At 58.5% G+C, this 115,343-nt stretch carries 96 protein-coding genes and 6 pseudogenes (1 of these 102 cut by a window edge); 57 read left to right on the forward strand and 45 right to left on the reverse strand.

Annotated elements, in window-relative coordinates:
* The 6 genes in view from nifE to fdxB are tightly spaced (at most 12 nt apart) and all read left to right on the forward strand, a layout consistent with a single transcriptional unit that may run on beyond the window.
* On the forward strand, nucleotides 1-128 hold the 3' portion of the coding sequence (nifE, locus tag ABIA40_RS00505; protein WP_404538134.1) for a nitrogenase iron-molybdenum cofactor biosynthesis protein NifE. It extends 1,516 nt beyond the left edge of the window; 128 of the gene's 1,644 nt are visible here — the last part of the coding sequence; its start codon lies off the left edge, out of view; the stop codon is at nucleotides 126-128.
* 9 nt (nucleotides 129-137) lie between these two features.
* Entirely contained in the window at nucleotides 138-1,547 is a 1,410-nt protein-coding gene (nifN, locus tag ABIA40_RS00510; RefSeq protein ID WP_404538136.1) for a nitrogenase iron-molybdenum cofactor biosynthesis protein NifN, read from the forward strand.
* The gene (nifX, locus tag ABIA40_RS00515; protein WP_036014919.1) at nucleotides 1,544-1,939 is read left to right on the forward strand and encodes a nitrogen fixation protein NifX; all 396 of its coding nucleotides are present in this window, start codon (nucleotides 1,544-1,546) and stop codon (nucleotides 1,937-1,939) included. The genes nifN and nifX overlap by 4 nt, the downstream gene beginning before the upstream one ends.
* Before the next feature lie 6 nt (nucleotides 1,940-1,945).
* Entirely contained in the window at nucleotides 1,946-2,410 is a 465-nt protein-coding gene (locus tag ABIA40_RS00520; RefSeq protein WP_225124657.1) for a NifX-associated nitrogen fixation protein, read from the forward strand.
* A gap of 12 nt (nucleotides 2,411-2,422) precedes the next feature.
* On the forward strand, nucleotides 2,423-2,623 hold the full coding sequence (locus ABIA40_RS00525) for a CCE_0567 family metalloprotein (protein ID WP_036014914.1): 201 nt from the start codon (nucleotides 2,423-2,425) through the stop codon (nucleotides 2,621-2,623).
* 12 nt (nucleotides 2,624-2,635) lie between these two features.
* The gene (gene fdxB, locus ABIA40_RS00530) at nucleotides 2,636-2,935 is read left to right on the forward strand and encodes a ferredoxin III, nif-specific (RefSeq protein ID WP_036014911.1); all 300 of its coding nucleotides are present in this window, start codon (nucleotides 2,636-2,638) and stop codon (nucleotides 2,933-2,935) included.
* A gap of 38 nt (nucleotides 2,936-2,973) precedes the next feature.
* Here the strand turns inward: fdxB and ABIA40_RS00535 are convergent, their stop codons facing one another.
* Both ABIA40_RS00535 and ABIA40_RS00540 read right to left on the reverse strand, forming a co-directional pair.
* Entirely contained in the window at nucleotides 2,974-3,132 is a 159-nt protein-coding gene (locus tag ABIA40_RS00535; protein WP_404538140.1) for a hypothetical protein, read from the reverse strand.
* A 543-nt stretch (nucleotides 3,133-3,675) separates the two neighbouring features.
* Nucleotides 3,676-3,830, reverse strand: a pseudogene (locus tag ABIA40_RS00540) (IS5/IS1182 family transposase); the annotation flags it as partial.
* Between the two features lie 199 nt (nucleotides 3,831-4,029).
* On the opposite strand from ABIA40_RS00540, the gene ABIA40_RS00545 reads away from it, so the two are divergent.
* A complete protein-coding gene (locus ABIA40_RS00545; protein ID WP_404538143.1) occupies nucleotides 4,030-5,019 on the forward strand; it encodes a host specificity protein in 990 nt (329 codons plus the stop codon).
* Nucleotides 5,020-6,166: 1,147 nt separating this feature from the next.
* Here ABIA40_RS00545 and ABIA40_RS00550 read toward each other — a convergent pair.
* Nucleotides 6,167-7,025: pseudogene (locus ABIA40_RS00550) on the reverse strand (IS5/IS1182 family transposase); the annotation flags it as partial.
* 787 nt (nucleotides 7,026-7,812) lie between these two features.
* On the opposite strand from ABIA40_RS00550, the gene ABIA40_RS00555 reads away from it, so the two are divergent.
* Nucleotides 7,813-8,208, forward strand: a complete 396-nt coding sequence (locus ABIA40_RS00555; protein WP_036014905.1) for a Rieske 2Fe-2S domain-containing protein — start codon at nucleotides 7,813-7,815, stop codon at nucleotides 8,206-8,208.
* An 8-nt stretch (nucleotides 8,209-8,216) separates the two neighbouring features.
* Here ABIA40_RS00555 and ABIA40_RS00560 read toward each other — a convergent pair whose 3' ends face one another.
* Nucleotides 8,217-8,807, reverse strand: a complete 591-nt coding sequence (locus ABIA40_RS00560; protein WP_036014903.1) for a hypothetical protein — start codon at nucleotides 8,805-8,807, stop codon at nucleotides 8,217-8,219.
* A gap of 250 nt (nucleotides 8,808-9,057) precedes the next feature.
* Between ABIA40_RS00560 and ABIA40_RS00565 the strand changes: the two genes are divergently transcribed.
* From ABIA40_RS00565 to ABIA40_RS00615, 11 genes are all read left to right on the forward strand, one after another.
* Nucleotides 9,058-9,378 carry an iron-sulfur cluster assembly accessory protein gene (locus ABIA40_RS00565; RefSeq protein WP_225124653.1) on the forward strand — a complete coding sequence of 107 codons (321 nt, stop codon included), beginning with the start codon at nucleotides 9,058-9,060 and terminating at the stop codon, nucleotides 9,376-9,378.
* Between the two features lie 95 nt (nucleotides 9,379-9,473).
* Nucleotides 9,474-9,701 (forward strand): NifU family protein, encoded by a 228-nt coding sequence (locus ABIA40_RS00570; RefSeq protein WP_370158051.1) that lies wholly within the window; start codon nucleotides 9,474-9,476, stop codon nucleotides 9,699-9,701.
* Entirely contained in the window at nucleotides 9,698-10,870 is a 1,173-nt protein-coding gene (gene nifS / locus ABIA40_RS00575; protein WP_404538147.1) for a cysteine desulfurase NifS, read from the forward strand. The genes ABIA40_RS00570 and nifS overlap by 4 nt, the downstream gene beginning before the upstream one ends.
* A 5-nt stretch (nucleotides 10,871-10,875) precedes the next feature.
* On the forward strand, nucleotides 10,876-11,097 hold the full coding sequence (gene nifT, locus ABIA40_RS00580; protein ID WP_404538150.1) for a putative nitrogen fixation protein NifT: 222 nt from the start codon (nucleotides 10,876-10,878) through the stop codon (nucleotides 11,095-11,097).
* Nucleotides 11,098-11,787: 690 nt separating this feature from the next.
* Nucleotides 11,788-13,347, forward strand: a complete 1,560-nt coding sequence (gene nifB, locus ABIA40_RS00585; RefSeq protein ID WP_370157566.1) for a nitrogenase cofactor biosynthesis protein NifB — start codon at nucleotides 11,788-11,790, stop codon at nucleotides 13,345-13,347.
* Nucleotides 13,348-13,357: 10 nt separating this feature from the next.
* Nucleotides 13,358-13,582 carry a 4Fe-4S binding protein gene (locus ABIA40_RS00590; RefSeq protein ID WP_225124650.1) on the forward strand — a complete coding sequence of 75 codons (225 nt, stop codon included), beginning with the start codon at nucleotides 13,358-13,360 and terminating at the stop codon, nucleotides 13,580-13,582.
* Nucleotides 13,583-13,923: 341 nt separating this feature from the next.
* Complete coding sequence (locus ABIA40_RS00595; protein WP_036014887.1) at nucleotides 13,924-14,238, forward strand: nitrogen fixation protein NifZ; 315 nt, start codon at nucleotides 13,924-13,926, stop codon at nucleotides 14,236-14,238.
* Entirely contained in the window at nucleotides 14,235-14,474 is a 240-nt protein-coding gene (locus tag ABIA40_RS00600) for a nitrogen fixation protein NifZ (protein ID WP_036014885.1), read from the forward strand. Before ABIA40_RS00595 ends, ABIA40_RS00600 begins: the two co-directional genes overlap by 4 nt.
* 14 nt (nucleotides 14,475-14,488) lie before the next feature.
* The gene (locus tag ABIA40_RS00605; RefSeq protein WP_050991954.1) at nucleotides 14,489-14,848 is read left to right on the forward strand and encodes a DUF3024 domain-containing protein; all 360 of its coding nucleotides are present in this window, start codon (nucleotides 14,489-14,491) and stop codon (nucleotides 14,846-14,848) included.
* 75 nt (nucleotides 14,849-14,923) lie between these two features.
* Complete coding sequence (locus tag ABIA40_RS00610; RefSeq protein WP_225124649.1) at nucleotides 14,924-15,112, forward strand: hypothetical protein; 189 nt, start codon at nucleotides 14,924-14,926, stop codon at nucleotides 15,110-15,112.
* A gap of 1,080 nt (nucleotides 15,113-16,192) precedes the next feature.
* Nucleotides 16,193-16,540, forward strand: a complete 348-nt coding sequence (locus ABIA40_RS00615; protein ID WP_225124648.1) for a ferredoxin — start codon at nucleotides 16,193-16,195, stop codon at nucleotides 16,538-16,540.
* A 447-nt stretch (nucleotides 16,541-16,987) separates the two neighbouring features.
* Here ABIA40_RS00615 and ABIA40_RS00620 read toward each other — a convergent pair whose 3' ends face one another.
* The 4 genes from ABIA40_RS00620 to ABIA40_RS00635 form a co-directional block, all read right to left on the reverse strand.
* Nucleotides 16,988-17,740 carry an OmpW family protein gene (locus ABIA40_RS00620; RefSeq protein ID WP_081493866.1) on the reverse strand — a complete coding sequence of 251 codons (753 nt, stop codon included), beginning with the start codon at nucleotides 17,738-17,740 and terminating at the stop codon, nucleotides 16,988-16,990.
* Nucleotides 17,741-18,194: 454 nt separating this feature from the next.
* Entirely contained in the window at nucleotides 18,195-18,419 is a 225-nt protein-coding gene (locus ABIA40_RS00625; RefSeq protein WP_404546116.1) for a hypothetical protein, read from the reverse strand.
* Between the two features lie 21 nt (nucleotides 18,420-18,440).
* Nucleotides 18,441-18,608, reverse strand: a complete 168-nt coding sequence (locus ABIA40_RS00630) for a hypothetical protein (RefSeq protein ID WP_338129091.1) — start codon at nucleotides 18,606-18,608, stop codon at nucleotides 18,441-18,443.
* A gap of 7 nt (nucleotides 18,609-18,615) precedes the next feature.
* A complete protein-coding gene (locus tag ABIA40_RS00635; protein ID WP_225173776.1) occupies nucleotides 18,616-18,774 on the reverse strand; it encodes a hypothetical protein in 159 nt (52 codons plus the stop codon).
* Between the two features lie 410 nt (nucleotides 18,775-19,184).
* On the opposite strand from ABIA40_RS00635, the gene nifH reads away from it, so the two are divergent.
* From nifH to ABIA40_RS00670, 7 genes are all read left to right on the forward strand, one after another.
* Nucleotides 19,185-20,069: a nitrogenase iron protein gene (gene nifH, locus ABIA40_RS00640; RefSeq protein ID WP_036014954.1), complete on the forward strand. Its 885-nt coding sequence runs from the start codon at nucleotides 19,185-19,187 to the stop codon at nucleotides 20,067-20,069.
* Nucleotides 20,070-20,192: 123 nt separating this feature from the next.
* Entirely contained in the window at nucleotides 20,193-20,984 is a 792-nt protein-coding gene (locus ABIA40_RS00645; RefSeq protein WP_036014874.1) for a nitrogen fixation protein NifQ, read from the forward strand.
* A 294-nt stretch (nucleotides 20,985-21,278) separates the two neighbouring features.
* A complete protein-coding gene (nifV, locus tag ABIA40_RS00650; protein WP_370157567.1) occupies nucleotides 21,279-22,469 on the forward strand; it encodes a homocitrate synthase in 1,191 nt (396 codons plus the stop codon).
* A gap of 475 nt (nucleotides 22,470-22,944) precedes the next feature.
* Nucleotides 22,945-23,286, forward strand: a complete 342-nt coding sequence (gene nifW, locus ABIA40_RS00655) for a nitrogenase stabilizing/protective protein NifW (RefSeq protein ID WP_036014872.1) — start codon at nucleotides 22,945-22,947, stop codon at nucleotides 23,284-23,286.
* 983 nt (nucleotides 23,287-24,269) lie between these two features.
* Entirely contained in the window at nucleotides 24,270-25,379 is a 1,110-nt protein-coding gene (locus tag ABIA40_RS00660) for an electron transfer flavoprotein subunit alpha/FixB family protein (protein ID WP_036014870.1), read from the forward strand.
* A gap of 11 nt (nucleotides 25,380-25,390) precedes the next feature.
* Nucleotides 25,391-26,698, forward strand: a complete 1,308-nt coding sequence (locus tag ABIA40_RS00665; protein ID WP_036014868.1) for an FAD-dependent oxidoreductase — start codon at nucleotides 25,391-25,393, stop codon at nucleotides 26,696-26,698.
* A 38-nt stretch (nucleotides 26,699-26,736) separates the two neighbouring features.
* Nucleotides 26,737-27,033, forward strand: coding sequence for a ferredoxin family protein (locus ABIA40_RS00670; protein WP_036014950.1), 297 nt, complete (start codon nucleotides 26,737-26,739; stop codon nucleotides 27,031-27,033).
* A 239-nt stretch (nucleotides 27,034-27,272) separates the two neighbouring features.
* On the opposite strand, the gene ABIA40_RS00675 is transcribed toward ABIA40_RS00670, so the two are convergent.
* The 16 genes from ABIA40_RS00675 to ABIA40_RS00750 all read right to left on the reverse strand — a co-directional run bounded on the left by ABIA40_RS00675 (nucleotide 27,273) and on the right by ABIA40_RS00750 (nucleotide 46,437).
* Nucleotides 27,273-27,815, reverse strand: a complete 543-nt coding sequence (locus ABIA40_RS00675) for a carboxymuconolactone decarboxylase family protein (RefSeq protein ID WP_036014866.1) — start codon at nucleotides 27,813-27,815, stop codon at nucleotides 27,273-27,275.
* Nucleotides 27,816-27,821: 6 nt separating this feature from the next.
* Nucleotides 27,822-28,376: a peroxiredoxin gene (locus tag ABIA40_RS00680; protein WP_370157568.1), complete on the reverse strand. Its 555-nt coding sequence runs from the start codon at nucleotides 28,374-28,376 to the stop codon at nucleotides 27,822-27,824.
* A gap of 1,029 nt (nucleotides 28,377-29,405) precedes the next feature.
* Nucleotides 29,406-30,605, reverse strand: coding sequence for a molybdenum ABC transporter ATP-binding protein (modC, locus tag ABIA40_RS00685; protein ID WP_370157569.1), 1,200 nt, complete (start codon nucleotides 30,603-30,605; stop codon nucleotides 29,406-29,408).
* Nucleotides 30,606-32,604: 1,999 nt separating this feature from the next.
* Nucleotides 32,605-32,904 (reverse strand): hypothetical protein, encoded by a 300-nt coding sequence (locus ABIA40_RS00690; protein WP_225124644.1) that lies wholly within the window; start codon nucleotides 32,902-32,904, stop codon nucleotides 32,605-32,607.
* A 1,349-nt stretch (nucleotides 32,905-34,253) separates the two neighbouring features.
* Nucleotides 34,254-34,973, reverse strand: coding sequence for a hypothetical protein (locus tag ABIA40_RS00695; protein WP_036014859.1), 720 nt, complete (start codon nucleotides 34,971-34,973; stop codon nucleotides 34,254-34,256).
* A gap of 59 nt (nucleotides 34,974-35,032) precedes the next feature.
* Complete coding sequence (locus ABIA40_RS00700; protein ID WP_036014946.1) at nucleotides 35,033-35,782, reverse strand: hypothetical protein; 750 nt, start codon at nucleotides 35,780-35,782, stop codon at nucleotides 35,033-35,035.
* Between the two features lie 1,063 nt (nucleotides 35,783-36,845).
* Nucleotides 36,846-38,219 carry a M16 family metallopeptidase gene (locus tag ABIA40_RS00705; RefSeq protein ID WP_404546118.1) on the reverse strand — a complete coding sequence of 458 codons (1,374 nt, stop codon included), beginning with the start codon at nucleotides 38,217-38,219 and terminating at the stop codon, nucleotides 36,846-36,848.
* Nucleotides 38,220-38,263: 44 nt separating this feature from the next.
* The gene (locus ABIA40_RS00710; protein ID WP_404538163.1) at nucleotides 38,264-39,712 is read right to left on the reverse strand and encodes a M16 family metallopeptidase; all 1,449 of its coding nucleotides are present in this window, start codon (nucleotides 39,710-39,712) and stop codon (nucleotides 38,264-38,266) included.
* 456 nt (nucleotides 39,713-40,168) lie between these two features.
* The gene (locus tag ABIA40_RS00715) at nucleotides 40,169-41,041 is read right to left on the reverse strand and encodes an Effector protein NopP (RefSeq protein ID WP_404538166.1); all 873 of its coding nucleotides are present in this window, start codon (nucleotides 41,039-41,041) and stop codon (nucleotides 40,169-40,171) included.
* A gap of 119 nt (nucleotides 41,042-41,160) precedes the next feature.
* Complete coding sequence (locus ABIA40_RS00720; RefSeq protein WP_225124640.1) at nucleotides 41,161-41,664, reverse strand: tetratricopeptide repeat protein; 504 nt, start codon at nucleotides 41,662-41,664, stop codon at nucleotides 41,161-41,163.
* A 117-nt stretch (nucleotides 41,665-41,781) separates the two neighbouring features.
* Nucleotides 41,782-43,875 carry a type III secretion system export apparatus subunit SctV gene (gene sctV, locus ABIA40_RS00725; RefSeq protein ID WP_036014853.1) on the reverse strand — a complete coding sequence of 698 codons (2,094 nt, stop codon included), beginning with the start codon at nucleotides 43,873-43,875 and terminating at the stop codon, nucleotides 41,782-41,784.
* Nucleotides 43,876-43,884: 9 nt separating this feature from the next.
* A complete protein-coding gene (locus ABIA40_RS00730; protein ID WP_404538170.1) occupies nucleotides 43,885-44,313 on the reverse strand; it encodes a tetratricopeptide repeat protein in 429 nt (142 codons plus the stop codon).
* A 2-nt stretch (nucleotides 44,314-44,315) separates the two neighbouring features.
* Nucleotides 44,316-44,852, reverse strand: a complete 537-nt coding sequence (locus tag ABIA40_RS00735; protein WP_225124637.1) for a hypothetical protein — start codon at nucleotides 44,850-44,852, stop codon at nucleotides 44,316-44,318.
* Nucleotides 44,853-44,885: 33 nt separating this feature from the next.
* Complete coding sequence (locus ABIA40_RS00740) at nucleotides 44,886-45,779, reverse strand: hypothetical protein (RefSeq protein WP_036014848.1); 894 nt, start codon at nucleotides 45,777-45,779, stop codon at nucleotides 44,886-44,888.
* Between the two features lie 115 nt (nucleotides 45,780-45,894).
* Nucleotides 45,895-46,086, reverse strand: coding sequence for a hypothetical protein (locus ABIA40_RS00745; RefSeq protein ID WP_036014847.1), 192 nt, complete (start codon nucleotides 46,084-46,086; stop codon nucleotides 45,895-45,897).
* A 42-nt stretch (nucleotides 46,087-46,128) separates the two neighbouring features.
* On the reverse strand, nucleotides 46,129-46,437 hold the full coding sequence (locus ABIA40_RS00750; protein WP_404538173.1) for a hypothetical protein: 309 nt from the start codon (nucleotides 46,435-46,437) through the stop codon (nucleotides 46,129-46,131).
* A gap of 920 nt (nucleotides 46,438-47,357) precedes the next feature.
* Here ABIA40_RS00750 and ABIA40_RS00755 point away from each other — a divergent pair.
* On the forward strand, nucleotides 47,358-48,803 hold the full coding sequence (locus ABIA40_RS00755; protein WP_225124634.1) for a DUF1521 domain-containing protein: 1,446 nt from the start codon (nucleotides 47,358-47,360) through the stop codon (nucleotides 48,801-48,803).
* Between the two features lie 660 nt (nucleotides 48,804-49,463).
* Here the strand turns inward: ABIA40_RS00755 and ABIA40_RS00760 are convergent.
* On the reverse strand, nucleotides 49,464-49,889 hold the full coding sequence (locus tag ABIA40_RS00760) for a hypothetical protein (RefSeq protein ID WP_225114932.1): 426 nt from the start codon (nucleotides 49,887-49,889) through the stop codon (nucleotides 49,464-49,466).
* Between the two features lie 789 nt (nucleotides 49,890-50,678).
* Complete coding sequence (locus ABIA40_RS00765) at nucleotides 50,679-51,545, reverse strand: hypothetical protein (RefSeq protein ID WP_404538177.1); 867 nt, start codon at nucleotides 51,543-51,545, stop codon at nucleotides 50,679-50,681.
* Between the two features lie 144 nt (nucleotides 51,546-51,689).
* Here ABIA40_RS00765 and ABIA40_RS00770 point away from each other — a divergent pair.
* Nucleotides 51,690-52,879, forward strand: a protein-coding gene (locus tag ABIA40_RS00770; protein ID WP_225174769.1) for an IS3 family transposase whose coding sequence is annotated in 2 segments (ribosomal slippage) — nucleotides 51,690-51,939 and nucleotides 51,939-52,879 — 1,191 coding nt in all. Because the reading frame shifts where the segments join, the coding sequence is not laid out codon by codon here.
* A gap of 247 nt (nucleotides 52,880-53,126) precedes the next feature.
* Here ABIA40_RS00770 and ABIA40_RS00775 read toward each other — a convergent pair.
* A complete protein-coding gene (locus ABIA40_RS00775) occupies nucleotides 53,127-53,822 on the reverse strand; it encodes a nodulation protein NolW (protein WP_404538180.1) in 696 nt (231 codons plus the stop codon).
* A 185-nt stretch (nucleotides 53,823-54,007) separates the two neighbouring features.
* On the opposite strand from ABIA40_RS00775, the gene ABIA40_RS00780 reads away from it, so the two are divergent.
* The 13 genes from ABIA40_RS00780 to ABIA40_RS00840 all read left to right on the forward strand — a co-directional run bounded on the left by ABIA40_RS00780 (nucleotide 54,008) and on the right by ABIA40_RS00840 (nucleotide 66,312).
* Nucleotides 54,008-54,508: a nodulation protein NolB gene (locus ABIA40_RS00780; RefSeq protein WP_404546120.1), complete on the forward strand. Its 501-nt coding sequence runs from the start codon at nucleotides 54,008-54,010 to the stop codon at nucleotides 54,506-54,508.
* 8 nt (nucleotides 54,509-54,516) lie between these two features.
* Nucleotides 54,517-55,383, forward strand: a complete 867-nt coding sequence (gene sctJ / locus ABIA40_RS00785; RefSeq protein ID WP_404538183.1) for a type III secretion system inner membrane ring lipoprotein SctJ — start codon at nucleotides 54,517-54,519, stop codon at nucleotides 55,381-55,383.
* A gap of 23 nt (nucleotides 55,384-55,406) precedes the next feature.
* A complete protein-coding gene (locus ABIA40_RS00790; protein WP_404538185.1) occupies nucleotides 55,407-56,027 on the forward strand; it encodes a nodulation protein NolU in 621 nt (206 codons plus the stop codon).
* Complete coding sequence (gene sctL, locus ABIA40_RS00795) at nucleotides 56,024-56,644, forward strand: type III secretion system stator protein SctL (RefSeq protein ID WP_036014835.1); 621 nt, start codon at nucleotides 56,024-56,026, stop codon at nucleotides 56,642-56,644. The genes ABIA40_RS00790 and sctL overlap by 4 nt, the downstream gene beginning before the upstream one ends.
* Nucleotides 56,641-57,996: a type III secretion system ATPase SctN gene (sctN, locus tag ABIA40_RS00800; protein ID WP_036014832.1), complete on the forward strand. Its 1,356-nt coding sequence runs from the start codon at nucleotides 56,641-56,643 to the stop codon at nucleotides 57,994-57,996. Before sctL ends, sctN begins: the two co-directional genes overlap by 4 nt.
* Nucleotides 57,972-58,508: a hypothetical protein gene (locus tag ABIA40_RS00805; RefSeq protein ID WP_404538190.1), complete on the forward strand. Its 537-nt coding sequence runs from the start codon at nucleotides 57,972-57,974 to the stop codon at nucleotides 58,506-58,508. The genes sctN and ABIA40_RS00805 overlap by 25 nt, the downstream gene beginning before the upstream one ends.
* Nucleotides 58,505-59,623, forward strand: coding sequence for a type III secretion system cytoplasmic ring protein SctQ (gene sctQ / locus ABIA40_RS00810; RefSeq protein ID WP_404538192.1), 1,119 nt, complete (start codon nucleotides 58,505-58,507; stop codon nucleotides 59,621-59,623). The genes ABIA40_RS00805 and sctQ overlap by 4 nt, the downstream gene beginning before the upstream one ends.
* On the forward strand, nucleotides 59,616-60,281 hold the full coding sequence (gene sctR / locus ABIA40_RS00815) for a type III secretion system export apparatus subunit SctR (protein WP_404538194.1): 666 nt from the start codon (nucleotides 59,616-59,618) through the stop codon (nucleotides 60,279-60,281). The genes sctQ and sctR overlap by 8 nt, the downstream gene beginning before the upstream one ends.
* 2 nt (nucleotides 60,282-60,283) lie before the next feature.
* Nucleotides 60,284-60,559, forward strand: a complete 276-nt coding sequence (locus tag ABIA40_RS00820; RefSeq protein ID WP_036014823.1) for an EscS/YscS/HrcS family type III secretion system export apparatus protein — start codon at nucleotides 60,284-60,286, stop codon at nucleotides 60,557-60,559.
* A gap of 10 nt (nucleotides 60,560-60,569) precedes the next feature.
* Entirely contained in the window at nucleotides 60,570-61,391 is an 822-nt protein-coding gene (sctT, locus tag ABIA40_RS00825) for a type III secretion system export apparatus subunit SctT (RefSeq protein ID WP_404538197.1), read from the forward strand.
* Nucleotides 61,388-62,425: an EscU/YscU/HrcU family type III secretion system export apparatus switch protein gene (locus ABIA40_RS00830; RefSeq protein WP_370156270.1), complete on the forward strand. Its 1,038-nt coding sequence runs from the start codon at nucleotides 61,388-61,390 to the stop codon at nucleotides 62,423-62,425. The genes sctT and ABIA40_RS00830 overlap by 4 nt, the downstream gene beginning before the upstream one ends.
* A gap of 2,173 nt (nucleotides 62,426-64,598) precedes the next feature.
* On the forward strand, nucleotides 64,599-65,339 hold the full coding sequence (locus ABIA40_RS00835; protein WP_404538199.1) for a glycosyl hydrolase: 741 nt from the start codon (nucleotides 64,599-64,601) through the stop codon (nucleotides 65,337-65,339).
* Between the two features lie 823 nt (nucleotides 65,340-66,162).
* The gene (locus tag ABIA40_RS00840) at nucleotides 66,163-66,312 is read left to right on the forward strand and encodes a hypothetical protein (RefSeq protein ID WP_246708926.1); all 150 of its coding nucleotides are present in this window, start codon (nucleotides 66,163-66,165) and stop codon (nucleotides 66,310-66,312) included.
* Between the two features lie 361 nt (nucleotides 66,313-66,673).
* On the opposite strand, the gene ABIA40_RS00845 is transcribed toward ABIA40_RS00840, so the two are convergent.
* The 6 genes from ABIA40_RS00845 to ABIA40_RS00870 all read right to left on the reverse strand — a co-directional run bounded on the left by ABIA40_RS00845 (nucleotide 66,674) and on the right by ABIA40_RS00870 (nucleotide 75,505).
* Entirely contained in the window at nucleotides 66,674-69,106 is a 2,433-nt protein-coding gene (locus ABIA40_RS00845; protein ID WP_404538202.1) for a hypothetical protein, read from the reverse strand.
* Nucleotides 69,107-69,421: 315 nt separating this feature from the next.
* A complete protein-coding gene (locus tag ABIA40_RS00850; protein ID WP_404538205.1) occupies nucleotides 69,422-69,556 on the reverse strand; it encodes a hypothetical protein in 135 nt (44 codons plus the stop codon).
* Between the two features lie 131 nt (nucleotides 69,557-69,687).
* Nucleotides 69,688-70,350, reverse strand: a complete 663-nt coding sequence (locus ABIA40_RS00855; RefSeq protein ID WP_404538207.1) for a CpaD family pilus assembly lipoprotein — start codon at nucleotides 70,348-70,350, stop codon at nucleotides 69,688-69,690.
* A 9-nt stretch (nucleotides 70,351-70,359) separates the two neighbouring features.
* Nucleotides 70,360-71,772: a type II and III secretion system protein family protein gene (locus ABIA40_RS00860; RefSeq protein WP_404546122.1), complete on the reverse strand. Its 1,413-nt coding sequence runs from the start codon at nucleotides 71,770-71,772 to the stop codon at nucleotides 70,360-70,362.
* Nucleotides 71,773-71,841: 69 nt separating this feature from the next.
* On the reverse strand, nucleotides 71,842-72,531 hold the full coding sequence (locus ABIA40_RS00865) for a response regulator transcription factor (protein ID WP_172787695.1): 690 nt from the start codon (nucleotides 72,529-72,531) through the stop codon (nucleotides 71,842-71,844).
* A 1,996-nt stretch (nucleotides 72,532-74,527) separates the two neighbouring features.
* Nucleotides 74,528-75,505: a hypothetical protein gene (locus ABIA40_RS00870; RefSeq protein ID WP_404538210.1), complete on the reverse strand. Its 978-nt coding sequence runs from the start codon at nucleotides 75,503-75,505 to the stop codon at nucleotides 74,528-74,530.
* A 693-nt stretch (nucleotides 75,506-76,198) separates the two neighbouring features.
* Between ABIA40_RS00870 and ABIA40_RS00875 the strand changes: the two genes are divergently transcribed.
* Nucleotides 76,199-76,645 (forward strand): VirK family protein, encoded by a 447-nt coding sequence (locus ABIA40_RS00875; protein WP_404538213.1) that lies wholly within the window; start codon nucleotides 76,199-76,201, stop codon nucleotides 76,643-76,645.
* Nucleotides 76,646-77,634: 989 nt separating this feature from the next.
* Here the strand turns inward: ABIA40_RS00875 and ABIA40_RS00880 are convergent.
* Nucleotides 77,635-78,543 carry a hypothetical protein gene (locus ABIA40_RS00880; RefSeq protein WP_404538216.1) on the reverse strand — a complete coding sequence of 303 codons (909 nt, stop codon included), beginning with the start codon at nucleotides 78,541-78,543 and terminating at the stop codon, nucleotides 77,635-77,637.
* A gap of 2,326 nt (nucleotides 78,544-80,869) precedes the next feature.
* Here ABIA40_RS00880 and ABIA40_RS00885 point away from each other — a divergent pair.
* The 5 genes from ABIA40_RS00885 to ABIA40_RS00905 are packed head-to-tail and all read left to right on the forward strand — an operon-like array spanning nucleotide 80,870 to nucleotide 87,479.
* The gene (locus tag ABIA40_RS00885) at nucleotides 80,870-82,210 is read left to right on the forward strand and encodes an NtaA/DmoA family FMN-dependent monooxygenase (RefSeq protein WP_404538219.1); all 1,341 of its coding nucleotides are present in this window, start codon (nucleotides 80,870-80,872) and stop codon (nucleotides 82,208-82,210) included.
* Nucleotides 82,211-82,244: 34 nt separating this feature from the next.
* A complete protein-coding gene (locus ABIA40_RS00890; protein ID WP_404538222.1) occupies nucleotides 82,245-83,936 on the forward strand; it encodes an ABC transporter substrate-binding protein in 1,692 nt (563 codons plus the stop codon).
* A 4-nt stretch (nucleotides 83,937-83,940) separates the two neighbouring features.
* Nucleotides 83,941-84,897 (forward strand): ABC transporter permease, encoded by a 957-nt coding sequence (locus ABIA40_RS00895; RefSeq protein WP_404538224.1) that lies wholly within the window; start codon nucleotides 83,941-83,943, stop codon nucleotides 84,895-84,897.
* Nucleotides 84,894-85,757, forward strand: a complete 864-nt coding sequence (locus ABIA40_RS00900) for an ABC transporter permease (protein ID WP_404538227.1) — start codon at nucleotides 84,894-84,896, stop codon at nucleotides 85,755-85,757. The genes ABIA40_RS00895 and ABIA40_RS00900 overlap by 4 nt, the downstream gene beginning before the upstream one ends.
* Nucleotides 85,758-87,479: a dipeptide ABC transporter ATP-binding protein gene (locus ABIA40_RS00905; RefSeq protein WP_404538230.1), complete on the forward strand. Its 1,722-nt coding sequence runs from the start codon at nucleotides 85,758-85,760 to the stop codon at nucleotides 87,477-87,479. It begins immediately after the preceding gene.
* A gap of 523 nt (nucleotides 87,480-88,002) precedes the next feature.
* Here the strand turns inward: ABIA40_RS00905 and ABIA40_RS00910 are convergent.
* Nucleotides 88,003-88,404 carry a hypothetical protein gene (locus tag ABIA40_RS00910; RefSeq protein ID WP_404538232.1) on the reverse strand — a complete coding sequence of 134 codons (402 nt, stop codon included), beginning with the start codon at nucleotides 88,402-88,404 and terminating at the stop codon, nucleotides 88,003-88,005.
* Between the two features lie 81 nt (nucleotides 88,405-88,485).
* Between ABIA40_RS00910 and ABIA40_RS00915 the strand changes: the two genes are divergently transcribed.
* The 3 genes from ABIA40_RS00915 (at nucleotide 88,486) to ABIA40_RS00925 (ending at nucleotide 91,359) form a co-directional block, all read left to right on the forward strand.
* Nucleotides 88,486-89,829: a pentapeptide repeat-containing protein gene (locus tag ABIA40_RS00915; protein WP_404538235.1), complete on the forward strand. Its 1,344-nt coding sequence runs from the start codon at nucleotides 88,486-88,488 to the stop codon at nucleotides 89,827-89,829.
* Nucleotides 89,830-90,033: 204 nt separating this feature from the next.
* Nucleotides 90,034-90,915, forward strand: a complete 882-nt coding sequence (locus ABIA40_RS00920) for a pantoate--beta-alanine ligase (protein ID WP_404538237.1) — start codon at nucleotides 90,034-90,036, stop codon at nucleotides 90,913-90,915.
* 243 nt (nucleotides 90,916-91,158) lie between these two features.
* On the forward strand, nucleotides 91,159-91,359 hold the full coding sequence (locus tag ABIA40_RS00925) for a hypothetical protein (RefSeq protein WP_404538240.1): 201 nt from the start codon (nucleotides 91,159-91,161) through the stop codon (nucleotides 91,357-91,359).
* Between the two features lie 1,096 nt (nucleotides 91,360-92,455).
* Here ABIA40_RS00925 and ABIA40_RS00930 read toward each other — a convergent pair.
* The gene (locus tag ABIA40_RS00930; protein WP_257187491.1) at nucleotides 92,456-92,590 is read right to left on the reverse strand and encodes a hypothetical protein; all 135 of its coding nucleotides are present in this window, start codon (nucleotides 92,588-92,590) and stop codon (nucleotides 92,456-92,458) included.
* Between the two features lie 1,341 nt (nucleotides 92,591-93,931).
* On the opposite strand from ABIA40_RS00930, the gene ABIA40_RS00935 reads away from it, so the two are divergent.
* A complete protein-coding gene (locus ABIA40_RS00935; RefSeq protein WP_404538242.1) occupies nucleotides 93,932-95,167 on the forward strand; it encodes a cytochrome P450 in 1,236 nt (411 codons plus the stop codon).
* A gap of 260 nt (nucleotides 95,168-95,427) precedes the next feature.
* Nucleotides 95,428-95,559: a hypothetical protein gene (locus tag ABIA40_RS00940; protein ID WP_404538245.1), complete on the forward strand. Its 132-nt coding sequence runs from the start codon at nucleotides 95,428-95,430 to the stop codon at nucleotides 95,557-95,559.
* Here ABIA40_RS00940 and ABIA40_RS00945 read toward each other — a convergent pair.
* The 5 genes and pseudogenes from ABIA40_RS00945 to ABIA40_RS00965 all read right to left on the reverse strand — a co-directional run bounded on the left by ABIA40_RS00945 (nucleotide 95,549) and on the right by ABIA40_RS00965 (nucleotide 99,757).
* Nucleotides 95,549-96,090, reverse strand: a pseudogene (locus ABIA40_RS00945) (recombinase family protein). The gene ABIA40_RS00940 and the pseudogene ABIA40_RS00945 sit on opposite strands and share 11 nt — an antisense overlap.
* A gap of 217 nt (nucleotides 96,091-96,307) precedes the next feature.
* Nucleotides 96,308-97,591, reverse strand: coding sequence for a cystathionine gamma-synthase family protein (locus tag ABIA40_RS00950; protein WP_404538248.1), 1,284 nt, complete (start codon nucleotides 97,589-97,591; stop codon nucleotides 96,308-96,310).
* A gap of 764 nt (nucleotides 97,592-98,355) precedes the next feature.
* Complete coding sequence (locus ABIA40_RS00955) at nucleotides 98,356-98,682, reverse strand: hypothetical protein (RefSeq protein WP_271501047.1); 327 nt, start codon at nucleotides 98,680-98,682, stop codon at nucleotides 98,356-98,358.
* Nucleotides 98,645-99,547, reverse strand: a pseudogene (locus ABIA40_RS00960) (AAA family ATPase). Before ABIA40_RS00960 ends, ABIA40_RS00955 begins: the two are co-directional and overlap by 38 nt.
* Before the next feature lie 3 nt (nucleotides 99,548-99,550).
* Entirely contained in the window at nucleotides 99,551-99,757 is a 207-nt protein-coding gene (locus ABIA40_RS00965; protein ID WP_404538252.1) for a hypothetical protein, read from the reverse strand.
* A 539-nt stretch (nucleotides 99,758-100,296) separates the two neighbouring features.
* On the opposite strand from ABIA40_RS00965, the gene ABIA40_RS00970 reads away from it, so the two are divergent.
* The 3 genes and pseudogenes from ABIA40_RS00970 to ABIA40_RS00980 all read left to right on the forward strand — a co-directional run.
* Nucleotides 100,297-101,232 (forward strand): hypothetical protein, encoded by a 936-nt coding sequence (locus ABIA40_RS00970; RefSeq protein WP_404538254.1) that lies wholly within the window; start codon nucleotides 100,297-100,299, stop codon nucleotides 101,230-101,232.
* A pseudogene (locus ABIA40_RS00975) lies at nucleotides 101,138-101,829 on the forward strand (IS5 family transposase); the annotation flags it as partial. The gene ABIA40_RS00970 and the pseudogene ABIA40_RS00975, both read left to right, overlap by 95 nt.
* A 78-nt stretch (nucleotides 101,830-101,907) precedes the next feature.
* Nucleotides 101,908-103,356: pseudogene (locus tag ABIA40_RS00980) on the forward strand (hypothetical protein); the annotation flags it as partial.
* 749 nt (nucleotides 103,357-104,105) lie between these two features.
* Here ABIA40_RS00980 and ABIA40_RS00985 read toward each other — a convergent pair.
* Together ABIA40_RS00985 and ABIA40_RS00990 are read right to left on the reverse strand one after the other, a co-directional pair.
* Entirely contained in the window at nucleotides 104,106-106,232 is a 2,127-nt protein-coding gene (locus tag ABIA40_RS00985; RefSeq protein WP_404538257.1) for an NEL-type E3 ubiquitin ligase domain-containing protein, read from the reverse strand.
* Nucleotides 106,233-107,778: 1,546 nt separating this feature from the next.
* Nucleotides 107,779-109,119, reverse strand: coding sequence for an MFS transporter (locus ABIA40_RS00990; RefSeq protein WP_404538260.1), 1,341 nt, complete (start codon nucleotides 109,117-109,119; stop codon nucleotides 107,779-107,781).
* 1,726 nt (nucleotides 109,120-110,845) lie between these two features.
* Here ABIA40_RS00990 and ABIA40_RS00995 point away from each other — a divergent pair.
* Nucleotides 110,846-111,433: a hypothetical protein gene (locus ABIA40_RS00995; protein ID WP_404538263.1), complete on the forward strand. Its 588-nt coding sequence runs from the start codon at nucleotides 110,846-110,848 to the stop codon at nucleotides 111,431-111,433.
* Nucleotides 111,434-112,271: 838 nt separating this feature from the next.
* Entirely contained in the window at nucleotides 112,272-112,580 is a 309-nt protein-coding gene (locus ABIA40_RS01000) for a hypothetical protein (protein WP_271596588.1), read from the forward strand.
* 227 nt (nucleotides 112,581-112,807) lie between these two features.
* On the opposite strand, the gene ABIA40_RS01005 is transcribed toward ABIA40_RS01000, so the two are convergent.
* A complete protein-coding gene (locus ABIA40_RS01005; protein WP_404538266.1) occupies nucleotides 112,808-113,227 on the reverse strand; it encodes a hypothetical protein in 420 nt (139 codons plus the stop codon).
* A gap of 88 nt (nucleotides 113,228-113,315) precedes the next feature.
* Entirely contained in the window at nucleotides 113,316-114,464 is a 1,149-nt protein-coding gene (locus tag ABIA40_RS01010) for an outer membrane protein (RefSeq protein ID WP_404546124.1), read from the reverse strand.
* Nucleotides 114,465-115,343: the final 879 nt, after the last annotated feature.

A 115,343-nucleotide genomic window follows, 5' to 3' on the forward strand; every position in this document is an offset into this window, starting at 1 on the left:
ACGCGCATCGCCTGAGGAGCGTCGAAGCGGTCAGGGAGCATACCAATGCGGTCGGTGGCTGCTGTCAAAGACGTATCGAGGAGATCTTGGTGTCCGAGCCATCTGCCATGCGGCAGGCCGCAGAGTAGGGCGGCGTCATGGCCATCGTCACGACGCCAACAAAAGCCTGCGCTGTCAACCCGCTGAAGATGAGCCAGCCGATCGGCGGCGCATTCGCCTTCATGGGGCTGGGCGGGGCAGTGCCGCTTCTGCACGGCTCCCAGGGGTGCACATCCTTCGGGCTCACGCTCTTTGTCCGGCATTTCAAAGAGGCTGTACCGCTGCAGACCACCGCGATGAGTGAGGTCACGACTGTACTGGGTGGTTATGAGAATCTCGAGCAGGCGATACTGAACATCTACAAGCGAGCTAAGCCAAAGGTCATCGGAATCTGCTCGACTGGTGTCACCGAGACCAACGGCGACGATGTGGATGCCTACCTCAAGCTGATCCGGAGCAAGCATCCGCAACTCGCAAAGTTGCCGCTCGTTTACGTCTCGACACCTGATTTCAAGGGTGCGTTCCAGGACGGCTGGGAGAAGGCTGTCGCGCGCATTGTGGAGGTGCTGGTGGATGGGCCAAATGCCAGTCGCCTGAGGGATCCATCGAGGGTGAATGTTCTGCCGGGATGTCACCTCACGCCCGGCGATCTTGATGAACTCCGTGTCATACTGGAGGATTTCGGGTTGTCTCCGTCCTTCCTCCCTGACCTGGCGGGATCGCTCGATGGGCATATCCCGGATGAGTTTACGCCAACGACCATCGGCGGCATCGGCGTCGGCCAAATTGCGGATATGGGTCGCGCCGGGTGGACGATTGCAATCGGTGCGCAGATGCGGCGAGCTGCAGAGGTCATGCAGGCAAAGACCGGCGTGCCTTTTCGTGTCTTCGAGCGGCTGTGTGGCCTTTGTCCGAATGATGAGTTCATGACGTTTTTGAGTGAGATCAGCGGCCGCCCGATACCCTTGAAATATCGACGCCAGCGCGGTCAGCTCACAGATGCCATGCTGGATGCGCACTTCCATATTGGCGGTCGCAAGCTCGCAATCGGTGCTGAGCCAGACCTTCTGTTTGATTTGTCCGGCATGCTGAACGATATGGGCACGCAGGTGGCCGTTGCCGTGACGACTACTCAGTCGGAGGTGATCGAACGGATCAAGACCAAGGAGGTAATCATTGGCGATCTCGAAGATCTGGAAGGCCTTGCCAAAAAGAACAACTGCGATCTGCTGATCGCGCATTCGCATGGAAGGCAAGCGGCGGCGCGGCTGAAGGTGCCGTTCTATCGCGCAGGTTTTCCGATATTCGATCGACTTGGCGCGGGACACCAGCTATCGGTAGGCTACCGTGGTACGCGGAATGTGATCTTCGAAATCGCGAATCTCGTGATCGCGCATCGCGACGAGAACGATCAGCCTACGCCCGATAAGTGGCGGACTGGGCGCGTACTGCCACGATGCGCGGGCCATCGCAGCTCCACCGTCGCGGCTGAGAGGTCGGTTGCATGAAAGTTGCGTTTGCCACTCAGGACCTGAGACGCGTCGATGCTCATTTTGGTTGGGCAAAGAATATCGCAATCTACGATGTCGCTCCTGGCGGGCACGTGTTTGTTAAAGCGATCGAGTTTGATGGCGATCTTAAGGAAGACGGCAGCGATGATAAGTTGGCGCCAAAGATCGAGGCTATCAAGGATTGCGCAATCCTTTACGTCGCTGCCATTGGTGGTGCAGCGGCTGCGCGAGTGGTGGCCAACAAAATCCATCCTATCAAGGTGAGCAAACCAGAAAACATTCTAGTGCTCCTAGAAAAACTCGAGCGGGTGCTGAAGGGCACACCACCTCCCTGGCTGCGCAAGGTCATGGCAAAGGACCAGGGGAGAACGTTCGAGTTTGATGAATGAGGTGATATGACCGCAAAAATAGAGCAGCAGGCCAGCCCGGTCGACGCGCCATTCCTCATCGATTTGGTCAAGATTTGGCGTGCTCAGGATACCAACGGAGCCTGGGAAGGGAAGAGCGACCGTGATCTGCTCGAACCCTATATCCTGAACATGGAGAAGCGGCGCGCATTGCCGATTATCGGTGATCCCGATGCCAAGACACTGTGGCGGCTTGAGCTGTTCTTCAATGCAGTTGCGCTGTCAGTAGAGAGGGAGACCGGCGTAATGATTCAGCCGATTCTGAAGCTGCATCATGAAGGCTTCGGGCGCATAGTGCTCATCGCAGGGCGGTTGGTCGCCGTAAACAAGCAGCTGCGCGACGTGCATCGCTTCGGATTCGACAGTTTCGTCAAGCTGGCTCAGGAGGGGGATAAATATGTCAGGGATGGAGTTGACCTGATTCGGAAATTCCCTGACGTGGCGAACTATTGAGGATGCACACTCATGAGCGATCGTGAAACACTGAAGGCCGAACTAAGGAAGGTGTCCGCCAAGGCGATTCAGGCCAAGATGGATCTGCACGACCTTTCGGAAGAACTGCCCATCAACTGGACCTCGATCATGGTGGTCGCGCAGAAGGCGTACGATGCTTATGCCGAACTTGAGCGCAAGAGCCTCGCCTTAAAGGCGCTGGAGAATACCTAGAGGGAGCAATGCATGTCGTTTCAAACACGAGACGGACGCGACTGGACGCCACAATACTTGATCACGATCGATGCAAAGAAATGCATCGGCTGTGGCCGCTGTTTCAAGGTGTGCGGTCGAGATGTCATGACCTTGAAAGGAATCAACGAGGAAGGCGAACTTATCGACCTCGACAATGACGAGGACGATGAGATCGAGAAGAAGATCATGGTCCTGAACGATCAGGGTGCCTGCATCGGCTGCGGTGCGTGCGCCAGGGTTTGCCCGGCCGACTGCCAGACCCACGTTTCAGCTGCAGCCGAAGCTGCATGAGCGAAGGCAGCTCTCCGGGGCCTTTAGGAGCAGCAGCTTTAACAGCAGCAGGCCCGGCTCGGATGGAAGGAGAGCATTTTCAGGAACAGCTGGGCCGCAACGATATCACGTCCGTGGTAGGTCTTCAGGTTACTCATCCGCGCGAGAACGCGGGCGATATCTTCCTGGAACATCAAATGCGAGAGGAGGGCGATCATCCGTTGGTCTTGTCACGTCCTGCAAGGAGAGGCATGGAGCCCGTCTAGCGGAACCGGGTGTTGTTCACGTGGGCCACAACCACTGAGTGCTTGATCCTAACCAGCACCCCGAAGTGTGGACGAGGAACGAGAACGACGTGTGGAAGCGGGTCGACAAGGTAGTCGTCCGTTCTTTTAATCGCAGGCACGGTGTCAACCCCGATAGTAAACGTGATCCACTGCCGGGTTCATAGTTCTTTCCGCGGTCGTCTCCACAAGGAGCAGGGACGACTTCAAGATTGCCAACACCTTCGTCCCGGCGGGGACGCTTGTTCCGCCGAAGGCGCATCTGGTGTGGTTTAAGACTGCCTCATCCGGCGCGCATCTCTGGCCGGAACTCAGTGCCATCGGCGGTCAGGAAGAGACGCCAAAGGGTCTTTGGCTAGGCGCGCAGGATGCCCAACTGCCGCTGACCGAGCGTCGCGAGCAATTTGCGGCGTTGCATTCGCAGGTTGTGTGGCTCGATCCCGCCTGCTCGAAACAAGCTCGTGGACCTGCGGCGCGCCGGCCGTTCTCGCTGTACAGCGGCGGATGTCGATCCAGTCCCAATCGACCTTGCCGGCGAGCTGAACCGCGCGTGCTTCATATTGACGATCTGGTCCAGCCTGGCCCGGAACAGATTGCCCGATCCCCGTCGTCCTGTGCTTCTTCGGCCGTATCGCCACATCCGATGCGACGGAATTATGGCTGTCGATTCGACGGAGTCCTGAAAATGAAATTCCAAGACTCCGATGCCCGGTGCACCAAGACCGTGCCTTCGCAGATCAGTCCACAACGATGAGATGCGGTTCTAGCTCATTTGCTTAGCCGCTCTTCACTGACGAGGAGTTAGCTTCCTCTCACAAGAGCCGGCGACAGATGCTCAACCTCGGCGCGTCAGCTCGTGGTCAGCTAGACATCTTACCATCCTCGGTAGAGCTCGAGCAACGCGAGCTCTGCACCCCTAAACCGTACCGACAGGAGAGCGATCCGATGTATGGCCGAATTGTTGGCTCATCTAGCCAATCCACAAGCGCTACCCAGGCTGATGAAGCAAGGCATTCAGATGACGAGGGCTTTGCGGAAAGGCTTGCAGGCATGGCGCCCGATGCTGGCCCAAGTTCGTCTCAGGCAGCGACACGGCCGTACTCTGTAACTTCCCAACCTCCGATCAAAGAGATCGACAGTGATGAGTTCGGGGAAGAAGTGAAGGCCTTCTATGGCGACGACATCAAGTACATTGCCGAGCGTCCACTGGAGTACTCGGATTTCATATCCACAAAAGCTGAGCGCGCGGCAAACATTGCTAGAACCTATGGTCACACTGACGAAGACACCGACCAGGCGCGATATTACGCCTATCGCTTGGGTGACAAAACTGTCGGGCTTCTGAGGACAGAAGGCGGACTTCGGGTAGGAGGAAGGCGATTCAGCGCCCAGTTTCCCGGTCGCAACGCGGTCACATCCCAAGTAGATCTTCGGGTTACTCATCCGCTCGTCGAGAACGCTGGCGATATTCTACTTGAACATCAGCTTCGGCAAGACGGCGAACAAGCATTGATAATGTCAAAACCTGCGTTCCCAGGCATCGAGTCCCGTCTGGCTCAGATGGGCTTTGTTCCTGTGAGTGATAAGAATCACTGGGTACTTGATCCTCACCAGCATCCCGACAAGTGGACGCATAACGACGAAGGTAAATGGCAACGTGTAGGCAAACCTGAAGGATATCTTGCCGCCGAGAGTAGTGGTGCTCAGGCGAACATCGAGCGAGCTTCGAGTGAAGCAAGTGATGAGACAGAGTCGTCAGGCGATGACACGTCTTGGTACTTCGAGCGCCTCAATCTAGGCCCGGGGTCGGCTGCCGAATAGTCGCTGTGGACGAGGTCGGGCCTGAAAGCGGTGGCTACTCGAGCTCATTGAGTATGTTGCTGTAGGAATGGCTCGCCACTTCAACACGCGCTTGCGTCAGGCGGCGGGATCGCGCCCAGAGTGCTGCCCGATCAGCGCTGGGCCGCTCGCCGCCAACGCGGCTTAGCCCTCAGCTGCCGCTGGCGCTGCGCCGCCCGGTGCTCCCCCACCGCGGTTGGCTAGGGCGGCGGTCTACCGACCAATCCTGCTTGAGCGGGGCATCTTGATACAGTCGGCGACATCGTCAATGCACCAAAGCAGAGCCCGTAAGAGCGGCGGCGGGCGCTCAAAGAGAACCATGAAGTGATCATGAATCCGATCGAGGATAAGCAACCTGGAAATGATATGGTCTCTCTGCGGGACGGTCAAACTTGGCCACGAGCCTGGTCAAGGACCGCGAAACCCTGCTGGCCTTCTACGACTTCCCTGCCGAGCATTGCGATCAACTGCGAACGACGGATGAGATAGACTAGCGTTTTTCTTCATGGTGAGACGACGATTGCGGCGATCATTCGTCTGCCCGTCCGCATCTGGCGCGGTGTTGTTCGCAAAGACGTCGATTGCCGCTGCGGGCGGACGTCCGATTCGGCGCCAAATAGACTTGGCGCGAATCCCTCTGTTGGCGGCTTGCACCGAGAGCGGTACCTTGTCCACGATATTGACGGTGTTGTGCACCTAGCATCGCGGGTGTCGGGTGCCGGGAAGCCTTCCAGAAGCCGAGCGCGCCGTCGCCGACGGCAATTTCCGGGCCGATCTGCAACCCGCGCTTTGCTTGATGTCAATCAGGAGCTCGCGCCTGATGGAACAGTATTGGTAGTGTCATTCATGGCGTATCGCTCTCCTGGAGAGATTTTGGCGGCCTTCGACACCCGCCTCGATACGCCGCCTATCTCAGGCCGTCATCACTCACATTTCCGCATAGTCTAGCGAAGCTCGAAGGTTCGGTCATCTCGGGCCAGGCCAATAAGTAAGCCACCTTCTTCGATCGGGAGTCGATAGCCGGGTTCGGCGAGGTAGTTTCTTCGCGATGATATAGGCTGGTGCCGGCGCCTGGGACACGCCGTCCTCGTTCTTGAACGCATACGTGGTCTTCGTTAGGAAGCCGTTTTCAGCGATGATGGTCGCTGAGGGCAACAATGATGGTGGTGCGCCAAAGAGTGCTCAGCCAGGTGAGGATGCGGCGGAAGTTGTGGCCGACGGCGGAGAGGGTGATTGTCGGCGCCGACGGCGCGGCCTTTGAGGTAACAGCGGCCGAGGTGACCATCGGCCTTCAGTTGTCCTATGACGGGTTCGATGGCGGAGGGGCGGCGCAGCTCGCGCTTGATGATGCCGAAGACCCCGTGCTTTTGGCCGGAGATGAAGGCGCGGCGCGGGTGCACCGAAATATCAGGTGCACTGGCGCCCCTCCATCGCCGAGGCACTTCGCGTCCGAGGCGTGGAAAGAATGCAGCTGCAGTCGCGCTGGCGCTGCCGCTGCGCGCGAATTTGCGTGGCCCTTCCAAGCAGAAGGGTGAACGCGTTCTCGAGCGCAGACTGACCTTCGATCTTGCGGCGGATCTCGCGGATGATCCGGCCCAGCCGGCTGCGCAGGATGCGCAACTGGCGGTGATGCCGCTTGAATTGCTTGCAAGGGCGTAGCCGGAAGCCATCATTGCCGCGGTGTTGGTAATACCAAGATAGGACTGCCGGAGCTTGACCCCGGGCTTGTTCGCCAGGCGGCTGATCCCCTTGATCCCCGGGGGCAGCAGCTTGGTCGGTGGGGAAGGTGATGGCCTTCGCTGCACAGTAGTGTCGACCGTGACCCGCCTGAGGTCCTGATTCGATAACGTGCCGTCCTCGTGCGCCACCCGCAGGCTGTTGGCCTGCAACACCTCCAGCTTGTCGGCCGCTTGCGCCAGTGGCTCAGGTCCCCAGCGCTCGTGCGGGGAGGCGTGCTGAAAGAACTCTTCGCCGGTGAAGTACTGGAAACACGTTCTTCGGCCGCATCGCCACCTTCGTGCGACGACGGAATTATGGCTGGCGGCGATTCGACGGAACTGAAAATGAAATTCCAAGGCTCCGATGCCCGGTGCACTAAAACCCCGCAGTTGCAAACCAGTCCACAACGACAAAGTGCGATTCTAACTCGTTCGCTCAGCCGTTCTTCACCGGCGACGAAGTATCTTTCGAAAGCTGAAGGCGGTGGTATCGATACTGAGGGAAGGTTCGAGTCGGATTCCTCAGACGATGAGCCTTCACTTTACTTGGAGCACGCTCTTAGTAGGGAGCTCTTCGTGGAGTAAAGTGGCTGCAACTGCGGGCCGGAAATGACGGACATTTCGCCGTTCCACGCGCGGGCGCAAGGGCTAGCCTAAAAGGGGGCGCACGTTCGCCTCGGGCGCCCCTCGCGGGCGGGGAGCGAGCGTTCACTTTCTGGGAAGGCACTTGCGATGCCGCGATGGATACGGTCGCAGGGCATCGGAACCGGGCCTTCCGCAGCGTGACGATTAGCGAGCAGCAACCAGCCATCGAGTTTAGCAGTCCGGCAAATGGTCCAGAAAGGTTGGAGCGCGAAAGCTGTAGCTGCGCAGCCCGGCATGGAAAGGGCAGCAAGGCTCAATGCTCCTGCGAATTGTTCTGAATTGTGCGTCAACGCCAATGAGGCGGCGAAGCTTGCGGTTGGATTGCCGGAAACACGTTCCGACACTTGTACAGTTCTTGCAGGCTCGATTGCACGCGACTGATGAAGAACGTTTTGCAATAAACGAGCGATGAATGCAGCCAGACGCGATCTATGCGATTTGCGGCTTTAACGACATTCCGAGCCGCCAGGCCATGGGATTCCATCTTATGGTCGTCGATGATGATGGCAATCACCGACCGTGGTCCATCATTGTGGTGCGCTGGGGCAAAAAGGTACTCGGCTATGTCAATAAATGCCCTCACAACAGCGTCAATTTGGACTGGGAGCGGAACCAATTCCTGGACCCATACGGTATCCGACTGATGTGCGGCAAGCACGGTTCGACCTTCGAACTCGGCACCGGCCGGTGTGTCGAAGGTCCATGTCAGGGTAGAACGCTCACGCCGATCGCGTTGGCAGTTCTGGATGGTGATATCTGTGTCCTCGGCGTGCGTCTTGTCGAAGACGATGCATCGCCCAACAACTGAAGACCGCCTCAGACCGGGCGGTTCTCGTTGCGGTTTTTCACCGGCTCCATCCTCTTTAGCCCGTCGTCGTAAGAGATCTCCTCATAGGACAGATCGAGATCCTTTGCGGCATCGAGGAGGTAATCAAGCTTACCGCGCGGATCGAGCTTCTTGATGTCGTCCTTGTTCAGCCCGACCAGGTCCATCATCTCCTTCCAAACGGTGGATTCATCGCAGGGTAAGACGTGGAAGTTAATATCGCCGAACTTCACTCTGTACTTCGCCAGCAAATCGATGTTGTTGCAAAACATGAAGTAGCTTCCGGTTGGGCTCAAGGCGCCGTCAAGGACGGTCGCGACGTCAGCAAGATACGCGAAGGAGTGTAGGTATCCGGCCAGCACCGGAATAGTGCGTTCTCCGTCCTGCGCGATGGTCAGAACCTGCTCGATCGAATAGTCCGGCGGTCGCTTCTCGTCCGCGACCTGAGCCTGGAACTTCAGTGCGACGTCGCCACGAAAGCCGAACCGGCCCGGCTTGGTAGTCGCACCTTTGAGTACGGCGTTGAGCAGGCGGCCCTCCTTCTCAAATCTGCCGAGTGCGGTGTTCTCGATTGCAGTCATTAAATTAGTCCTCGATCTAAGCTCTTCACCGACCCGTTGGTCGGTGCCAGATGCGATGCAAATTGCCTGCCGCCGCAGCGTAGCGGCCCGGCCTAAGAAGAGAGCGCGTGATTGGCTGGCACCGCCTCAAGTAGCTTGTAAGAAACCCGACACCTGTTCCAAAGCCAACGTACGAGGCGCGCATCATTAAGCGTCTGCGCGCTGGCACGTGACTTGCTCTTGGCTATGTTCAAGCTGATGAGGGAAAGACGTGATCAACCTGACCGATAGCGCAGTGAATGCAATCAAGAGTGCGATGTCATCGTCCACGCGCCCGTCCGGCGGTCTGCGCGTCATCATTGAAGCAGGCGGCTGCAATGGATTCAAATACAAGATGGGTCTGGCCGAGGAACCGAAGCCTGACGACACCGTGATCGAATGCGATGGGCTGAAGGTGTTCGTCGATAGCAAGAGCTGCGAGCATCTATTCGGTACGACCATCGATTTCGTCGTGGCGCTGGAGGGCTCTGGATTTACTTTTCACAACCCGAACGCCACCGCGAACTGCTCCTGCGGGAAATCGTTCTGCTGATGAAAAACATTGTCCAGGTGATGAGGAGAAAACATCGAATGCGCCGGTCGAGCCAAAAGAACTGAGGCAATCGTCGTCCATTACGACAGCGTCGCATTCGCGGCGCGCTCGAAGATATCATGCCTCATCTGCAACTCCACAGTGGCGACTGGCAGCTGATCGGCATCGATGGCAGCATGTTCATGGCTCGGCTGGCCGGTCCCTGTACGTCGTGTAAGCTTTCGGGGGCGAGCGTGGGAGGTGCGCAGGCGCGGCTGGTGGATAAAATCCGCGGATTTAGTCGGCTAATCCTCGTTGCTGGTACAGGTGGGGCGGTGAATTGAGCAAAGATCGAGTGCCGATTTACCTCGATAACAATGCAACGACGCGGACTGATCCGTCCGTCGTGCAAGCGATGTTGCCGTTCTTCACTGAGAACTTCGGCAATGCCTCTTCGACGCATGCCTTCGGCAACGACGTCGCAGTTGCTGTGAGGCAGGCCCGGCGAAGCCTGAGGGACCTGTTAGGTAACGCGCACGATCATGAAATCGTCTTCACCTCAGGAGGGACCGAAGCCAATAATGCCGCGATCCTCTCTGCGCTGGCGACGCAGGAAGAGCGAGACGAGATTGTCACCACTTCGGTTGAGCACTCCGCTGTACTTGCGCAAACTCAGCAATTGGTGACATGGGGAATCAAGACGCACATAGTACCCGTAGATGATTGCGGGCGGCTCGATATCGAGGCGTTTCGCTGCGCGCTTGGGCCACGCACAGCGATTGCCTCGGTTATGTGGGCCAATAACGAGACCGGAACGATGTTTCCTGTGGAGTTTCTGGCCGGATTGACCCGTGAGGCGGGCGCGCTGTTTCACACAGATGCGGTCCAGGCCATTGGTAAGGTGCGCTTGAACCTAAAGGACAGCGCGATCGACATGCTGTCGCTATCCGCGCACAAACTGCACGGCCCCAAGGGGGTCGGCGCACTATATTTGCGCAAAGGAACTAAATTCCGGCCGCTAATCTGCGGCGGATCACAGGAACGAGGGCGCCGCGGCGGGACCGAGAATGTTCCCGGGATCGTTGGCCTGGGAAAAGCTGCCGACCTTGCGGCGGAGCGGCTTGAACCTGATCGAGTTCGCATTGGCGCTTTGCGCGACCGCCTTGAACACGGAATCTTGCGCAATGGGGAGTGCGTTGTGCTCGGCGATATCCGCAACCGGTTGATGAACACCGCCAATATAGCCTTCGACCATCTCGAAGGCGAAGCCATCGCCCACCATCTCGATCGGGCAGGCATAGCCGTGTCGCTCGGATCAGCATGCGCCGCCGGCTCAATGCAGTCATCGCATGTTCTGACCGCCATGCGGGTGCCGAGATGGCGGATGCGCGGCGCCGTGCGCTTTTCTCTGTCGCGTGAGACCTCCTTCGCGGAGGTCGATGAGGTCGTGTGCGCTGTGTCCGACATTGTGGCTCGCATGCGCGCCATCGCCCGCGTCACAGTTAAGGAGTAGACCTCGTGAAAATCATGATCCGCCGGTCTCCGGAGGGCCTGTCCATCTACGTGCCAAAAAAGGATCTCGAAGAGCCAATCGTGGAATCCGAGTACGAGACGCTATGGGGCGGCTGGATCAAAGTGGCTAATGGTTGGGTGCTCGATTTGCCCGAGATGGCAAGGGACACCCGGTTGCCGATCACAATCAATGCGAAAAAACGGGACGAGACCGGGCACGATCCGTGAAGACACTCCCGCAGATCGACTTTGTCGTTGCGGCGGCTGCGTGGGGCGCTCTCGTTGGTTTGAGGGCCCCGAGCATCGTTCCATATCGTCCTGGCCACGCTGAATGGCGCAGATCCGTTCTGCCGACCACGCCAGACGCATTGGCCGGCTTCTTCGCCAGTAAGTTTGCGCCGCCGCAGCGAGTTACGGGCAATGCGGTCAGCGGCGACCCAGCATATCGAAATTAGCAAACATAGGGCTGTCGCAACGGAATTGATGACGCGGACAATCGCTCGCTCAGTTGAGCCGAGGCGGTTACACTCCATCTTGCGCCCCGTCGCTGGGCGTCCAGCAGGATCCGTGGTAGCCACTACTGACCTTGTCGAGCCCGGATCCCCCAGCGTGTATCGGGCTTGCGAGAACCGCAACGCGGCAAACGCATTGGATGGAGCCGGGTTCGGGTGAGCTTAGCGCGAGAATGAATGCGCAAGGCATGGAGCTCTGGGTGAGGATGGCGACGTATCTGTCGCTTTGCCAACAAGCTCATCATTGCTGTTGTTGCATGCGCCAGTGCTAACGTTGCGCTGACTCGATGGCCTGCGGCTGCGAATGCATCATTCTGGCCATGGCATGCAAGTTGCTACCCGGCTTCTTGAGGCTCGCTCAAGGATGGTCCTGGGAGGGCGACGATGTCTCCAGGGGAAAAAGCGAATGAACGCGGTCGTCGGACGCGGAACATATGTCAAAGCTGCAGTAAATCACGGCAAGATGATGCAGCCCACCACCGATCAGAAGGGCTGCTGCGCTTCGGCGAAGACCGGGCAGCCGAACTGCGGCTCGAAGGCCGGCCAAGGCGATCTGCCGACCGAAATCTGGGAAAAGGTCAAAAACCATCCCTGCTATAGCGAAGACGCGCACCATCATTACGCTCGCATGCATGTCGCGGTCGCGCCTGCCTGCAACATCCAGTGCAATTACTGCAACCGAAAATACGACTGCGCCAATGAATCGCGTCCGGGCGTGGTGAGCGAGAAGCTGACCCCTGAGCAGGCGGTGAGAAAAGTGCTCGCGGTCGCGACCGCCATTCCGCAGATGACAGTGCTTGGCATCGCTGGACCGGGCGATGCTCTGGCCAATCCAGCAAAGACGTTCGAAACATTCGAGCTGGTCACCAAGGCGGCTCCCGACATCAAGCTGTGTCTGTCCACCAACGGACTCGCACTGCCGGACTATGTTGATACCATCGTCAGGTCCAAGGTTGACCACGTCACCATCACCATCAACATGGTTGATCCCGAAATCGGAGCCAAGATTTATCCGTGGATCTTCTTCAACCACAAGCGATACACGGGAATCGAGGCGGCAAAGATACTCACTGATCGCCAGCTGAAAGGCCTCGAGATGCTTAGCGAACGGGGTATCCTGTGCAAGATAAACTCGGTGATGATCCCCAACATCAATGATGACCACCTGGTCGAGGTCAACAAGGCGGTCACATCGCGCGGTGCCTTCCTTCACAATATCATGCCGCTGATCTCCGCACCCGAGCATGGCACAGCATTTGGCCTCAGCGGTCAGCGCGGCCCAACGGCGCAAGAACTGAAAGCGCTGCAAGATGCTTGCGAAGGACAGATAAACATGATGCGGCATTGTCGCCAGTGCCGCGCCGATGCGGTTGGTCTACTCGGGGACGACCGCAGCCCAGAGTTCACCACTGATCAGGTGATGAAAATGGACGTCCAATATGACTTAGAGATGCGCAAGGCATATCAGCAAAGGGTAGAGAATGAGCGCGTCTCCAAAGCCGAGGCCTGCCAAGAGGAGCTTGAGAAGCTTTCCGGAGAGATGAGCGCGATCACTCTTCTGGTGGCGGTGGCAACCAAGGGCTCGGGGTTGATCGACGAGCACTTTGGGCATGCAAAAGAATTCCAAGTGTACGAGCTTTCTACATCCGGCGCCAAACTCGTTGGCCTACGCCGTGTGGAGGTTTACTGCCAGGGCGGTTATGGCGAGGAAGATAGACTTTCCACCATCGTGCGCGGAATCCGTGACTGCCATGCGGTGTTCGTGGCCAAGATTGGCGGCTGCCCGAAAAGCAATTTGATCAAGGCGGGCATCGAGCCGGTCGATCAATTCGCCCATGAATTCATTGAGAAGTCGGCAATCGCTTGGTTCAGATCTTATCTTGACAAGGTGAAGCGCGGGGAGATCCAGCATGTGGAGCGCGGCGACGCTGCGATTCCGCTGGGAGCTCGGATCTCTGCGGCGTAAGGGGGAATATGTGCCGTTCAAAATCATCGCCTCGCAGTGTACGGGCTGCTCAGCCTGCGAACCCTTATGTCCGAACGTTGCTATATCGGAGAAGGAGGGGCACTTTGTCATTGAAGCGACGAAATGTACCGAATGCGTTGGCCATTATGACGAGCCGCAATGTGTAGCCGCCTGTCCGGTCGACAATACCTGCGTGGTTGACAGGTCCTTGCCTCGCTATCAAGCGCCGGGCTAATGCGTGAGGTCTCATGAGCGGCATGCCAAGACCTGGTGCTGAATCCGTCCCAAGCGTCGCCCTCGGGGCTGGCGACGTCGCAGGCGCCGGCCTTCGCGCCCTTGCGGACGGCGACTGCTCTGTATTGTCCTGCGGTCGTGCTGTTGCGTCGGCAGCACGGCCTGGCGGCATCTCGGCTGTCCGAGGGCGCTTCGTGGTACGAGAGCGGCTTCCGAGGCAACCCTCCCATCGTCGATGTGATTGACGATACGGCGCGTGAGCACGAAATGATGCAGAGTGTTGCCCGCGTGAGCTAGGCGGCTTCTCTGCCTCTGCAGAGGAGCGGCGCATAGGAGGGGTATATGAACAGCATTCTTCGTGACAGCGACATCGTCGAGCTCAGCGACCCACCCGTCTTCAGCTTTGGCCAAAAGCTCCGTGCCAATCGCACCATCCGAAACGATGGCACCTATCCCGGCAAGGAAATTGGTGACGTCTTAGTCAAGAAGGGGGAGGTGGGTTACGTCGTCTCGATCGGCACTTTCTTGCAGCAATTCTACATCTACGGTGTGGAATTTCTGGACAGCGGCCACCGCGTTGGCATGAAACGCAAGGAGCTAGAGCCGGTGGAGACCTGTCAGGAGATTGATGATCTGCCATTACCGGAGGAGACATGACTCAGCAAGGCGTTCCGAAATATCGACGCGGCCAGCGAGTCAAAGCCGCAGTCGACCTCACCAACGACAGCTCATTTCCGAACGCGGAGCCCGAGGGAGTTTTGCTCGCCGCCGGAGCGACCGGAGAAATCATCAAAGTCGCTATCCACACCGAAGCGAACGTGCCGGTCTATATTGTCGATTTTGGTGAGGCGCTGCTCATCGGCTGTCTTGAAGAAGAAATAACAGTGCTTTGAAGGAGGCTTTCGCCATGAATGCTGCGCTGATGAGGAAAGCAAAGACGGAGCTGCTGCCTCACCCAAACGAGCTCGACCGCAAACGAATTGAGCGCGGCTTGAGCGCGCGCAAGCGCTATCTTTACGTCTCGCCGAAAGTGGGGCCGGTGAGGGGCGGCTACCTCGTCGAGAGCCCTTGTTGCTCGCGCAACATCGACACGGATGGCGCTCTCATCGATGTCGCCCTAATTCTTTATGATACCGTGAGCGGAATCTGGAAGCTTTTTCGGAAGAATCATGCCCAAGGAATCTGGGAATTTTACAGCCTTTACCTCCGCTTGCCTTCTGCAATCGACGAATTGAACGCCGATCCTGAGCGTCTGTTCTGGCCATAAGGGACCAGCCTTTTAGTCGAAGAGAAGCCACGATGGCGCTCACAGCGAAAGAATTGATCGAAATCGAACGAACGCTTGCTGCAGATCGCGCCGACATGGGCCCGTTTGTTGGGCCGCGGCGCCGTTTTCCGCAGCTTTCTTGGGGCGGCTGTGATGCGTCAGAGTTATCGGATCAGCCGTTCCGACAATTTTCTCGTCTCGACCTTCTCGATCGACCCGACATCGCTGCGTGCAGATTACGGCCGACCCAACGCGACCGACTAGCGTCCTGTTGGCCAAAAGGAGCGGTGTGCGGCGAGCACTGAATTAGCAGAGTTTCAGCTGGATGGCGCGCACAACTATCATCGCGAGAGATGAGCAAGCGGACCAAGGATACGTGCTTTGTGCATCGTGATCCACAAAAATGCAGGAGCGCGCTGGATGCCACCGGCGACATGTATTCGTCCAGGAAAGGGGGAAGAGAAATGTTCCAGGCGACCGCGGAGAAGGCCTGCTCAATCATAAAAAGTGTCGGCGTCCAAGGCTCGGCTTGAGGCCGGCGCCGAGTGCCCGAAGCCAAGCACGTTATAATCGAGATCGTCGGTCACTTTGGGCCGTGATCGCTAGTGTTACCAAAATGGGGATCGTATGAACTCGCAAGAAATCGTCATCCACGTCCGCTTCGCCCCGAACGGGAGGGTGATACAAATCAGCGAGCGTCCGGCCAAGCTCACGCCAGACCAATGGTTTGATGTCCTCAATACCCGTGCCAGCTCGGCTTATCGGCCGCTCACTCGGGGCCGCGGGATTTTTCGGCTGAGCCGGACTGCGGTCGATGTCTTCAAGCAGGAAACCGCGAGGCCGAGATGAGCGAACAGAAACCGGCGAGATTTGATGAGCGAATAGGTCCGAGGGTTTTGCGGTCGGTCCGGCCGATGCCATTGAGCTGAACGAGGCCATGGCTCTTAGCCTGTCGGGGACCGCTGATAGAAGCGAGAAGCGAACGACATTGCCCCTACTTGGGCAATCGTTGCGAGGCGCGCCGTCCAAAGCAAAGAATCGTTGCAGCAGCGAACGTTGCGCATCTGGTGTGCAACTTACCTTAAAGAATTTGGATCGTGAATACGCGATGAGTGGATAAACAGATCGAGATGACAGGAGAAGAGGTTGGAATTGATCAGGAGGCGGCTTCGGACGCGTAGGTATTTATCGCTCATCTTTAGCGACGACAACCACTATGGCGCCCGCTCATTGCGCCTTGTTCCGCAAGCGCGGGTGGGAATCATGGGACGTTCAATAGTCGGAGACTGTTGGGCATGATGTGCTCGCACCTCATCCCTTCAGCATTTATCAGAGGATAGGCGCATGAACTCAGAAAAAGAAATGGAGTTCCCTCAGGTTTATCGGCATCATGTCTTTGCCTGCAACACGCAGCGTCCGCCAGGCCATGCCCACGGCAGTTGCGGCGCCTCAGGCGCGCAAGCCCTGTGGGATCGAATGGGCAAGGCGATCGAAGCGCAAGGCCTCAACGATATTGGTTTCACGATGGCGGGCTGCCTTGGATTTTGTAACTCTGGTCCCTTGCTGGTCGTCTATCCCGGCGGAATCTGGTACCGCGTGACCACGCTTGAGGACGTTGACGAGATCGTCAAATCCCACCTCAAGCAGGGCAAACGTGTCGACCGCCTTGTGATGGTGCTCAAGCGAAGTTAGAGGCGTCGTCGCGACCACTTGACCGGACCAGCAAGCATGGACGGCGTGCTCGTCCATGAGCTGCCCGGCCGCTCGGAGCTCGGATCGTCTGAGGTTGACCTTCCAACTCGAGCTCCGGGTCGCTAACAGTAGGTCATTGACATGGGGCGTGGCGCACCGCCTGTTGTGAGGCCAAATAGGCAAAGTGGCTCCTCTGCAACGCGCGGCGAAGCAGTAATAGGATTATAACGCGCCGATCTGTTCGTGTATCGTCACTTACGTGCCGCGCGATCCGTGGCTCACAGCGATAGCAATGCTACGAATGAATTTCTGCCTCTGGCCAGCTGACGCGTCGATGACGCGTCAGCCGGCTCCCCACTGCAGACGGCGAGGGCAGGAGATGCGCTTGATGCGCTCGCAGCGTCCGAGTTGATCAAACGGAGTCTCCTTTATGACCCTGTTCTGGCATCAGAACCTGTAAGCGACGCCCCCGCTGACGAGCCATGGATCGATATTGGCGCGCCCGGTGACAGCAATCGCATTGTTTACGGTCGCGGAGTACTCCGGCCGCAGCCACAGCTTCTTCACGTCAAAATTGAGGCCCCAGTGACGGTCAAGCATGTAATCGAAGCCGAATTGGACCGCCGCGCCGAATTGGTTTCTGATGTGTAGATCCGTGACGGCAAGGCCGCCAAGCGACGCATTGGCTGCCGATTGGTTGAAGAATGCAGTGTAGTTGATGCCAGCGCCGATATAGGGCTTGAACTGGCCGAAATCGGTGAAGTGATATTGCAGGGTTAATGTTGGCGGCAACAGCCAGGCGGTGCCGATATCGAGCCCAGTGAGGACGCCATTGCCGCTGATGTGATGGCGAGTCGCTCCGAGAATGAGTTCAGCGGCTACGTTCCTTGTGAAGAAGTAGGTGATATCGAGCTCTGGTATGGCTCGATCGCTGAGCGAAAGCCCTGAACTTGGTGAAGACAGCGATGGCGTCCCGGCAACGTTGACCGAGCTACCTGCGGTATCCGGCAAAACGCCGAGCACGCGCAGGCGGATCATCCAGGGGCTGTCGGGCTCTATTGGAGGCGCTTTATAGTAGACATAGTAGACCGGCGCCGGGCCCAGATCCGCACCTCGTACCGAATTGCTGGCCAACGAGCTCGCAAGCGCGAGGACCGATGCCCTCGCCAGAACTGTTAGTACTCTCATCGAAGTCTCCATTCCAAAACTCGCGCGAGCAGCCGCGCGAGATCTCTGTCACACATGAGGAACGGAGTAGTATTTGATACCAATCAAAATCGAAGCGACCGTTAGCACAATTGTCCCGCTAAGTTGCATTAGGATCACGGCTGCGAAACGTGTTCTGCTTTGATCGTTATTCAATCCAGTAGTCAGTCTAAACGAATCCTTTGAAGAATCTGCCTCTCGGGGTGGCGCTCCGATTTAACGCGGGCCGCCGAGGTCGCGCGTGATAAAGGTAGCAAATGCGGCTACGTCTCTCACATGTTGCAAAGCGGCAAGCGCGGCATTCCAGTGGAATATCGGCGACGCCAATCTACGAGCAACCGCTCGCGCGGGCCCTTTCAGGGAAGCGCTCCGCGGTTACTTGGCGTAAAGCAAGCCGGAAGTGGAAACGTCATTCTTTGCCTCGCCTGATGGCTGGCACTCGGCGTCTTCACGTCTGCGGGCAACGCGTGCGGTGTGCTTCGTGCAAGCAGACCTCGAGATCATCTTGCGTCTTGCCGCCAAGCAGCGACAGCACTGGCGCACGATCGAGTCCGGCACTTCGTGCCCCGTCTACGTCGATCAGCGGTCGTCGTATCAGGAGCGGATCCCCTACCATCAATGCGAGTGCGCTTGCCGCGTCGATAGAATCGGGATTGACTTCGCCTGACTTGATACGAGGCGCGGCTCGGTTGAACTAGGAGTTAACGGGCATATTGCGGAAGAAGCTGCCCAATTCGTCCGCGTGCCATGGCTGCTTCAAGATGTCTTGCACGACCACGTCATGGCCGGCGGACTTGAGCGCTTTAATCTGACGCGCGTTACTGGCGCAGCCGGGCTTCTGATAAACGATGATTGTCGCCACGGCATACCTATGTAGGGATGCTGAGCTGAATCTGTGGCAAGCCGCTGCCGCTGTCGCGAGCCCATTCGAAGTTCTTGCCCGTCAACTCCGATATCTGCGCATCGAGCGCCGTACCGCATTTGCAACACTCGCCGCTGGTCCGCCATGTTTCGAGCCCGTCCGGCATATTCACTCTCCCGAAATCGCTCGGGTTGTGAGAGGAACAGCAAGTTCCGTTCCACAACTGGAGAGATCGGAATAGATCCCGTGATTCCGGCTTTTGGCGTTGATGTTTGTGCTTGTTTGTTTGTTTTCCGACAGCCGCGCAGATCGCGTCACATCCAAGACAACCAATGATCACGCGCCGGCTGGTTGGCTTTTGTAAGCGTAATCAGAAGCTTAATGTGTGGATTCAAGCGCTGGCACGGCTGTTGCTAATGAGCTGCAGCAACACTGAGTGAGGGCTGAGTGCAGGCCGACGCCCACGGCGAGCGATGCGCTCCTTCCCTTGAACCCGTGTGCCCCGCTTCTGTGAGAGAACCAAGCTCGCACAAGAAGTGCGCAACGTTTTTGGCAAATCGGTTGATGGAGAGCAACATGTCTTCACTAAGACAAATCGCGTTCTACGGCAAAGGCGGCATCGGCAAATCCACCACTTCGCAGAACACGCTGGCGGCGCTAGCCGAGATGGGTCAGAAAATCCTGATTGTAGGGTGCGATCCGAAGGCGGACTCGACTCGCCTGATTCTGCACGCCAAGGCGCAAGACACGATTTTGAGCCTTGCCGCGAGCGCCGGCAGCGTGGAGGACCTAGAACTCGAGGACGTAATGAAGGTCGGCTACAGGGAGATTCGTTGCGTGGAGTCCGGTGGTCCTGAGCCAGGTGTCGGCTGTGCCGGCCGCGGTGTCATCACCTCGATCAATTTTCTGGAAGAGAACGGCGCCTACGAGAACATCGACTATGTTTCGTACGACGTGCTTGGCGACGTTGTTTGCGGCGGCTTTGCGATGCCAATCCGCGAGAACAAGGCGCAGGAAATCTATATCGTGATGTCCGGTGAGATGATGGCGATGTATGCCGCGAACAACATTTCCAAGGGCATCCTGAAATACGCGAACTCTGGCGGCGTGCGGCTGGGCGGTCTGATCTGCAACGAGCGGCAGACCGACAAGGAGCTGGAACTGGCGGAAGCGTTGGCAAAGAAGCTGGGTACTCAGCTGATCTACTTCGTGCCCCGCGACAACGTGGTGCAGCATGCAGAACTGCGCAGGATGACGGTTCTCGAATATGCACCCGATTCCAAGCAGGCTGATCACTATCGCAATCTTGCAACCAAGGTTCACAATAATGGCGGCAAAGGCATCATCCCCACCCCGATCTCCATGGACGAGCTCGAGGACATGCTGATGGAGCATGGCATTATGAAGCCCGTGGACGAATCCATCATCGGCAAGACCGCCGCCGAACTCGCGGCCTCGTAAAGGCGCGCGACGGATGCCGGTCTCCCTCACCGCCCATCCCGGGAGGCCGGCATTCTGACGAGCGACCCTGATCAAAACCAGGATGCGGCACGCAAACCTGACCATTGTGGAGACCCGCAAAATTTGTCCGAAGCGCACTTCCTTCCGTTGCTGGCTGCTTGTGCCGTTGATGTCAACACCCAGATGCACAGGGGAATTGCAACCTACCGCATGCTCACCGGTGTGCCGCCTGCAGATGCCGACATTACCATTGACAGCAATCTCGATCGCCATGTCCTGGCGTCTATCCTGGCGGCTGCCACAATGGATGGTGGCTCCCTTCCCGAGAAGGCTGGCCTGTCCGGCCTTGAACTGGTGGCCTTGCTGGAGCAGTACTTTCCCACGCTTGAGATCAAGCTCGCGAAGCAGCTTTCGGCTTGCAAGTGCGAAGAGGACGACGAGATCGCAATGCTGCGCGATCTCTTGCTCAAGCAACGATCGACGGAAGGGGATATCGGCCGCTGGCTGGCTGCGATGATCGCGCGCCGCGCGATAGAGCCGGACCATCTGTGGGAAGCTCTCGGCTTGCGCAATCGTGGCGAACTCTCTCGGTTGCTGAGCCGTCATTTCGCGCCGCTCGCCGCGCGCAATTTCAACAATATGCGCTGGAAGCGCTTCTTCTACCGCATGCTTTGTGAGAATGAAGGCCTCGTGATGTGCACAACACCCGTGTGCAATCAATGTCACGACTTCAACATCTGCTTCGGTGAAGAAAGCGGAGAGAGCCGGATGGCCGAGCGCCGGCGCGATTTTCTGTTGCAGGCGGCTCGGCCGGTGGTTGCCGGCGACTGGCCGCCTGAACTGCAACAAAGGTCCGCTATCGCCCAGTCATCCGAGAAAGCCTCGCCGGGTTTGGTAAGCCGCGCGGGACGTTGAGGGCGCGGCTTACGCCGTTTCCATGCGAGCGAGTGACCATGTGTTCAAGGCCGCGGCGGCCCCCAAGTGCTCCGCGACAATTCTCACATCCTGGCGAGCCGCAATTGCTAACGTTCGAACTCGGCGTAGCAACAGGCAAGGCGTCCGCTTGATGACCTGTCGCATTTGCGACAATTCATTTGCTCAAGAAGGTCGAGGACGGAAGCGGTAGAGTCGTCAATGGATTGGCCGGGACGGCAGGCTGGCATGCTGGTTGCTGAAGCGTAGGTAGGTCAAACAATGAGGAGCTCTCGCGTGATCGCCGCCAGCACCGCCGCCAAATCGTCTCGGTACGACCAGGTGCGCGCCAAGCCCACCGTGCTCAACGACACGACATTGCGCGACGGCGAGCAGGCACCTGGCGTTGCGTTTACCACAGACGAAAAGCTGGCGATCGCGCAGGCGCTAGCCCGGGCCGGAGTCACGGAGATCGAGGCGGGAACGCCGGCGATGGGCAACGAGGAGATCGCCGCCATCCGCGCCATTGTCGAAGCAGATCTTCCGCTGACCACCATAGGCTGGTGCCGGATGCGGGAATCTGATGTCGACGCGGCGATCGAAGCAAAGGTGTCCATGATCAATATGTCCGTCCCGACCTCCGATGTCCAGATCGCGGCCAAGCTAGGTGGTCATCGCGACCTGGCGCTAGAACGGGTGAAGCGAGTGGTAGGCTATGCCCGTGAGCGCGGACTTGAGGTCGCCGTCGGTGGTGAGGACTCCTCCCGCGCCGACATTGACTTTCTCATTAGACTGATGGCGACTGCAAAAGCCGCGGGCGCGCGTCGCTTTCGTATTGCAGATACGCTCAGTGTGCTCGATCCCGACGCAACCTACGCGCTGGTCGGAAATTTGCGTGCGACTACCGATCTCGAACTCGAATTTCACGGTCACGATGATCTAGGACTCGCAACCGCGAACACGCTCTCCGCCATCAGGGCTGGCGCGAGCCACGCCTCAGTGACCGTCATCGGGCTGGGCGAGCGGGCCGGAAATGCACCGCTCGAGGAAATCGCGGTCGCACTCAAGCAGCTCTACGGGCGCGAGACTGGCATCATACTCCCGGAGCTCGAGAACGTCGCCACGGTGGTAGCAGCCGCGGCCGCACGTGCGATTCCTATGAACAAGGCGATCGTCGGACAGCATGTATTTACGCACGAATCCGGCATTCATGTCGCTGGCCTTTTGAAGGATCAACGCACCTATCAATCGCTTGATCCCGTTTTGCTTGGCCGCTGCAACCGCTTTGTGTTCGGCAAGCATTCCGGACTTGCGGCGATCACCGCGATACTCGATGAACTGCAGCTCGTCGCCAGCGACGATCAAGCCAGGCAGATCCTGTCGCAAGTCCGCAAATATGCCATCGAGCACAAGCTGCCGGTCGAGCGCGAAACCGTGGCGGCGATCTGGCGCGACGTGTGCGGATGCTTGGCACCCCACCCCGCGTGAAAAGCCGTGTCCAGCAACGTTTGCGTCGACCCTTGGCAAACCGACGCGCCGCAAGGACAGTGTGCGATGTCGCTGATGGCACGAGCGGCGTCCAGCTCTCGCACGTCAGATCCCCTGGCGCGATCTCACCTCCAGATCTTACTTCCCGTTCCGCCATACATGCTGTGATCTCCTACCCAATGACGAGCTGTCCCCGGACTGCCAATCGGCATCTTCTCGCCCGGCTGATTTCCGGCCCGACGACCGTCCTGACGAGCGCCAAGCTAGATCGTGATTTGGCCATTGATCCCGGATCTTCATCGGAACTGGCTTCGTCACCGGCGGACCTGCCGATCTGGGCAGCGAAGTTGGGAGCACCGCTTTCCGGAGTCAGGCTGTGGCGATGCGCACCAGCTGTGCGAGGCAGGACGGCAGCAGTCAACACGCGCCCCCCATCTCATTGACCGTCCAGAGCTAATCCGAAGGAGAATTTTCGATGATCAGCTCATCCACGCCAGCCGGTATCCTGGATCGGCTCAGCAAGGCCTCGTCGGCAGAGGATTTTTTCTCGCTGCTTGGCGTCGATTACGACCCCAAAATCGTAAATGTCGCGCGCCTTCACATCTTAAAGCGCATGGGACAATATTTTGCCGAAGAGCAATTTACTGGCGCCGAAGAGCCGGAAATCAGAGCGAGGTGCAAGGCGATGCTGGAGCAAGCCTATGCAGATTTCGTGGCATCGTCACCGATCGATCAGCGAGTGTTCAAGGTTTTGAAGGATGCCGTCGCGGACCGTAAGAAGGCCGCAGCCTTTGTCCCGTTGAGCGAGTTGAAGTGATCTAGCGTTTCACTGTAAGCGAATTACGACCGGCCGGCGCCGAGGCAATCCGATATTGGGGCCTTCTCTTTGTGCTCAAGTATCTGCAGCCATCACCGGAGCGGCGGCTGTCGTATTCCCGACCCATGTCTGGACTGGTCGTGTCGACGGTATCAGCGGTTGTTTGAATTGTGTCGCAGGCCATTACTTCCGACTGGCTTTCAATGGTCTTTGCAACTGGTACGACACTTGCTGTTGTCCTGTCAGCGGTGCCGACAGATAGCAGTCGACCGCGATGAGTTTGAAGGAGGACCTATGATGCTGTTTTTACTACCTGCTGAGACCTGCGCTACCATTTCGAGGCCCATAATCGCGTTAGCTCCCCTCGAAACCGGTTTTGACGCGATCAAAGCTCCGTAACGTCGGTGAGATGCTGGTCAATGGATAAGTCTTCGCTTCGCGTTACTCCTGCACCCCGTATGCACAACATCATCTGCATCAAATCGGTCCCCGATCCCGCTCAGATTTGTGCCCATCTCATGGCGGATGGGAACGGTGCCACGAAGAGCGCCAGGTTCGGCCCATACGGAGTGCTTTCGTTTGACGGTCGGGATGGATTGCGTGATAGAAGTGTTGCCAGGATCGCCCTCGTTTGCACCGCCAATGTGGAGTCGTTGGGCCGAGCTGGGTCGCAGGTACTGCGCAGCGTACGAACTCGCCCACTCAGGCACCGAAGCGATCGGTTAGAATCCCCACAGCGCCCTGGCGAGCCGCGGTGGCGCTCGTCGAACCCGACGGGTAACGGTCGAGTTTGGAAGACCTCTGCAAATCCGGTCGGACGGGTGCGTCTATTGCCACGACCTGTGTTGTTGTGTGGCCGGTCCGAACACGCAGGCGGGGCAGAGCAGCCAGCCACTTGCTAACCGAAAGTGATCTTCAGTTGACGAAGCGAAAAAGCAACCCGTGGCGCCGGCGCCCCTATCGTTGAGGAGGAATTTGAAACTATGAGCAACGTCAGCAGAACGGCCATGCCAGCGGCTGCCGGCCGCGCAGCAGCCAAAAAAGAGCTGCCGGAGCGCTTTAAGTCGTACAAGCACGTCTGGGTCTTCGTCGAGCTTGAGCGTGGTCAGGTGCATCCCGTTTCCTGGGAGCTTATGGGTGCAGGGCGCGGCCTTGCCGACAGGCTAAAAGTGAATCTTGCCGCTGTGGTTATCGGTCCGGAGGGGCAGCACACACGTAACGCCGCGCTTGAAGCCTTTTGCTATGGCGCCGATCTGGCCTATCTCGTGAGCGACAATGTTTTGTCGGATTACCGTAACGAATCCTATACCAAGGCCCTAACCGAACTCGTCAACACCTACAAGCCCGAGATCCTGCTGTTGGGTGCGACGACGCTCGGTCGCGATCTCGCAGGTTCTGTGGCGACGACCCTATCGACGGGGCTCACTGCCGACTGCACCGCGCTGGACGTGGACGCCGATGGTTCGCTTGCGGCGACGCGTCCGACCTTTGGCGGCTCGCTGCTCTGCACGATCTACACGCTAAATTATCGTCCGCAGATGGCCACCGTCCGCCCGCGGGTCATGCCGATGCCTGAGCGTGTCGACCGCGATGCCGCTCGTATCGTCGTTCATCCGCTCGGCCTTTTCGAAGACGATATCGTCACAAAAGTATTGTCATTTCTGCCCGACCGCGATGCACAAACGTCCAATCTGGCCTATGCCGATGTCGTGGTTGCGGGCGGCCTAGGACTAGGATCGCCTGAGAACTTTCGGTTGGTGCGCGAGCTCGCATCCCTGCTTGGGGCTGAATATGGCTGCTCGCGTCCTCTCGTGCAAAAAGGGTGGGTTACGTCTGACCGGCAGATCGGCCAGACAGGCAAAACCATCCGGCCGAAGCTCTATATTGCCGCGGGGATTTCCGGTGCGATCCAGCACCGGGTTGGCGTCGAGGGCGCGGATCTGATCGTCGCCGTCAATACTGACAAGAACGCTCCGATCTTCGACTTCGCCCATCTCGCGATCGTCAGTGATGCCACTCAATTGCTACCGACGCTGACGGCAGCATTCCGCGCGCGGCTTTTGCCAGAATCGCGCGCCCGGATCGCGGTCTAGAGGAGATGAGGATGATTGAAGAGAAATTCGATGCGATCGTGGTCGGAGCCGGTATGGCCGGAAACGCGGCGGCATTGACGATGGCCAAACGCGGCATGAAGGTGCTGCAGCTCGAGCGGGGCGAATATCCCGGATCGAAGAATGTGCAGGGCGCCATCCTATATGCCGATATGATGGAAAAGCTGATCCCCGAGTTTCGAGAGGAGGCGCCGCTCGAACGCCACCTGATCGAACAGCGGTTCTGGATGATGGACGACCGCTCCCATGTCGGCATGCACTACCGTTCGGAGGACTTCAACGAGGAGCGGCCGAACCGCTATACGATCATACGCGCTCAGTTTGACAAATGGTTTTCTTCCAAGGTGCGTGAAGCTGGTGCGATCGTGCTGTGCGAGACCACCGTCACCGAGCTCGTACGGGACGATCGTGAAAGGATCGTCGGTGTTCGTACAGATCGCAGAGACGGCGAAATACATGCCGACGTCGTCGTCCTGGCCGAAGGGGTCAATGGCCTGCTCGGCACACGTGCAGGCCTACGCGCGCGCCCGACAGCCGACAACGTTGCGCTCGCGGTTAAGGAAATGCATTTCCTGCCTCGCGAGACTATCGAGGCGCGCTTCAATCTCAGGGGCGATGAAGGCGTCGTGATCGAAGCGGCCGGCACCATTTCTCGTGGCATGACCGGGATGGGTTTCATCTACGCCAATAAAGAGTGCATTTCGCTTGGCATCGGTTGTCTTGTCGCCGACTTCCAGCGCACGGGCCAAACGCCGTACGGACTGCTCGATCAATTCAAGAGGCATCCCTCTGTGGCGCCCCTGTTAGCAGGGTCCGAAGTCAAGGAATATTCGGCGCATCTCATTCCCGAAGGCGGTTACAAGTCGATCCCGCAGCTTTTTGGGGAAGGCTGGGTCGTAGTGGGCGATGCGGCCCAACTCAACAATGCCATTCATCGTGAGGGCTCCAATCTCGCGATGACCTCCGGCCGTATCGCCGCGGAAGCGATAGGTCTGGTTAAATCACGCGGCGAACCGATGAGTGCAACAAATCTGTCAATTTACAAGAAGATGCTGGACGATTCGTTCGTCATCAAAGATCTGAAGAAGTACAAGGATTTGCCGCCCCTAATGCATACTCACTCCCAGAACTTCTTTCTCACCTATCCGCAGCTCATCTCCAAGGCGATGCAGAACTTTGTGCGCGTCGATGGTACGCCCAAGGCTGAAAAGGAGAAAGCTAGCCTGAAATCTTTTGTCAAGGCGCGGTCATGGTCAGGTCTGTTCGGCGATGCTTGTCGTCTTGCGCGGGCCTGGCGCTGACCGCAACGGTGTGAAGTCCAACAATGGAAGGCCAAAGCATGAGTTCCGAACCCGCGGTGCGCGTCGAAGACAAGCTGTATTACAACCGCTATCTTGTCGACGTCGGAAACCCTCACGTCAAGGTCCGTGCGCACACAACGCCATCGCCGCAGCTACTTTCACTTTTGAAAGTCTGCCCCGCGCGGTGCTATGAGCTCAACGACGGCGGCCAGGTCGAGGTAGCGGTTGACGGCTGCATCGAGTGCGGTACCTGTCGCGTTATCGCTGAGCCGACCGGCGACATCCAATGGAGCCATCCGCGCGGCGGGTATGGTGTGCTGTTCAAGTTTGGGTGATGGTGAACGAAAGGCCGTCGGGCGACCGAGGCGAGGCGTGGGAACTCATCCTATCCGTGGCGCATTGCGTGTCATCTGCGGGACGGCGGGAATTCGACCACGACGCTCTTAATGAGGACGCCGCGCAACATGACTTGCCGACGTGACCCGCCGTGCAGCTCGTGCGGGAGCCGCAAAGGCCTCGTTGTGGTGCCACTGCGTGGCGCCCCAACTGCGTCGATCGAATGGCAGAGTAGAGATCAGCCTCTCGCCTGAGCGGGGGCGGACCCAGCGGCCTCGATAGCGACCGCCACTGACTGCGTGATCGCAGCAAAACGCACAGCGGTGTGTATCGCTCTGGAATCAACGCCCGCGGCCCTCAGTGTCTTCTCATGGGCATCAATGCAGACACCGCAACCATTTATGACGGAGACAGCAAGCGACCACAGCTCGAAATCTGTCTTGTCCACCCCGTGATTGCCGATCACGTCCATACGTAGCCGTGGCGGCATCGTCTTGTATTCCGGGTCGGAAACGAGGTGAGCGAAGCGGTAGTAGACGTTGTTCATTGCCTCCACAGTGGCGGCGGCTTTCGCTGCGGCGATCTCTACAGAGGTCATCACGGCGGACGCCGCGCATTCCAGCGCGGCCACCAGGGCTGCATTGCGGGTGGCAGCCGCACTCGCCAGCAGCAGCCCGTATTTTCTCTGCAGCGAAAACGTCTCGTCGGTCACCACGGAGATCAAGTTAAGCCGGACATCCTTCGCGAAATCGGGAATCCTTATTTGTTCGATCCACGACATGCTGCCTCAAGCAACTTTCAAGGTTTCGCCGCCGATTTCGCGGTTGCAGGGACAGAGCTCGCCGGTTTGCAGCGCGTCCAGAACGCGGAGCGTGTCCTTAGGACTGCGCCCCACACTGAGATTGGTCGCGTAAACGTGCTGGATCGTGTTTTGGGGGTCAACAATGAAGGTGCAACGATAGGCGACCCCTTCGGGTGAACGCACGCCAAGACCATCGACGAGCGTTCCCTTTGTATCGGCAAACTGCCAGATTGGTAGATTGTGCAGGTCGACATGCGAACGCCGCCATGCAAGCTTGCAGAACTCGTTGTCAGTCGAACCACCCAGTACAACCGCATCCCGTTCAGCGAATTCTTCGGAAAGCCGGGCAAATTCCGCGATCTCTGTCGGGCAGACGAATGTAAAGTCCTTGGGGTAAAAGAAGATAATCTTCCATTTTTCCGGAAAGCTCGTTTCGGTCAGCGTCTCAAATGCACTCTGCCCTTCTTCTTCCTGCGCATGAAAACCGGGCTTCACGCCTGTGATGTCGAATGGCGGCAACTGACTTCCAATTCCGAGCATGCTGTCCTCACAAACTTGCTTTTGTAGATCGTGACCTCACGGGTGGAGCAAACTATATGCCACCCGTTCTTAGGTCTGGAATGGGCGCAACAAGACCAGCCCAGCGGCTTGGGTCCGGGCATGTTCGCGCGCTTGGTGCCTCGATCAGCACTAAGCTGACGGTCATCTGGAGCACCAATGCTCTTACAAGGCGTTGGGGCCAACCTGCAAAACACCGCCATACCCCAGCAGAGGAATGGCTACGATTGCGGTGCCTTTGAGCTCGACGGAACGCGCGCGCTGGTCAGGCAGGTGGCGGGAAGACGACAGACCTGAACCGTAGCAGTCTCGTCATCGACCGGCACGGCACCGCAAAGCCGGCTACGGGCTTGATGTCGGCTTGCGCTGTTTAGCGGGCGCAGCTGGTCGAACTGGGACGTCTCGCCATTGAAGGTCCACAATCGGCACGTTCGTAAGACATCAAGGTGGCGCAGGAGCGGACGCTAGAGCTAAGGCGGCTTCCGGAGATGGCGAAGATTCTGGTGGACGATTGCGGAGCCGACGTGCTCGGCAGCCCCACTGTCGCGTTCAGGTCGTCCGGTATCGTTGTAACCAAACACCGCAGCTCGGGTTGGGCCCGGCTGCGCGCCACGATCAAGGCAGCAGCCTGCCAAGTCCGCGGTGAGGCTCGCCCGTCGGCATCTCCCGCACGCTTCGCAATAAGGTCGATCTCCTCGCGATCAGCAAATTCGCCAAAGAACGAGAAACAGCTGGCCGGGCCGACGGCTGCGGCCTCGGCAAGCCCATTTATACCAAGACTAAAGGGCACCTGCTGCCGAGTGGTTGCGAAATCGAGATCTTTTCTCCCCTCGCAACATCGATTGCGAGTATAATGTGCGTGCCCATTTGCTGGCCTCGAGTGTCGCTGCACCTGTCGCCGATGCGTACGCATTGGCGCCCGACATCCTGAGCCACATCGGCCAGTAGCCTATTCGTCTTTTGGAAGGTAGAGAACTGCCCGGAACATTATTCGGATCGATCTCATGTAGATTATCGATCACGGCCGGGATCTTGTTGGTGTTTTTCTCGCATCGGGCATAGCTGTCGAAGATGCTCCTGCGAATGTGGTAGGCGTTGCAAGCAACCGCTCGGCAGCCCGAGCGGAGCGGCGCGCGCGACCTCCGCGAATACTTGCGCTCCATTGCTAAGCCGTAGCGCATCAAAGGAGCGGCGTGTGACGCGCGCCAAAAGCGGCACGCCAGATCGGCCGGCTTCAAGGGTCAGAACCAAGGTGACCTCAGCCTCGCCGTGCGGCAGAGAGGCTTTTATGCGTGCTGGAAAAACATTGAGGATAGAGCTTGCGCGCCGAGCTTCGCGCGCAATGCTGACGTCGTCGGCAGCGATGCGCAGCCGCAGCTGCGCGCCCGGTGTAAGCGGCACTCCAGGTATCAGAAAGCGCACAGCTTTGAGGCGGAGCATGATCAGCCCATAGCGCCCATCATACCCGCCGACCGTAGTATCAAGACAGACTGCCGCTTCGCCCCGCCTGGCAAGCGCCGCATCGCTCTGAATGACATTGAGCGGACCGGCCGTAGTTACGGCGCCATCCTTCATCATGACGAGATAATCGGCAAAACGCTCGATATCAGCGATGTCATGGCCGAAGTAAATCATCGGCAATGGAAGCGTTTGCCGCATGCGCTCGAGAAAGGGCAGGATCTCGCATTTGGCGGAGCGGTCGAGCCCAATGAGTGGATCGTCCAGCAAGAGTAGCCGAGGCTGGCCCAACAGCGCACGGCCAAGGGCGAGTCGCTGTCGCTCCGCTCCGGAAAGATCTGATGGCAAACGCTCGAGCAGTGGCGCCAAGGCGAGCAATTCGACCACACCATCAAAATCGATCAGTGTCTGTTCCGATTTGGACGCGTTGTATAAAAGGGTGTGTCGTACAGACAAATGAGAAGAGAGAATCGGTAGGCGAAATACATATGCGACGTGACGAAGATGAGTCGGTCGAAACGTAGTCTCATCCTGCCAAATCTCCCCATCAATCGCACAGAATCCATTCGGCAGGCGCTGGACGCCAGCGATGCAGCGCGCGAGTGTAGTTTTGCCGCACCCGGGCGGACCAAGAATCGCTGTGACGCCTTTGGCTGGTACGCTGAATTGCGTATCTAGCAAAATGCTTCCGAGAGAACCGTTGAAGGCAACTTCGATATAGCCCTTTTTGGCTTCTCTGATGAACCTTAGCATGTGCTGTATCTTCTCAGCTAAGTCAGGAGGCCAATGGCTGCAGTGGAGCTGATCGCCATGCTTCCGACGATCCACTCGACCCCGCGGCAGCACGGGCTTTTCTGCTCGCGTGAGGGCCTAGGGTAGGGGGCGGACTGCAGATTGGTATCAAGACCGGAGTCTTGTTGAGCAGCTTCGCGCCGCTAGGATTGTGGCAATCGGGCGTTGCTCGCTGCACTTGGCATTGAGAGATAAGCGCCCTTCCAGCAGCGCAAGGTTGTCAGTCTGCTTGGCGGGCCGAGCGCATGTTCGAATAGCGCCGCTTGAGAGGCTTGGCGGTAAAGCTGTCCGATCACTGGCTCGGGGCCAGAACTCGGCATTACGGATCCCACAGCTTCGCGAGCCGATTCGAAGTTTGCGTCCGTCGCCACAATGGTGGCCTTTGCACTCTCAGGTGCGAGTAGCATCAGCGCTAGATCGATCATGATGAATCGAATTAACTTCATTGGAATCCTGGCTCCGCCGCGACCGCTTCCTTCGCGGCAGCTTGATCCTTACCCAGCAATCGGCGTGCCGTTTTAAGGAATACCTGGCCGGCTAGTGGCAAGGGAGGCTTTGCATCGGTCTCCACCCTGCGTCCTGAATCGCCGCATCGTAGGACCTTGGACGTTCGCGTCGCCAACCGCACATGCAGGAGCTATGACATGGCACCTGAGGGTGAAACCATGCCTCTCGCATTGGAGATGGTGCTTCGGCGAATGTGCGGCCGTAAAACGCGTCAGTGATACACAAGTCGCTGCCTCCGGCTGGCGCACCTTCCGATCTGCGCGAAGGAGAAGGTTGGCAGCCTCTCTTCGAAAAACGCGCTGATATGAGATGATATGCGCTGTCCGCGCGCTCAAAGTGCTTGAACCGCCCGTAACGTCAGGATGTAGGCATTGCGAAGCAAAACGCCATATTGGGAGCCAACATCGGCACACAAGAGCTAAACGGCCGATCTCTGTTTGATCCCGGTCCTCGCAATGCGTGTTGCGCCTAGCGGTACGATGATTCCGAGCGCCGGTATCATTGCGGCGCCCGGAACAACAAGCAGTGGCTACCGAGGCGCTGGAATCCGGTAAACAGATCCGCCTCGCGGGGCAAAGAAAAACAGTGAAGTATATGCGGCTTAAGAGAGGTTTGGTGAATCAAGAGCGACGAATGGGCTGGACTTGCAATGCGCATCGCTATGCAGCCGTCCTCGCTGCGATCGCGATCGCAGCGACGTGGTGCACAGGATACGCTCGCGCGCGAGATCGTCGGGCCGAGGAAGTCTTGGTGTCGTGCAAACCAGACGTGATCCGCTTCTGTGACCGCTTTACAGGCCGTAACGATGCCGATGTGGCCATGTTTTGTCTTACGGAAAACTTCAAGAACTTACGCCGCGAATGCCGACGCATGATGCCTACCGCCACTGCCGACAGAAACGACCGGTCGAGACAATCTCTCAACAGGCGTCCGGTAGGCCTTCATCGAGAGTGAGGCACGGCAGTTGCGAACTCGAACGGTAGTGAGGTGTTCAGACTAGCGGGGCCTCGGGGTTTGGCCAGCTTGGTGGCTGCAAGTTGATCGGACTGAAGCATCAGCCTGCCGCGCGCAGCTCAACTATCTGAGGACTGATCCGTGGATCGACTGGCAGCAGTTGCGCTTTAATCAGAGCTGCAGCCATTCGGCGACTTCGAGGCTTACATGACGTTGCTATGGGTTCGCTGTAACGGTCCCGAAGGACAAGTGCGTCAGGTGAGGAGGGAATGGCCAGACATGCGCAGAAAATCCGTACTCCTCACCGATATACCGTTGTGGTCGGCGACCAGGTGTTTTTGGGCAGGTGGCTAAGCGGTAGTGACAGGCAAAAGATTCGCCGGAATATTAGCGTTGGACGTTTGCTTCATTGCCGTTTCCCTTAGAGTCTCAGCTTGGAACGACCTTGGGTTGTACTGCCGGGCTCGAGTAATAGAGTGAGCTAGGAAAACCTCTTTTGTTAGCCACTGATCGACTTCCCGAGGCAACCGCTTGATGCCATTGCGGCGTTCTCGATGCGCGCTTCAGGGGAGTCGCTTCGCCCGATCGTGGTGCTCTTGACCGAATACACTTTAGAGCTCAGGGCTAATGGGAACGCCGTCGACAGAAGTCTCTCAAAGGCAGAAAGCTGTTCATGCAGACGCTTCTCAACGGCCTCCCGCTGCGCGCCAGGCAGTTCAGTGCCAAGTAATCGACGGCAACGCCAGATTTCGTTTCGCAACCATCTGATCTCATTTAATGTATCATCAATCGAAGTCATCACAGATATTCGTTCCTGGAGTATCAAGCATGACGATCGTCTGAGCGGCCGTTGCTTGGCTCCGCATTTCTGCCGAATAGTTCAGCCGAGGACTTACGACTTTCCGCCCGTTTGTCCCCGGAGGCGGCGAGCAAGATGTGTGCAACTCTTACCAATCAATATCACCCGACACCGCACGTGTGACAACAAATCGCGGCAGAGTTTCGCGGTTTAACGGCGTCCCGATCGTCTGTCCTGCACAATTTCAGCGCTCCACAAGATCGGTTGGCCGACGGGCAGTTAAGTAGATCCGGCCTGCTATAGGCATTCACAATCACTTATTCGATAACTAATCTATGGGCGAGGTGGACCTTACCAACAACATGGGAAAGCCATGAGAACGATTGTGAGGAAGGCAAACCAGCCTGACTGCGATCCACGGCACGCGCCAGCCGATCAAAGAAGCGGACGCGGTTGCGATCGTGGTAATACAACGCGAAATGTCGATGGACGCAGTGTCGAGCCTATTGAGCATTCCACAGACGGTCATTGACATCGACATCCGCTGTGCACGCCTCAGAAGAGCGAGTGAATAGCTCGAATCCCGCGCTGCACCAGGTTGTAGCGTTGTTGATGCGTAAAAGATAAAGGCCCGCTTGGCAGGCGTTGACGTCCCATCGCAAGTGGACATCACGACGACGACCTGTTGATTTCCAGTTTTCCCGCCTGCGGGGGCGATGGCCAGGAAAGCCATTTCGATGTCGGCACGGGCCGCCTGACCGGCCATCATCAAGTACGATGCGGGCAATAGAATGTGTCTACCCAGCCTAGCCGCGCCTTTTCCAAGGAAAACGCTGGGTGAACGCCAGCGCGCGAGCGGCACGAGCGCTGCGGTGAAAGCTTGGGAGTCTTATGTCCTTTCGAACCAGCCTCACGAGGGCGCTAGGCGAAAGCGATCGCGCCAGCAACGTCGTTGAGTTCTCAACAGCGGTGGTCACGCGCGATAGGCAACTGCGCAATGTGGTCGCCAAAACGCCCGCGAGATCAAAGGCGCGGTCGTGCATCAGGTGCTCGGCAAATTCGACCTAAAGCTATGAGGGCCTCCCGAAGGAAGACCTCGTCGATCGGCCTAGCCCCTCACAAAAAGGCTGTGACCGCTTCTTTCGAGGACGGGCTGTCTGGATCAGCCATTGGCGAATGAGCTGCCGTCAACTGCCCTTCGCGCTGTCTGTGCGGAGGATCGTAAGGATGGAGATCCAAGCGAACAGTCGTATACCGCAATTCATGCGTTCGCGTTGCGGACGTCATTGAAGTCAGCGGTCAACCACCACTCATAGGCCGGACGAATAGATGGTGATCAGAGCGAACTTTCAAGTGGCCCTTGTGCAACGTAGGCTATCGACATCCGTTCCCCGCCGACGATCGGACCTTCGCTGCGTCACACTCGAATCCAGATCGCGAAACAGGCTGTAATTCCGTCGGATCCATTGATGCAGCTCGGTGGACCAGTCCTTCTCGTTGCGCAGATATCCAGTGAAGGAAAAGCTAAGCCGGTCTATATATCGTTTGAGGAACAGCGGAAGTGCGGGAATCCGAATCACCCGCTCGTGATCCATCGCTTCCGGTAATTCGCCGCGCAGCACGAATTCATTGTGGACGGTGACCAGCGACGCAGGCGGAATTCGCCGCCGCAGCATTTCATAACCGCGAAAGGAGATGCGGTCTGCGCCCGCGACGAAGAGGATGATAGGGGCGACATAGCAGCGCGCCGTCTCCTTCATGAAGCCTATCTCCTCGCACATCTTGAAGAATTCGTCGAAGGCGTGAAAGCCGAGGTCAATTACCTTGGGTACCCGATCGTGGATGATCAGAGGGTCCATCAGCTGCATCTTGCCGTAAGTGTCGATCACATCCGCGGTCTCCGTGATGTTGGGGAGGTAGTCGAGCAATGACGGCTCTTTCAAGTTCACATCGAACGATAGCGTTGCGCCGTTTTTCAGCAGCAAGAACTCGCTCATAGCCCGAGCGATGAGGGTTTTACCGACCTGCGGGCTAGGAGAGCAGATGATGTAGATGGGGGTCGCTAACATAGCCAGCAGATCAATTTCGTTCCGTACGTAGGCCCGACCGGAGCTCGCCGGATATGACGCTACTTTTCGCCGGCCCGGGTAGCGGACTTGGCCCCCGCCAATTCCGTCAAGTTGATGCGATCGAATTCGCTCCAGACATTTGCCAGCCAGTGCCGGACATAGCCGCGCAGCACGAAGGAGTTGTGCGCGGGTTCATCGTTCCGTCCCTTGTTTGCCACGAAGTCTATGAATGGGACGGATGCGACTTCCACCTGCTCATAGGCCATCTCGTTGAGCTTCGGTATGGTCAGCTCAGTCGCATGTTTGATGCGGTGAAAATAGGAATTATAAGTCGCTTGATCCCACTGGAAGAATTGAGTGTCGTTGATGAAGTTCTTGACGAGGTAGTACTTTGCGCCGCTCATGAAAGTCGCGGTTTCCGCGATCTCGTCTAGCGAAGCGATGGATGATCCCAGGATGTGGAACACGGCAAATGTGATCTGGCCAGACCGTGCCGAGTCCAGAAAGCCGATGTCGCGCAAGGAAGCTAACGCAGAAGACAGTAGTCCTGCTCGAGCATCGATGACAGTGACGGATAGCCCTGAGTTCAAGGTATCGAAGATCTTCATCTGGTCCGCCGTCGTGGTCATGTCGACGATCTCAGTGATCTCGGGATAAAAGCGCTTCAGCGTTCCGCGGGGCGACTCTGTGTCGAATGCGCGTGTTTGCACGTTGTTGACGCTGAAGTAGTCCAGTAGCGTTCGTGATACGGTCGTCTTGCCGACTCCTCCCTTGTCCGCGCCGACCACAATTACAACTGGCTTCACCATAAAAACATCTCCTGAGACACTCGCTGTTGCCGCGCGCAAAGTGCGCAATCGGCGCGTCTCTGCTTTGGGCGCGATCATGGCAGAAAGAAGGGGCAATGAACCTTCGATGCTGGAGCTCTGCAACTGATAAACGTTTTCAACATTAAGCGAGTGACGTGGTCCGATGATGCAGGCCTGAGAATGGAAGTAATCACTTGTATTGGTGATCTACGTGAGGTTTGTGGGCAGCTGGAACCGCGGGCCAAGAATCAACTGTCCGCCTGTGGTGATCGTTGTGATGCCATAGGTTATCTATGGATGCCGTCGCTGCCGCTATCTACTTTTCATGAAGCGACGGAAACTAACGTAGCGTCAGATTGCGAAGCTTGATGAAAGCGCAAGTCAAGGCGATGCGACGCGGTGCGGCTATGGCTTGGCAGACCACAAAGCCCTGCTGGATTAGATGGTCGTCTCTTCGGCCGAGAGCGTAGCGGCTGGTTAATTCCTGAAAGATGACCCTGAACGACCGAGCTCTCACTCTCACTCTGGTGATGAATGTCGGGATACGCGAAGGCTGAAGCGCGTTCGTGACGCAATAGCAACCATGCATCGCTCTGCGGCGAGATTATCGGGCAACGGAGAACAAGATCGAAGCCGGAGCGGGGCGCCGGCGGACGGCGCAGCATCGGTGGGGAAGCGATATCGGACGTCCGAAAGAAGCGCGCGTCTGGTGGCCGGCACGGCGATCTTTGTCTTGGACACAGAGATCGCCGAGCGACGTCCTATGGATCGAGAAGGACTTAGTGGAATGAACGATAGCCATGGCGGGTGCGTACTCTCGTTGGCCGTTTACTTGAAGCGGCAGACAGTGTACGCACCGGTTTTAAAGCGCCCACTTTGGCTAACCTGAAGATTCAACCCGGATTGTCGCCTTGTTTAAACTCGTTTGCGCAAAAAGCGGCTTCGAGCGGCCGCATGGTAGCTGCCTAACGACGGAATATCTCGACGAGCTAAAGGCGGGTGCTAGATGCACTCTGCGCGCAAGAGCGATGCGCTTGCTAAGCGGCCGGCGCTGCTAGAAAGTTTAATTGCGCGGCGTTGTCGGCCCGGCGTCTAGCTGATCGGCGCCTGGCGGGGGTGTGGTCCCCGATGGCATGGTGGTGCGCTGCGCGGCGTCCTTCGAGGAGCGGCCGACGATAACGGTGAGCAGACCCTCGCCCCACAGCCGCTGCGCTGCTCTCTTGGCGTCTTCCAGCGTCACCGCATCGACCACGGCATGCTGCTTTTCGAAATAGTCGATGGGCAGCTTGTCAAGCTGATTCTGCAGTAGCGTTCGCGCAAGCTTTGATGATTTGTTGAGAGCCACCTGTTGCGAGCCCTTCAGGTAGGACTTTGCGTCATCGAGTTCCTGCTGAGTAGGTCCTTTGTCGGCGATATGGCGGACCTGCTTCTCGATTTCTTCGACCGTTTCGCCGGCACGATTGGCGCAGGTCCCGCTGCTGCCGAGAAACATGGCTGAATGGTCCAACCAGACAAGGTGCTCACGGACGAAATAGGCCAGTCCGCGCTTCTCGCGGACTTCGCGGAACAGGCGGGACGTAAGGCCGGCGTCGCCGAGGATGTGGTTGACGATATAGGCGGCCATGAAATCCGGCTCGCTCCGACGGACGGCTGGCCCCCCAAAAGTCACAACTGTCTGCGGCACATCGCACCGAATGAAGACCGGTTGCGGCGGCTTTGCTGCGATGACTTCGGCAACCGGCATCGCTTCTGCGTTGCTCGGCAGGCTGCCAAAGGTCTTGTCGAGCAGCTTGCAGACGACCGCTGGATCGACGTCGCCGACAACAGCGATTTTGAGCGTGTCTTTTGCGATCACGCGTCGGACATAACCCTTGAGATCCGCGACCTCGATCTTCGGCACGCTTTCCAGCGAGCCTTCGGCTGGGCGAGCATAAGGATGATCCCCAAACGCGACTTCGAGGAACTTGCGATGAGCCAGAGACGAAGGATCGGTCGAGGCGTGCCGAAGGCGCGCAAGTACACTAGCACGGGTCCGTTCGACGTCGGCCGAGTCGAAACGCGGCGAGGTTAGCGCCGTTCGTAAAAGCTCGAAGGCCTCGTCCGCGTTGTCGTGGAGCGTGCGCAAGGCACCGCGGAAGTGATCAGGGGTCACATGAAAACCCAACTCAATGGCACGACGGTCTAGCCGCTGATGAAAGGTCTTGAAGTCAAAGTCGCCGGAACCTTCCTTGAGCAGGCCAGACACCATGTGACCGACGCCAGGTTTTTGAGCGGGGTCCTGAGTCGCGCCGCCGGTGAAGGCATATTCCATCGTGATCAATGGGACGGTAGAATCCTGCACGAACCAGGCTTCTATACCGCAAGACGAAACTAGGCGCTTGATCCTGGGTCGGCCAAGTGACCCCGCGGCGGCAACCGACTTTGGCGAAGCGAGCATAGCGAGGGAGAGCGACGCTCCGCCGAGAAGGATCGGATAAATCACTAGGGCTTCTCCCAGTGTTGTGGAGTAGACTCTTTGATGAGATAGCCGGTCACCGCTCGTTTCTTGTCGAGCCATTTCCGCACGGCCTCGTGCACCTGCTGTGCACCGACAGCGCGGATGTCGTCCGGCCAGCGTTCAATATCCTCGATGCGCAGTCCCGTCGTCAGGCCGCGGCCATACCGGTGCGCGAGCATTTCCCGACTGTCCTGGGCGTAGGTGACTTGCGCAATCAGCCGCGTCTTCGCCCGCTGCAGATCTTCGGTGCTCACGGGATTACGGGCAATGTCGGCGATTACCTCGTCGATGGAGTGCTCGATCAGGCTGAGGTGGACGCCAGGTTTTGGTATGGCGGAAATCTCGAATCGCGAGGGGTCGAGTGCGGCAGATTGGTAGCTCGCTTTGGCAGTGACCGCGAGCTGCTTTTCGACGACAAGCGAGAGATGGAGATATGAGTTGACACCGCCGCCCATCAACTGCTCGAGCACCTCAAGCGCCGGACCCTCCCCCGCGGCCGCGGTGCGAGCCGGCGGTACGAGATAATAGCGGTGCAGGGCTGGCTGCTCGACGCGGGAATCGGCCAACGTCACTCTGCGCTGCGCGGCCGGCGTCGGCTCCTGCGGCCGCAGGCGTTGCAGGGGAATCGAGGGTTGCGCGGGGATGCCGCCAAAAGTCTCCTTCACCAGCGAGGGCATTTCCTTGGTGGTTACGTCGCCAGCGACAATCAGGATCGCGTTGTTGGGTGCATAGAAGCGCTTGTAGAAGGTAAGCGCGTCCTCGCGGCTAAGCTTTTCGATTTCCTGGCGCCATCCAATAATGGGGTGGCCGTAGGGGTGGTTGAGGTAAAGCGCCGCCATCATCTGCTCAGCAAGCCGGGCACCTGGTTGGTTGGCGATGCGCATATTGAATTCCTCCAGCACGACGTCGCGCTCGGACAGCACATCCTCGTCGTTGAAAATGAGACCAGTCATGCGGTCGGCTTCAAATTCCATCATCTTGCCGAGGTGCTCGCGAGGCACGTGCTGGAAGTAGCTGGTGAAGTCGAATCCGGTAAAGGCGTTCTGATAGCCGCCGGCGCGCAGCACGGCCTTGCGGAACTCATCCGCCGGATGTTTGGATGTGCCCTTGAACATCAGGTGTTCGAGGAAATGCGCAAGCCCCGATTTGCCAGGCGGTTCGTCCGCGGAACCGACCTTATACCAAATCATCTGAGTCACGACGGGTGTGCGATGATCCGGGATCACGACGACCTGCAGGCCGTTCTGGAGCGTGAAGCTTGCTGGTCGATCTGATTTGACCGTGCCGGCAGAGACGCTAGCCTCGTCAGGAAGGTATAAGCCGGTGCCATTCTCAGTTGTGCGCTCGACCGCCGGGGCGGTGCGCGTCGTCGACTCCGAGGCTTCAGCGGCGGTGCCTGCCGCCTTGCCGGTGACCGAAAGCCGGTTCTTCATGGCATCGCCTTTCGTTCCATAGTGGTCATTATGGTAGAAAATCCGACATGGCGGGGAGCCGCGCCTCGTCTTGGCAAACAGTGGAGCAAAAACCGGACCAATCGCCGGACTCGCGTACGCAACGGCACAGAACAACGTTGCGCACAACGCGTCAGGAGAACTTCGCGTCCAATGGAGACTTCAGGTCAATCGAGCGCGATATGACGTCGGCACAACACCCGGCAGGCTCGCCATCACACATCTCGCTCTAGAAGATGAGTAGCTTGACAATATTTATCATGGCCGCGAGCTGGGAGTCGGCGAGCAGCTCCTTGGAGTACACTGCGCCGAAGTAGTCCAGGACGAAGGTGCCAGAATAGCGTAGATTATCGGTCGAGCGGATTAGGTTATCCAGTGCGAGCCTGACCTCACCAAAGTCGATCTGGCCAATCGCTCTTCATGTGGTGCGTGTACGCTCTACATAAAGTCATAGTCATCATCATACAGATCGTTCGCGGGCTTTGCCACACTTTCGGTACACTTGGCATTGCTGCTATTGTCTTCAGTCGCGGCAAGATACAAAGGCGGTTTACCCGCTCGCTGCCATTTGCCTTCTTTGTTCTTCCATTTGTCCTCGTGCTTGGTGGGATCGAGCACCATCATCGAGTCACTTACCTCAAGAAAGCCCAACGCTGCTGCGCGGGCTTTCGCTTCCGGATTGGAAGAGTGGGAGAGAACGAGCGGTTCGTTACCGTCGATCTGGAGCTGATGTTCAAGCAAGATATCGCCCGCGTTATCGACGAGCGGATGGGTAACCCGGAAAGCTGTCGTTGAGGTGATTTGATCTCGCCCAGGAAATTGTTTGCGCCAATCATTGTTGCCCTTGAACAGCTCGCTCATGCGACCTCCGGGTTCCGTTCTGAGAAGCCCGACGCTCTTATTCCCGAGCTGATAGCTGAAAAATCGCGCTTTCTCCGAAATAGACTTGGTGCCGAAGCGAAACGCAGTGTCCGCTGTGCGTTGAGCCTTTTGGGACACCCAGCGAGAGTATCGCTGCGGATTAGCAGCAATATCCTCTATGTCTGCTCCATAAAAGTCCACCAGCTTCCTCTCGAATGAAGATCTTGAGATTTCAACGACCGGCGGCTCTTCAACCATCGCGTATGGCGGAACTGCCGGCGAACTTGCATCAGGAGAGGAGATCGATGGCGCCAAATTCAGAGTAGAGAATACATCCGAGAACCTTTGGCGATCCGTGTAGGAGGAAGAGTCATCGGTCGCGCTCGTTCTCATTTCATCGGGCTCGGAAGCACGTTCGCTACTAGATAGATTGACGGTGTGCTGAAACATAACACTTTCCATTTGTATCGACGGGGGCTGCGCCGGTTGAGGTTCCGCGTTCATAGTAAGCCGAGCTGTCGGCAAGCTGAGCATCACTTCGCTATTCCGCCCCGCTCTTTATCGCCACGCTATCTTGAACGAGCCAATGCGTTCCGGCCGCCCGCCTGCGGTGCTGGGCTGGCATCGCCGGCCTCCGTCTTGCGTTCAAGGGCGAGGGACAGTCCGAAATTGTTGCGCAGCATCGGGTTTGCGGGTTCCGCTGCGAGAGCTTGGCGGTATAGTTCTTGGGCCTCCTGATGGCGGCCCTCGTGATCGAGAACAACCGCTTTGGCATTCAATGCGCGCAGGTCGCCAGGGGCTGCCAGTAATACGCCGTCGAGCACCTCGAGCGCATCATTCGGACGGTTGGCTGCCAGCAGGGCTCGCGCAAGAGGAATCGCCGCATCGATGTTGTTCGGCTGTTGCTTCAATGCATCGCGCAGAGCCCCTTCATCAGGATCTCGGCCCAGCGCGTGCGAAATGCGCTCGCGCACCGCAGGGTCGATCTCTTCGCTGTGTGCGAGGTCAGATGTGGACGTCTGCTGCGGTGAAAGGCTATGTTTATCCCCGGCAGCGCAGCCAGCGAGCAGCACACTAGCCAGCATCGCAAGCAGAGCCGGCCGCGGCCCTGGACTGGCGCAGCACAAATACCGGCGGCGCCTGATTCTATTTGATCTCATAGGTTACTCACGAGGAAGCGCTGCCCATTCTTAGTTTGCAGCTGTGAGAAGCGAGGAAGGCGCCTTTGGAAGCTTGACGGATCCAATCGGTTGGACCGTGAAGTCGGCGGCGAGATCTTGATACGATAGAACAGGCAGGTCGATCCCGTTGCGCGTGAGAAAACCGCGTACGAAACGCCGGATATCCATCGACCCAAGGACGACAGGCTGGCTCTTACTTTGCGCGATGGTCGCATGGATCTGACGAAATTGTGCAAGCAGCTTTTCGCTCTGCCATTCATCCAAGACGAGGTATGGGCCGACGGCAGTTTCCCGTACTGCGCCGCGGATGATTTCCTCGCTCTCGCGCTCGATGATAAAGGCGACCACGACGCGATGGGCGTTCGCATACCGAAAGCAGATTTGCCGCTTTAAGGTAGCACGAACGTATTCGGTGAGCAGGACGGCGTTTTGCTCGCGCTCGCTCCATTCTGCCAATGCCTCCAGGAGCAAGCGGGTATTGCGGATTGGAATGCCTTCATCGAGCAATCGGCGCAGGACCTCGGCGATCCGAGGGACGGTGGCCGTACGCAGCACCTCCTTCACCAGGTCAGGATATTCCTGCTCCATCCGGGCGAGCAATTGGCGGGTTTCCTGGATACCCACCAGGCGCTGTGCATAGCGTGTCAATGTGGAATGGAGACGTAAGGCAAGAACTTCGCTCAGCCGATGATATCCGATTCCGGCGGCCTTGAGGGCCGCTGCATGCCGTTCCTCGATCCAGACCCGATTCGTTTCCGGGTCTTGCTGAAAGGGGATGCCGCTCAACTCGATGTTGGCCACATCGTCGTTGAGCACCAGGTGCCCGGGATTGATCACATCGCGCTCAACCGGCACGCTATCGACATCCACTCTGAATTGCGACGAGGACAAGCTCTCGCCGATCTGGGCCGGGATGCGCGGAATGGTGATGCCAAGGTCCGCCGAGACGAGCCTTGAAACACGCGAAATGCTCTCTTCCAGCTCGTCTTTGTCGATCGAATCCGTCAGGTTCGGTGCAAGGAACAACGCGATCGGAAGTGCTTCCGTATGTACGGGCTGCTTCTGGGCCGCTGCGGGAGCCGGCGCCGAAGCAGCGACGCTAGCTCCTATTTTAGCGGCAGGCTTGTCGCCTTTGGTGCCGACCTTGACGAAGCTTGCCGCAGCGAACAGGACGGCCAGCACGAAAAACGGGGGCAAAGGAAAGCCGGGAACGAGCCCCATGAATACCAAGACGCAGGCGGCTAGCCTAAGCGCCTGCGTACTTGCGGTAAGTTGGTGAACGATATCGGCGCCGAGTTTGAGCTTGGAGGGCCCGTTGACGCGCGTGACAATGGTCGCAGCGGTAATTGACAGCAGCAACGCCGGAATCTGCGAAATGAGCGCATCACCGATCGTCAAAAGCGTATATTGATGCAGCGCCTCATCGAGCGACATACCTTTTGAGAGCAGACCGATGCTGATTCCGCCCAGCATATTGATGCAGATCACGATTAGCCCGGCGATCGCGTCTCCCTTAACGAACTTCATGGCACCATCCATCGCGCCATGAAGTTGACTCTCTTGCTCCAAGGCGGCACGTCGGCGACGTGCTTCGTGCTGATCGATGTGGCTGTTGCGCAGTTCCGCATCGATCGCCATCTGTTTGCCTGGTAGCGCGTCAAGGGTGAAGCGCGCAGACACCTCTGCGACGCGTTCGGCACCCTTGGCAAGAACCATGAATTGCACCATGGTCACGATCAAGAATATGACGATTCCGACCGCGATATTCCCTGAAATGACGAAGTCGCCGAATGTGTGAATGATGCTGCCGGCGTCGCCCTCGGCAAGGATCAGCCGCGTTGTTGCTATCGTTAGCGCCAGTCGGAAGACGGTGGAGATCAGGATGACGCCCGGTAAGGACGAAAAATCAAGCGGTGTGGTGAGATAGAGGGCAACCATCAGCAGCAATATGGCAAACCCAAGATTGAAGCCGATCAGCATGTCGATCACGATGATTGGGATTGGCATGATCATCATGCCGATCGCCAGAAGCAGCATCAAGGCAACCATGAAATCCGGGTGGGCCGGAGCGCGCACGATGAAGTCACGCAAGACGTTGGCCATGATAGATCCCTATTGCTTTTTGATGAGGGCCCTGCCCGCGCGCAGTGACACATAGCGCTGGAAGACCTCGCGAGCCTCGGGCATGCGGCCAGCGTGACGCAGGGCGTGGCTGCGCAACAGGGTCATCGGTATGCGGGAAGAGGGTTGCGTATCGAGTGCGTCCAGCCGGTCCAACACGTGGAGTGCTTCGTCGCCAAGGCTCTCGGAGATTAGCGTGTAAGCTAGGATGCGGAGTAAGCCGACGTCGTTGGAATGCTCGCGAGCTGCAATTCGCAACAGAGCCAGACTCTGTGCGCTCTGCCCGCACGCGAGATGTACATACGAGAGCGCACAAAGCAGGTCGCGCTCCGGCCCGGAGATCGACAGAATATCGCCGGATTTGGAGACTTCTGGCTCCAGGGGAGCGGGCACATGCTGCAATCCATCAGGATCGACCATGGCTAGCCCTTGATTAAGCTGTTTTGATTTTGCCGGAGCATTAATAGCCGCTGTAGTTCCTGCTGCAGGATTGCCAAACATTCTCGCGCCGTTTTGTCATTCGGCGTCGCCTCCAACGTTCGCGTCAAGCGCTCCAGAAGAACACCATGCTTGTCGGCGCGCAGTACGTCCGGATGACGGAGGCGTGGAACGACGAAGGAGAGTAGTCCGCGGGACAGATTGGGACCATAGAGCGAAGCCAATACCGCGCGCGGATCTAGCTCATTTGCTCCTGCTTCGCTTTCGAATAGAGTGACGCGCTGGATGGCGCCGACGGAGTTGACCTCGAGCGCCGCTTCGCTCGCACCATCAATTGGCAGATCATGCGAAACCGCATCCCGCCACGACGCGCGCTTCGTGCCGCTATCCGCATGGACGCCTCCGACTTCGAGTTTATCACCTCGCGAGGGAGGCGAGCCGATGAGCGGTGCGTGCTGGCCCGCATCTAATCCCTGCGATGAGGTGCCGGGCCCTACAGAGTGCTGGGGCAGCCTAGCCATCGCCTTCTCCTTCTTTCTTGCAGGGTAGAGACCTTAGTATGGCAAAGCGGCAGATCGGCCGTTGCGACTGAGCAGAACACGTCCATCCTCAATTCGATCAACGGTCCATCCATTACTTAAGAGCGCGCCGACGAAATACTTCTGTCCGGCAATAAGCAGATAAGGTTCGCTTCCGCGCCAGACGGCTTGGACAGCAATCGAAGACGGCATCTTCTCCTCTTTCACCGTGACAGCATTCACAAGGGTCGTGGTACCGTTGGTTTGACGATCGAACCATTGCTGGATTTCTTTCCATTTTGCGACGAGGTTCGGCGCAATTGTGCCTTCCGCGGTCACAACGCCGGGGCCGCGCCCGATCTTAACGTCAAGAAGGCCCGCTCGTTCGATTTCTTGCCGCAGCGATAGGGCCATTTCATCAGCAGCTCTCGGATCGAAATGATCGACGGTTGGCTTAGTGGCAATCTCGACGGCGCGCGACGACTGGGTACTTGGCACCACCGCTCTATCGCCGGGGGAGAGGATAATTGAGACGGTGCCGATCACGACAGAGCTGAGCAGAACCAGGCTGAGTGCGATGATCGAGCTGCGAGAGCGCTTGCTCGAAGCAAGTGGCTGGACATCCTCTGTCGACCAGCGGATGGACATCGCGCCAGCATGAATGACCGCGGGTAGGGGCACTCTGACGCTCTCACCTGAAGTGATGCTCGCGAGGCCGTCTATGCTGATATTGGCGGCGAGCGCCTCGACCTCGATCGAATCGCGCTGCGCGATGATCCGAAGGTGATGCGGTTCAAGCCCTTGTTCAACGAAGATCATGTCGGCATCGAGGCCGCTGCCAACAATGCTTTCGCCGCCCGCTGCCTTTCCCTTGAGCCCGGTATAGAGCCCCGAAAGCACCTCGAACTCGAGCGAAACAGAGTCGTTCACGATAACCTCCTGAATAACGAGAGAAGCCGTACGGCAGTGCCGTACGGCTCATCCAGATTTCGTCATTCACAGCGCGGCGACGGTAGCAACGCGGTGAGCCACCCGTCTTGCAGAACTACTGAACGCGCTCGTCGGCGACCTTCTTCTCGGACGAGAGTTCGGTCGTGATTCGACGCATTGCCACGGCCTGGGCCTGAACTTTCTGGCTAACACGCTCGAATTCAGCCATCTGGTTCTGGAAGCCCGTATCGCCCGTCGGCTGGGCACCAGCAGCGCCGCCATTTCCGCCAACATTGTCAACTGCCATGTCTACTTACCTTTCTGTTAGGATAACCTTGGTTCTGACTTGTTACGAGTTGTGGGCCGGCGAGATGATCGCAGGAATCGAAAGGAACATGGGCGTACCGCCGAGCGTGCTGAGCCCAAGGTTCAGCTCCGGGCTCTTGCTGAGAGTATCTGACTTGGGTTGTACCTCGCTCTTGTCGCCGGCGTCTTTGTCGTCTGCGGCCTTATAGTGGTTACCCTCGTCGGGCACCAAGGTGTGGACCACCTTGTCAAAGACCTTGTCCACGGTCCCGCCCAGTGCCGAACCAATGGCCGCTCCGGCAGGGCCGCCAAGGTATCCGCCGGCAGCGCTTCCGATCATTTCTCCGATCATCGCATTCTCCTATCCTCGTCTTGTTGCGCTCAATAGACGACTGCTCGCCTAGATTTCAGCGGCCTCATGCTAGGGGCGCTAGCTTTCGAAAAGCTGACGAGTCTCATGTTGAGGCGAGTGGGTTGATCTTTTGCGGCAGCCTTGCATCTGCTCGCAATCACCGGCTCGCCGGGCGTTCCCAGCCCGCCTATAATCGGCTTGGGTCAAGGCCGGGTTGGATGGTGCTTAGCTGCGCGTTCAGGAATGAGTTTACCTTGCGGACCCTGCACAGGCTCGTGGCCTGCCGGATAGAGCGCGGAAGCGGGATAAGGTCATAGAGTTGTGCGGGTCTCAGTCCGCGCTTGACTCGCTTGGCTAACATGGGCGGCTTGCGAAAAGTCGGGTTCCGCGAAGATCCCAATGCCGGAGAGACTGGTGCGCGCGCGTGCTCAACCGATGGATCGCTCCTCGCAGATGATGTGCACGACCGGCGGGAGCGCTGATTGCTCGGTGAGGATGGGATGACTCGTTGATAACCGCAGACGTGGCGTATCGCGAAGACATAGGGGCACATCTGGTACCAGACGATTCTTGCGGACAGGAGCGTTGAAGCTTGCGATACAGCTTAGCGAAGGATGCGTCTCGCACATGCGATCGATGTCAAAGTGCGTGCGGCTTCGCTCGCTCATCGTCGTCAGCTTTTCGACAGGTATTCGGGCTACAGTCTTTGTGAGTTAAATGCGCGTGATGTGATCGTGCGGTTGCCGTGGTGCGGCGAGAGGAAGATCTCATTAGGGCTGGTGGTTCTGGCAAGAGAAGCAGTCGTTCGTTCGGATGAGCTAATGGTGCGTTCTCATGCAAATCGAAGCTGCGTACCTTGGTTGACTATGCGTAGCGCTCGCAGTTTTACAGATTTCGTCTATGCAACAGGAGTAAACTAAATGCCGTATCTTCCCGTGGCCGGTCTTCCGGTGGTGGGCGCGCCCGACTCGATGAATGGAGTGGTGCCAGAAGGCGCGGTTGTCACTCCCGCCTTCAACGCCTTGTTGGGACAGTATGCTCCGGCGAGCTACCAGTACCTACCGGTAGCCTCACCAGCCCTCGTCAGTTCGGTCGCCGTTCCCGTCGTCGTGACGCCAGCCGTCGTTACGACCCAAGCGTACATGATGGCGCCTCCTCCTCCCACCATGCTGATGAGCCAGCTGAATCAAAATTCTGAGCCTGCTGTGGATCCGGTGTGGACGCATGAGGTCAAGGATGGCAAGGCCACGATCAACCTTGGGGACAAGTACACGATTACGGCCGATGAAAAGGATGGCACCTGGACAGTTCGCAACAACCAGACTGGTCATGTCACGGTAATTCATGGTGATCCCCACGTTGATGCCGACGGAGACGGCAAAGATGACTTCGATTTCAAAAAGGATATGACGTTTCAGCTCGACGACGGCACGAAAATTACTGTCAATAACGTCGACTACGGTAATGGTGAGGCCATCTCTTCAAAGCTTACCATTACGAACGGCCATAACGCGATGGTTGTCGAGGGGCTCGGCGACGACAAGGATGGCAAAAACAATCTAAGGGTGACGCAGTCCAATGCTGGTATGACGCTTGACGAGCTGACGTCCGATGGTGCCCAAACGATCCATGAGAGTGGCCAAGGCTGGGTCGATGGGGCCGGACGCGCGGTGAATCAGGCGAGCATCGATGCAGGCGAACAAGGGCGCGGGCCTGGTAACTACCAGTATGCAACCGCAGCGCCTGCCTCTACCGCCCCCGTCTTCTTCGTTCCTCCGCCGCCGCCGCCTCTTGCGATGGTGCCTGTTGCGGTCGCCCAGGCACCGACGCAGTCGTCTCAGCCGGCGCCAGTCTGGTCGCATGAGGTCAGGGGCAGCAGGGCCGAGATCAAGCTTGGTGATAAGTATTCGATGCTGGTGGACGAACGTGACGGAACGGTGCTCATTCGCAACAATCAAACGGGCAAGATCACAGCGATCCACGGCGACCCCCACGTCGATGCCGACGGTGACGGCAAGATCGATTTTGACTTCAAAAAGAACATGACCTTCCAGCTCGACGACGGCACGAAAATTACCATCGACACCGTTGATATCGGCAACGGCAAAACGATGGCCTCGAAGCTGACCATTACCAACGGCGACAATGCCATGGTCGTCGAAGGGCTTGGAGACCGCTTCGACGGTAAGAACAACCTTAAGGTGACGCAGTCAAATGCGGGCCGTACGCTTGATCAGCTGACTTCGGATGGAGCCCAGACGATTTATGAACAACCAGGCTCGGGCTGGGTCGATCGGTCTGGACGCCAGGTTAACCAGGCGATCATCGACAGCAATGAGAATCCAGGCACACCGTCGGACGCTTGAGTTGGCCGCAAGCCTGGCGAAGCGTTCTCAGCTTGTCGGGTAAGTCACTGAAGCGGGCGTTAGCGCCCGCTTTTCGTGTTCGGCGAGGCAGATGAAGATAGTAGGTGCGGCGGCGTATCGATCTGGATCGCCGCTCTCATCTCGCGATCGGGGCTGTCTAAGCTTGGGCGCCAATCGTACCGACAGACCAGCCATGACCTCACTGATCAGGTACCCGCAACATTTTTCGATGCTGGTCTCAGCGGTCCAGGAGCTGTGCTGGTATGCGCGCAGCGAGCGCCAAAGCTGCCGACTTTATGATCTCAGAGGGTCTCTCTGACGCCCAATTTCGCGGGCGGCTGCAGAACCGATCCAGGACAGCCAGCTGACGGAATTGATCATCAATGGGGAAGCGGTTGGTTCCGCTTGAAACCTGCTGACTGAAAAGCACTCGATGAATCCGCATCGAAGAGTGGCGTATGCCCGCCTAAGCTAGACGCTGCGGCGTCTTCCGAGAGTTCCCAGTGCGATCGGATTGCGACCGGCCGCACCGCCAACCTGGAGGATCACCTAAGACGCGTCTAGCGGCTGGTTTGCCAAGTCGGCTGCTTCGCCCGGTCGTTCTCGGTTCGGCTTGCCTTCCGAAGAGTCTTCCCTGTGCGCGTCTGATAATCCGGGCCTTCACCCATCATCTAGCTCGCTCATAGCGTCATCCATATCTGACTGGGAATCGCTTATGACCTGGGTGGCGACGGCAACCAGAGCCTTTTCGAAGGCTCGCTGCAACAATGCTGCGGGCGAGTTGTCGCCGCCGTTCGCGGCGTTGTCGGTGTTTGTGCCAGCTTCTGGCGCCGTTGCTGCGATATCGGCTGTGCCTGTGTCCATGTCATAAAACCCAGATAGCGGCGGCGCCGCGAGATGACCTATTCCCGCCGTTCTAGCAGGGACAGCTTGCAAGAAGCTGACGAAGAGTGAGGCTGGATTAATGCTGTGATTCCTGCGCTCAGTGATCTCGGGTGGCTCCGCGCCTTTGGAGTTTGATGCGCAAAGGACGGTGCCGGTTCGAATCATTCGGCCGCTGTTGTCTCCAGGAACATCGGCGCGCATCGGTCCGTCTCCAGGCGCGACTGAGGGCCAGTGGATCGGATGGGCATCTGCGCTCGGCTGCCGTAGAGAGCTGGCCTCTGTCTCACGATACGAGCTAAAAAGCTATCGACGGAGGTGCGCCTTGCCCGGCTTCTGAAACAGGCCATCGCGTGCAAGTGGCTGCTTTGGCCCGGCTGCAAAAAGGAGATGAGAGACCTTGGGGTGCCGAACAGAGTTTTCGCGGATCAATCCGTCGATCTCTGATGATCATGCTTTGGATGATCCGCGGGCATACGTCACTGAGAGCTGTTATCAGCAGGCCGTTACCGCCGGATGCTAGAGTCCTCGTTTTGCGAATGATCAATCGTTCGCCAAGGAACGGCGGACAAGCGGCAGAGCAAGCACTTCGATGTTGAAGGTGCTCAGGGGGTCGGTCATACCCTGACTCTCCTGATCCGGAACGCCCTTACCCTCATCTCGACGGCATGATCGTCTCGCGGTGCTCTTAAATCGCACCGTACTCGCGGGTCCGGCGCGCCAGACCTGATTCGCAGCTAAATTGCGATGTTCTTCTCCGCGGGCCATTGTGTTCTCAGCGGACCATTGAGAACTGTTTCACGCATTCGGCTCGCGCGGTCTTTGATTTGGCCGCTACCCCTCGCGAGCTGGTCTGGCACTTAGGAGTGGCCGGAAAAGAGAAGGGTGGCCGCGAATACCCGCCGGCAAGCTCGCCTCTCACCAGGTGTCCTGCTATCTCTGAGTCTTTGTCGGCCCCGCGGAGATCGCCCTTCCGTTGCACGGCTGCAGCCGTTAGGGGATGGGCGGACCTTCCGCATCTAGAGGTTGGTCTTGCCCTCCCTCTTCAGGCCAAAGGGTCGGATCTAGCGAAGGTGTGAGACGAATGAAGTCCTCCTCTCTCCATTCGGCCGTATGAGGCACGCCGAGAATGGCGAAAACTGTTGTCGGGTTGTCTTTGCTTGGCTTCACTCCGCTGCGCTCCAGCATGTCCATCTGAGCGCCGGTGGCTGTTTGAGGCGTAAACACCCAATAGTCTTTGGCGAGATGTCCGTCCCACATACGGAACTCGGAAAGTTCTGGCGGAGCTGCGGAAGACCCAGGTTGGGCCGGTCCCGCCTGCAATGGCCGGGCATGGGAGGGGCCGGCGTGCGACGGCTCACCCTGAAAAGGGGCGGTGTGCGATGGTCCTGCATGCGATGGGCCCGCTTGTGGCTCACTGTGCCGTGGCTCGGCATCAGACGGGTCGACATCCAGATTCTTCCATATCAGATCTTGATCGAAGCCGGGATGTTCCTCGATCGCCTGAGCGATGGTCTGCGGCGAGAGATGCTGCCCGCCGTTTTCCGGCTCAGGCGCGGCGACAGCCGCAGGCGCGGCATTTAGATTATCCTGCCAACCCGAGTCTGGCGAATGGGGATGCGCTAAATCTTCGTAAGGCGGATACAGGTGTCCGGTATCAAAGTATGGAGAGTAGGGATGGCCCGCGTCCAGATAGGCTGAATAAGCCTCGCCCTGCAGCAGTGGATGGGCGACGCCCTGCGCCAAAGCGGGAGCCTGTGCGTCGCTGAGCTGCCGGTCGAATTCGGTTGCATCTGAAGCCGTCCGTGCTGCGTCGGGCTCCGGGCTCGTATTCGCCGGGGCGACTGCATTGAAATCCACCCTGTTCCTCCTTCCAACTGATGACGCGCATCGAGTTACGCGAAGCCTCGGCTAGCTCGGAAGCACACGTGCGGAGGCCCTGACCTTGCCCCCGGGGCTTAATCCAGTTTGAAGTTCGTTCTGGCCCACGACGAGGACCAGAGCATGAAGCGTAGCCGCTTTACGGAAGAGCAGATTATCGGGATCTTGAAGGAGCACGAGGCCGGGGTGTCGGTCGCCGATCTATGCCGCAAGCACGGCGTGAGCGACGCCAGCATCTACAAATGGAAGGCCAAGTACGGCGGGATGGACGTCTCCGAGGCCAAGCGGCTGAGGACGCTGGAGGACGAGAACACGAAGCTGAAGCGGCTCCTGGCTGACGCCATGCTGGACAATGCGGCGTTGAAGGACCTTTTGGGAAAGAAGTGGTGACGCCCGCGGCCAAGCGGAAGGCTGTCGCGCATCTCGTGGATGCCCACGGGATGAGCGAACGGCGGGCGTGTAAAGCCATCGGCTGCTGCCGCATGACCATGAGATATCGGACGACCCGAGCGGATGATGCCGGCGTTCGCCAGCGCATGAAGGCGATCGCCCAGGAGCGCCGCCGCTTCGGCTATCGGCGCCTGCATGTTCTGCTCAAGCGGGAGGGCTTTGCGATCAACCACAAGAAGCTATTCCGGCTGTACCGGGAAGAGAAGTTGGTGGTGCGCCGCCGTGCCGGCCGCAAGCGGGCGATCGGGACTCGGGCGCCGATGACGGTGCCGATGGCACCGAACGACCGCTGGTCACTGGACTTCGTCTCCGATCAGCTCACGGATGGCCGCCGCTTCCGCATCTTGACCGTGGTCGATGACTGTACCCGCGAGTGCTTGGCGCTGGTGGCCGATACCTCGCTCTCCGGGGCCCGGGTGGCGCGGGAGTTGGATCGGCTGGTCATGGAGCGCGGCAAGCCAAAGATGGTGGTCAGCGACAACGGCACCGAACTTACCAGCAACGCCATCCTGACCTGGGCCGATCGGAGCCGCGTCGCCTGGCATTATATCGCTCCGGGCAAACCCATGCAGAATGGCTTCATCGAAAGCTTCAACGGTCGGCTCCGGGATGAATTGCTGAACGAGACGCTGTTCACGTCGCTGGCTCAAACCCGCGTCGCGCTCGGATGCTGGCGCGCCGATTATAACTACACACGACCGCACTCACAGCTCGGATGGAAGACACCCTCCGAGTTCGCCTTTACCTGCCACCCGCGCCGGGATCTGGCGCTGCGCTATGCCGATGGCTCCGCGCCAGCTCCCGTCGCTACCACCGCCCAACTGGGCAAATCCAATGGCTTGAGCGAACTCAGAACTGGATAAAATCTGGGGGCAAGGTCAGCCCACATTGATTTTTAATACTCGCGCCGCCTGCAAAGACAGCACTACCTAATTTCCCTTGAGCGCCTGGTCTCTGATCCCTCTATCAGGGTTGCCCCAAGCAAGGCAGCCGTCCAGACCTCGCAGGCTCATGCTGGGGACCGTAGCTTTCGAAAAGCTGACGATCGGATGAATATAGGCGTACGCCGGACGGACCGACTTTGCTCGGAGCGGTTTTGCATCTTCGACCTCACTTCTGGCCTGGACCGGTTTCGCGCAAAGTGCCCTCATGGTGCGGCGTTTCGGGAGAACCTTCCGGCCGCCCGTCTCGCAAGACCGTGCTCGAGGAACCGCGAAACAACATCAAAACCGACTCGCGTTGTGGCCTCTCGGCTGCGACGGGGCCGCGCCGGGCCTGCGCTTCCGCCACAAGGCCTTTAAGGGTCTGGTCCACTAGCGCAACAAATCGGGGTGGGCCAGAAGCAAGGATGAGGCCCTCTCCCGGAGCCGGTTTCACGATATAGCGCTCATCCGAGATGTTGAGCGCGTGGAGGGCGGAGGTGAACGCATCGAAGCTGATCGGGTTCAATACGATGAGCCGGCTTTGCGCCTCGTGGGCGGCGGAGATGTAAAGGACGAGCCCGTCGTAATACCACTGAAGATTGTACAGGGCAGTCAAACGATCAAGGAATTCTCGTGGCGGCAGGTCCGGCATTCGTCCGCGAATCCGGCCCTTGACCTCGGCGCTGACATTGACCCTGATATTGAGATTGTTGCCGAACTCCTGCAGCGCCGCAGGAAGATCCTGATCGAGAACAGTGTAGCTATAAGGGGCGGACGGCAGCGAAAGGGATGCAGCAGACGAGCGCATTATCCCGATACAGACAAAAGCGCCGGCACAAAGAATTCTTTTTAGAATATGTACGATCGTGGATCGCGCGAGCATTCCCGGACGCCTTCCGCTCATCATCAAGTTGGAGTTTGGTCCTAGCTCTGAAAGCGAAAAGTGATCTTTAGATGACGTAGTCAGACCGATCTCCGTCAGGTTTTCGTCAGCTCGCCAGCCTATGAACTTGATCGGTTCATCGGTTAACGCCTAGGTCTCACCACACGAGCACAATGACTCATTCCATGTTGTTAGGCGCAGCGCCGATCTCTCCCAGTTCTGCCGACTGTCTTTCCAGTGCCTGCTTGCCCGCAGCTGCTGGCGAGCAGGCGGGCTTTGAGCAGTCCCTAGCGCAAGTATCCGCAAATCAGGGATCTGCTCTCCCGCCTGCGGATCGGCCCGTAGCGGCTTCGCCGATATTGGAGGTCCAGCGCACGAATGTGCTGGCAAGTCCGCCGGGTGACCGAATCCTCCAAACCCTTTCCAGTATGTACCAGGGCCGCGCCGTTCCTCCGGCGGTTGCATCGGCTGCCGTGACTAATGTGCAGCCTGGACCGGCTACGCAGCCGCTTTTGCAGACGGATAACGTCGGTGCACATGTGGATGTTAAACCGGTTGGAGCCGATTTTGAGTCGATGATGACGAATCTGCGAGACGTATACAGGGACGTTATTCAGGTTTCCCTCGTCTCTAAGGGCACCAGCGCTGTCAGCTCGTCGCTAAACAAGCTGCTATCGGCCGGCTGAGTAAGCTGATGACTGGCGATATGAAGAGGCCTAGCTGTGGCGGCCGTCAATCGTGGCGGCGGCTTCGCATGTGTCTCGCGATGCCCCTTCTCCTCTCGCTGATCGGCTGTAAGGCTGATCTCTACACCAAAATTCAGGAGCGCGAGGCTAATGAGATGCTCGCGCTTCTCCTTAGCAAGGGCGTTGATGCTGTCCGTGTTGTCGCCAAGGACGGGACCAGTACAATCCAGGTCGAGGAAAAGCAGCTCGCTTATTCGATTGACCTGCTAAATGTCGAGGGGTTGCCGCGCCAATCCTTCAAGAATCTCGGCGAGGTGTTCAAGGGATCGGGCCTCGTTGCCTCGCCGATCGAGGAGCGGGCACGTTACGTTTATGCTCTAAGCGAAGAATTGTCGCGCACGATCAGCGATATAGATGGCGTCCTTTCAGCACGCGTCCACGTCGTTCTGCCGAAGAACGACTTGTTGCGACAAGATGCGACCCCGTCCTCCGCCTCGGTCTTCATTCGCCATGGCTCCAGCGCGAAGCTCTCGGCACTGTTGCCGCAGATCAAGATGCTCGTCGCAAACAGCATTGAAGGCCTGTCCTATGACAAGGTCGCGGTCGTCTTCGTGCCGGTCGAGCGCGCTCCAATCGAGCAGTCTGCCGCGCCGGTAGTTCCTGCGGCTCAGTCAGCAAGAGCGGGCTCAGCCCCGTTACTTGCGCTTGCTGTGGGAGGCGCCGGAGCGCTATTCGGCATCGTATCTTGCGTATTGCTGGGCCCGCGCATGCGTCAGTTTGGACGATCATCGCGCAACCTGAGCGTGTTTGGTAGGGGCTCGCGTGTGTCTGCTGAGCAGGAGTCGGACAAAAAGTTGATTGCTGATGCGACATAGTCTGGACGCTCATGTCGGCATCAATGTCATCCACAAAACCCAATCGTTCGTTCACGCTCCCAGCCGATCGGCTGCGCGAGCTTGCTGCCTCGGTCGATCCCGGTCGTTTTGCTGGGCTTCTTGACCCGCTGCTTTCGCCTTCCACGTTGGCTCGGCTACAGCAGAGTTCCAGGCTGCAGCCAAGGCTCGCCGAACTGCTGCTGGGCGGCAAGGTCGAGGTGAGCTGCGCCGACTGGAACGAAGATGCTCTCCTGGGGCATGAGCCGCGGCGGGCTGCGCTGCTCGCGGGCAGCATCTGGCATGCACGCTCTATCCTCAAGCTGGTTTCCAGGCACGATCTGCCGATATTGGTGGAGTTGATCGGTGCAGAATCGCATGCTTTCGCAGTCCGGCATTTATCCAGTGCCGTCGCAACGACCCCGATCGTCGATCCAGAGCAATTGTCGCGACAGATCGAATATGACGGGCACGCTTGTCTCGGCGCCTGGCTCGAAGAGACTTCATCGGTTGGTCGTATCCGCGTGCTTCTACGCTTGCCTGTTGGGACGGCCGCCGAGAGTCCGACTGCTGAACACCGCAGCGCAGCAGGCCCGCTGCTTTCCCTCGTCGTGGCGCATTTGCGTGCAGAGGCTGCCGGAGCATGATGGCCGATGATCCCGCATCACCCGCGGCCCCGCAGATTCGGCCACTTGGACCGCTGATCCCAGCTGCGCAGCTTGAGATCTGGCACGATGCCGTACGGGCGCGAGCCGCTGCCGAGCGGCATCTGCAGCGGGTGCGCGGGTGGGCACGCCAGGCTTATGAGCGGGAACGGGCGCGGGGCCGCGCCGAGGGTGCAAAGGCTGGCGCAGAGGAAATGGCGCGGCTGATTGCGCAGGCGACTTGTGAACTAGCCCAGCGCAAGGCAGCTCTGGAGCGGGAATTGCCGCAACTGGTCTTCGAGATCGTTCGCGATCTGCTTGGCGCGTTTGACCCGGGTGAGCTGCTGGTCCACGGCGTTCGTCATGCCATCGAGCAAAGATATAAGAACACGGAGGTTTGCCTCCACGTCTCCCCACTGAAGGCCGACCTGCTAGCCAGTGAGTTCAAGGACTATGACGGACTTGAGGGCCGGCCGAAGGTCAGGATTGAGGCGGATCCGGCCCTGAGTGCGGACCAATGTGTCTTGTGGAGCGAGTTTGGCAATGTCGATCTTGGACTTGCCGCGCAGCTGCGCGCGCTGCGTCTCGGGTTTGGCTTGTCAGAGGAAGCTGAATCGTGACCGGGCAACGAGCGACCCATGATGCCGAGGCCGCAGAAGGAAGTGTAGAGGCCGCACTCTCGTCCTTGAGATCTTCCGCCAGGCACATCGATACACGCGCCGTCCGCGGCCGGATCACGCGGGCGGTGGGCACGCTGCTGCACGCCGTCTTGCCGGAGGCCCGGGTCGGAGAGCTATGCCTATTGCAGGATCCTCGTAGCGGATGGTCGCTCGAGGCGGAGGTGATCGGCCTGTTGCCGGACGGGGTGTTACTCACGCCCATCGGGGACATGGTGGGGCTGTCCAATCGTGCGGAGGTGGTGACGACCGGGCGAATGCAGGAAGTGGCTGTCGGCCCCGGTTTGCTCGGCCGCGTCATCGACAGTTTTGGCCGACCGCTCGACGGCAAGGGCCCGATAAAAGCCGGCGAAGCCAGACCGCTGCGCGGCAGGGCGCCCAATCCGATGAAACGGCGCGGAATTGAACAGCCGTTCCCGCTAGGCGTTCGTGTCCTGGATGGCCTTCTGACATGTGGAGAAGGTCAGCGGATCGGAATCTATGGTGATGCGGGTTGCGGCAAGTCGACGCTGATGTCGCAAATCGTAAGAGGCGCGGCGGCCGACGTCACCATCGTTGCGCTGATCGGTGAGCGCGGTCGAGAGGTGCGTGAATTCATCGAACGTCATCTTGGCGAAGCCCTTCACCGTTCCGTCGTTGTGGTGGAGACCTCCGACCGTTCGGCGATGGAGCGGGCCCAATGCGCCCACATGGCGACAGCACTGGCGGAATATTTTCGTGATCAGGGCCTTCGCGTCGTTTTGATGATGGATTCTTTGACGCGCTTTAGCCGCGCCATGCGTGAAATCGGCCTCGCCGCAGGAGAGCCGCCGACCCGGCGCGGATTTCCGCCCTCTGTTTTTGCGCTGTTGCCGGGCTTGTTGGAGCGCGCCGGCATGGGCGAGCATGGCTCCATTACGGCCTTCTATACGGTGCTTGTCGAGGGTGATGGCACGGGCGATCCAATAGCGGAAGAATCACGCGGCATCCTTGATGGCCACATTATTCTGTCCCGCGCGCTGGCCTCTCGAGAGCATTTTCCGGCTATCGATGTGCTGTCTAGCCGCAGCCGTGTCATGGATGCGATCGTGTCGGTGCCGCATCGCAAGGCGGCATCCTTCTTCCGTGATCTGCTCTCACGCTACGCTGAGGCCGAGTTCTTGATCAAGGTCGGTGAATACAAGCAAGGTTCTGATCCGTTGACCGATCGAGCAATCGCTTCGATCGAGCAGCTGCGGGCCTTTTTGCGCCAGGGGCAGGGTGAGGCGTGCAGCTTTGAGGAGACGGTCGCATGGATATCGCGTCTGACGGCCTAAGTCCCGTTCACGCCTCAAAGCTGCGGCTGGTAAAGGACATGCGGGAACGAAGCGCCCTTCGTGAATTGTCCAACATGGAAGCCAAGCGCCACCTCGCGATTCAAGCTGTCCAACAAGCGTGCGAGCATCTTGCACATGCCGAAGAGCGCCGCGCAAAGGTCGAGGCGGAGCTCTATCGGGAGATGCTAGCGGCCGATGCGATATCTGTATGCGAACTGCAGCGACGCTATCATCTCATCATCGGGCGACTCACAGACGAGATCACAGCGGCGCAGTGCGTTCTTGACAAGGCCCGTGCTGCCCAAGAGCAAGCTGAGGCTGCGGCTCTTGAGGCCCGAGCCGTTTGGACCAAGCGTTCAGCGGCGAGCCAGAAATGGCGTGAGATCGATCACGACGTTCGGCGCATCACGAATGCACATTTCGAGGCTGCCGCCGAAATCGAAGCCGATGATGAAGTCTTGCTCCGCTACCGGCGAGGCCGATCAGGGCAGACGGGATGTGAGCGAACATGATTGCAGATCCTCTCCCGCGCGAGCTAGGGGCCTGCGACGCGGAAGCATCCGCGCCATATCGGCCGGCGGAACGCGCAGCCTTCATACCGACGATGATCCTCTCGCGCGCCGTGGCCTCGTGGCTTAACGAGATCGCAGCGTCGCGTGCGCCTCTGCAAGCGCGCCTCGGCGAGAAGCCGATGTCTGTGCGCGTGAGCCGAACCGTCTGGCAGGTGGAGCCGGCTGTGACGTCGATGCTTGACTGCGTCTTCGACGTAAATGGCGAAAGCTTGATTCTGTCCTTGCCAGCTCCGCTTGCGGAAGCGCTGATTGCGACCGTGCAGGATGGCCTTACCTTACCTTCTGAGCCGACGCGTTCGCTGGTCCTGGAACTTGCGCTGGAACCCTTGCTTGCCCCGCTGGAAAGATTGATGCAGCGCAATCTGCAGCTTGTTCGCACCGAGGAGGCGCCGAATATTAGGCCTTATCTTGAATTTGACGTCGCCTATGGTGAGCTCGCCAGCAAGGCGCGGCTGCTTCTATTCTCGCCACTTGACGGTCCCGTTCCGCCGGCTTTCACCGCGCTCGGCGAGCTGCTCGGCCGATTGCCGCGACAAACGGCCAGGCTGCCCTCCGAACTCCCGGTCGTCGTTGCAGGCCAAGTCGGTTCGCTTCGCGTCGCGATCGGCATTCTTCGCCGAGCAGAGCAAGGCGACGCGCTGCTCCCGGACGTAATTCCACTCGCGCGAGGCCAGATCATTCTCGCAGCAGACCGATTGTGGGCCCCTGCAGAGATCGGCGGCGACAGGCTGGTGCTGCGAGGACCATTCCGCTCGCGATCCCACCCCCTAACAAGTGAAGACATGATGCCCCAAAGCCAGGTGCAACAGCAGCCTCCATCAGAGGCGGATATCGACAGCATCGAGATTACACTCATATTCGAATGTGGCCGCTGGCCGATGCCCTTGGGAACCTTGCGTACCCTCAACGAAGGCCACGTGTTCGAACTTGGCCGGCCTCTGGATGGGCCGGTGGATATCCTTGCCAACGGCCAACGTATCGGCCGGGGCGACATCGTGCGGATTGGGGACGAGCTGGCCGTCAGGCTGCGCGGCAGGTTGACGCTTAATGGCTGAGGTTCAACCCAGCATCCTTGCGCTTCTTGCGATCACCGTCGGCCTTGGCCTGCTGGCCTTTGCAGTCGTGACAACGACCGCCTTTATCAAGGTCTCGGTTGTTCTCTTCCTCGTGCGCAATGCGCTTGGGACTCAATCGATACCGCCGAACATCGTGCTTTACGGAGCGGCACTGATCCTGACCGTGTTCATCAGCGCTCCGGTGTTCGAGCAGACCTATAACCGGCTTACCGATCCGCAACTTCGCTACCAAAGTTTCGATGACTGGGTGACGGCCGCCAAGGAGGGACAGGAGCCGCTCCGAGCTCATCTGAAGAAATTCACTAATGAAGAGCAGCGCCGCTTCTTCCTGTCCTCAACGGAACACGTCTGGTCGGAGGACATGCGCGGCAGCGCCACGGCAGATGATTTTGCGATTCTCGTGCCGTCGTTTTTGATCTCCGAACTCAAGCGTGGATTCGAAATCGGCTTTCTTCTCTATCTTCCCTTCATCACGATCGATCTCATTGTAACGACGATTTTGATGGCAATGGGTATGTCGATGGTATCCCCCACGGTGATATCTGTCCCCTTCAAGCTCTTTTTGTTCGTCACGATCGACGGCTGGTCACGTCTCATGCACGGGCTGGTATTAAGCTACACGACGCCAGGAGGTTGACCATGAACGAAGCCAGCATCCTTACACACCTGAGTCAATCTCTCGTGCTCTTCATGATCTGGGTTCTGCCGCCGCTGCTCGCAGCTCTCATCTCTGGGCTGATCATTGGCCTCATCCAGGCGGCAACTCAGCTCCAGGATCAAACCCTGCCACTGACGGTCAAGCTTCTGGTTGTCGTCGCCGTGCTCGCCGGGTTTTCTCCCGTGCTCAGCGCTCCACTGATCGACCAGGCCGAGCACATCTTCAGTGAGTTTCCAGCACTTACCGCAAGATACTAGCAGAGGTTGGATGGCTGGCCTGTCACCCGCAGAGGCGCAAGCTCTGGTTCAGGGCACGATCGAGCTCGTGGCCGCAGCCGGCCTGAGTGCGGCCCGCGCCCTCGGCATCATGCTGGTGCTTCCCGTCTTCACCCGGCCGCGCATCAGCGGTTTGGTTCGGGGAAGCCTGACGATTGCGATCGGCCTGCCGTGCCTCGCTCACATCAAGCTAGGTCTGCAGGCCCTGGACCCGAACACGCGCCTGGTCAGCGTTACCATGCTTGGCCTGAAGGAGGTGTTTGTCGGTCTTATGCTCGGCATCCTGCTCAGTATTCCACTATGGAGCATACAGGCAGTCGGCGACATCATCGATACACAACGAGGAATTTCAAGCCAAGTTGCGGGGGAGGATCCCGCGACGCATAGCCAAGCGTCCGGAACCGGTCTTTTTCTCGGTGTTACGGCGGTTACGATCTTCGTTCTGGTCGGCGGGCTGCAGACCATGGTGAGCGGCCTTTATGGCAGCTACCTAGTGTGGCCTGTCTATCAGTTTCTGCCTGCCGTCACAGCGCAAGGGGCAATGGAATGTCTGGCCCTTCTCGACCGTATCATGATGACGACCTTGTTAGTCGCCGGGCCGGTGCTGGCCCTGCTGCTGCTGGTCGATGTCTCGGTCATGATGCTCGGCCGTTTTGCATCTCAGCTCAAGCTGAACGATCTCTCCCCAATGATCAAGAATGTTGCATTCGGGGTCATCATGGTCAGCTACGCCGTTTATCTGCTTGAATACGCCGGAGCTGATATCCTGACTTCGAACAACATGCTCGAGGATCTGAAGAAACTGTTGAAATGAGCTCTACGAGTGAGGAGAAAAAGCTTCCTCCGACGCCCAAGAAGCTGCGCGATGCCCGCAAGAAGGGGCAGAGCGCGCGCAGCTCGGATCTGGTGAGCGGCGTCAGCGCCTGTGCCGGTTTCGCCTGCCTGTGGTGGCGAGCGGGTGCGATCGAGGACAAGTGGCAGGAGACGGTCCGTCTAGTCGATAAACTGCAGGAGCAGCCGTTCACAAGCGCGGTGCCACAAGCGCTCAGCGGTTTGCTAGAACTTTCGATTGCCACGGTCGCTCCGTTGCTCGCCGCTGCCGTGACAGCAGCTCTTCTGGCCAATGTCCTGGCCAATGGCGGCTTTATGTTCGCTTCGGAGCCGCTCAAGCCGAAGCTCGAGAAACTGGATCCCATCAAAGGCTTGAAACGCATCGCCTCGAAACGTTCGGCCATCGAGCTGGGCAAGACCCTGGCTAAGGTGGTGTTGCTTGGTGCGACCTTCTTTCTCACCGTGATCGCGAGCTGGAAAGCGCTGGTGTACCTGCCAGTCTGCGGCATGGGCTGTTTTGGCTTCGTCTTCACCGAGGTTAAGCTGCTGATTGCGATTGCCGCTGGAGCTTTTCTGGTCGGCGGATTGGCTGACCTCCTAATCCAGCGCTGGCTGTTTATGCAGGACATGCGCATGACGGAAACGGAGGCCAAGCGGGAGAACAAGGAGCAGCAAGGCAATCCGCAGGTGAAGCGTGAGCACCGACGTCTGCGGCAAGAATCGGCCAATGAGGCTCCGCTCGGAATCAGTCGGGCCACGTTGATATTGCGGGGGTCGACAACGTTGATCGGTCTGCGCTATGTGCGCGGCGAGACCGGCGTGCCGGTCTTGGTTTGCCGTGGCGAAGGCGAAGCTGCTTCACAACTACTTGGTGAGGCGCGCGCGCTGCGCCTCACCATTGTGGATGACGATGTCCTGGCGCGTCAGTTGCTCGGCAAAGCAAAGCTCGGCAACCCTGTTCCCTCGCAATATTTCGAGTCGGTCGCAAAAGCGCTCTATGCGGCGGGGCTGGTGTAGGTCATTCTGTCCTGACGCTGCGATCTGCGGCCAGGCGCTCGATGGACGCTCGGATGTTCCGCAAGGCGACGATGCGCTAGCCCGAAAGCCTCTGGGCCGCGGCCTCGCCGACCGGATCACCGCGTCAGTTGCGGCGCCAAGCGGCGCCACAACCTGTTCGCCCATTTCGAGAGCTTCAGCGCCTACAACTCAGCCGGCCTGTACCGCCGTGGGTAGAGGAGTCCTGCCATTCGGTTGACAAGCCGGTAGTGCTGATCGTCAACTAAGACGGCTGCCATCTGGAGCATGCTCTCTGTCGCCTATCTCGAGGCGCGCTACTACAGGTTCATAGTCACAGCGTTTATACGTCTCAAGATCGGCCCGAGTGCCACATTGCGCCGCACACGTTCGAGAGCCGCAGGACATAATCCTGCGTGCGGGGAGAAAAGCAAGCCTCCAGCTAAACTCGGGGCTAAGGGTATTGCAGCCATTGTCCATCGACGCCGTCTTCCCGCGCAGGGTGCTTACAACGTCGATTGCTTCACCTAACCGAACTCGCTAGCTGACACCGGACAAGCTTCGGCGAACATCGCAGGTTCGCGCCGGCAGTTAGCTCGTCCTATCGAAGCATGGTTTCGCATTCGGTCGGCAAGAACCTCTGGATGATCCCGTATAGATCGCGTTCACTCCCTCCTTTGCTGGCACGTTACCAAATGAGGCAGGTATCGCGTGTTGGCAATTGTGGTACCTTGTAGGGGATGATCGAAATGAGCCTAGGTGTGGAGCGCTGCAGTGGCTTCAGCTGACCCGCCAAGAGTCCTACGATTGCTCTGAACTCAAGATGCCGCGAATTATCTAGCTCGTATTGCCGTAGATACCTCTGTTTGTCGAATAGATCTCTTGTTGGGCGGAGGGAGGCAGAGGCTGCGCGCTCAAGGGGGCACAGATCCGGTTGGGCGGCCGATGCCGGGATGAGTGATGACGTGATCGCCACAAGTCGGGGCGTCGGCCACTTGGTGGTCTGCCACCCTTCGACGTTTTTGTCGAAGGCAACCTGGCGGAGAACCAAAGCGAAGAGCCGCCTACCGCGCGGAATGCGAGCTCAACGACAAGGAAGAGGCCCTTCTGGTGGCCGCCTGCAGTCCTCCGACAGGCCGGGTGCTGGACACCGGAGCTGCTGGCTGGCGCGATCCTCAGGCTGACGTGGTACCAGAGCCTGTCGCCGGAACGTCGTTCTCACTCTCGACCGCGACTGGCCCACACGGGCCGCTTTCGTTTTGGGAATTTTCGGGTCTCGTCAGCTTTCAGTAATCCAGCCTGGATACAGAGCCGTTGTGGTTAACGGGACGTGGCAGGGACAGCGCTATCTATCCAGAACGGTCAGCGCCGAGTCACGCTTTCCGCTAAACTCAACGGCAGCGCGGGGCGGCAGGGATAGTGCCTTTAGCCAACCCCCCAAGTCGGTAGGCGCCAGGCCGCGCCCGCGCTGCTTCCTGTCGCTGACCTTCTGCAGTCAGCTTTAGTGGTTTTAAGCGTTCGGAGGGGGGACATGACGGCTCCAACTCAACATCTTCGACTTATGCGCCCAAGTGCGGCGCAACCAGCCGTTGCCAAGTTTGTCTCTTTATGTGCCCCCGAGCTTTCAGCACGGAGATCAGTGGGCGCCGGAAGAACTCAAGTTGCGAATGGGTTTGCACAAGCTTCTGCCATCCGTGTCTGAGCCAAAGAAAAGTCTCGCTCTCGGGGACGTGAACTACACAGCCAGTATCGGGCCGCCGGACTCGGAACACGAGATTTTTCTCCGCAGAAACTGAACTGGCTTCCGATTGAAGTCAGCCAAGACGGCGAGTCGTGCCCGCGCTGCCTGCGATCCGAAGCTGATGCCCGAGCCACGTGAAGCGACTACCAGTCTTGGGGCTATAGCTTCGTCGCCTTGGCCGAAGGTCTGCAGAACGCGCTGTGGTGGCTCGGCGGGCCAGCGCGTGAGCATCGCACCGGGCCAAGGCTGCTCAGTGACAATGGTTCGAATTGCGTGGCGGACGATCTGGCCGAGTGGCTCGACCTGAGGGCATGCAGCAGGTGCGCGGCGCTCCGTACGTCATCAAGACAAGGAAGAAGATTCGCCGTTCTCTGACTGGCCTCACTTTTGCTTGCTGCTCGTTCGCTGGAGGGCAGATCTGAGGTGGAGATTAGAATGTCTGCATTGTCGACTCTTAACGTACTTGCGCTTCCTTTGGCGACAATGATTGCGCTATTCCCAGCATCCGCAAAAGCGCCGATCTGGAGTTCGAGCGATCAGTATGGTACTTTTTCCCTTGATGGTTATTCCTGGAACAACGACGTATATGGTCAAGGTGTTGGGCCTCAGACGATCTCAGTGTATTCGATCAATCAATGGAGCGTGCGGTCGAATCAACCTGACACTGATGGCATTAAGAGCTATCCCCACGGAGCTTTCAATGTCGGGAAACCGCTGAGCGCGATCAACGACCTCAGGTCAAGCTTTAACCAGAGCGTCCCGACTGGCGGCCGTTGGAACTTCGCCTACGATATCTGGGATAGCTCAAATGCCTATGAGATAATGCTTTGGACCAACTACACCGGAAATCCCGACGGAAGCGGTGATGTTAAGCCCATTTCTTACAAGTATAACTCTTCAGGGACCGCCGCGATTCCAGTCTACACAGGCGTGAATGTGGGGGGAGCCACTTGGAACGTGTTTGAAGGCTGGAACAAACACAAGGTTATTTCGTTTCTGCGCAGCTCCAAAACCAACAGCGAGACTGTGGATATCAAGAGTATCCTGCAATGGATAAAGTCGAAAGGATACTTCGGCGACATAATCGTCGGCAGCGTCCAATACGGCGTTGAGATAACCTCGTCCCCAGGCGGACAAACCTTCGACGTCAATCATTGGGCTGTAATCTCGAAGTGACTACCTTGGGACCTACGAGCGGGGACAGCGGCAAAGGCAGTGCCAGAGCCGTTGTTCGAGCTGAGGTCGGGAGTCGGACTGGTCCATACTACCTGTGAAGTCGTCGAAGGTAAGGGACGATCGAGGGAAGGGACCAGCCCGAGGGGAGCCTGCTTCCGGCCGGGGCTGAATCCTCACATGGCGCTTGATGCTGTGCATACGGTGATCACGAACCAGCACGTGAACTGGGTGCTCGATGCCGACATACCCAGCTTCTTCGACTAGGTCGACCACGAGTGGCTGTTGCGGATGGGGGCGCACAGGATCGCCGATCCTCGCATCTTGCAGCTCATCGGGCTGTGGCTGCGAGGCGCGTTCTTTAGAGCGGCGAGAAGCAAGAGACGGACAGGGGCACGCCGCAAGCGGCGGGCATCAGCCCGCTCCTTGCCAACATCTTCCTGCACTAAATCCCCGATCTCTGGACCCAGAAATGGCGTCATCGCCACGCACGCGGTCTTATCGTGATCGTGCGTTACGCGCACGACTTCTTCATGGGCTTCGAGAACAAGGCAGATGCGCGGGAAATGCTCTCTTTGCCCTCAAGGCGGGGCTGGCCGGCTTCGGCCTGATGCTTCATGAGGTCAAGACGCGGCTGATCGAGTTTGGCCGGTTCGCGGCTCTCTCGCGTCAGCGGCGGCGAGCGGCGGCCAGAGACCTTCGCCTTCCTCGGCTTTACCCATTACTGTGGGCGGAACCGAGATGGCCGGTTCATCGTGAAGCACAAGACGGAAGGGAAACGCCTGACGCGCAAGCTAACGGCGTTGCGCCAGGAGGCCTAGCGCTCATGCACGCGCCACTGGCAACGCAGCACGAGTGGCTCGCCGCCGTTCTGCGCGCACACTATGGCTATTATGGCAGGCCGCACAATTGTCCAGCGCTCGACGGCTTCCACCGCGAAGTGCGTCCGACCTGGATGTTGTCTGAGACCGCGTAGCCAGAAAAGTCGGCGCATGGGCTGGCCGGAGTTCGAGACCCTGACGGCACGCTTCCGCCTGCCAACTCCACGCATCACTCGCACATGGGCGCAGGCGCGGATATGACGCGGGTTACCCTCGGGAAGAGCCGGGTGCGGGAAAGCCGCCTGACCGGATCTGTGAGGGCAAAGCCAAATGGCCGAGCTCCTCGACCACTTGCTCTGCAGAGCGCCGTGCTGCCGAATGCTTACTTGATTGATAGCTTCTTGAGATCATGGTGGCACTGGAAAGGTCGGATTTGCTCATCGCCCGGCATCGTTGAAGCGTCCATCTAAGATATCAGGAAGGAGGAGCTGTCCGAGGTGCCGAGGAGCCCCTCATTCAGCCAAATTGTGGCTGATGGAAGAGAAGAACGCGGCCTCCCGGTAGGCTTTCTGCCGTGTAGAGCTGACCGTGGATAAAAAAAGCGGTCATTGGGACGTCCCGGCTCGGCAGAAGGCCTAGACTCTGCAGAGTGTCGATCACGGCGGGCGAAGCCTCTTGGGAGGCGTGCGTCCTTCCGTCGCCCAAGAACTCTCCCAGTTCAGGCGCTTGCGGGACTGGCTGATGGCCTGATGCAGGTGCGGCAGACGACAGAGGAAGGTTCGGCGCCAGCACCGAGGGAGCGTCCCCGCTCCATTCAAAGGGAGCCGCCGAATCAAGGCCTGGCGCCAGACCGCCGTAGATATCTGAGCGAGTCCTCGGTGCCGCAGGCGTAGCTTCGCCCGGCAAAGCGGGCCGAGGGTGATGAATGAGCTGAACGTCCTTGGGCCCTGCCGGTCCCAATATGGCCGTGTAGCGTTCGCCGCCGATCTCAAAGTTCATGATTGGATGTTCCGCAACAGGCAAGAAGTCCCACTGGCCCAAGGTGGTCAGCATCATGTCGGGGGCCAGCTGGGTGCGATGGGAAAAATTCTTGGGAACGGCGAACGAAACATCGAACGTATCACCGACAGCGGGCGACCGCAGATGGACGAGCTGAACATCATCAAGTCCTCCCGGTCCCAAGACGGCCATATAGCGTTCACCTCGAATATCGTAGGCCTTTACCCGCTGTGCTGCATCCGGCAAGAGGCCCCAGCGGCGAAGCCTGTGCATCATATTCGGCGCGGCCTGAGTCCCATGGGAGAAATCTTCGGGGACGCTCAAAGACGCATCAAAGGGCTCGCCAGCTGCCACGAACGTCTGCTCAAGCGTGGTCTGAGCCCCAGCGCCTTCGTTCATCATCTGCCGAAAGTGGTCTTCAGAGGCGGAATTCGGCTCCCTCGAGCTCGCCTGCCAAGTGGCGGCATCGAAAAGCTCTTCCTGAGCAACACTTTGCATCGGCGAGGGGACGGTTGAACTCATCGTTGGCCAAGGCAGCAGTGCATCGAAGGTTGGCGCCGGCATGAGGTTCTCGCGATCCGCGGCATCGAAAAGCGCGTCCTGAGGGACACTTTGCACCGGCGAGTGGATGGTTGAACTCATTGTTGGCCAAGGCACCAGTGCATCGAAGGTCGGCGCCGGCATGAGGTTCTCGCGATCCGCGGCATCGAAAAGCGCCTCCTGAGGGACACTTTGCACCGCCGAGTGGATGTTTGAACTCATTGTTGGCCAAGGCACCAGTGCATCGAAGGTCGGCGCCGGCATGAGGTTCTCGCGGACCGCGGCATCGAAAAGCGCGTCCTCAGGGACACTTTGCACCGGCGAGTGGATAGTGGAACTCATCCTTGGCCAAGACACCGGTGCATCGGAGGTCGCCCCCGACAAGAGCTTCTCGCGGTCCGCGGCATCGAAAAGGGCTTCCTGAGCGACACTTTGCACCGGCGATTGGGGCATTGAACTGACCGTTGGCCCAAGCATTGTCGCGGGCAAGAGGTGCTCGCCATCCGCGGCATCGAAAAGCACATCCTGGACGACACTTTGTACAGGAGAATGGGCTAACCCCACTCCATGCCAGACCTGCGGAGCATTGAACCCGGGCGGCAATGAGCCGCGCCCCTCCGCAACGTTTCCTGTCGGCTGCTCATCGGCCGGCCGCATGGGCGAGGAAGCGGACGGCTGAGTGACCTTGCGCGAACTGCCTCCTTCCCCGCCCAAATTGTTCTGCCTGATCGCGCGATAGTCGCGAAAGGCGTTCAAGGCGGCGATGAGGGCCCTGTCATTCGGAAACAATTTGTGCGCGTGGCCAAGCAGTTTATCATCATTGAGCTCGGCAATGGACAGGGGGCGGAGCGCTGCCGCCAACTTCCGCAGAGCGCTCGCATAGCCCTCGGCCCGACTCTTGCCGATCCGTCGACCAAAGCGTGCCTCGGCGGCGTCCCTGATGAGATTCTCATCTTTCCTGGAAGGACGATAATGTGTTGAGAGGGGGCCAGCGTTGGCGTCGGGCTCGCGATACCGACTGACCATTGACAATGCTGGGGCGATGATCTTATCGCCTGGCAGCAGCTTCTCAGCGTAGCGGCTCAACGTATCGTCATCCAGCCCAGAAATTGATTTGCCAGACTTCTTCAGTGCGTCCGCCAAGTTGCGAAGCCGACGATCATACATTTCGACGGTGGTTTTACTCGGCGGCTGCCCTCGATCGAGAGCCGCGGCCGACGCCGCTTGGATGAGGCGATCGTCTTCCTCAGTGACATCATATAGCGCTGCGTGAGGATATACGGGGCCCGCTTCTCGCACGCCTGCCAGGTGCTGCTCAAACGCAGCATTCGGCTGCTCCGGCTGTTCGACGGTCGCGTCTGACGCAGTGAACTCTTTATCGGCTGGGTTGATCGTGTTGAATCGGTCCATGGTCAGTCCGCTGGCATCGTTCTCTCGTTACTCCGCTACTCACGTTAGCTTTCCAAAATCTGACGTGGCCAGGCGGAAAGGTAGAATGAAAGGGGAATACGGCCGGCGGGACATTCCATCGATTGGATGGGACGACGATGATGCAAACCAGCTGCCGAGCGGGTTACTGAAATGGAGCTAGAAATGGGCGCTCCCTAGTCATAACGCCGTGGGGTCAAACGACCGGTGGTCGCCACGCCTAAGTCACCCTCTTGGACACGCCCCATAGATCGCAAACTCTCTCTTCCGGCGTCGATCTCGCACAAGCAGGTCCGGTCACGGTTTCACTGTCGAAGCGCTCAGGGTGATGATGGCGACCTTCTTGAGCACGCGCAGGCGACGTGGAATTTCCGGACGAGATCCATTGGTGCGGGTGAACAAGATCCACCATCCGTTCTCGATCTGAGCCATGCGGCACGTTGCGCTTGATCGTCACCACTCCCAAACCATAGCGCGGCTTTGCGCGTCACGATCGACTCGTCTCTCCTTGCTGACCACATGGAGGGCAGCGGTGTTGATTTCCGGACATTCGCCAAAAACTGCTATCGGAGCGGCTGTACATTCGGTGCTGTCGTTCCCGCCGCGTTCGGGGCTCCCGTACCTGGTCCCTCTTCTCCGTTGCTCTTGTTACGCGGGGGGAAGGTACCGTAGTTGGCCAGAGGAATGGCGGCGCGATCGCCATTACTTGTGATGACAGACCGATTATCCAGCAGGTCGAGCGGATCGTTTACCATAACTGCCAGATTGTTCTTGGTCGAGCAACCAAGCGTGGGTTCGAACGAATTGTCGTTCACGGCTGGTCCGACGATCAAAAGCGACGGACAGATCGGAGGATGGGCATCAAAGGTGATCGCCTCGATCCTCACGCCGGAACGGAGCGGCAAATCGACGGGGGAAGCGGACAGGCGGATGTTATAAGGAGCAACGCCCATGGCGCGGGCCTCGTGCGCCACTTGGGCAATGAGCCTGGGTGAGCCGGTGACATCCACGTGGAGTGCATCCCGCCGGCCGCCGCTGACGTTCGCGATAAAGCTCCGCAGCTGACGCTTTTCGGAGCCACGTAGGCTCTGCAGGAACAAGATACGTTTCTTCTGCTCTACTTGTATTGCTTGTTCAGCCGGCCCGAGATGGACCGAGGCACTATTTGCGCAGCCGCCCAATGTTGTCCCAATAACGATCAAGTGACACAAATGTCGTAAGGTCATTGACGATCCTCATTCGATGATAAAGCCGGCGCTGCCGGTCAATCCTGGTGCGCTGGTGCGAGGCGCATCGCGGTCCCGCGGCGGCCGGGCCACCGTGTTGGTCAAAATGCGCCCCGCGTCTGACGGAGGTGAGATGCGGTCCGTCGGCGCACTCATCTTGTTTGGGTTCGATGCCGGCCGCACGATGTAGGGCGTGACAATAATGACCAGCTCGGTTTCACGTTTTTGAAAATCTGAGGAGCGAAACAGCGCCCCTAGGATCGGCACATCGCCGAGCCAGGGAAACTCGCGGATGTCAGTGTTGAAGTTGCGCCTGATGAGGCCGCCGATTGCAAAGCTCTGACCGCTGGCGAGCTCGACAACGGTGCTCGCGCGTCGCGTCGAGAGTGCAGGGACCGCCATGCCATTGATTCTGACTTCGCCTTCGCTCGACAATTCGCTGACTTCGGGTTTCACACGTATATTGATCTGATTGTTGTTAAGCACAGTCGGGACGAATTCCAGGCTCACGCCGAACTGCCGGAATTGGACGGAAACCTGTCGATTGTCCTGCATGACTGGAATCGGGAATTCTCCGCCGGCGAGAAAGCTTGCGGCTTCGCCGGACATTGCCGTCAGATTCGGCTCAGCCAGGATTGAGGCGAGGTGCTCGCTCGCGAGGGCGTCGAGAACAGCGCTGAGGTTGGTATTGCCGGCGCTAACCCCGATACCGATTGTGCCGCCGCCGCCGGCCGCGCCGGACCCCCCCTCTTTGCCGCTAATGAGGAAAGCGCCGCTTGGGCCGGAGGCAGTGAAGTGGATATTGAGATCCTTGACTGCGCTGCGGGAGACTTCTGCCACCCGTACGCTGAGATTCACCTGCAACGAGCCAGCGACCTGTATCTTGTTGGCAACCAGCGCGCCCGCCCCAAGAAACTGCTCAGTGACCTTCCTGGCGTTCTCGACAACATCGGCATTGGGCGCGGTCCCGCTAAGAATCGCGCCGCGGGGGGTATAGCTGACTTGTATCGGATAGTCGCCGACCTCGGCCTTCAGCGCGGCCCGCAGATCCTCGATCGGTTGAGTAACGACAATACGCAGCTCAGCCAGCGCCTCTCCCTTGTCGTTCAGGGCGAACAGGCTCGTCCGTCCCGACTTTTTGCCAAAGACGAAGATCGTGGTGTTCGACGGCGCCTGATAGTCCGCAATCGCCGGGTCCGCGACAAAAATGCTCGCAGCCGGTCCCGTCAGATGAACTGTCTTGCCCTGCGAGGATGTAAGGCTAAGCGTGCCAGTGCTGCTGCCAGATCCCGCGCGTGGCTGTTCTGCTTTGCCATCTCGCTTTGTCTGAGCTGTGGCAGCAAACGGAAATAACAGAGCGACTGCGCACAGGGCGTAGCAGAGACGGTGAAAAGTGGCATGGTGCGAGCGGCCTGCCACCATGGACGGCTCATCAGCGCAGGCGGCATTGTCAACGATGTTCAAGGGAGTATCGCTTTCAGGTTCGATTGGCTAGGCAGCCGAGGCTGCGCCAATGAGTTCAAGGGTGTAACCGACACCGCGCGCGGTCTTGATCCTGAGCGTTGCACCCGCCTGGCTCAAATGCGTGCGCAAGCGATAGATCCCGACTTCCAGCGCATTGGTCGAGACTTCGTCGTCAAATGCATACAAGCTATCTTCAAGCGATGCGCGCGGTACGGTACGGCCCGCTCGGTTGAGCAGATGTTCAAGAATGCACACTTCCCGGCGCGCAATTCTGAGGATACGACCACCGACCGATACCTGTCGCGCGATCGGATCGAAATGCAGATTCCCGAATGTCACCACCGGCGCCGTCATTTGCGTTGACCGTCGTAAAATCGCTCGCATACGAGCAATGAGTTCGTCGGTAGACACGGGCTTAGGCAGAAAATCATCCGCGCCCGCATTGAAAATCGCAATCCGCCGGCCGAGATCATTGAGACTGCTCATCATCATGGTGGGCATTGACCGTCCCTCGCGCCGCAACTGCTTCAGCCAGTCCAATCCGTCGCCATCGGGCAAAGCCGATTCGAGCAGGACCATGTGGTAGTTCGCGCAATCGAGCGCGGCCGCCGCCTCATCCAGCGTGCGTGTTACGTCGACGGCGAAGCCGCAACTTAGCAGCACTTCCTTCACGTGGCGGGCAAAGTCCGCATGATGATCAACCAGAAGAATTCGCATTTCATTGCCTCTCGTCCATCCACGAAGACCTGAGCGCGTCACGGTTGAGCGTGGGGCTCGATGGGACTGAGAGGAGGCTGGACTGGTGTGAGTTTGAACAGCCGAAACGAGAGGGTGGAGCGGACCGCTGTGGCCTGCTTACGGCGTCGGCGCCGCTCAAGATGCCCCTCATGCCAGATCTGATTTTGTTTAAGAGACTGGCAACCGCGGCAGCCCGCTGAAGCGTCCGTGGGCCGATCGCGGCCGTTCTTGCACGCACTGACCCGGCCCCCGCAGTACGAATCGCGCCGAGCCGCGTAAGCGAAACCAAAGCGCGGGAGACGATCGGATTTGTGGCTGAACAGATGAGCGAAACCGACATGGAAACTCCCCAATTCGTCTTGGTCTGCGGCCAGTCTTGCTGGGCTGTCGAGCCTGTCGTGTCGTGAAGTCACGACAGTGCAAGTCTTTCCGGTATTCATGGACACCTCACGCGAGGCAGCTGGCTGCTGGCTTCACAGGCCGAGATGCACGCCGAAACGATCAATGCCCCTCGCGGTCGGAAGAGCACCCTCTCGCTCGCAATTGTTCGGACGCAAGGTGTCAACCGTGCTGAAGGTCTGACGCGCCCGAGGTTCCCGCATACCTCGCAGCCCAGCGAAAGCTGCGAGCCATTGCAGAAACGAGCTCCACAGTTTTGCCATCGCGCATAGATCCCGGTGCCTACACCAGAACCATTTCGCCTCACGGAGTGCAGGGCGCCAGAACGATCGGATCTCGATTTCGGAGTTGGAGTGTGCCCCGCAAGGCCGAGATAGCGGCTGCCAGCGTTCTTCTCGCACGGCGCATCTTGATTCGCTTGGGATAGCATCGGCGCTGCATCCTTCGATCTCCACATGGGCGATGTGGGACGCTCGTCCTGGAGAGGAGCTATCCAGCAGCATGATTTGGCGGCGCAGCGGAGTATTGTTCTTTTGAGACGTTCGCAATTCTTGCTACCTGTCAGGAAGAGTTCACGCGAGCGGGGTCGGTGTCGCGGTTGTCAGAAATCCTACAATCTGACGCTAGGTGAGGTTCAAGTGCTTTTGACCGCTGGTCCGTGGCAGTGCTCTTGAACTCGCAAGGACTCTTTGGCCATGACGACACGTCCTAACCAAACTATCGAGTTGCGCGTCGCGCGCGTCCATCTCCTCAATGTCATGAGCATATCGTCGGTCCAAATCAAAGCTTAGCTTGAGTCAAAGGCGATGACAGTGTGTGAAGGCGGTCGTCTTTGCTGGCCCTTTAGGTGTGACGTCGCGGTCGTGCGGTCGACTTCGTGCGTGCGATTTCAGCAGGGGGACAGTGGCGCCCCGTAATGCGATCTGAGGCGCAGGAGCTAACCTCTGCGATGCAGCCGCCGGAGCTCGCGAGCTGATTTAACAGGCAAGGGACTGGAAGGGTTGCGAAACGACATTCTTGAATGCTGCCTCCATGCATCACGAGCGACTATGGAGCTTTTAGGCAAGATCGGCAAAATCGATTGTTTTGATGGAACGCATCCAGGTGGCGAATAGACCATTATGCTGCGGCACGGCTTGCCGCGTGAGTGAGACTTTATTGACTTGATCTTTGATACGATCCTGTTCGATCTCTTGCGATTGATCGCACCATCAATGGCCGGTCGAGCTGCGGAAACGATCGATGCGCGGCCTTAGCGGCTCGCGTCATCTGAACGTTCTTCCGAATGGTGTCGGCGGCGGCTGGATCGATGCGAGGAGGCCGCAGCACTCGAATGAGGCCGGGGAAGAACAAACAATGGCGCGTGTGTGTCCTTCGCCACAATGTCGGGTACCTCTTGCGATGTGGGCGCCCCTTCTTCCCTCGCACGGGTCAAGGGATAGGTATCAGAGCCTGTGGCCAAGCCATTATCGTTGTTCGTGAAGCGGGCTCGCGGGGATGACCCTTCCTTCGGGTGGTCATCTAATCAGCATTAAGGGACCTACGAGCATGGCGCAGTCGCCAGTTGGACTAATCGTTACTCTCCAGTCTTCCGCTTGAAGGGATTGTCTTCGCAGGCGACACGATAGGTTTCCAAATTGCCGCCCAGGAACAAGCGCTCTGTCTCACTAGTTGGCGTTCTGCCAAGCGAGCACATCAAATCCACATCCCCATCGATGTTGTCGCTATCCTCCACATTCATTGCAAGGCCAATACTGCTCAGTACGTCGTCGGGCGTCCACACCGCAGACTTCGGCACGACGTAGGTATGCAGCATGTTGGCATTGTTTGCGATCGCTCTCGACCAGTGGTCGCGGGAAACGCTGAGTTTCGAAGGGTCTTCGACCAACGACACGAATGGAGAAGCGGTCTTACCGCGCATATGCCATCCAGCCTGCCGTGCCAGGTCCAGGGGATATCGCTCCAGAGGGTCCCCAATGGACGAATGATCCCGCGCCGTGTTACGGACGTGTGATATTGCAGATGTCGTGGCTTCCGTGCGCGGTTTGCAATCGCTGTCCTGGTTCTGGAAACGATGCAGCTTGAGATATGTCGATGCCGCTATATTGTCGTAAATGCGATCCCGGTCGACACCGTTGTCCGCCGCTGGCGTCCATCGCGCTGATTGCTTTTCGGCGAGGGCGATCTCGTTCTTGAGCTCTTGGAGCGTGGCGCCCATTAGCGTTGCCGCAAGCTGGGCGCGCGCGCCGACAAATGATGGGGCTGGATAGCGACTGGTTTCCGAGGCCGCCGCGCCTGGCCCAGACGAGGAGCTGGCGGTGGCGAAAGGTGCCGCTAAGGGGAGTGAAGCCGAGGTTGGGTAGACCGAATCTACATCGTCTAGAGTCAAGTCATGCAGCTGCTGCTCGAAGCTTGCTGGGTTGTTTGAACTGTGCGCCGGCGCGCTGATCTGGGCGTTAAGCTCATCCTGAGGCACGTGGACCCGGCGCGGCTCCTGTGGCGGGTTGTGAACCTCAAAGGGAGTGTCTGCGGCATTTCCTGGATCAACATTCATCTCCGTCTCCCTTCGAAGTGCAGGCGGTCGGCGTCGATCGTTGCAGGTGCAGCTTTCGAGAAGCTGACGGATCAGGAAGGAGGTCATTTAGCTCTGGAAGGAATCGAATAGATTCAGGCAACGTGGCGAACGGTCAGCTGGACGGAAGCCGCGCGAAGCGACGGATCATAATACGGTGCTGCCTTGTGCCTTCCGGCATTGGTGTTCGATCAGGCCGAGATCGGGTCCGCTGGGTGAGCTTTTTCGGACCGCCGCGTCGGGTTCGCTCCACCACCTCATTGCGGACGCTTCATCTAGGGAGACGGCCCTTGCACAGCAAGACGGGCGAACTGGCGCTTGCCGGTGGTCGAGTGTCTTTCGTAGATCGTCTCCTTATGCAGATGTGAGAACTGCATTCTCTCGCCCGTTAGGACTGCGACGGACAAGCGCAACCGGCTTCCGTTTTGTTTGTTCCAAGCGGAGGACGAGGCTGGATCAAATCGTTGTAGTCGACGTGCGCGAAGCTAAGCCACTTCGGTAAACCTGACCTACGAGGTTGTGATGTCGGAATAGCTATCACAGCGACTTGCGCCTCATTGCGACAGGCTGCTTTTGTACAGGCGCGAGCGCGCGTTTGTCTGGAATCATACAGTGGCTTGCGAGCACGACGTCTTTAAAAGCGCATCTGTGGTACTTATCGAGGGAGAAGAGCATATGAAGTTTACTGGCCGAGCACTAACGATCCTGTTGTCCTTGCTTTCGGCCGCGACCGCGACCGCGAGCGCGCCGGCGAGAGCCGACGAGCCCTCGCCGAAATACACCGAGGTGCTTAGTGCCCTCCAGGCGGGTAAGAATGTAAAGCTCATACTAGACATGAGCCGCTGTACCACAGCGGAGGGTGGCAAGCCTGCGTCGGCGACGCAAGCCGGTCTGGTCATCAATGCCTTCAGGGTGACCGTCCAGAACGGCATCAGCTTCGCCAATGCTCATCAAACGGTCGACAGCTCCGGACATGCCGTGACCGAGTACATCCGCCATAGCCTTAGCCGCGAAGGCAAGCTGACGGTGCGAGCCTCGAAACTTGTCGTCGGGACCACCGAACTCGTGAACCAGGGCGAATTCATCTGCGAACTGCCGGATGGCGCAAAGTTCATCTGGTAACGAAGAGCATAGAGCAGGCGGCGCTTCAAGGACTTAATCCTTTAATCGCGCGGACACCTTCGCACGGATACGCATCCTTTCGATCGTCAGGAGCGATCAGAGTGTTTCTGACGGTCGTTTCGTCGGGCGAGGATCAAGTTGCACGAACGTGCTGCTCAGGTAACTCATGAGGGCCGCCGATCTAGATTCGATATCAGGGATTGGAAGATCGGCGGTTCAGGCAGTCGTCGGAGGGGGGGGAGCAAGGCTCTCACTTGAACGCTTCAGATGAGCTCGACAAGGACGCCCTCACGCAGTCTGCGGTCATCGTAAGAACATTCCAAGTCGATCCAGCCGCGGGCTCGCGTTGATGACACTCGACCTAGGCCCCCCAGGATGCGCTCGTATCCTTCATCCGCCTCTTTGGGGGTCCTTTCACCTTGAAATCTCAGTGCTGCCGAATGCAGCCACAAGGTGATTGAACCATCCCGCTTAAGATCATTTGAGCTGGCCGCTATGGGTTTGCTCAGTCGTAAACTGCGTTCGCGCGCAGATCGAAGCTCTCTGAGCAAACGATCCGTGGTTTCGGCAGCTTGGGCAACTGCTCGAGGTGCCGACGAGCACCTCGTTCAGCCAAATTGCGCGCCAACGGAAGAGCTGAGCGCGGCCATCGGTCGGGCTGATCGCGTTGTATCGATCCATGCTGCGGTCGGCGGGCATGGCTACCTCGTTCTGTCGCTACTCAGTTAGCTTCGCAAAACCTCGACCTGGCCAGGCGGAAAGTAGATTGAACAATGATCGGCAAGGGCGTTCCAACCCGCGGATAAGTGCGGCGAACTTTAGAGACGATACAGGTTCGGGCGGAAACTCTCATGTTTCCAAGCGCGGTACTCGGCCAGTCCCCCGCGCTGGCCAGTTGGGCCGGAGTATTATTGGTAGCGTGAAACGCTACTGTTTGATTTTTCCGAGCGTCGGAAAAGGCAAGTCACCCTTTCCGAGGCCTGTACCACTCAGTCGTTTGTTCCTGACGTTTTGTATGGATTTGATGCGCTAGCGGTCCGATAGTCATCCAGGTTTCCGCCCAGAAATAGTACCTCACGCTCCTCGGTTGGGGTATCGCTCACCCAAGCCAGAGCGGGTTCGTCATTCTCAGTCCCGTCCTCGAGAATACTGACGATGTCTTCCGCCGTCCATGTTGTGACTCTCGGGACCGTGTAGGTGTGCAACTCATTCGCGTTTTCGGCGATTGCTTTGGCGCCATACTCGTTGTCATCGTCGGGCGAAAGGAGCAGTTGTGAGGCCTCCTCGGACAGTGACACAAAAGGCGAAGAACTGGTACCTCCCCTCATGTGCTCTGCCGCTGTGCGACCCAGATCAAGTCGTTGGCCTCCCCATATATTCCATGGGGCGGCTTCGTAACGCAAAGCCGCCATGGAACGCAAATGGGCCATCGCGCTTTGACGGTCCAACGCATGTGGCTTGCAATGGCTGGCGTGGTTTTGAAAGCGCTCCAGCTCCACGTATGACGATCCCACCACGTCGTCGTAAACGCGGCCACTATCGACGCGGTCGACCAACGATCCACTCGCTCGTGACCATTTTGCTGATCTTTGCGCAGCGATTTCGATTTCTCTTCTGAGTTCCGCAATGTTAGCGCACGTCAGCGTTGCGGCAAGTTGAGCGCGCGTTCCGACAAAGGATGCAGCCGTGCACCGTTCATTCTCCGGGATAGCTTGCGCTCTCTTGTTACCGTCTGTTACCGTCCGGCTCGATCCAGCCCCGGGTGAAGCCAATGCTGCGAGGATTGGCTGAGACTCTCTAAGCCGCTGCTCAAAGTCTGCTTGCGCTGTCTCTTCCTTTTGCGGCTCGAGGTGATCCATCCGAGCCTCGGATCGGTTGACGTCCTCAAATGGGTCCATGTCGGTCTCCCTTTGCTAGCCGTTGTCAATATCATTCGTACGAAGTTGATCCGATAAGGATCAGAAACCGAGATGCCCGCAATGTCGTTAAGACGCACCGGCTCCGGTTCTCGAACCGATCGGTGTGTTGAGGGCGTATGGGTCGGAGTGACCGCCGATCCTAATCATTCTTCTGTTCCAGAGTGTGGGCCATCAAGTCGGCCTGCTGTCCGGATAAAGATGCTGTCATGCTAGAAGGCTTAACTGTCGAACAGCTGACCAGACTCATTGCTTGAAGAAAACGCGGTCTCCTTTCCGACTACCCCCGCGAGCCTGTTGTTCATTGCAGAGCAGAGTTTGGGACCATCGTCGCTATCCGCTCCACGCCAGCGCCGTGTGAAGGTCCGGGGAAAAGCAGCGCGGCGGAAGCGCCGCTATCGGTGAGCTTGAGCGGCGTGGAGAAGTATGCCTGGGCCAGCTTGCATCGGCTCCGAGTGGATCTCCTTTAAGTGCTCGTCAAGATGCTAGCTGTGATCCGAACAGCTGAGCCTGGCCGCAGACGTCGGGCTCGTGTCCGGGCCGGGGTGGCGTGAAGCTCATTCCTCTGTCGGGACTGCTGAAACGAGACCTCGCGTGGGTGCGCCGGGCGCTGGCCGTAAAACAAGAGCCGGGCGTGCGATTGCGATTCACGCATCCGCAACACATGGGGAATGGCTTAACTGACAACATTAAAACGCTGTGCGGGCGCGAGACGTTGAACTGCCAACCAGAGCTTGGCCGGGCCACAAACGATTCGGGTGCATAGAATCCGCGGCGGCAAGAACTGGCACACGGGTGCCTCGGTTCGGAAAAGACAAACGGGCGTTGACGCTTGCAGCCGATGCGCCACACAATGCACCACAACGTCGGTCGCGCCTTACAAGCATATCGCCCTCGCAAGCCTTTGGTGTGAACTGCAGGCGCAGCTGAACAAAAAGTCCTAGGGCAATCATAAGTCTTCCTGGGTCGATCCAAAGCGACCAGCCCGGATAGCCGAAGGAAGCGGCTCTTGGCGCTCGGGGAGTTTCATTTCTGTTGCTAATGGCGGGACGGCGGTGACTTAGGTCAGAACGCCGGGCCTGCGTTCGTCCACCATGGGCGCGCAGCGTGTCGTCCGTGATCTTTTCTCGCTGGAGGTGGCCGCAGACCTCGAGGCTAGCCAGACGGTTCGAAATGGCATTGATGAAGCTGATAGCCTGCGATTCATCACGAAGGCGCGCCCGACCCCATCTGCCGACAAGTGACGCAGTCCGATACCCAACTGAGTGATTTCGTGAACGGTGATGCTCCCGATGTTTTACGCTCCAAGGCGTTTGTCTTCAAAAGTAACTGAGTCCCGTGCACATAGCGCGGCGCTCTCATGAGGGAGGCCTCGAGGACGGGCATTCTTGCAAAGTCGCGTCGCGGTCGGTCATCATGCCGATAGAAAAAGCAGAACCTGCAGCGCCTGCAGGACAATCAAGCGAAGATCCGGAGGATCTTCGAATGCAGCAGGCGCCACGGTGGTGCAGAACAAAGCTCAGCGCCCAAGCATTGCCTCAACGAGGCATCTATAATCTAGAATGTTTCATCGCATTATTGGATCGTTGGCTTGGCGCGGCCTTATTGATCGGATGTCGCTTTGCAACGGGGCAGTATGCGGTTGATCAACAATGTCTCGCGAAATCTGTGGTGTGTTCTCGAGCGCATCAATTCATGTTCTTCGCTTTGAGCCGGCGCTGCCAATTAAAGTCGCTACAATCACGCAGCGCATGTTCGAGGAGCCTGATCCGAGACCATTTGGGCTAAGCGATGAACAGATAGACGTCGCAATAGAAGGGGATGCCAACAGACGATAGTAGATTGAAATACTCAACTATTGCGTTTGTATGGTCTCGACCTCTAAAGATCCTCTAGTCGATCCTTGCTCGCCCGATCGCGAGTCCAAACGTTCCGATCGCGAATGGGCATCAGAACACCTTGCTGAGAAGGAGCTGGCTCGTTGATGAATTCTGGGGCGCCGATGTGAGTGTACTCGTGTGGGATCAAATAGCCGCTGGAACTGGCTGTCACGACGGCGTCAATCGGCAACCGCCGTGGTCGAAGCTCTTGCGGGCTGCGCCCGCGCGCAGAACATCACAGCACGCAGCCGAATTCCTCTTCGGTGATAGTTCTCTAACATCAGCCGACGGTTTGTTATCCCTGCCTCTAATCGGCTGCCCGGCGCACATTCAGCGTGAGCTTGCGCGAAAGGGCAGGGTGGTCGCTGACATTGACTTGTCCTCAAGGCCCACCAAGTGGCTCAGAGGCCGCCGCATTAGGGGTTGTGATGTCTTCGGTTAACTCCATGCTTCATCTCGGCCTAAATCTTCATGGCGCTGGTGGCCATTCCGCCGCGTGGCGCTGGCCAGGTACAAATCCGAGCGCCTTTTTCGATATCGAGCACTACGTCCGGGCTGCGAAGGTTGCGGAGCGTGGTCTGCTGGATGCTGTATTCCTCGCCGATACTCCCGCGATAAGTTTCGACATTACGCACCAGCCACCGCTGAATGGGCTCGAACCTACCCTCGTTCTTGCGGTGATTGCACGCGAAACGCAGCGGATTGGCCTGATCGCGACAGCGTCGACGACCTACAATGAGCCATACAATCTCGCTCGGCGTTTCCAGTCGCTCGATGTCATCAGCCGTGGCCGCGTTGCCTGGAACGCAGTCACGACGTCGAGCCCGGCGACGGTAGCAAACTTTGGCGGTCGAGAAGTCGGGCGAGCGGATCGCTACAGACGGGCCGAGGACTTCGTTGAAACGGTCCGTGCTCTCTGGCTGAGCTGGAGCGGCGAGGTGGTCATCGCCGATCAGGCTGCGGGAGTTTACGCAGATCAGAGCCAATTCCGCCTGCTCGATCCCGATACCAATAGTTTCGGCATCCGAGGCCCACTGACGCATCCCGCTTCGCCCCAGGGTCACCCAGTCATCGTTCAGGCGGGCGGTTCGGATCCCGGACTACGGCTTGGTGCCCGCAGTGCAGATGTCGTGTTTGCGGCCGCCGGGGACTTGACGACGGCTCTGCGGGAGGCAGAGCGCCTGCGTGCGCTCTCTCGGCAATTCGGCCGCCCTGCGGGTCCGCTCATCCTGCCGGGCCTTGTCACCTGTATCGGGGGCACCGAGAACGAAGCGGCTCGTCGCAAAGAAAAGCTTGATGGGCTGCTCGATCTGGAGCGCGCCACTGGCGCCCTTGCAAGAAGCATGGGTGTGGCGGTCGAGAAGCTCAGCCTCGAAAGGCCAATCCCGGAGGAGGTTCTGCCTGATGCAGATCATGTTCCGTTTTCTGTCGGTCACCATCGCACGATTGAAGCTCTGGCGCGTCAGGGTCGGACGGTTCGCGAGATCATCAGCAGCGTTCAAGCTTTTGGCCACCGCTTGCTTGTGGGTACACCCGAGCAGATCGCGGAGTCGATTGAGGCATGGTTCCGCGCCGGCGCGGTCGATGGTTTCAACATCATTCCGGATGTTCTCACCGATGGCACTTCAGCGTTTGTCGACAATGTGGTTCCCATCCTGCAGAAGCGCGGGCTCTTTCGCAAAGAATATCTGGGACAGACACTGCGAGAGCATTTCGGCATCTCTACTCCGTTCGAGCCGGCACGAGCCACAGCGAGCTCACCGCTCTGACGCTTCCTCAACACCAAATCTCTGGAGCCTGGATATGCATTTAGCCAATGCGCGGTCAGCGAGGCGCTTCACTGGCAAGTCCAACCGTCAAGTAAGAACAGTAGCGGCTACCCTTGTCATGCTCTTGGGCCTGTCCCAATTGGCACCCAGCGTTCATGCGCAGGAAGGCTTAGCCGGCAGCGTCAAGCGAGGAGGCGTTATTCGTTACGGGCATTTTCAAGAGCCTGCCTGCCTGTTCGGAGGATGGGTGCAGCAATGGTATCTGCAACGCCAGTACAGCGATAATCTGGTTGCGCGCAACGAGGAGGGCAAGATCTTGCCATGGCTGGCCGAGTCTTGGACCATCTCCGACGACAAAAAGGTGTACACATTCGAGATAAAGCCGAATGTAAAGTTCACTGACGGGACCGCCCTCGATGCGCACGCCATCGCTGACAATATCAACGGATGGCTCAGCAATAACCCCGATCTTCGCAATCCGACTGCTGCTCCTTATCTCGGCGAGAGCTTCGAATCGGCAAGGGCGATTGCTCCTCTGAGATTGGAAGTAAAATTGAAGGTGCCGTTCCAGCCCTTGCTGAACGTCTTCGCCCAATCCTCACAAGGCATTCTCTCGCCATCGGCACTCAAACGTGGACTTGCGGTCAATTGCGAGAACCCCGTCGGTTCAGGTCCATTCATTGTCGACAAGTGGCACCATGGGCGAGAAGTCACCTTCCGCCGCAATCCCGACTACAATTCGGCGCCGGCCACCGCAAAACATCAAGGGCCGGCTTACGTTGACGGGATTAGTTGGAAGTTTCTGCCAGATCAGACTGTCCGATACGGTTCGCTGATCGCGGGCGAGACCGATGCCATATACGACATTCCGGCTGTCGCATGGAAGGACGCCAACGCCCGCTTTCCAGTATTGCGGCACCTGACCGGGGGCACCCCTCTGCGCCTCGCTTTGTATACGGCCCGGCCCCCATTTGACGACGTGCTCGTCCGCAAGGCCTTTGCCTATTCTACTGACCGAAAGGCCGCGGTCGGCACATCCTTCCTCGGCTCTTTACCGTTCGAAGGCAACGGTGCGCTAAGTCAGAGCTCGCCGGAATACCTGCCTGAACTCGGGCAGTCCTATGGGTACGATATTCGCAAAGCCAATCAGCTGCTTGATCAGGCTGGTTGGACTGAGAGAAATCCTAACGGCATTCGCGTCAAGAACGGTCGTCCGCTGATCGTGCGCATTTCCTATTCGTACGCCTTTCTGAAGCCGGATGGCGAGCAAGCCTTGCAAGTTGTCCAGCAGCAGGCGAAGGCGGCCGGTTTTGATGTACGTCTTCAACCCACCAATCCGGCTGACTTCTTCGCCGGGAAAAACCTCGGACCCGATGATTATGAGGTCGTTCTCCTCTATTGGGTTGCCCCCGGCGCTGAGATATTCCGGATCTCGTGGAAGCCCGATCAGAATGGCGAGCCCAATCGCTTCAATCCCTCACGCTACCAGGATTTGATGCTTTGGGACATCATTCAAAGGGCGGAACAGAATTTCAATGGAGCTGAACGTACCGCCCTTTATCAGCAGGCGGAACGGAAGATCGTGGATGAGGCACCCGTTATTGGCCTTACTGTGCTGGACGTAACTTTGGCGACCAAGCCGACCCTGAAAGACGTTTGGCTGGACCGTGGGTCAGTTGGCGAACCTGTCTTCTATGATGCGCATTTCGACGACAAGAAAAAATGATGCCATGAAGATAGCAACCCATCATCCCATTGTTTGGTTTACGCGCCGGATATTGTCCGGCGTGGTGGTGGTGTGGGCTGCCGCAACGTTTGCGTTCTTAATTCAGTGTGTGCTGCCTGGCGATCGCGCCCAGATCATCATTAATGTGACAAGTGGCAACGTCGGACCGGCATCCTCGGCAGAACTCGCGGCGATCAATGCGAAATTCGGCTTTGATCAACCGCTCGTGGTTCAATACGGAAAATACATACTGGGAATCCTACATGGAGATCTTGGTGAATCCTACCAGCAGCATCGGCCTGTCGCAGGGATCATCACGGAGCAGATTGGGCCTACGATTATTCTGGCGGTCGCCGCGCTGCTGATCGCATGGATTATCGCCATCCTGACAACCTTGTTCATCGCCGGCAGAGACAACATATGGTCGAAGCTGCTCAATGACACGCAAGTCTTTTTGGCAACAGTGCCGCCTTACTGGCTGGCCACAATTTTGCTGGTTGTTTTTGCGGTAAAGCTGCGCATTCTTCCGGTCATCGGTGGAAATTCTCCGGTCGGGCTCATTCTGCCGACACTTGCGTTGGCTCTTGAACTCTCGGGCTTTTTCGGACAAGTCGTTCAGAACGAGTTCACGCGCGTGCTCGAGCAGCCATTCGTCACGTCCGCGCGGGCCAGAGGTATGAGTGATTTTGGCGTCAGGCTTCGCCATGTCCTCCGCCACGCCGCATTGCCCGGGATTACCTTGTCAGGCTGGGCGCTCGGCAAACTTCTTTCGGGCGCGATTTTGATCGAGGTGGTTTTCGCCCGTCAAGGCCTAGGTGGAGTCCTCGTCGCTGCAACGTCCTCGAGAGACGTTCCGATTGTCTCGGGAGCTGTTTTGATCTCTGCGGGCGTATTCGTTATTGCCAATTTGATCGTCGATCTGACTTACCGGCTGGTCGATCCGAGGATCAAGCTGACATGAGCATGTTCCCCGAAGTCACCATATCTCGTTCGCTCAAAGAAGTCCTGGCAATCACGCGCCATGTTCCCTTCCGGGTTACCGTCTCTCTTATCATAATTGGCCTCTTTGCCTTCGCGGCAATGGCCCCAAAGGTACTGCAGACGCACGATCCGCTCGCTATTGATTTGAGATCGTCATTGCAGTCTCCGTCGATCATTCATTGGTTGGGAACTGATCAATTGGGGCGAGATCTTTACTCTCGAATAGTCGAGGGAACGGGCCAATCCCTCGCCATCGGACTTGGCGCAACGGCGCTGAGCATGTCCATTGCCATCGTTTTCGGCGTCGCCGCAGCGCTTTCTGGTGGCGTAGTCGACAGCATTCTTAGCCGGATTGTCGACGTGCTCTTCGCGATTCCCACGCTCTTGCTCGCCCTTGTGTTCGTGACCGTTTTTGGCCCGTCGGTAGTGACTGAGGTCATAGCTGTCGGAATCGGCACAGCGCCAGGCTATGCGCGCATGATCAGGGGCCAGATGCTTGCCATCAAAGGGACTGGGTATGTGGAGGCCGCCAAGGTGCTGGGTCATCCATTTCCCCGTATTGTCTGGAGGCATATTCTTCCGAACGCCATGAGCCCGCTGACGGCAATGATGACCATCGGCGTAGGCCAGGCGATTATATGGGCCTCGGGTCTTGCTTTTCTAGGCCTGGGCGTCGCTCCCCCGGCCCCTGAATGGGGCGCGCTGCTCAATGCCGGGCGCAACTATGTGATCTACGCCTGGTGGCTGGAGATCATACCCGGTTTGGCGGTGACGGCGTTTGCTCTCAGCGTCACCATTGTCGGGCGCCATCTACAGGACCGTCTGGAAGGAAAAACGTGAATGTCCCAGGGCGGCCCCCAGCCTCTCTTGCAGCAGGCAGACCTCCTCACAGCCGATTCGCTGCGTGTTTCTTTCGGGCGCGGCATCGCCCAGAAAGCGGCTGTGCGCAGTATATCCTTCTCCCTGCGGCCGGGACAATGTCTTGCGATTGTCGGTGAATCCGGCTCGGGCAAGAGCGTAAGTGCGCGGGCTCTTATAGGCCTTGCTGGTCGCCACGCCAATGTTCATGCACGCCAGCTGAGCTTCGAGGGGACGGACCTGATCGGCCTTAACGATCGAGCCTGGCGGCGCATCCGCGGCAACAAGATTGGCTTCGTATTACAGGATGCACTCGTCTCGCTTGATCCACTTCGGCCGATCGGCAAAGAGGTTGGTGAAGGCTTACTCCTCCACAATGCGGTATCATCCCGCGAGGAGCTCGCGCAGCGGGTCATTGCTCTCCTTAAGCTCGTCGGTGTCCCTGAGCCGGAGACGAAGGCCGAGCAGCTGCCGCATCAATTATCCGGCGGTCAGCGTCAGCGAGCTCTCATCGCGGCGGCTCTTGCACTCGATCCACGCGTCCTCATCGCCGACGAGCCGACTACCGCGCTCGACGTGATGGCGCAGGCTCATGTGCTGGCACTCCTCCAGGAAACCAAAGCCAGGGGCAAGGCGCTGATCCTGATCAGTCACGATCTGGCAGTGGTCTCCAGCGTGGCGGATGAGATCCTCGTCATGCGAGGAGGCGAGGTCGTCGAACGTGGCCCCGCCGTCCAGATATTCAAAGATCCGCGACACCCCTATACTCGTCAGCTGCTGGACGCTGTGCCATCAGGCCGGCCGCGCGGCTCACGTCTCTCATCATCGACTATTCTGCGCTTGCCTGGCCGGCAAACACAGCCGCCCGTGCAATCGTTGCCGCCAGCTCGTTCCATCCTGCTCGAAGCGACAGGTCTGGTGAAGCGCTTTGAGGGCCCGGATGGCACTTCACGGGCGGCTGTGGACGGCGTCTCCTTCGAACTGCGATTCGGAGAGACTTTGGGCATCGTCGGTGAGTCCGGATCAGGAAAATCGACGATGGCGCGCATGGTCATGGCACTGGATGAGCCTGACGATGGAGTCGTTCAGTTTGCAGGCCGGCCTTGGAGCACGCTCGCGGAACGCGAACGGCGGGCTCGGCGGCGGGCAATATCGATCATCTACCAAGATCCTCTTGGCTCGTTTGATCCACGATGGACGGCCGGACGCATCATATCCGATAGTCTTTCGGGCGACGTCGAGAAACGGCAGCGGCAGGAGCGCGTTATTGAGCTGCTCGATATGGTCGGACTATCCGAGGCCTTGCTGGACCGACGGCCGCTCGATCTCTCGGGCGGCCAGCGCCAGCGCGTTGCGATAGCCCGCGCGATTGCATCAAATCCTGCCGTTATCGTCTGCGATGAACCCGTTTCGGCGCTCGATGTCTCAATCCAGGCGCAGGTCTTGGACCTGCTCGGCGATCTGAAGGACCGCCTCGGCGTAAGTTATCTCTTCATCTCGCATGATCTCAGTGTTGTTCGTCATATCAGCGACCGCGTCATAGTTATGCGCCGGGGGAGAATCGTCGATAGTGGCACCACTGAAGAGATTTTTCGTAATCCACAGTCTGATTATACCAAGAGCCTTATCGCGGCCATGCCGCGCCTTGTGCATGTTGGACGGAGTGGTCATTCAGCTACGATCCTCGAAGAAGGCATCGCGTGAATGCCTTCGAATTCGACTTCCTTTCTCCAAAATTGTCTGTCGCCGATCGCGGGGGCAGCCGCGTTTGCCCGCGATTTGGTCGCGATTGCGCCCTCGCTCATCGCTCGGAAGGACAATCTGTGGACCACGGGTTAAAACAGGGGACCGGCCGGCGCGCGAAGCAGGCCCGGCCGAGTTCGAATCTAGGCTAAGCAAGAGGCCGACGATCCGCACCTGTGGAGTTGCAAGCCATCAATTGCCTGCCCGCAAGGAGTGCGGCTCTTGCTCTCCTGCAAACGAGCTCGGAATCTTCGCTTTCACGATAGCCTAGCCACGGTGCGGTTCCCGACAAAGACCGTGTTTGTCAGATTCGAAACGTTCGGCGTCAATTTGAATTCATGACGCCCTATTCAGTTCGCTAATTTCGACTGACGAGGCTGGCACGGTCGTTGCTACCGATAAGGTGATGGCGGGTTGAGTGCAGCCGTTGATGAAGGATCACTTTTCCGCCCGCAAGCCGCGGGTCCATTCTGAAAAAGAAGACCTAGAATTTTGCGCATTCGGTTTGATGGAGAGTGATGTGGAGTTTCCCAGAGCTGACGAAATAATCCGCACTGTCAGATATATCGGCACTGTCAACGGACAGATCGTTGTCGAGGTTGGCGGGCTTGGTGAACAATCGCGCCGAGTAGCGGTGGGGACGCATGACTAGGATGCGGCTGACGTGTTCAAGCGTCGGCTGCGAAGAACAGGCAACAGGAGCCTCATCGGCGCATCGTGTCGCCAATTCGCAGACGAGTTCACCACAAAGCGCATGACGTGGGTGCACGCCCAGCACAAAGAGGTCAATAAAAGGACCTCCGAAATCCGGCAATACGGAACCCTCGGCATGTCGCATAGGATCGGCGTTGATAGCGAGTGCACCGTGAATGAAGGGGCGGAGCATTGCTCAGATCCGAAGAACGAGCTTTCATCAGATGGCGAGTTCGTTCGGTACTGGAGCCGAGCTGCCGATAGGCTGCGCGCAGTGGCTGCTGTCGGCAGGCGAACCGAGGAGGCGATCAAAAGGACCGGGATTGGTTTGCAGCTATCCTCCGAGAACTTTAGCGGTCACGACCTCTCAGATTTCCCGATGCGGCGCTGCACCCTCAATCGCGCGCAGCTGTACGGAGCAAAGTTGGATCGTGCAGACCTTTCTGAGGCGAACCTTATCTGTCCGGGGCTAGAGCGGGCAAGTTTCCTTGGCGCCAAGCTTGATTTTGCCTATATGCACGCCATGGCAGCGCAGGTCTGCAACTTCGATGACGCCAGTCTGCGCAATGTAATTGATGCAACCGGCAGCCTGTTTCATGGTTGCAGTATGAAAAGAACACGCTTTGACAACGCGATGCTCAGCGGGCTCCTCCTTTATCAGTGCGACGCGAGTGATGCTGTATTCGATGGCGCGGAATTGCAGGGGTCAACTATCAATGAATGCTTCCTTCCTTCCGCTTCCTTTCGCTTTGCTAAGCTGAGCCAAGTCACGATCACGAAGACGCATCTGGCGGATTGCTCGTTCTTCCAGTCAAAGGGAGACTGTTTATCGATCGTGCGTCCCACCTCCATCGATGGTCTTGTCTTGCAAGGTGCTCATCTTCCGTATCTGAGACTCTCAAAGGTGAGCGGGCGGATTCGGGCGAGAGCCCTGAGCGCCCCATTCGCTGATCTTCACCTGTCAAATCTCGCGAGCGCTGAGCTTGAACAGGCAGACCTCACCGAGGCGCGGCTTCTGTCCGTAGGCCTGTCCGACGCGAACCTCGCCGGTGCTGTGCTCAACAGTGCATCTATTCATTCCTGTCAGCTGGACGGAGCGGACCTATCTCAGGCATCAGGTGAGAGCATTTCGATAACAGAGAGCACAATGCGAGCCGCCAAACTCACCGGTTTTCGCGGCCGCTGCGCCTTTGTGCGCGACTGCGATCTCGAACATGCGGACCTATCACAGGCTTACCTCTACAGGTCGATGATCACCGGTGATCCGCCGCAATCAATGGCATTGGGTCACGCAAATCTCGAAGGCTCCAATCTCGTTCAGGCATATCTCGCCGCGGGTATGACCGATAGCAATCTGGAGGCAACGCGGGCCGCATACGTTCGCATGAACCAATCGTCCCTGCGCGATGCGAATCTGAGTGGGATATCGGCATTCCAGGCCAGCTTCGTGAAAGTCGACTTTTCAGGCTCTAAGATAACCACTTTCGAGCCGCCGTTTTTTGCTGACCGTTGTCGGGGACTGCAGGTCGCTCTGGAGGGGGATCAGCTGAGCGAGCCATCGAACTATCTGGCTGAACTCTCATCGTTGATGCGACGTGGTCGAGAAGGGTCAACCTGACTCCTTTGAAAACCGCAAGAACAGAGGGAGCTACTGTGCCCATGAGCTTAGATCAGCTTGATGCGGTGGTTCGAGCTGTAAGCGGGCGTTGAAGCTCTTTGGAGCTCGTCTGCGTGCGCGGCCCACACGGTATGCCCCGGCCGCGCATCTTCCGAGATCCAAGCGCTCCACTCTTTTGGCGTTCAAGAAAACTGGAGTAAGAACATGCATCTGGCAGGTCTTTCCGCAGGCAAGGCGTTCATCCGAGAGGTCGCAAGAACAGGTCAGACCATTGGCACGGTACACACTCTGGGCGCCCTGCATCTTGGGCATGCAGAACTGATCAGAAGAGCGGCCTTGGAGAATGACGTCGCGATTGTCACAGTGTACCCGAACAAAATCCAGCTTAGACCAGGTGGGAGCTACGATTTCAATTTGGACGATGATATTGGACTTGCCCTACGTTCGGGAGCGACTGCCGTGATTTCCTCGAGCGACACCGAAATGTTTCCGCCTGGCTATCGAACGTTCGTATCGCAAGGTGACTATCATTTGCGCTTAGATGGGCCTGAGGCGTGCTTGAAGGAAGCCGTAACCGGTGCGGTCCGTTGGATCTGCTATGCGCGGCCAACTCGCAGCTACTTCGGCCTGAAAGATATCGGTCAGGCGATCCTGGTGAAGCGCGCCGTTGCAGACCTCCTTCTCGATTGCGAGATAAGGTTTGTGCCGACCGTGAGATACAAGAATGGAGTGCCGATTTCGTCGCGCTTGAGGCGATTTAGCCGGTCTGAGCTTGATGAGCTGTCGTGCCTCTTCACGGCACTCAACCATTTAAGGGAAGAGATCGTCCGAGGAGCGTCGAGCGTCAAGGACCTTGTAGCGTCGGCTGCATCTCACATAAAGTTCCGACGGTTTAAATTCGATTTTCTTCGGATTGTCGGCGCTGACAGCTTCGAAGATCTAGAGCAGGTCAAGCTCCCTTTCATCATTATTGGGGCGGCAACGGCTCATGGCCTGAGGGTTTTCGATAGTATCTATGTTCCAGATCAGGATACCCTCCTAAATGGTGCTCCGGATCTCTGGATCGACCTGCCTAAGCACTCGTAGCTAGACCATTTTTCACCGCATGGCCTTCACGGAACTGGTACACTGGCGTGGCTTGTAAACAGCATGCAAAAAGAAATCTGAGCTGATCGGTTGGCGCGCTAACATTTCCCCGACATTCACTGGCCGCGAAGTCTAACCAGCATGCATCCCAGACTACCACCCGCTCGGGCGCCCAGGGCACTAAGCTGGCGCGGTCGCTACCAAAAAAAGATTTGCTCTATTCGACATTTCCGCGAGGGTGACATGTTTGATGTCTATCGCAATAACAGGCAGGACTTCCTTGTCATAAGCAACGGGTCTGCGATACCCGCACTTTACTCATCCAATAAATGGCGCAAGAGCAGAATTAGAGTTCTCAAAGTCAGCGACGAGATAAAGTCGGCCGTTCAGCGACATGGGTACTACGTTCGTAGCTTTCGAGTTGGTAAAAGGGGAATGAGCTAGGGCTTGAACCAATAACGCCATGTCGGCTGACGAGGGCCAAGCGGAAAACATCTGCTCGGGATGAGTTTACCGGTTTCAACCCAAAGCGGACACGTCGGAAGCAAGGCGCATCTTCGGCAACGCCAAAGCATAAACTCGGCTCCGAGGCGGCGCTGACCGGATAGTCGATAGTTGCGCTAAAGACGAATTTTTACAGGAGGTTGGCACTCCCGTGACTGCTATTTCCTGGAGGTACAGCCTACAAACATCATCGCGTTCCGCGGCCTATTCAGCGGCTGAGAGACTCTTTGTGCTTCCGCCAGATCAAGCACGGGAGCGCAGCTATGCCGATCTCGCGCCTGATTTCCAACATCAATTTCACCTGCGACCAACAACACCTTGTCGAGACTGGCTTCAACTGCGCGCTTAGGAAGCTTGGCGATTATGGCGATCTAAACTGCGACTGATCGCAAAAGAGTGATTGAGGTTCATAGTCCTGGGTGACTGACAGCTGTTGCTGTGGGCGAGATGCCGATTCGCGAGATCAGTCTGTCCAAAGAACGAAGCAAGCTAGGCGGGCGCCGTCGGTATTATCTTTTCGGCATTGATCGGCAAGATGAAGAGGATGTCCACTCATCCGTCTCGCTGTCGAGGGCTCTGACCGGGCTTACGCTAGTCCCGCTCGTGCTCGTCCCTCAATCTCCGCTCGAGGCGATCGGCTTGCTCTTTGGTCAAATTGACCGCCCCCCAACCAATCCCAACCAGAGCCGGCCCCTTCCGTTGCCGATCGTAAACCATCCAGGCCCTTAGCCCCCTGACGAACCAAAAATCGGCGCGGTGAGGGCGTCTTGTCGCGCACCGCCATGTCAGATCCGCGCTTTGATCATCTGATCATCACCTGATGGTTACCCGAGTTCGCTCAAGACAACGCGCCTCCGGAACTCGTGCGCGGCAGCTTTCAAATCGCAGACTCCGATCAGACCGAGTTGCCTCAAGCTTAGGAGAGCAAGCGATCACACAGCTCGACACAAAGCCCAGATCCCGATATCGCTATGGCGCGTTGCTCCTCCGAATCGAGATCAGCCCATGATATGCTTTCATCACGCGCTCCGGTTTCTCAAAAGCCAAACGCATGCCTGATGTGCCGGAGCATAGCGATCGCCGCGTCGGTGTACCGACCGTGCGTGAGGAATTGATCCAGTTGCGTTGTGAAAACCAGCGCCGCAACTGCCACCGTGAAGCCCTTGAACATTGGGCCTCTCCTGAAAGAGACCGCCAACCGGGCGTGTCGAAAAATTAGATGTTCTCAGATTGGCTGTCGCCAATGGCGAACGAATATGGAAATGATGACAGTGAGTGGTAACTACTCTCTTAAGGGGTGCGGTGGACAGGTACCCCGAAGCCGCTAGACCCGGTAGCGGATGACCCACTCACGATTTCGAACCGGCGGACTGAAAAGAAGATAGGGCTGCATGATGCTGACGCCACGGAGCGGACCAAACGGAGACCGCGTTCCGTATACGCGATCGGGCCATACGCTGTGTGAATGATAGAAGACGCCAATTGAGATGGCCTCTTGTCGCATGAGAAAATTGCGCTGCTCAGAACGACAAGAGCGCTATCGCTGCGAGCACCGTGTTGAGGGCGCCAATGGCGATGATGGCCGCCGTAACGATCCGGTCATGGCTCATCACTTCCTCCACTATTAAAGAGAGGATAACCTAACACATCTATCTAGGCGGGAAAAGGTCTCGACTTGATCATGGGGCGGGAGATCTCAGCGTATCGGCGCATTTTAGCGCCGATCTCACACTGACGTGCTGTTCGCACATTTGCCTCGGGCGGGCTGCCCCAGGTTTTGCTGCTCGACCTTGTCGCGAAGGCGTTTGGCTTCGGCGACTAGTCGGGACGGCGCTCCGTCCTGCGCGGTTGCTCCGATTTGCCCCGCCTCCCGCGTTCCCCGACCGAAACGGTTTCTGCAGCGTTTCGGTGCAAGGCTTCAGCCTCCATTTTACAGTGTCCTTCCAGAGGCCGGACACCGCATCAGGTTTGAAGCCTCACCGGCGCTCAACTTGCAGACCTGCGGACCTTACTTGCACCTGCTCGCGTCCGCGTTTCAGAGCCTCCTTGCACCCCCCTCTTTCTCAGGTTACCCCACAGCACACCCCAATTCGGGAACTACTATCCAAGCGACGGAAAGATTGCCGCCTCCAGCCTCGCCGCCTTGGGGTGCCTCGGCCAAGATCACCAGATGGGCGGCAGACCGCCGAGCCGCCTCAATCGGTCTCCCTGGGCTCGAAACGACAGTGAGAGGTCGCAAAAAGGCTGGCTAGCTTGGGAGTGTGTATTCGATTGGATGTTGGCTTCCGCGCAGCCCTCGTCCAACTCGTGGTGACAGCTCTCACTGATTGAGTAGATCGGGTCGGAAAGTCAATGCGATCCTTACTGCCCGACATGGTAGGGCTAGGCCAGCCGCGCTTTGAGATAGTCTGGTCGGGCGGCCCGTCGCAGCCAAGCGCTCACGGCAGCTCGAAACGGTGAATCGTGACCCTAGATCTGTAACCTCTCGGGAGGAAAATCTGCGGAGATGATCATGAGCAGGCGATCAGAAGATCATGAAGCAGATGACATTATCCCGCTGAGCGAGTTGGATGTAAGCGAAGGCAGGCGCTTTCAAGACGACAGCATATGGGGTTTCTTTGACCGGCTGCGAAGAGAAGATCCCGTTCACTACTGCAAACACAGCCCTCATGGCCCATATTGGTCCGTAACGAAGTATCGGGACATCGTAGCGGTAGACACAAACCACAAAGCATTCTCATCAGAGCAAGGTGTCACTATTGTCGACGTGCCTGATAAGCACTGGACCCAGAGTTTCATCAAGATGGGGCCTCCCAAGCACACCGAGCAGCGCAATACCGTGAGCCCGATCGTCGGACCGGAAAGCCTGACGAAGCTCGAAACCTTGATCCGCTCTCGGGTCAGGGCGATTCTCGATGGCTTGCCGCGCAATGAAGCCTTCAATTGGGTAGACATGGTCTCGATAGAGTTGACGACGCAAATGCTCGCTACGCTCTTCGACTTTCCATTTGAGGATCGGCGACTACTGACCTATTGGTCAGACGTAGCTGTTACAACTCCGAAAGCAGGCCATGCGATCGACAGCTGGGACAAGCGAAGCACAATCTTGTCCGAATGTCTGGACTATTTCACAGGGCTTTGGAACGAGCGCATCAATGCCGAGCCGCGCCTCGACCTGATTTCCTTGATGGCGCATTCGCCCGCCACACGCCATATGAAGCCGAGTGAGTTTCTCGGGAATCTGATTCTGTTGATCGTTGGGGGAAATGATACGACGCGCAACTCGATTACCGGTGGCCTCCTGTTCATGAGCCAGTACCCCTCCGAACTGCGAAAACTAGCCGACAATCCCAAGCTGGTCTCGAGCGCCGTGTCCGAGATTATCCGATACCAGACACCGATCGCGCATATGCGCCGCACTGCCGCGGTCGACAGCATCGTAGGCGGAAAACAGATCCGGAAAGGCGACAAGGTCGTCATGTGGTACATCTCCGGCAACAGAGACGAAGAGATCATTGAGAACGCCAACAGTTTCGTGATCGACCGGAAGAATGTACGGCAGCACCTCTCGTTCGGATTCGGAATCCATCGCTGTCTTGGTCGACATCTTGCGGAACTGCAGTTGAGAGTCCTCTGGGAAGAGATTTTGGATGCGAGACTGGAGATCGTGATCGTCGGCGAACCCGAGCGAATTGCATCTAACTTTGTGCACGGCTATTCTGCTCTCCCCGTGCGGATTGAAGCGTAGGCCCTGGTCGCGCCAGTCCCCGGCCGCCGGTGCGCGGTCGGGGTGGATTGATCTGAACTATCTTGTTCAAGCTGTGCAGATGGCTCGATCAACGCGAAGCATTTGCAATAGGCTACTCATCGACCGGGCAGACGCTTGAAGTCCCCGTGAGAAGCGACATGTCAGGCGCACGTCTCGACTTGCAAACGCCTGAGATGCCAAAAAGGCCTGAACGGCAACTCCGATGCCGCGTCTCCGGGTTGACTTGGATAGCCGGAACCGTGGACGCCGGCATCCTTCCTGCCGGTTTAAAGGCCGCGAACGATCTGAAACATTTAGTAGACCGGCTTAAGAACCGCGCCAGCAATTTCGAAGCCGGTCATGGTTTGAGCCTCGTGATGGTCACCCGTTGACGTTGTAGCTGCGGCCGATCTCGGCCAGGGCCTCGCCAGCTTCTCGGCGGACCAAGGGCTCGCGCTTCTGTTCCGGCGTGAGCTTCGGCGGGCGGCCCATGTGCTGGCCTCGGGCGGTCGCCCTGGCTTTGCCTTCCGCCGTTCGGGTGCGGATCAGGTCGCGCTCCGCGTCGGCCATGCCCGCCATGACGGCCAGCATCATGCGGCCGGTGCTGGTGCCTGTATCGGCCCAAGGCTCCGCGATAGAGGGGAACACGGCGCCGCTATCGTTGATGCGCTGAACAATTGCAAACAGATCGAAGAGAGACCGCACCAAGCGGTCGATGCGAGTGACCGTCACCGCGTCGCCAGGCTCCAACTTGGCAAGCATGCGCTGCAGCTCTTTGCGATCGAGGCACCACCGGCTGTGTCCTTGAAAATCGGATCGCACCCCGCTGCCTTCAACTGGGCCAGCTGGCCGTCGAGGGTCTGCCCTGTGGTGCTGACACGGGCGTATCCAATGAGACGATTTTGGGCGCTAGCTTCGTTCATATCTTTTGTGCATTGTAGCTGGCGCACGGGTCGCGCCGTCTCCGAATGGCTCGAAGCCGAGTGAGATTGACGGCCTGCTGGCGATTTCCTGCTGAACGCATCGAGCAAGGGCTATTACGTCTGCCTCGTGCGGCAGCTCTCGTGCGCGCAGAGCAATGAGGTCGCGGCGGCGATCATGTCAGCGTGCCGCGCGTCCAATCCGCGTTGATTCCCGCGCTCAAGCCGCGTTCAGCGCCTGCGCGAGATCGGCGATCAGGTCCGACGGGTTCTCGATGCCGATCGACAGCCGGATCGTGGAATCAAGCACGCCGATGTTTTCGCGGATGTCGGCGGGAACGCCGGAATGGGTCATCGTCGCCGGCAGGCTCGCGAGCGATTCCGTGCCGCCGAGGCTGACCGCCAGCTTGAGAATCTGCAGCGCGTTGAGGAATTTCACCGCCGCCTCCTTACCGCCGACGATGTCGAACGAGAACGTCGACCCGGCGCCGAGGCATTGCCGCGCGAACACGCGCCCCGAGAGCGAGCCCTGCTCGTGATGACCGAGGTATTGCACCCTGGCGACCTTCGGGTGGTCGCGCAGGAAATCCGCCACGAGCCGCGCATTCGCATCGGCCTTCTCCATCCGCAGGCTGAGCGTCTCCAGTGAGCGGTTGATCATCCAGCACGAATGCGGATCGAGCTGGGTGCCGATGGCGCCGCGCAGCGCCTTGATGCCTTTCATGATCGCCTTCGATCCGAGCGCGGCGCCCGCGATCAGGTCGGAATGGCCGCCGACATACTTGGTCAGCGAATACAGCGACAGGTCCGCGCCGTGCTCGATCGGCCGCTGAAACACCGGCCCGAGCAGCGTGTTGTCGCAGGCGATGATCGGCGTGTGTCCCTGCGCCTTGCCGATGGCATCGGCGATGCGGCGGATCATTGCGATGTCGACGAGGCCGTTGGTCGGATTGGCGGGCGTCTCGATCAGGATCATCGACACCCGCCCCTTGCGCATCGCCTCCTGCGAGGCCTGCTTGACCGCCGTCTCGTCGATGCCGTCGGCAAAGCCGATGGCGCCGATCGACAGACGCGCGAGCGTGTTCGTCAGCAGGGTCTCCGTCCCGCCATAGAGCGGCTGCGAGTGCAGGATGACATCGCCGGGGCGAACGAAGGCCAGGATGGTCGTTGCGATGGCCGCCATGCCGGATGAGAACAGCGCGCAACTCTCCGTGCGCTCGTAGATCGCGAGCCGGTCCTCGACGATCTCGCTGTTGGGATGATTGAAGCGCGAATAGACCAGGCCCGCGCCCATGCCTTCCGGCGGCTCGCGCCGGCCGGCGACATAGTCGAAGAAATCCTGCCCGTCCTCGGCCGTCTTGAACACAAAGGTGGAGGTCAGGAACACCGGCGGCTTGATGGCGCCCTCCGACAATTGCGGATCATAGCCATAGGTCAGCATCAGGGTTTCCGGATGCAGCATATGATTGCCGATATGGGTCTTCGACGGGAACGGTTTTACCATGGCTGCCTGGCTGTTCTGATGCTTACCGCGCGTTGCGCGCCTATCGGTGGTAAACGGCGGTGGTCACGAAATTGACCCCGGCCTTTTTGGAATCCTTGTTTTCCGGCGGTTTTCGCGCAGTTGTGGCATCGGGGAAGAGCGTTCCACTCTCACCGCTACTTGCACGAATTTTAGCCGCTCACCTGAGCAATCCGCCGGTCTCTAAGCCGGCGCTCCGCAGTCTGATGTACAGCGCTACGTCTCATGCGAATTTTCAGCCTCCTCAAGTCAAAGGCTGCTTCACAGCCTGAGGCCGTAATCATTGAGTACCCTATCCCTTAGAGCGCCCTTGATCTCGCGGGCAATTTCCTTACGGACCTCGGCACCTAATTCTCGCTTGGCATCCTCGACCGCGCAGAATCTGTCCTGCCTCAAAAGGATGCATTCCATACTCCCTTGCCAGGACTGAGTAGACCCAATCCACGTATGATACGTTGTAACCTCTGAAGCATTTACCTGTCGGTAAGCTGACGAAGAAGCTATCACGAGTCGCGACTCGGAATTGGAAAGGCGGTGATGGTTGCGCCTGCCTGAAGCTGCGCGACCATTTCGGCGCGATCACCATAAGACAGGGACGTATCCGCGTGGAGGCGCCTGATTTTCTCCTCGCCGTGCCACCGCCCCCTTGGTCTGCGCGGCCGCCCCCTGTCGCTCCCTGAACTGTTAGGCTGCCCGCGCCGCACACATCGCGCGCGGCCTCTCGGCGAGGTCTCAACGCTTCAAGTTCAGGCTGATGAGGTATCCCAGCAGATTGTCACCGTAATAGTTGCGCGTCGGGCAATCGGTGCCGGTCTCGACGGCGGCGCGATAGCGGTTGCGGCCGTCGGCAAATTAACCCTTGAAAAGACCCTTTGCAGGATTACCGAAATGGCGCGGTCGACCTCACGAAGTTGCAGCCGCCTCTCGGGAACATCCTTCTCCGCAGTCACATGGCGTGCTCGCAGTTCAGCGAGCCGTTCCATGCGTTCGGCGAGCCGCAGGGCAGCCTCGTTCACCACGATCGACGCGATCTCTTCAGCAAGCCGGCCGACTTCGTCGTTGATGGCGTCCATCTGGACGCCGAGCTCGATCTCCTCCCTCTGCAACCGGGCACCTCACTCGTCCAGCCAGGTGGGGCCTCGGGTACATCCGCAAGCGGAGCGAGGCTCGCGCGGATGCCGCGCAGTGCCACAAGCCGTGGCATTGCGGCGAGATGGCGCTGGATCTCGTCAATGCGTCACGAGTGCGGGTGCGTTCGGAGTCGGCCTCATCATAATGCGCCTTGGACCGATCCCTAGTTTCAACGAGCCGCCCGTGATCCGAGGCCGGAGGGTCAAATTTCTCCCGCTCTGCCTTCAGCTCCACGAGCCGCGTCTTGAGGTCCACGAGCGCGCCGCTGCGTGCCCGCAATCTGTAGAAGCCATCTGCCTCGCTCCTGAGATCGATGGGCCCTTGGCTGAGATGAGCAAGGCCTGCGCTCGCAGAAAACAGCAATTCTCCGAGATCGCCCTTACTTGCTAGAATGCTTTCGCCACCCTTCTCGAGCGTCTCGTCGTCGAGCGAGAACATGGTGCGATCGGCGTCACGGTCGATGCCCCTGAGTCGCCGCGAATTGCGCTTTCCGGGATAGAGCGATCATCGGCGTCAAGCAGGCTGTTGTGCGGAAGTTTGATGCGCGCGAAGTCCCGCTTTTCGGCACCGAACTCCAGTGTTCCGCCAATCCGCTTGGTGGAAAAGGGATGGAAAAACGCGAAACGGACTCTGCGTCGCAATTCCGAACAACAAATCGAGAGACGCAGTAAAGGCGGTCGATTTGCCAGCCTCGTTCGGGTCGTAGATGACATGTAGGTCCGGCTGATCGGTGGGCCGCTCGCCGAAATCGATACTGTGGTCGGCGAATTTCCCGTACCGGGTAAGGTCGAGGCTGCGCAGGCGCATGTCTTAGCCGCCCTGTCCGGCAGGCTTAAGGCGCGCCATCACGCTTTCCGCTCCGTCACGCTCCATGCGCGTGAGCGCCTCCCGAAACGACACCTCGTCAACCCCGAAGGTGTCGCGGATTTCCGGGGGGAGCTGCGCTCTTATCTCCTCAGCCATGCCAACGAGTTCGTTCTGAAAGGCGTCGGAGGCGAGTATGTCCTCCTCGATCACGCGGTGGAGCTCGAAAAGCGGGTCCTTTTATGGCTCCTCCGACCGGTCCGTCGGACGGCAGAGGATCTCCAGCTTCTCAACCCAGCAGGTCCCGATGACCGAGGCCCTGTCGTCTGGTGACTTGGTAAGCTCTTCGGTCGAAGTCTGTTTACTGGATAGCGGGATGCGTGTGCGCAGGTCTGCCGATCGACATACGCTGGCCATTTCTGCTTGGCCAAAAATCGGCCTTCAGGAGGCGAGCGCCCTCCTGGCTTCTCTATAGCGTTCGGGATGACTTGGCCCAGCTCGCGTGCACAGAGCCAAGGCGTTCGGGCTGGGACTATCCCGTGGGTAGGGCAGGTCGGGCGCCGGTCACGTCTCAGCTGATCACACCGGCACTGATGCGCTAGTTCAGCAACACGACCAAGCTGCGATTGAAGTGGAACTCAAGGCGAGATCTTATTTCTTGTGCATCCCGATGAATGCTCTTGGTCAGCTAGTCGTCAGCTAGGCGGCCTATCCAGATAGGCTGCGCACTCTCGACTATTCGGAGATGAAGTATGAAAGGTATTGGCCGAGCTGATCCATCACAGGGTGAGGCGGCGGGAGCGGACAGCGCCGGGGAATTGAGCCGTTCGAGCCTGGGGCCTGGTCTCTTCCCTGGGGAACGCGGTCAATCCTTCGATGCCGTCCTGGAGCGGATGCGCTCTGGGCCTCAAGACAGAACTGCAGCTTCAGATGTGGCGGCGCCAACGCGCAATGAGATCAAGGCAGCAAAGCGAAATTTGGACAGCCTGCTTGAGAAGTTTGAAACTTGCCGTCGAGCGGCCACGCAACGCTGCAACTTGGAAGAGGCGCAAGAGCTGATCGATCGAGTGGTCGAAGCAGGCTCGACAGTTCTGGAGTATTACGCGAATCTGCCTGCCAATTTGGCGCGTCGTATCCTGCCCGACGATCAGGCTCGCCGGCTCCGCGACGACACGCTGGATGCGGGCAACCAATGTAACGAAGTGGCCACCCGGATTCTTTACCCACTTGAGAACAAGAGAAAGAAAGCAGAAGCCCTGCTCGACAAGGTCAAAGACACCGCTCCGCCCGACCAGCTGAGCCGCGTCGTTGCGGGCGTCGCGAACCAGTATGTTGCCTGCATGGACTGCTGGGGAAAGAAGGCGCTGCGCTTCGAGCGGATGCAGTCAGTCTGTGCGGCTACCGCCCACTTGCCAAGCAGCACGCCCGAGATGCGCAAGGCCGAAGAGGCCCAACTCAGGCTCAATACGGGCTGGGCGCTCAATACCGGGTGCATGTATCTGCAATCGCGGATCGCTCTAGGGTCTGTACTCAATAAGGATTCCATCTGGAAAGGGACTGTGATTCAAGCTTCTCAGCGGAAGGGAGGCTTGAATGGCAAAGCAGGTCTACTGGCTCAGCGATGCGGAATGGCGACGGATCGAACCGCTGCTGCCACGAGGGCGCAAAGGAGCGCATCGGGTCGATGATCGACGCGTGATCAGCGGTATTGTGCACATGCTGAAATCGGGTTCGCGCTGGCGCGATTGCCCGGAAGTCTACGGTCCATACACGACGGTCTACAACCGCTTCAATCGCTGGAGCCGACAGGGGATTTGGACGGATATTTTTTACGCTCTGACCGGATCGACCGGCATGTACGGCTCAATGTCGGTGGATTCCAGCTACATCAAAGCCCATCGCTCCGCGGCCGGCGCAAAAGGGGGGCCTTCAACAACGCGATCGGCCGCTCGCGCGGCGGGCAGACCACTAAAATCCACGCGCTGACCGACGATATCGGCCGTCCGCTTGCCTTCCTGATTACTCCTGGCAACATCCACGACCTGGTCGGTGCACGAGGTTTGATCAGCATGGTCCGCAGCCCGCGTCGTTTGCTGGCCGATCGAGCCTACGACGCCAGGAGCTTGCGCGACGAGCTGGCCGCACGCCGTATCAAGGCCGTGATCCCGCCAAATCCGACCCGCAAGCATCCGCATCGCTACGACAAGACCGCTTACAAAGGCCGCAACGTCATCGAGCGGATGTTCTGCCGTCTCAAAGACTTCCGCCGGATCGCAACCCGATACGACAAGCGCGCAGACATCTTCCTATCTGCAATCCTCCTGGCCGCCGCGATCACTTGGTGGATCAATTGAGTCCGGACCCTAGCGCGACTCTTGATTGAGTCGCGAGCGAGCACGTTAGCACCTGACGTGCGAGCCGCCCTCATGGACGAGAGCGGGCAGGTGCGTCTGCTCGGGACCTTTGTTGAAGACGTTTTTCCGGCATTTATTTCGACGGGCGAGGCCGTTCGCGGAGGAGCGGTGCTCGACGCCGAGCACCGCGCCGTTCTGGAAGGCGTCATGGAACGGCTTTCGGAATTTGCATCCCAACTGAGGGGCATGCTTGACCCCCTGAGGGAGGCTGGAACGGAAGCTGACCTTGCTTTGCAGTTGCTGGGCGAGATCGTGGACGGTGCTTGGGTGACGGCGAACGACGTCATGCGGCTGCTGGCATTGCAGCCAAAGACGGAAGTGACGATTGAACCGCCGGCTTGGGCTGCGCTGCCAGAAAACACTGCGCTGGCGGGTGAAGGCACTCCAGTACGCAGAAAGGGCAAAGCAAGGCGCGGAGCAGCCGCGGGCGAGGGGAGTTCGACGGCCAGCCCGCCCGCGCCGCAACTCGCCTGGCCCGATGCCGCCGGGGCCGCGACGGGCAAGGTCATCGTGCTCTCGGATCTCGGTACGAAGAAACTAGCCACGCCGGAGGAGGCAGCTGCGTCATCCGCTGCGACCGATCACCTCCAGATGTGGCAGGCTCCGCCCTCCAGGAAAGCACTGCCGGGATTACTTGAGCGATTGGACGAGCTGCTGCAGTTCGATCTGCGGGCACAGCAAAGCGCCGTCTCGCAAGCGCGCCAGATGAAGCCCGAGGACGCCGAACATGTCCTGAATCGCGTGATCAAGCGCTTGCAGACGCAGTCCTCCGAGATTGAGGCCTGTGTAGTCGCGCTGGAGGAGCCTCGCCGACGGGGCCTGCTCACGGCTGCGCAGGTGCCCGAAGTGCACGAAAAGATAGTCCGGCTTCAAAGGATGGGGTCCGAGGTTCAGGGGCAGGCAAAGTCATTGAGCGCGCGAAAGGCAGCAATCACGAGCGATTGCATGAAGACCTATGCGTTTCCATCGCAGAAATACCTTGCACAGTTACGGGCAGCGGGGGAACTGGCGTCAGTGGATCCACCTCGCGCCTTGAAGGGAGAGCCAGGGACGCTGTTCGAAATCAAGCTACAGCCCATGGCGCTGAGCAATGGCGCGACGCCAAGGCCGATGTGGGTACACATCCATACCAAGCGGCCGGTACATGCCTGGCAATTGGCAACGCTTGGCGATCGCGAATTCGCCGCTTGCCACGTGAAGTCTGACGAGCAGCGCGGCTACAATCAGCACTGGCAGAACGCTCGAGCCGCCGAGGGGCACGAGAACGTCGTGATCCACCGCGGCAAGCTCACTCCTGCGTTCTGTAGGTCCTTGTTGAGCACCGCCGCTGGCCAGCCGTGGCAGCCCCTTCCCGACCCCGAGCACGCTTCAGCTCAGATGGCTCGACTGGGGATCTAGTGAGCTGGTTGTCTTGCGCCGGTGAGCCGTTCGGCCTCAGAGTTCATGCCTTTCGGACCGGCTCGGCGGATCGCCTGAGCTGCGCCGAGCCTCGTCGGGGTCCAGCTTACACAAGGATGGAGCCCGGGAGAGAACACTGCTTACGGGAGGGTTATCGGCTGGCGATCCGGAGGATGGTCGGTCGTCGCACAAGCAAGCTGCCATTTCCTGCGGTGGCGAACTTCGGCGCTCAGGCGAGAAGCTGGGCCGCCGCGGGCGGCGATACGCCCGGATGTCACAGTGCTTTCACCTGCCTGCCCGCGGCGAACTGGCGCGCAAACTCTGCCGGCGAGCTTCAACCGACCGCGGATGGTCTGGATGTACGGGAGCTGAGCGTCCCGGCCGCTTTGACGAATCAAATCGGGCGGCGCACAACAACGCGGCCTATTTGCTGCTCTTGCATTAGGCTACGACGGCCCCAGCATCGCGCCTCCTTGGCCCCCAAAAGATGCTGGGGCTTGTCGTTGTTTATTGAGCGCTCGAGTAAGTCGGAGCTTCTTCGTTTCAACTGCAATGGCGCCGAGCGGCGCGGAGGCAATTTCAGTAGACCGGCGTATGGTCAGTCATTTCCCTGCTTTTTCAGTCGCCCACGAGCTTAGCAACGTTGGCATCGGCGGAAGAGCAGGCTCGGTCGCTCGATCAGCTTTGGGGAATTGAGTGATGGCCACGAGCTCACGACCGCAATCGGTATGACGGATCTGCCCGATCTCTTACAGCTCGATGCCGTGCGCCCTAAGCACCCGGTGCATCACCTCGATTTTGATCTCGCGGGCGATCTCGTTGACGATTTGAGGTCCGATTATCCGCTCGGCGTCAGCATCGCCCGCAAGACTCACTTCGGCGAGCCGTTGGTTCAGCCGAATTTGAAACTCCTCGCCCATCGCATCGATGAGCCGATCGTCCATTGCTGCGTGCTCTTCGGGGGCAATGCGCCTCAGCACCGTTTCCCAAGGTTGCGAGCGCGTCGCTAGATAGTCCGCAAAACCTATCGTTTCCTGCTGCCGCACCGTTGCCAGGGCCCTCTCAACGTCGTCGCGGGTGACGCCAGAGACGGAAAAAAAGCGCATGTCGGGGGCGACGTGTCGCAGCTCCAGTGGATCGCGCAATTGGGTCTGGTAGGCGAGATAGACTTCGGTCTCGTCGACCGGTCTGGAGTGACGAAGGACATTGACCTCCTGGCGCGCTATTCCGTCTAGCGCCTCCAACCGGAACATGACGCGGGCATGCTGGAGCAACTCGGCGAGCCGATCGTCGTACAGGCCGTCCTCGATGTCGGCGTTCAGACGTGCAGTCTGCATCCCGTTCCAGGCCAAAGTGATCCGATCCTGACAGCTCGCGCATGCATCGGAGGCCAACTGGAAAAACAACTCCCGCAGTCGAGGCCTCGCCGCTGCCTGCCGCAGATCCTCGACCACGGCCTGCCGGAATTCGCTATTGCCGTAGTTCACGGTGCCGGCAAGCCGGTCAAGGAAACGAGCGTAGTCCCGCACGCCAGGCTCGTCGGCGAAGCTTTGCCATGTTGCGATCATGGCTAGGTCGTGCCCAAACCAGTTTGCGACAACCTCGTGCAGCGGCCGGGGCGTAGGTTCCATTGCGTCTTCGCTCAACGAGAAAAGAATTCGCGGGCCGGCATAGTCCGCAGCACTCCTTGCTCTCAGTAGATTGCTCTGAACCCCCTCCTGCAGCGGATTGTCAGTCAAATCGAGGGCCGCATCGCTGGCTAGCTGCAGAAGGCTCGCCGGTACGTCCGTCAGCCGATTATTGCTAACATCAAGTACTTCGAGGGAAGCGGGGAGTTCCGGCAGCCGGACCAGTTGATTGTCGCTGGCCGTTAACAATTCGATCGCCGACGGGAGCGGCTCAGGCAGTTCGGTCAGCTGATTGGAATCGAGAACCAGGCTTTCAATGCTGGCTGGAAGATCGGGCAGGCTGGTAAGCTGGTTGCTTGGCGCGACAAGATCCCGGAGCGTTGACGGAAGCGCGGGCAGATTGGCCAGTTGATTGTCACCGGCGTCCAGGTTCTGAAGCCCGGCTGGAAGGTCAGGCAAGCTGGTCAGCTGGTTGCCTGCAGCATGGAGCTCCTCAACCGTTGCTGGAAGAGCGGGCAGGATGGTCAATTGATTATTATCGACGACCAGGCTCCGCAGCCCGGCTGGAAGATCGGGCAAGCTGGTCAGGTGGTTGCTTGCAGCGTAGAGCTCCTCAAGCGTTGTTGGAAGAGCAGGCAGACTGGTCAATTGATTATTCTCGACGACCAGGCTCCGCAGCCCGGCTGGAAGCGCAGGCAAGCTGGTTAGGTGGTTGCTATAAGCGCTGAGTTCCCGAAGGGTTGCCGGAAGGGCAGGCAGACTTGTCAGTGAGTTTTCGCCGATGATCAGGGACCGGAGCCGGGATGGCAGGTCGGCCGGCAGGCTGGTCAGCAGATTGCGCGCTGCATTGAGCACGCGGAGGCTCTCAGGAAGTGCGGGCAAGCTCGCCAATTGATTGTCTCTCGCGTTAAAGACCTGAAGCTCGGGCGGGAGGGCGGCGGGCAATGCGGTCAGGGAGAGGGAGGAGAGATTTAGCTTCGCACTACCATTCTCCGGCAAAGCTCTCGTTTGGGTAATGGCGGTTTGGCGGTTCTCGTCTTCGTCTTCCCCCTCATCAGCCGCCCGCGCGTCCACAACCTGGCCCTGCGGCCCTGCCGCAGTGGGAGCAGACGGCCGCGCGTCCCTCAAAGCCTCATCCCAATGCGCCGCAACGGGAGTGCCGGGTTCTGAGGCCTCGGATTGGGACGCTTCGGAGCCGGAAACTGAGAAAAAGCCGTCGCTGTCAAGCTGCGTCCGATCTGTATTCATTGTTGTCGCCCCCTATGGCAAAATGAGAAAATGCGCTGGAGCGCCGCTTCCACAAAGCCGGTCTTTCATTGTGAGGATATCCAAGAAGAAGCGGGCAATCATGGAGCGCGGCCCAACCTGGAGGGCCGAACATGCTGGTCGATTCGGCGCACCAAAGACGGCGAGATGCCCGCACGGATCTAATCCTCGAAAGGCTCGCCATCTTGAGGGGGATCGGCTGCTTCTCCTCTTCCAGGTTGAGCTGATCAAGGTCGAGCCTTGTTGTCTGGCTCGAGGTGTTTTCAACCTAGGACATTGAGCTGTCGAGAAGCTGACTAGTCTCATCGCTAGAGCCCTTGCAGCTGTGCTAGATGCCTGCTGCCAATGGCTGAGATGAGTTCAGCCGAAATGCGCTCATCGTCACCCTCGCCTCTTCGCTCCTCGCCTGACCAGTCTTACTAGGATCGGGAAAGGGCCTGCGTCGACGCATATCGCGGCCAATGGCACGTTCTGGCCCGGAACGTCGTCGCGCTCGGTGCCTAACATGCCCCGCGGTCGACTGCGTCGAAGCCTTGCCTTGTGGCCTGCAGCGCAGCCGAACCAGAGAATTGGTAAGCGGCTTTCGCGGTCCTCTCTCTTGGTGATGAACAATTACGCGACCAATTGTGACGCAAGGGCGTTCGGACACATGTGTCGACACCATGCAACCGACTGTGGCCTGATCCGGACGATACGACTCAGATTCAGCAACACTCTCTTGTCGGGTGCTCCCGGAAATGCACGGACGCAGGCACGTCGAGCGTTCGATCATAAAGCGGGTCTGCAGGTGCCGAGCGAGTAGACAGAGCGATACGGTGATGCCCGAACTCATCCGTTCGGTCGATAGATCTGATCGAGAAAATCAATTTTACGATTTGGAGCGTCGTCATATAGACCGTCGAGAGCGGCTGGGGCTAACCTAAGGAAGCGATGTCTCGAATGAAAAAATCTGTGTTAGTGACCGCGAGCGCACTCGCGCTTGCAACGGCGGTGGTGCCTCCTTTTGCTGCAAACGTTGCCGCGCAGCCGGTTGCGGCAAGTGCTCCGGTAGCCGATACATCATATCCCGAGTGCGTGGATGACCCGTTAAATGGTATCTGTGATTTGTTCTTCTGCTTGACCGATCCCTCGTGCGTTCGGCACTGACAACGGAAAACATGTCAAGCAGAGAATGAGGATCGAGCCTCGTGCGGCCGCTGCTCCGACAGCGGTCGCATCCTCATGCCGTACGGTTGGGTTGGCAGATGGTACAAGCCGCGCCTTCTTGTTCTCTAGATGACCAGAGTGACGCCTTCGTTACACACTTGTTGATGTCCGCCAATCCGTAACGTCGTATCGGCGAAGATTGCGTAAACGGCACAAGTTATTCAGACGGCGACGCTGGGTTCGGACAGCAGCCCCTGATCAATGTAAAGCTGCTCCAATCTTCAGGATAGATTGTTCTTCCGTGCTATGCTCCGATAGCGTCCCGGCTCGATGTTTCGCATTTCGGACATCATAGATGTCATCCTTAGCTGTTCGGGTATGGCTAGGGTAACGGTCGTGGCGCTACGGACGTCCGTCTATGTTCGGAATTGAGTGGCGCCGTTTCCGGCATCATAAACATGGCACAGAGCGCGGCTGCGCCTGCGAAAAGCATGTACCAGGCGGGCACGAGTGCACTTCCGGTAAGGTGGATGAGCCAGGTGACGATCGGTTGAGCTGTGCCTCCAAAAATCGCTATCGCAAAAGCGTAGATTGTCGCGAAGGCGCGACCACGAATGTGCCTGGGCAAACCTTCGGCCATGCTCACGTAGAAGGCGCTATACGAAATCGTTCCGATCAGGGTGAGGACGCCGAGACCTCCTAGAAGTGCGAAGGCACTGCGGCTCTCTGCAATCCACAAGAATACCGGATACGTCATGAGCAGTGCAGCGACCTGCGGCCATATCATGATACGTCGACGGCCTACGCGGTCGGCGAGCAGGCCGCCTAGCAGTGCTGCAGCAATGCCCACCGTGTTGCTGATGAGCGTAGTACCAAAGGCGAGAGGCGCGGAAACGCGGAGGGTGTTCAACGCGTAAGTGGTCATATATCCGGTAACATAAGTAGTGATCGTGCAGCCGGCCAAGATGACGAATCCCAGGCTCATGATGCGGCGATCGGGAGGCGATCGCCGCACAGGCTGGGTGACCCGAACCGGCGCCTCGGGGCAGTGCAGCGTTTCGGGCAGGGCGCTGCGCAACCAAAGTCCAAACGGCAACGTAGCGCCGCCGAGCAACAGCGCGATGCGCCATCCGTATGCATTGAGCGCCTCGCTTGTCATGGTGAGCGAGAGTATCTCTCCAACCAACGCTCCGGCCGTCGCAGCTAGCTGTTGGCTCGCGGGCTGAAAAGAGACAGCAAGCCCCCGGGCTTCGGTGGGGGCTGCTTCCATCAAGTAGGCGGTCGTCGGACCGACCTCACCTCCGAGAGCAAAGCCTTGCAGCAAGCGTGCCACGATAGCTAGTGACGGAGCGGCGAGTCCTATTGTCTCGTACGATGGCGTGAGAGCCAATAACAGGACCGCAGCGCTCATCATGGCAAAGCTGGCGGTCATCGCGGGGCGGCGACCGGCCCGATCCGAATACGAGCCGAGCACGATGGCCCCGATCGGCCTGGTCACAAAACCTGCGCCGAAGGTTCCGAGTGACAGCATGAGGCTGGCGAACTGGTCGGTTGCCGGGAAAAACGCCTGACCGATCTGTATTGCGAAAAAGCTATACGTCCCGAAGTCGTAGAATTCGAGAATATTGCCGATGGTTGCGCCCAACACCGCGCGGCGTGTCAAACGTCCGTCTGCCGGACCGAGGAGGGGCTCCGGCCTCTCTCGAGTAGATTGCCTCGCCATCCCTTGACCTAATCTGCAGCGCGATGGCTAGCCCGAACATTTCGACCAGACGCGCAAAGTTGCATTCCATTTGCCCGAGCTCGTCCTCAGGGACCGCCTGTCCACGTGCAAGCTGAAGCGCGTAACGGCGAACCTCATGGTAACGTCTGCAATAAAAATGCCCGCCTTTCGCGGCCCACTTAATCCTTGTCTGATCGCTGGCCTTGCCGGTGCGACAAATATGAAAGCCTGCTGCAGTTGTCGGGCGCCCGCAGACATTGCGCTGCTGTGGAGAGTTTGCGACAAATTGGCGGACGCCGAACACGCTTGGCGATGTCTCGCGCCATTTCAGCCGATTGCAGGTTCCCTTCGCTCCTGAAGAAGTCAGCGTGCAACGCCCTTCCTGGCCAAGGCGCTTGCCGCCGCTCAGCGCGCCTGCGGCGGTCGTCGCGCGGCGGACAAGATCCTTCAGCTATCGGTGCTCCACCTTTGCGTCGCGGCCGGGATCGCCGGCGAGGATGGCGAACGCCTGCTAGCGGGACGCCCGCGTCTGGCGACCATTAAGGCCCGCGTCGTCCGTCATAAGCTGCATTCGGCGCCGCTCGCCCGCGCATCTTGGCCATCTGCTGCGCGAGGGCGTCACCCAGTACGGGGAGAAGCCCCGGCTATTCGGCCCCGACGCCAAGATCCCGATCCCAAGTCGCTCCGTGAGCGTTGCCAAAAATTCAGGGTTGTACATCTTGGTCAACCACTTAGACAGCTGTTAGTGACGCCAGAATAAGAGGACTACTCGTGTGCCCGGACGGGCGAGCACGAATGCGACCTACGTTTCCTCGCTAACGGACGCTTAGGGAAGCGGACATTTCGGCGGCAACGTCGCTACCGCGTGCTACGAATTGCGACGAGTTTCCGTATTCAGGACACGAGCTAATTTTCTTTTCAACACCCTGACACGAACGCCATCTGCCTGACGCAGAGCGTCAATAGAAGCCGCGGCATAGTTGGCGTGTCGTATTGCCTGGCCTGAACATGTATCTTCCGCTTGACCGATGTAGCTCCGGCCTGCCAGGCCTAGGTTGCATCATGGGTGCGAAGGATCGGAGGCGGGGACCTCGCGGAATGCCCATCACAGCAGCGGCAGGCGCAGTCCCGGTATCATCCGCACCGCCGCACCTTCGGCCCGTACGCGGGATGATTGTCGGCTGCTTTGCGTCTGGGCGACTTCGTTCTTCATTCCATCAGGTGAACACGTCACTCCGCGCTTACCGGAATCTCACGTGGGTCCCGCTCTCGTCTGTTCTCGAGCTGGCCGCGGCTATCGGAGCCATTCTGGTTAGCGGCCCCGAGCATGGGCGCGAAGCGGCAGCCAGAACGACTGGTCGCGGGCAGCGGGCGAACTAGATATGTTCAGTGCAAGACTGGGTCTGGCTGCGGTCCGCATCACCTGGACCTCCTAACCATCTTTACGGCGAAGTGCGCAATGCACGACGCAGACCCGCGCCCCGGTTGCGAGCCCAAGCGGAATGAGACTTGGCTCGGAGATGATCGCATCTGACGTGGCAGATGCGGCCGCAGATTTATCTCCTTCTTCGACCTTTGTCAGCTTCTCGAAAGCCAGCCTCTTTAACATCCGAACTTGGCCTCTCGATGACGAAGCCAACCATCTCTGAATTCGTGACGAACTCAGCTCATTCCCTGGGGGAGATCTTCAAGAGGCCTTTGTTCTCATAACAGGAAGGAGAGCTTTATGGATCCGAACCCGATCGATAATGCCCATTCACCAGAATCGCCGACGGCGCACGTCTGGACACAGGAAGATCATGATTTGTTCAGTCAGGTCATGAATGAAGCTGGACCATCATCATCTGCCGCACCTGAGGAAGCGGTAGATGTCTCATTCGCCGTTCCACAGAGGTTTTCACACGGTTCGCAAATCGCCCCTGACGCGATGGTTGATAGGCTATTCCACCACGGTCTCTTGCCGGACGCGGACCAGCGGACGATGACTTATGAAATCCTAGGTCACCGCTACACGGCCGGTTTGGATGAGTCCAATCGTGTTCGCCTTATTCTTAACCCTGCGGAGGACCAAGTGGTTGGGGCCGGCCGGGCGGGGGTACCGGACTTCGGAGCCTTCTTCACGGAGAACCGGCGTTTCGGAACGCCGCTACCACGGCAATGGGCGACACCTGCCCTAATGGACAAGCTGCGCCAAGAGGGTTTTATGCCGACCGCAGATAGCTCCACCACAATCCTACTTAACGGACGGGCCTACAAAGCCGAATTAGCCGAAGGAGGGTTCGTTAGGCTTACACTGGAGACAACCGGGCGGTGAACCGATCGCGCGGGGCTGGACGACTGCGATCACTTCGGTTGTCCTTAGCTGGAGAGACATTCGCCCCATAGTGGATTATTCGCGCCGCCTGTGGGTACGCATCCTCGGGCCCACTGGCAGCCCACGAGATGAACCGTCATCCTGGCCGTTTCGTCTCGTGGCGGCGGCCTGTCAATCCCACCCCGCCATATTGCCCCGGTATTGCCTCATCTGGGGATGTTAGTTTCGCTTGATCGATGTAGGTCCGGCTAACGTCAGTCCGGGATTGCACCATGCTGCGCAGGATCGGAAGTTACTGAAGTGGCGGAATGCCCATCACACGCGGCCAGCGCCGCAGCTTTAGCCGTGCCGGATGATCGTCTCGGCTGCTTTGCCTGAGCGATCCCAACAAACTCTGCAGGATGGTGTGGTGCAGGCGGATCTGTTCGGGGCGTTGCTTCGCGAGGCGACTGAGGATTGCATGCGCGGTCAAACCGGGCTCGGCCGCAAGCCAGCGCTCGAAGTCGGCTGGGTCCGCGCAAGTTGGGTAGCGAAACCGGTGACCTGGAGGGGGTACTCGGAAAACGACGTAGGCCCCGCCGATGCGAGCCTAGATAGCCTTGGCAGACGGGCGAGGTATTCTCAAGGAGCTGGCAGCAAAGGTCGCGTAGCCGCAACCACTGTCGCAAGTGGCTTCGCGTAGCGGTGGGATCGCGTGAGCGTATTTATCGGTCGGGAGTCCGGCCATTTGGCTACCAGATCTGGGCGTTGGCAAGCAGTACCTTCGCAGTAGGATCACGGCAAAGAGCGCATGCACATAGGTGTGCGCAAACAGCTTCGAAACGCGGAAAAGAACGCCATGGCGAACATCAATCTCAGCTCCCAATCCATTGCAGGTGCACGCGCCGGACAGCGAGCCATCACCGCCCTGAGAGTCATCAAATGGAGAGTGCTGGCCCCGAGACGTCGAGGTTTCCAGATGACACGCGGAATGAAGCCGATGGCGCGGATGGTCGCAGCAACAAGGCGCGCGCTCGCCATGTACGATCTCGACCGGTGCTGCGCAATCTGGTGGCTCTATCGTCTCCATTTCGGATTCACCGGCGACGCGATGTTGGGGCTCGCCGCGGTCTCGGTTGCCCAGGAGAGATCGCGCTGCGGAATTTAGAAATCGTGCATCGAGCGCATCCCAGCTCAGTTGCAATGGCGTGCTCAATCGGCTTTGATGCGAGCTCCGTCCGAGCCAAGAGATCGAGCTGTTATTAGTGCAACGAGCTTTTTGGTGGACGAGCTTTGGTTCGGGGGCAGAGTTGGGCTCGCCTTGTCCAAGGCGGGTGATATGCAATCGTAGCAACCGGGTGTATAGCGTCAATCGCAACATACCAATCCTCGGCTTCAGTTGCGCGCCGAGGACTGGTCATCAGAAAACTTCAGAACGGCATCTAACAATCTGAAGTTTGGAGCCTCGTTAGTGAGGTCCTTAATTGAACTTGTAAGAGGCCTGAAAGAACTGCCCCACCGTTCCATGCTGTACTTCGCAAATGTTGGCGGCCACCGATCGCAGCCGGGTTCGCAGTGCCTGCCTTTGGCATCCTTGTTTGTCCACATGGCCCAATAGCGGCCTCCAACGCCTAGACTGATATTCTTGGTGACAAAGTACGACAGAAGGCCTTCAATTTGGACTCCGCCGCCACCATTGCCGTATTGTTCAGAAAAGGTGGTCTCATCTCGCAAGAGATGATAGTCGCGGCCTTTGAAATCGGTCCAGGGCAGGTAAGCGATATCAGCATTCAGGCGCCAGCGCTTGGTCAGCATAGTTTCGGCGCTCAAGCCGATTCGAGGCGCATTCCATTGTGTATCCTCCGCACCGATGATTCTAGCGTCGCCCGGCTTCAGACATGCTTCATCCGGAGGGGCGATCCGAACGCAACCAATGGAGTCTGAGCTCTGGCTGTAATAGGCCCAGCCTATAAGCACCGACCTTGTAGTTCGCGCTGCGCAGGAAATCGTAACCGGCGTCCGCCGTGTAATATGCGAACCTTCCATTTGACTGACCTGAAAGTGTAGTTTGGTACGGGTATAATTCGTTCCGGACCCCCCAATCCTCGTCGTTCATCTTCCCTTTGTTGAAGCTTCCGATGCCAACGTTCCCCTTCAAGAACACTCCCCAGGGACTGTCGACGCGGCCGAATTCCTCCCCCGAAAGCCCGTCCAGTCCGTGATAAGCGAGCCGCGATACGAGTATGCTGGGGTCTGGGACATCGTTATTAAAAATTGCGCTGTGATCCCACTGGAATCGTCCCCGGCTCAGCCAGAGCCGCGAGCCGCCTTCGAAGGACCAACCGGGCGCGTAGGAAATGGGTGGTACGCTGCGCGCTGACTCCGCACACGGCGCATCGGACCTTGGTGCGGCCCCTGGGTCCACGCCAAAGTGGTAGTTCAGACCAACTCTTCCGATGTGATAGTTGCTGGACAGGCTAGTTGTGTTCGCCGGCAGAATCGTAGGCGGAGATAATTGCGCCGTCGAAGCGGTGGCGACACTCGGTCCGGCTAAATGCAGATAGTGGTACTCGACATTCACCGACCATGCAGGCGTAAGGGCTTGCTCGAGACCGAGCCCGATGACGCCACCAACTCGGCCATAGTCGAAATGGGTTTCCTCCTGTGGCTGGCCCTCCGGTTCCACGTTGTTGACGACGTCGCCCCGATTGTTTTGCCAGGCGACGCCCGTCTTGAGATAGGCAAGCGTCCTCCCGAGCGCGCCGAAGGCGTAGCCGATGCGGCCGGTCCCGGTCGCAAAGAGGTTGGGACCTGCGTTGCAGTTTGCGCTTACAATCCAGTGGGAGGCGGCTAGGCAAGTGTTTGAGCCGTTGGCGGCAGCTACGCTGGCATCCAGTTCGAGGCCGAACACCCAACTGCTATTCTGCCAATTGTAGCCGATCTGACCACCCGCGACGAACGATGGAACATCGACGACGCCGCCATAGATCGACGTGCCAAAGGGATTGCTAAACGAGGTTCGGCCGTACCCGCCACCGCCGTGCCCGCCAATGTAGCCTCCAGACTAGTTCCACACCGCTCGCGGCAGTACTTGTCGCTCGCGGTTCGCCATAGCTGTACCCGTTGTGACGAGCGCCGCCGTCGTAGCACCCAAAAAGAGAACTCTTGATCGCATAATGATTGCCCTGCACTTTCCCGAGACGCGGTCCCGCTCGCTAAGTATCGCCGCACGGCAAATCATCGGAGCGACCAGACACGTAATGACGCGCCGGGGCTGCTCCGAAGATCACCGCACTATGATTGGTGATGAAGTCCCGAACGAAGCAAGCCGCGTGCCGGACTAATTCGTATCTTCTGCGCGCGTTTTCTAAGAGTGTGTCGCGTCAACTTCCTTGTTTGAACGCGGACAATTGAGCGTCGATAGTTCTACATTGCGCATCGAGCGTAGAAGGCACGCGCATGTGGGACGTTTATCTTTGTTCATTGAAGTGTGCGCGGACCCGTTCCGATCTTGATGAAACAGCGTACTCTAAAGTGCAGTGTTCTCGTCTCCGCGCCAGCTGCGGTGACGGCAAGCAGCCGGTCTTTGCGAGTACAGCTCGTCTTAGTTTTTGGGAGCGTGAGTGCCGCGAGTAAGGCTAGGAGTCGTGCCCGGACCGCTTTTGCGGCGCCCCGTTGTCTTGCGGCTTTCGTCGCCTTCGTTGCGTCCTCGATCGCGTAGGGGTAGTTGACTGGAACGAAGGCAAGATCGGGAGCGAGGGCCGACCTCGATAACTCTTAGTGGCTGATCTCACAGCCAAAACGGGTCTCAGGATCGCGACTGGATGGGAAAGGATCTTCTCTGCGCTGCGCGCGAAAGTAGATCGAGGGGCAAAGATCGGGTCACAACAATCGTTATCAGGTGCGTTTGTGAACAGCACATCTGCGACTC

The sequence above is a fragment of the Bradyrhizobium sp. USDA 223 genome (assembly GCF_044909005.1).
Taxonomy (GTDB): Bacteria; Pseudomonadota; Alphaproteobacteria; order Rhizobiales; family Xanthobacteraceae; genus Bradyrhizobium; species Bradyrhizobium yuanmingense.

What these genes read in the sequence shown, in the direction of transcription:
- nifN (WP_404538136.1), top strand. Translation starts at nt 138, where the DNA reads ATGGCCATCGTCACGACGCCAACAAAAGCCTGCGCTGTCAACCCGCTG.
- nifX (WP_036014919.1), top strand. Translation starts at nt 1,544, where the DNA reads ATGAAAGTTGCGTTTGCCACTCAGGACCTGAGACGCGTCGATGCTCAT.
- ABIA40_RS00520 (WP_225124657.1), top strand. Translation starts at nt 1,946, where the DNA reads ATGACCGCAAAAATAGAGCAGCAGGCCAGCCCGGTCGACGCGCCATTC.
- ABIA40_RS00525 (WP_036014914.1), top strand. Translation starts at nt 2,423, where the DNA reads ATGAGCGATCGTGAAACACTGAAGGCCGAACTAAGGAAGGTGTCCGCC.
- fdxB (WP_036014911.1), top strand. Translation starts at nt 2,636, where the DNA reads ATGTCGTTTCAAACACGAGACGGACGCGACTGGACGCCACAATACTTG.
- ABIA40_RS00535 (WP_404538140.1), bottom strand. Translation starts at nt 3,132, where the DNA reads ATGATCGCCCTCCTCTCGCATTTGATGTTCCAGGAAGATATCGCCCGC.
- ABIA40_RS00545 (WP_404538143.1), top strand. Translation starts at nt 4,030, where the DNA reads ATGCTCAACCTCGGCGCGTCAGCTCGTGGTCAGCTAGACATCTTACCA.
- ABIA40_RS00555 (WP_036014905.1), top strand. Translation starts at nt 7,813, where the DNA reads ATGCAGCCAGACGCGATCTATGCGATTTGCGGCTTTAACGACATTCCG.
- ABIA40_RS00560 (WP_036014903.1), bottom strand. Translation starts at nt 8,807, where the DNA reads ATGACTGCAATCGAGAACACCGCACTCGGCAGATTTGAGAAGGAGGGC.
- nifB (WP_370157566.1), top strand. Translation starts at nt 11,788, where the DNA reads ATGAACGCGGTCGTCGGACGCGGAACATATGTCAAAGCTGCAGTAAAT.
- ABIA40_RS00595 (WP_036014887.1), top strand. Translation starts at nt 13,924, where the DNA reads ATGAACAGCATTCTTCGTGACAGCGACATCGTCGAGCTCAGCGACCCA.
- ABIA40_RS00600 (WP_036014885.1), top strand. Translation starts at nt 14,235, where the DNA reads ATGACTCAGCAAGGCGTTCCGAAATATCGACGCGGCCAGCGAGTCAAA.
- ABIA40_RS00605 (WP_050991954.1), top strand. Translation starts at nt 14,489, where the DNA reads ATGAATGCTGCGCTGATGAGGAAAGCAAAGACGGAGCTGCTGCCTCAC.
- ABIA40_RS00615 (WP_225124648.1), top strand. Translation starts at nt 16,193, where the DNA reads ATGAACTCAGAAAAAGAAATGGAGTTCCCTCAGGTTTATCGGCATCAT.
- ABIA40_RS00620 (WP_081493866.1), bottom strand. Translation starts at nt 17,740, where the DNA reads ATGGAGACTTCGATGAGAGTACTAACAGTTCTGGCGAGGGCATCGGTC.
- ABIA40_RS00635 (WP_225173776.1), bottom strand. Translation starts at nt 18,774, where the DNA reads ATGCCGGACGGGCTCGAAACATGGCGGACCAGCGGCGAGTGTTGCAAA.
- nifH (WP_036014954.1), top strand. Translation starts at nt 19,185, where the DNA reads ATGTCTTCACTAAGACAAATCGCGTTCTACGGCAAAGGCGGCATCGGC.
- nifW (WP_036014872.1), top strand. Translation starts at nt 22,945, where the DNA reads ATGATCAGCTCATCCACGCCAGCCGGTATCCTGGATCGGCTCAGCAAG.
- ABIA40_RS00660 (WP_036014870.1), top strand. Translation starts at nt 24,270, where the DNA reads ATGAGCAACGTCAGCAGAACGGCCATGCCAGCGGCTGCCGGCCGCGCA.
- ABIA40_RS00665 (WP_036014868.1), top strand. Translation starts at nt 25,391, where the DNA reads ATGATTGAAGAGAAATTCGATGCGATCGTGGTCGGAGCCGGTATGGCC.
- ABIA40_RS00670 (WP_036014950.1), top strand. Translation starts at nt 26,737, where the DNA reads ATGAGTTCCGAACCCGCGGTGCGCGTCGAAGACAAGCTGTATTACAAC.
- ABIA40_RS00675 (WP_036014866.1), bottom strand. Translation starts at nt 27,815, where the DNA reads ATGTCGTGGATCGAACAAATAAGGATTCCCGATTTCGCGAAGGATGTC.
- ABIA40_RS00680 (WP_370157568.1), bottom strand. Translation starts at nt 28,376, where the DNA reads ATGCTCGGAATTGGAAGTCAGTTGCCGCCATTCGACATCACAGGCGTG.
- modC (WP_370157569.1), bottom strand. Translation starts at nt 30,605, where the DNA reads ATGCTAAGGTTCATCAGAGAAGCCAAAAAGGGCTATATCGAAGTTGCC.
- ABIA40_RS00690 (WP_225124644.1), bottom strand. Translation starts at nt 32,904, where the DNA reads ATGACTTCGATTGATGATACATTAAATGAGATCAGATGGTTGCGAAAC.
- ABIA40_RS00695 (WP_036014859.1), bottom strand. Translation starts at nt 34,973, where the DNA reads ATGTTAGCGACCCCCATCTACATCATCTGCTCTCCTAGCCCGCAGGTC.
- ABIA40_RS00700 (WP_036014946.1), bottom strand. Translation starts at nt 35,782, where the DNA reads ATGGTGAAGCCAGTTGTAATTGTGGTCGGCGCGGACAAGGGAGGAGTC.
- ABIA40_RS00705 (WP_404546118.1), bottom strand. Translation starts at nt 38,219, where the DNA reads ATGCTCGCTTCGCCAAAGTCGGTTGCCGCCGCGGGGTCACTTGGCCGA.
- ABIA40_RS00710 (WP_404538163.1), bottom strand. Translation starts at nt 39,712, where the DNA reads ATGAAGAACCGGCTTTCGGTCACCGGCAAGGCGGCAGGCACCGCCGCT.
- ABIA40_RS00715 (WP_404538166.1), bottom strand. Translation starts at nt 41,041, where the DNA reads ATGTTTCAGCACACCGTCAATCTATCTAGTAGCGAACGTGCTTCCGAG.
- sctV (WP_036014853.1), bottom strand. Translation starts at nt 43,875, where the DNA reads ATGGCCAACGTCTTGCGTGACTTCATCGTGCGCGCTCCGGCCCACCCG.
- ABIA40_RS00730 (WP_404538170.1), bottom strand. Translation starts at nt 44,313, where the DNA reads ATGGTCGATCCTGATGGATTGCAGCATGTGCCCGCTCCCCTGGAGCCA.
- ABIA40_RS00735 (WP_225124637.1), bottom strand. Translation starts at nt 44,852, where the DNA reads ATGGCTAGGCTGCCCCAGCACTCTGTAGGGCCCGGCACCTCATCGCAG.
- ABIA40_RS00745 (WP_036014847.1), bottom strand. Translation starts at nt 46,086, where the DNA reads ATGGCAGTTGACAATGTTGGCGGAAATGGCGGCGCTGCTGGTGCCCAG.
- ABIA40_RS00750 (WP_404538173.1), bottom strand. Translation starts at nt 46,437, where the DNA reads ATGATCGGAGAAATGATCGGAAGCGCTGCCGGCGGATACCTTGGCGGC.
- ABIA40_RS00755 (WP_225124634.1), top strand. Translation starts at nt 47,358, where the DNA reads ATGCCGTATCTTCCCGTGGCCGGTCTTCCGGTGGTGGGCGCGCCCGAC.
- ABIA40_RS00760 (WP_225114932.1), bottom strand. Translation starts at nt 49,889, where the DNA reads ATGCGCGCCGATGTTCCTGGAGACAACAGCGGCCGAATGATTCGAACC.
- ABIA40_RS00775 (WP_404538180.1), bottom strand. Translation starts at nt 53,822, where the DNA reads ATGCTCGCGCGATCCACGATCGTACATATTCTAAAAAGAATTCTTTGT.
- ABIA40_RS00780 (WP_404546120.1), top strand. Translation starts at nt 54,008, where the DNA reads ATGTTGTTAGGCGCAGCGCCGATCTCTCCCAGTTCTGCCGACTGTCTT.
- sctJ (WP_404538183.1), top strand. Translation starts at nt 54,517, where the DNA reads ATGACTGGCGATATGAAGAGGCCTAGCTGTGGCGGCCGTCAATCGTGG.
- ABIA40_RS00790 (WP_404538185.1), top strand. Translation starts at nt 55,407, where the DNA reads ATGTCATCCACAAAACCCAATCGTTCGTTCACGCTCCCAGCCGATCGG.
- sctL (WP_036014835.1), top strand. Translation starts at nt 56,024, where the DNA reads ATGATGGCCGATGATCCCGCATCACCCGCGGCCCCGCAGATTCGGCCA.
- ABIA40_RS00805 (WP_404538190.1), top strand. Translation starts at nt 57,972, where the DNA reads ATGGATATCGCGTCTGACGGCCTAAGTCCCGTTCACGCCTCAAAGCTG.
- sctQ (WP_404538192.1), top strand. Translation starts at nt 58,505, where the DNA reads ATGATTGCAGATCCTCTCCCGCGCGAGCTAGGGGCCTGCGACGCGGAA.
- sctR (WP_404538194.1), top strand. Translation starts at nt 59,616, where the DNA reads ATGGCTGAGGTTCAACCCAGCATCCTTGCGCTTCTTGCGATCACCGTC.
- ABIA40_RS00820 (WP_036014823.1), top strand. Translation starts at nt 60,284, where the DNA reads ATGAACGAAGCCAGCATCCTTACACACCTGAGTCAATCTCTCGTGCTC.
- sctT (WP_404538197.1), top strand. Translation starts at nt 60,570, where the DNA reads ATGGCTGGCCTGTCACCCGCAGAGGCGCAAGCTCTGGTTCAGGGCACG.
- ABIA40_RS00830 (WP_370156270.1), top strand. Translation starts at nt 61,388, where the DNA reads ATGAGCTCTACGAGTGAGGAGAAAAAGCTTCCTCCGACGCCCAAGAAG.
- ABIA40_RS00835 (WP_404538199.1), top strand. Translation starts at nt 64,599, where the DNA reads ATGTCTGCATTGTCGACTCTTAACGTACTTGCGCTTCCTTTGGCGACA.
- ABIA40_RS00840 (WP_246708926.1), top strand. Translation starts at nt 66,163, where the DNA reads ATGCACGCGCCACTGGCAACGCAGCACGAGTGGCTCGCCGCCGTTCTG.
- ABIA40_RS00845 (WP_404538202.1), bottom strand. Translation starts at nt 69,106, where the DNA reads ATGGACCGATTCAACACGATCAACCCAGCCGATAAAGAGTTCACTGCG.
- ABIA40_RS00850 (WP_404538205.1), bottom strand. Translation starts at nt 69,556, where the DNA reads ATGGCTCAGATCGAGAACGGATGGTGGATCTTGTTCACCCGCACCAAT.
- ABIA40_RS00855 (WP_404538207.1), bottom strand. Translation starts at nt 70,350, where the DNA reads ATGACCTTACGACATTTGTGTCACTTGATCGTTATTGGGACAACATTG.
- ABIA40_RS00860 (WP_404546122.1), bottom strand. Translation starts at nt 71,772, where the DNA reads ATGGTGGCAGGCCGCTCGCACCATGCCACTTTTCACCGTCTCTGCTAC.
- ABIA40_RS00865 (WP_172787695.1), bottom strand. Translation starts at nt 72,531, where the DNA reads ATGCGAATTCTTCTGGTTGATCATCATGCGGACTTTGCCCGCCACGTG.
- ABIA40_RS00870 (WP_404538210.1), bottom strand. Translation starts at nt 75,505, where the DNA reads ATGAATGTTGATCCAGGAAATGCCGCAGACACTCCCTTTGAGGTTCAC.
- ABIA40_RS00875 (WP_404538213.1), top strand. Translation starts at nt 76,199, where the DNA reads ATGAAGTTTACTGGCCGAGCACTAACGATCCTGTTGTCCTTGCTTTCG.
- ABIA40_RS00880 (WP_404538216.1), bottom strand. Translation starts at nt 78,543, where the DNA reads ATGGACCCATTTGAGGACGTCAACCGATCCGAGGCTCGGATGGATCAC.
- ABIA40_RS00885 (WP_404538219.1), top strand. Translation starts at nt 80,870, where the DNA reads ATGTCTTCGGTTAACTCCATGCTTCATCTCGGCCTAAATCTTCATGGC.
- ABIA40_RS00890 (WP_404538222.1), top strand. Translation starts at nt 82,245, where the DNA reads ATGCATTTAGCCAATGCGCGGTCAGCGAGGCGCTTCACTGGCAAGTCC.
- ABIA40_RS00895 (WP_404538224.1), top strand. Translation starts at nt 83,941, where the DNA reads ATGAAGATAGCAACCCATCATCCCATTGTTTGGTTTACGCGCCGGATA.
- ABIA40_RS00900 (WP_404538227.1), top strand. Translation starts at nt 84,894, where the DNA reads ATGAGCATGTTCCCCGAAGTCACCATATCTCGTTCGCTCAAAGAAGTC.
- ABIA40_RS00905 (WP_404538230.1), top strand. Translation starts at nt 85,758, where the DNA reads ATGTCCCAGGGCGGCCCCCAGCCTCTCTTGCAGCAGGCAGACCTCCTC.
- ABIA40_RS00910 (WP_404538232.1), bottom strand. Translation starts at nt 88,404, where the DNA reads ATGCTCCGCCCCTTCATTCACGGTGCACTCGCTATCAACGCCGATCCT.
- ABIA40_RS00920 (WP_404538237.1), top strand. Translation starts at nt 90,034, where the DNA reads ATGCATCTGGCAGGTCTTTCCGCAGGCAAGGCGTTCATCCGAGAGGTC.
- ABIA40_RS00925 (WP_404538240.1), top strand. Translation starts at nt 91,159, where the DNA reads ATGTTTGATGTCTATCGCAATAACAGGCAGGACTTCCTTGTCATAAGC.
- ABIA40_RS00930 (WP_257187491.1), bottom strand. Translation starts at nt 92,590, where the DNA reads ATGTTCAAGGGCTTCACGGTGGCAGTTGCGGCGCTGGTTTTCACAACG.
- ABIA40_RS00935 (WP_404538242.1), top strand. Translation starts at nt 93,932, where the DNA reads ATGAGCAGGCGATCAGAAGATCATGAAGCAGATGACATTATCCCGCTG.
- ABIA40_RS00950 (WP_404538248.1), bottom strand. Translation starts at nt 97,591, where the DNA reads ATGGTAAAACCGTTCCCGTCGAAGACCCATATCGGCAATCATATGCTG.
- ABIA40_RS00955 (WP_271501047.1), bottom strand. Translation starts at nt 98,682, where the DNA reads ATGGACGCCATCAACGACGAAGTCGGCCGGCTTGCTGAAGAGATCGCG.
- ABIA40_RS00970 (WP_404538254.1), top strand. Translation starts at nt 100,297, where the DNA reads ATGAAAGGTATTGGCCGAGCTGATCCATCACAGGGTGAGGCGGCGGGA.
- ABIA40_RS00985 (WP_404538257.1), bottom strand. Translation starts at nt 106,232, where the DNA reads ATGAATACAGATCGGACGCAGCTTGACAGCGACGGCTTTTTCTCAGTT.
- ABIA40_RS00990 (WP_404538260.1), bottom strand. Translation starts at nt 109,119, where the DNA reads ATGGCGAGGCAATCTACTCGAGAGAGGCCGGAGCCCCTCCTCGGTCCG.
- ABIA40_RS00995 (WP_404538263.1), top strand. Translation starts at nt 110,846, where the DNA reads ATGGATCCGAACCCGATCGATAATGCCCATTCACCAGAATCGCCGACG.
- ABIA40_RS01000 (WP_271596588.1), top strand. Translation starts at nt 112,272, where the DNA reads ATGGCGAACATCAATCTCAGCTCCCAATCCATTGCAGGTGCACGCGCC.
- ABIA40_RS01005 (WP_404538266.1), bottom strand. Translation starts at nt 113,227, where the DNA reads ATGCTGACCAAGCGCTGGCGCCTGAATGCTGATATCGCTTACCTGCCC.